This is a genomic window from Pseudomonas sp. LB3P14, from assembly GCF_054898045.1.
In genome coordinates this window covers 4,915,055-5,030,397 of the sequence record NZ_CM142714.1, presented here as the reverse complement: position 1 = coordinate 5,030,397, position 115,343 = coordinate 4,915,055, and the positions used below count along the sequence as shown (strand labels likewise).

The following is a 115,343-nucleotide window of genomic DNA, read 5'->3' as shown; positions in this document are numbered from 1 at the left end:
TCTCGCCGACCTGGCAGGCCGGGTCCGGCATGTCGCTCTTGTCGCCTTCGACGATAACGCCCACGCGATAGTCCATGCCCAACACCCGAAGATCGACATCGCCGTCGCCGTTGACGGTCATGCCCGGGATGCGCACTTTCAGGTCCGGGTTGCTGGCCACGCCGTTACGGAAGGTCAGGTTGCCCTTGAGCTCCTGGAACGGTGTGTCCTTGCCCCGTGGCTCGCCGCTGAGGGATTTACGGTTCAGGGTGGCGATGCCTTTGCACAGCTGTTGTTCGAGGTTGGCATTGAGCAGGACGCCGTCGTTGATGACGAAACTGGCGTTGCCGTTGAGGGTTTCGATCAGCGCTTTCTGGCTGTTGCCGCTACCGGTCAGGTTGCTGTTGACCGTCACCAGGCCTTTGACCGGCGGATTTTTACCCTGGCTCTCGAGGATTTTTTCCACCGGTACTTTGATGATGCTCGTCTGCATGTTCAGCGCTGGCACCTGCTGGCGCACGTCGAGCGTACCTTTGGCGTCGAAGTTGCCGTCGTACAGGTCGCCGCGTAGGCTTTCGAGTGTCAGCAGACCGCCTTGGCCTGTGGCTTTGAGCGCAGCGTTCTGGATCGGCAATTTATCGAGGGTCAGTTGGCCGAAGGTGAGGTCAGCGTCTACGTCGAGTTTGCTCAGGCGTTCCACCGGCAGCAGGCGCTCGTTGCTCCACGCGTCTTTGGTCGGTGCTTGCGGTAGCGGCGTGCTGCCCGGACCAGCCAAGGCATCGGCTTCGGTGCTGGCCACTTCGGCCTGACGCACCTGCGTCGCGCTACTGGCTTCGGCGGATTTTGGCGGCAGGTAACGGTCGACGTTGAAGGTGTCGGCCTTGAGGGTCGCCCGCAGCGATTGTTTGGCGAAGTCCTCGACGGCGATGCGGCCACTGAAGGTGCTGTCATCGACTTTCAGGTTGATGTTGTCGAGCACCACGCTGGTCGGCGTGCCAGCCAGACGGCTGACTAACTCGACTTTGCTCAGGCTACCGTCAGCCATCGCCGGAAGCTTCTGGCCGATGCTGTCGACGAATTTCGCCAGATCGAACTGGGCGATCGACAGGCCGCCGCTGATTTGCGGGGTTTTGTCGAGGTCGTTGACCTTCAGTTCGCCCAGTGCGCGCAGTTGGTTGGCAGAGATCTTGATGCCAGTCCATTCGGCGACGTTCGCGGCTTTATCGAGCAGTAATTGGCCTTGGGCGGCGAAGGTCATGGTTTTGCCTTGCAGCGGATCGCCAGCCACTTCGCCAGAGAGTTTCATGTCTTCGAGTTTGTAGCGCTGCAGTGCGCGCTCGAAACGCAGCTCGCCGTTGAGCTCGGTACGGATACGCAAGACCGGCTGATTGGTGCCCAGGAACGCGGTGAGTTTGACCGGGATGTTCGTGGAGTCATGCACCGGGCCGGTACTCAGCTGGATGCTTTCGGCGCTGAATTGCTTGCCGGTTTTCTCGTCGCTGTATTCAACGCGGGCGTTGTTGACGGTCAGGCTGTCGATGTCCAGGCGAATCGGCTGGGCCGGTTTTTCCGCTTGGGCGGTGGTCTCGGTCGCTGGTTCGCCAGTGGTCGCGGGCGGGGTGGCCGGCGCCGGTGCCTTGCCGATGTCTTGCCAGTTGCCGTGGCCGTCCTTGTCGCGGGTCAGGCGCAGGTTCAGGCCCTCGACGCGTACATCGCTCATCTGCACTTCACGGCGCAGCAGCGGCAGCACACGGACCGACAAGCCAAGCATCTGCAAGTCAGCGAACGGCTCGGTAGGCTTGGCCAGGGTCGCGACGGTGGCTTCGTGCAATTCCAGGCCCAGCCACGGGAACAGGCTCCAACCGATATCGCCATTGAGCGTCAGCTCGATGTGGGCCTTGTCGCGGGCAATCTGGCGAATCTCGTCTTTATAGTCGTTGGGATCAAAGAGGTGGGTCAGGGCAAAGCCCAGCGCCACAATGATCAGCAACAGCCCGAGAAGTACCAGACCCAGGATTTTGCCGAACGCTTTCATGGGCGAGTCCTTGTAGTTAGTCGAATTCGAAATTTAGCCGGGGAGTATAGCGCTCCGCAGCGGACGACCGGTCAGCGATCACGTCGGCAACACATCCAGGGGCACTTTCAGTTTGGCCGCCAGCGCTTGTGCCTCCAAGTGCCCGCCAGGCGCCAGCAGACGCAAAGTCGCGCCTGATTGCAACGCCATTTTCTGCGCTTCGTTCACCAGACGCTCGGCCACACCACGACGACGGGTAATTTTTCGTACGCATAGTTGGGACAGGTGCCAGACATCCTGGTGACGTTGCAGACGTACCGCGCCTAACAGTCGATCGTTGAAGCGGCCGGCAATCAGCGAACCCTCAAGCAGGCAGCCTTCAATCAGCTGCACATCCCCGGCAAACGGGGCAAATAGCCAGTCCGGAGCATCGCGGTAGATCTTTTGCAGATCCTGCTGATCCTGATAAGTGGCTTCGTTCAGCGGCTCGACAATGATCGGCATGGGGGGTTCCTTCAGTGGTACGAGATCTGATGACGTACAAAAGGTGATATCACTTTGGTTTTTCTGTCACGTACAGATGGTAACCTCTGCCGGGTTCGTCCGTCCTTCTGCGACTTGATGTCGCACCAAAGCGTAGCTTCAGCCTGAAAAAACAGTCATGCGTGCGCATAAAGGCTGGGGGGTGAGGAGTGGCTGACGAACCCTACTAATAATTGGGGGATACACAATGACCACGAGCATCACGGCGGACGGCCTCAAAGCCGACCAGCCCTCGTTCCTGTCCAAGGAGCGCATCATCGCCAAGCCCGGTTTCAACCGTTGGCTGGTACCACCGGCCGCCCTGGCTATCCACCTTTGCATCGGCATGGCCTACGGCTTCTCGGTGTTCTGGTTGCCACTGTCCAAAGCCCTGGGCGTGAGCAAGCCAACGGCTTGCGCGCCGGACATGAGCTTCATCTCGCAAGTCTTTTCGTCCCAATGCGACTGGCCGATCTCGATGCTCGGCTGGATCTACACCCTGTTCTTCATCTTCCTCGGCTGCTCGGCAGCGATCTGGGGTGGCTGGCTGGAACACGCCGGGCCACGCAAGGCCGGCGTTGTATCGGCACTGTGCTGGTGTGGCGGTCTGCTGATTTCAGCGCTGGGGGTCTATACCCACCAGATCTGGCTGATGTGGATCGGCTCCGGGGTCATTGGCGGTATTGGCCTGGGCTTGGGTTACATCTCGCCGGTCTCGACCCTGATCAAGTGGTTCCCGGACAAGCGGGGTATGGCGACCGGCATGGCGATCATGGGTTTCGGTGGTGGCGCGATGGTGGGTGCTCCGCTGGCCGCAGCCCTGATGGGCCACTTCGCTTCGCCAACCAGCGTCGGCGTATGGCAGAGCTTCCTGGTGATGGCCGCGATCTACTTCGTGTTCATGATCGGTGGCGCATTGTCCTACCGCGTTCCACCAACCGGCTGGAAGCCTGAAGGCTGGACCGCTCCGGCGAAGAAAGCTTCCAACGCGATGATCACCCACCGTCACGTCCATGTGAATGTAGCGTGGAAAACCCCGCAATTCCGTCTGGTGTGGCTGGTGCTGTGCCTGAACGTATCCGCCGGTATCGGCATCCTCGGCATGGCGTCGCCGCTGTTGCAGGAAGTGTTCGCCGGTAAGTTGCTGGGCACTGACCAGACGTTTGGTCAGCTGGACGCTGGGCAACTGGCCTCGATCGCAGCGATCGCAGCCGGTTTCACCGGTTTGCTGAGCCTGTTCAACATTGGTGGCCGGTTCTTCTGGGCGTCGTTCTCCGACTACCTGGGTCGCAAAAACACCTACTTCGTGTTCTTCGCCCTCGGTTTTGCCTTGTACGCGCTGATTCCGAACCTCGGTCACTTGGGCAACGTTGCGCTGTTCGTGGCGGCCTTCTGCATCATCCTGTCGATGTACGGCGGTGGTTTTGCGACGGTCCCTGCGTATCTCGCGGACCTGTTCGGTACGCAAATGGTCGGCGCGATCCACGGTCGTCTGCTGACTGCCTGGGCGGCGGCGGGTGTGTTGGGTCCGGTGTTGGTGAACTACCTGCGTGAGTATCAGCTGAGCATCGGCGTTGAACGCGCCGCCGCATACGACATCACTCTGTACATCCTCGCGGGCCTGCTGGTGCTGGGTTTCCTGTGCAACCTGCTGGTGCGTCCGGTGGCAGACAAGTACTTCATGACCGACGCTGAACTGGCTGCCGAACAGGCGCTGGGCCATGACAAGGGGGCTGATAGCAGCACCGTATTGGAGTGGAAAGCGGATGCGGGCACCAAGCCTTTGGCGGTTGCTGCATGGCTGGTGGTGGGTATTCCGTTGGCGTGGGGTGTTTGGGTGACCCTGCAGAAAACTGCGGTTTTGTTTCACTAAGTACTCCGTAACTGATCGTTCCCACGCTCTGCGTGGGAATGCCTCCCGTGACGCTCCGCGTCACATTCAGAGCGGACGCGGAGCGTCCAGGGCTGCACTCCCACGCAGAGCGCTCATCGTTCTACACAACTCTCGATGAGCGCACGCTGGGCGTCTAATGCGATAACAAACTCACGTATTCGTTGCATCCCTATCCACATGGCCTTGGGGCCGGGAGGTCCGTCATTTTTACGCCCCAAGTAGCCTCCCAGGCTCGTGACCAGTAAAACCATTTCTCCTAAAGAAGGGGGCGCAGTGGGCGGTTGGCACCGTTTGACCACGATATAGGCTGCTTTCCACTCCGAAGCCTCAAACACCATCTCGCAGCTTAGATCGGGACAAGCACGTCCCAGCATCAGGCTGTACAGCACACGCCAGGTCGTGATCAGGTACAAACCAATGCAGGGCAACAACCGTTCCTCGGTCTCCAGCTGCAATCGACTGACCTGACAACCATTCTTCAGCACATTGAAAAACACTTCGATAGACCAGCGTACCCCGTACCACTCAACCACGGTGCTCGCCTGCTCCAGGCTAGTGACCGGCAGACTGGTCAGCAGCAGCCACTCCAGAGGTTCAACACCGTCTATGGCGTTTTCTTCACGGGCCAACACAGCATTGATCGAGACGCTGGGCAATTTATAACCCGGCCTGTCGGGGGCACGCAGGGTCACGGTTGCCGCGCGCAAGGTGACATCAGCCAGTCGGGCGGGGCGCTGGGGACGAGCTTTGACTTCAACCTTGAGTGTTCCCAAGGACGGTGCCTGATCCAGTGCCGACCACAACTTCCCGTTGTCAGCCCCCAGCAAGCGCCTGTCTTGAGCCGCCCGCACGATCCATTGGGCCCGGGTGTCTGGACTGAACTCTTGATGATCAACAAACCATTCGTACAGATCGCCCTCAGCATCGGCGAGGTTGACCACCAGGGTCTGCGGTAGCTGCCCCTGAATCGCGCAACTGGTTTGATAACTGTCAATCCAGCGCTGACTCTCTTTCTCATCAATCCCTTTATCTCGGCGCTCATGGCGGGGGCTCGGTTTATCGCGGCTCCACCACTGAGCATCGACGACGCCCAGACAAATACGTTCGGGGGTAAAGGCAATGGTTGGGTGCAGACGTCGAGAAAACTTCTTCTGCGCCTTGATCGTGCCCATCCCTTTGGGACCGAGATTGACCCATTTGTCCATCTCGGTCGTGTCTTGCGCCAACAGCACCACGGGACTGCTTTGCATCCGTTGCAGGGTCGCGTCCTGATGGGGCCGCAACACCTTCTGGAACGTGACTTTCTCATTATCAAGAAATCGATAGGCCGCCGTGGTTTCTGCCAGCCCTCGACAAGCGGTCGGGATGCTGTTGCCGGGATGATCGGCTAGGCGTCCTAAAAAGCTGGCGAGCCTGGCATTTAAACGGCCATCACCCAAGTCGGCGGTTTTCATTTCGTCCTGTGCCCAATTCAATCTTCGTTCTCCATTTCTTCGAGTTTCAAAAATACTTGAAAACAGAGTTATGTAGAACGATGAGCGCAGAGCGTGGGAGCGATCAGTGGCTTGGCGTGCTTGTATGGACATGTCTATCGCCGACGGCGCTGGATTCACTCCGTCAGTCATATCACCTCCCGTGTTTCTGTTTCGCGCCCGCGCCCCTATAATGGTTGCCTTTTTCGCCCAATGATTTTGCGGAGCTGGTGATGGCCGAACGTAAGGCGTCAGTCGAGCGCGACACTCTGGAAACCCAGATCAAAGCCTCGATCAACCTGGATGGCACCGGAAAGGCCCGATTTGATATCGGTGTTCCTTTTCTTGAGCACATGCTGGACCAGATCGCCCGTCACGGGCTGATCGACCTGGATATTGTCAGCAAGGGCGACCTGCATATCGATGACCACCACACCGTGGAAGACGTCGGTATCACCCTGGGTCAGGCCTTCGCCAAAGCCATCGGCGACAAGAAAGGCATCCGTCGCTACGGCCACGCCTACGTGCCGCTCGATGAAGCGCTGTCACGCGTGGTGATCGACTTCTCCGGCCGTCCAGGCCTGCAGATGCATGTTCCCTATACCCGCGCCACCGTTGGCGGCTTCGATGTTGACCTGTTCCAGGAGTTCTTCCAGGGCTTCGTCAACCATGCCCTCGTCAGCCTGCACATCGACAACCTGCGTGGCACCAACACCCACCACCAGATCGAAACCGTGTTTAAGGCTTTCGGTCGTGCCCTGCGCATGGCCGTAGAGCTGGATGACCGCATGGCCGGTCAGATGCCGTCGACCAAAGGCGTTCTGTAATGCAGACGGTCGCGGTTATCGATTACGGCATGGGCAACCTGCACTCGGTGGCCAAGGCCCTCGAGCACGTCGGTGCCGGCAAGGTCCTGATCACCAGCGATGCCGACGTGATTCGCGAAGCCGACCGGGTGGTGTTCCCCGGCGTTGGCGCGATTCGCGATTGCATGGCGGAGATCCGTCGCCTGGGCTTCGACTCGCTGGTGCGTGAAGTCAGCCAGGACCGCCCGTTCCTCGGCATCTGCGTGGGCATGCAAGCCTTGCTCGACAGCAGTGAAGAGAACGACGGCGTCGACTGCATTGGCCTGTTTCCAGGCGCAGTGAAATTCTTTGGCAAAGACCTGCACGAAGACGGCGAGCACCTGAAAGTCCCGCACATGGGCTGGAACGAAGTGAAGCAGACGGTGAGTCATCCGCTGTGGCACAACATTCCGGACCTGGCGCGTTTCTATTTCGTGCACAGCTACTACATCGCCGCCGGCAACCCGCGGCAGGTGGTGGGTGGCGGTCACTACGGTGTCGATTTCGCCGCCGCGCTGGCCGATGGCTCGCGTTTCGCCGTGCAGTTCCACCCGGAGAAGAGCCATACCCATGGTCTGCAATTGCTGCAGAACTTCGCCGCGTGGGATGGTCGCTGGTAAATGGCAGCCAAGAAAACGAAGCCGCCGATCCTGACCCTCACTCCTGAACAGGAGAACGAGGCCAATCACAAGATCAAACGCTTCATGGAAGATCGCTTCGAACTGGACCTGGGTTCGTTCGAGGCGGCTGAAATCCTTGAGCTGTTTACCCGTGAAATTGCTCCGCACTATTACAACAGGGCGATTTTCGATGTGCAGACGCACCTCAAAGAGAGGTTCGAAAGCATCGAAAGCGACCTGTGGGCGCTCGAGAAAAACTGATTTTCGAGCGAAGCTGAACAATCGAATTTGAAGGTTTGCCAGATGCTGATTATTCCCGCTATCGATCTTAAAGACGGTGCCTGTGTTCGTCTGCGCCAGGGCCGCATGGAAGATTCCACGGTGTTCTCCGATGATCCGGTGAGCATGGCTGCCAAGTGGGTGGAAGGCGGTTGCCGCCGTCTGCATCTGGTCGACCTGAACGGCGCTTTCGAAGGCCAGCCGGTCAACGGCGAAGTGGTCACCGCCATCGCCAAGCGCTACCCGAACCTGCCGATCCAGATCGGCGGCGGTATCCGTTCCCTCGAAACCATCGAACACTATGTGAAGGCTGGCGTGAGCTACGTGATCATCGGCACCAAAGCCGTGAAAGATCCGGCCTTCGTTGCTGAAGCCTGCCGCGCGTTCCCGGGCAAAGTGATCGTCGGTCTCGATGCCAAAGACGGTTTTGTCGCCACCGACGGCTGGGCTGAGATCAGCACCATTCAGGTGATCGACCTGGCCAAGCAATTCGAAGCTGATGGCGTGTCCGCGATCGTTTATACCGACATCGCCAAAGACGGCATGATGCAGGGCTGCAACGTACCGTTCACCGCTGCGCTGGCCGCTGCAACGAAGATCCCGGTGATCGCCTCCGGTGGCATCCACAACCTCGGTGACATCAAGTCGCTGCTCGACGCCAAGGCGCCAGGCATCATCGGCGCCATCACTGGCCGGGCAATCTACGAAGGCACTCTCGATGTCGCTGAAGCGCAAGCTTTCTGCGATTCGTACAAAGGCTGAGGACTGACCATGGCGCTGGCCAAACGCATCATCCCTTGCCTGGACGTGGACAACGGCCGGGTGGTCAAGGGCGTCAAGTTCGAGAACATCCGCGACGCCGGCGACCCGGTAGAGATCGCCCGTCGGTATGACGAGCAGGGTGCCGACGAGATTACCTTTCTCGACATCACCGCCAGCGTCGATGGCCGCGACACCACGCTGCATACTGTTGAGCGCATGGCCAGTCAGGTGTTCATCCCGCTGACCGTGGGCGGCGGCGTACGTACCGTGCAGGACATTCGCAACCTGCTGAATGCCGGCGCGGACAAGGTCTCGATCAACACTGCTGCGGTGTTCAACCCGGAATTCGTTGGCGAAGCTGCTCAGCATTTCGGTTCGCAGTGCATCGTTGTCGCCATCGACGCCAAGAAAGTCTCCGGTCCGGGCGAAACTCCGCGCTGGGAAATCTTCACCCACGGCGGGCGCAAACCTACCGGTCTCGACGCTGTTGAATGGGCGAAGAAGATGGAAGGCCTGGGTGCCGGTGAAATCCTGCTGACCAGCATGGATCAGGACGGCATGAAAAACGGCTTCGACCTGGGCGTCACCCGTGCCATCAGCGACGCGTTGGGCATTCCGGTGATCGCGTCTGGCGGCGTCGGCAACTTGCAGCATTTGGCCGACGGCATTATCGAAGGCCACGCCAGCGCGGTGTTGGCGGCGAGTATTTTCCACTTTGGTGAATACACCGTGCAGGAAGCCAAGGCCTACATGGCTCATCGCGGGATCGTGATGCGTTAAACGCTGAATCCCCCCGGAGCGAAAACTTCGGGGGATTCCACAGCGTGATCCTTTGTCTGCTCATACGGCCAGCCTTGAGCCAGCGAGCGGTTCATGTCTTGAGCAATGCTCATCTGTCCGTCAGGACTATTGGCACAGACAGAGCGTTTCTCAGCAAGCCGAGATCAGTTTCCTGGTCTAGAGACAAGCCCAGAATGCACAAGAAATAACGCCCGGGTTGTGTACCTATTTCGTCATCCATTGCGGAAGCACCTCTTGATCCTGTGGACCGGATTGCCATAAACATTACCCGCTATTGCCAGATATCCGTTTTCTGTCAGGGTGCACGGTGCATTGATTTCGCAAGGCGTAAGCGAAGGGTCATCACTCGCTGTTCCAATAACGCCAATAATCTCATTGGTGTAACGATCCAGCGGCGGGCTTCCTGAGATACCTGCTCTAACGCCTTTACATCGCGTCATGAAGTTGTTGCGCCATGTCCATTTGCCTTCGATGACATCGGAGGCCGGCTACAACGTACAAGCAGACATCTGCAACGTCGAATATTGCGGTGCCCCGACAATCAAAACGTTTGAACCATCAGGTGGCATGAAGCGAGCCAGCTTTAACGGTCGTATACCCTGTTTTTTCAGTGTGTGCATGCTGACATTAAGTTCGACGATGGCCATGTCCACGCCCTGCATGCTCCGCCACTTTACTTGTTTCACAGGGTAGGACGTGTTTTTGCTAACGTCAGTGAAGTAGTTGAATGTCATGCTTCCTGTGACGCGTTTGTTTGTGATGATTTTTCCATTGGAATGGTCAATGCAGTGTCCGGCGGTCAGAACATATGCAGAAGTCGATAGCAGTGGCGTGCTGTCACGGTTGTCGATAAGTGTGGCAGTACATACGGATCCTTCAATTGATAACCGGCCAATGCCGCTCCAGTGGTTACGAGATCCATTGGTGTTATCAAGTTTGCTGGGTTCTGACAGGTTCTGCGCACCTTCGCCAAAGTCTTGGGCGTCTGCAAAACATGGGAACCTATCAGGCTTATGGCACTGATAAGTTATAAGAGTGTGATTTCATTGATGAAGTCTCTGATTAATGTTTAGTGGTAATCCGGGATTTGCCGGGCACAACCAATTAATCAGGAGTGGCTGAGTCGAGGGTGGTAAATATATATGCCTGAAAATTTACTTCGAGTATTACGTGGAAATCACATGATTGAAGTCAAAACGCCAGTAGACAGCGCAACGAGCTCAAGGCACTCTTGGGCACGCCATGGATTTCGGTAGCCTGACATGATCAAACGCCTGCTTCTCGTTCTCGCCAGTGCTTCTGTGTTGTTGATCAGCGCGGCCCGCGCCGGGGACAGCCCCGACACCGATCTGGTGCTCCTTACCGAAAACTTCCCGCCGTACAACATGGCGAAAAACGGCAAGAATTTCGCTCAGGACGAGAACATCAATGGCATCGCCGTGGACATCGTCCGCGAGATGTTCAAGCGCGCCGAAGTCACCTACAGCCTGACGCTGCGTTTCCCTTGGGAGCGAATCTACAAACTCGCTCTGGAGAAGCCCGGTTACGGCGTATTTGTGATGGCACGGTTGCCAGACCGCGAGAACCTATTCAAGTGGGTCGGCCCGATCGGCCCGGATGACTGGATCATGCTGGCCAAGGCTGATAGCAAGATCAGCCTTGAGTCACTGGAGCAGGCGCGCAAATACAAGATTGGTGCCTATAAGGGCGATGCGATTGCCGAGACGTTGGCCAAGCAGGGATTGAAGCCGATTGTCGTGCTGCGGGATCAGGACAACGCGAAGAAACTGGTCAACGGCCAGATTGACCTGTGGGCTACCGGAGATCCCGCCGGGCGCTATCTGGCGCGCCAGGACGGGGTAACCGGGCTCAAGACCGTGCTTCGCTTCAACAGCGCCGAGCTGTACCTGGCGCTGAACAAGGATGTGCCGGACGAAACCGTTGCCAAGCTGCAGGCTGCGCTGGATCAGCTACGCAAGGAAGGCGTGGTTGAGGACATCATGGCGCGGTATTTGTAGTGTGAATCAAAAGCGGTAAATCCCATCCTTGCCATGCCCGGCCATCACCTGTGCCGCGCGCTACTCAATCAGATCGAAACGTACTGCCGAGGGCTGCGGCCCGGAATCGCCTTGCGCATAGCTGCAGACCTTGGTGGCCGAGGTTATCCGCAGCGTTAGGCTGCCTGCCACCGGTTGGTAGCGCGCATCATCGAAGTCACCGCATTGTGTGAAATCAGCCGGGCCTGCGTGAAAGAAATGAGAAGTGAACGCCGGGTATGCATTGCTCCATGACAGGTGAGCGTTGCGATTGGCGTCTAGCGTAATGCTCGGTGCCGGGGCTGGCTCGGCTAAATGGACGGCGTGCGTGAAAGCGTTCCTGAGTCGCCCGCTGACAAGTTGTTGCTCTGATGAATTGACACCGATGATGCACAGAACGTGCATGCGTGTTTCAGGACCAATAGCACTGTTGATGTAAGCGTTGGTGGCGCTGATAGCTGCGCTGTATTGGTTGGGGTCTTGGCAGCTCAAGGCATCACGTGTCGCTTTGTAGCGATAGTAAGGCGTATTGATTTCGAACCTGAAATCCCATGTGGGCAAGAGTTCCAGGCCCGCGTTCAGCTGAGAGCGAACGGTCGTTCTGAATAATGTTCGCAGATCGATTTTAATGTCGACTTCTTGCAATGCGCAGTGTCTTGCGTTGCTGCTGAAAACACCATTGATGAAACAGGGCGTCAGGAAACTGGTCGCAAAACTGTAGTTGGCCTCCGAAATAATACTTATTATTTTGTTTGTGCGGCGATCAAGTATCAGTCCACCGGAACTGCCATGTTGCAGGCCTTGGCATTGATTCACAAACCCCCCGGGAAAGCGTTGAAGGTGACCAAGGTTGGTTCTGGCCAGTTCTTGAGAGCATGCGCTCAAGCGAAGGCCTTTTTCAGGGAGCCCGCCAGGTGCGCCAACAGAAAGCACATCATGCGGGCCCAGGGCGGGCGGAGGTGCAAGCTTGAGTGGAGTAATGCCATCCAGGATAAGTGAGGCCAGGCTTTTTTCGATTTCCAGTATGGCCATATCCAGCCCCACCAGACTTGTCCAGTTGGCCGTTCCAACCTTATAGGTTTTTTGACGGTCGGGTGTGTCATGGAAATAGTTGAAGGTGATCGTTCCGCCATAACCTTTATTTAGTGTGGAGCTGCCTATGGCGGCGCCAGCGCAGTGCCCACTGGTTATTAAATAGGCAGGTCCGTCGGCTTTCTGTCCGGATTGTCTTGTATCGATAAGAGTGGCTGTGCAGGTGGTATTTTCCGGTGTTTTCAGCAGGCCAATGCCACTCCAGCGTGAATATGTTTCTCCACTGTTATTCAATATTTTTGCGGGGGTGTCATTCCTGAGTCCCTCACCGATATCTCTGGGTTCAGCGCAGACAGGAGTAATAAAACTGTACAGCGAGAAAATCAATGATGTAGCGAGCGTGTAGTTCATGGCCATTCCTTGGCGATTGCATTCATAGCATTTGAATTGGCGGGTACATTCCAGCTTCTGGGCGTAGTTATTCAGTGTTCATACCGACAATGCACAGAAATAGCGCCAGGCTACCGGAGACCCCGCCGGGCGCTATCTGCCGCGCCAGGACGGGGTAACCGGGCTCAAGACCGTGCTTCGCTTCAACAGCGCCGAGCTGTACCTGGCGCTGAACAAGGATGTGCCGGACGAAACCGTTACCAAGCTGCAGGCTGCGCTGGATTAGCTGCGCAAAGAAGGGGTGTCGACGACATCATGGCGCGGTATCTGTAGCTCTCGACGAATCTGGCGACGGCTGAGCAATGGCGCCAACGTCGCTGGCGTCATCAGAAGTACCTGCTTGCGTTGACGAGCCTGTCGCCAGTAGAGGGCACCGGGTGGCTGTCTCGTCCTTTTCTGGAGGATATTCGGACAGGTAAAAGCTGGTGTCGTCGGTGTAGCCGAAGCTGACGGCCACTTCAGTGCCGTCTTCACGTACCAGTTCGTAATAGCTTTCCATCTGATAGACCGCCACGGACTTGAGCTTTGCAGCCATGGCGATGACGACTTGAGGGCCCGATTCGCTCCATTCGCTCGAAGATGTTTCGGTGTGAGTGAAGTTCTTATGAAGACAAGCCGAGAATTTTGTCGCCCGGATATCGCTTAACGCTGCGACCGGCCAAGCCTTTGTGATTTCTACAGCTGTATGGCTGCTGAATAACCGCATTACCGTTGCGTTTTGAGCCCGGGGAGCTGTCCATTTGATAGGCCGGGGCTTGTTCGTTGTGTTGCTGCCGTGCCCGACGAGCACGTGTTGGTCTGTTCTTTTGAGTTCGTAGTACGGGGATCTGCGAAATTGTTCGCTGGGTTGTACGTAATCTCTGACCGCGAACCACGGTAGTCGGGCTATTTGCGTAACCTTGGCCGCTCCGTCCTCTGAGGGTCTCGCGTATCCGGAGAGTGCCGGCGCCTCTGCTGGGGAGGTGACTTGAAGGGGGATTTGCATCCGTAATGCGTACGCGGCGAATTGTGTTGTGGGTTTGTTGTGGCTTGGGACGCCAACAAAAGTGCCTGGTGCAAAGTAGATCTCGCCCGCCGCAGCGGTCGTCGGCTCAATACTCCAGGCGCTGAAGTTCAGCGTTGCACCACTGCCTTTGTCGTTCCAGATCAGATCACCGACGTTTGCAGCGATGACCAGATCCGCCCTGACGCAACGAACCGCGTTGGTTGAAGGTTTACCATGGTCGCTGGAGCAGACCAGTCCCAGCGCAACATAGCCGGCAGGCGGAATCGGGCGCCATATCGAAGTGCGTGCGGCGGCTCCCGAACCTGACTCTTTCCAGACTTGTTCGAAGTCGGTGGGCCGGCTGAGAGCTTTTGCCTTGTTGCTTTCGACGCCTTGTGAATCTCCCTCACAGACAACTGCCGCGACTATTTCGCCATTGATGTGGGCGCCGCTGGGAATAGCAATGTCGCCCAGCGGGAAGTATCCCGGTAATACATCAGGGGCAGGAGTGGGGCGCCAAAAGGTAGCGGTTTTGGCCTGTGAGCCGTACGTATTCCAGACTCGGTGAAACTCCGTCGTAAAATTGATCAGCAGGTTGTCGAGCTTTATGGATTCCATTTGCCTCGTGGGCAATGCGCCATTTTCATTGGTAGTCATAGTCAGTCCTGATAGTGAAAGGCGACTCGGGGAGTCGCGACCTGTTGGAGGTCTCACTATCTGGAAACGGGCGAGTAGTCTGGCGGTAACTATATATAGCTCGTTGCAGGATATTACCGATAAAGGCCGTTTTGGCCATGCGCAGCCGTGGCACGATTGCTGCGCACGCTGATCATCTGGCGGATATCAATCCACTCAACCCCCTGAGCCTTGAGCTTCGGCAATTCCCGCTCAAGCACCGCCAATGTTTGCGGATACGGATGGCCGATCATGACCGCTGAACCCTGTTTGCGCGCCAGGCTGATCGCGGTCTGCAACTGAGCGAAAATCGCCGCCTCGGTGCGTTCGTCATCGAGAAACACATCCCGCGAAACGCTCGCCAGATCGATCTTTTGCGCCTGCTGAGCCGCAACGGTTTGTGCGCTGGTGCGACTGTCGACGAAGAATTTGTGGCGGCGCTGCAACTCGGCCATCAACCACGCCATCGCCACCGGCTGGGCGGTCATGCGGCTGCCCATGTGGTTGTTGATGCCAGCGGTATAGGGCACGACCTTGAACGCCGCATTCAGCCGTTTCTCGAGCTCTTCGATGGGCAGATCGGGATGCCAGGCAAACGGTCCCGTGGCCGGGTCCATCGGCATGTGCAGGATGACGATTTTGCCGGCGCGATGGGCTTCGCGGGCGAATTCGGTGGCGTGGGGTGTGTCAGGCATGATCGCCGTGGTCACCGGGCCGGGCAGGGCCAGCACGCGGCGATCCCGGGGCAGGTTCTGCCCCAGGTCATCGATGATCAGAGTGATGTAGGCCTTTTGAGGGGCGGGCGCTGCATGAGCAACACCCGCCAGACAACACAGTAGACCGAGGACTAACCGCAGGCGCATCTCAGCGGCCGGAGGTGATGCTCAGCCCTTTGAGCAGGCTCAGGGCCTGGGCCAATTGGTAGTCGTCATCCTGCGGCATTGCCTTGGCTTTGCCGCTGGAGCTGGTCGGTTTGTCGACGCCGCCGTTGCCATTGCCCAGGTGACCTTGCAGATCGGCTTCCTTGAAGTACTCGCCGTCCTGCTCGCTGGTGATCTTGGCCTTGCGCACTTCGATATCCGGGACGATGCCCTGAGCCTGGATCGAGCGACCGTTCGGCGTGTAATACAGCGCCGTGGTGATCTTCAGTGCGCGTTCGTTGTTCAGCGGCAACACGGTTTGTACCGAGCCTTTGCCGAAACTGGTGGTGCCCATGACCACCGCGCGTTTTTGATCCTGCAAGGCACCGGCGACAATTTCCGACGCCGAGGCACTGCCGCCGTTGATCAGTGCGACCATTGGCACGGCTTCGCTTTCGTCTTTGCCGGTGGCGGAGAAGCGCAGTTCGGAGTTGGCGATACGGCCCTTGGTGTAAACGATCAGGCCCTTGGTGATGAAGTGGTCGACCACTTCCACCGCCGCTTGCAGCACGCCGCCCGGGTTGTTACGCAGGTCGAGGATGATGCCTTTGAGCTTCTTGCCGTTGTCCTTGCGCAGCTTGGCCAGGGCTTTGGAGACTTCTTCGCCGGTCTTGACCTGGAACTGCGTGATACGGATGTAGCCGTAGCCGGACTCCAGCAACTGGCTCTTCACGCTCTTCACTTGAATGATGGCGCGGGCCAGGGTCACGTCGAACGGTGTACCACCGTCGCGCACCAAGGTCAGGGTGATTTTCTGGCCGATCTTGCCGCGCATCTTGTCCACGGCTTCGGTCATGCTCTGGCCGCGAGTCGGCTGGCCGTTGATCTTGACGATGAAGTCGCCAGCCTGAATGCCAGCCTTGGAGGCCGGGGTGTCATCGATTGGCGAAACGACCTTGATGAAGCCGTCTTCGGCGCCAACTTCGATGCCCAGGCCGCCGAATTCACCGCTGGTGCTTTCCTGCAACTCAGCGAAGTCTTCCGGGCCCAGGTAGGCGGAGTGTGGGTCGAGGTTGCTGAGCATGCCTTTGATGGCGTTTTCCAGCAGAGTCTTGTCGTCCACCGGCTCGACATAGGCGGCCTTGATCCGGTCCATGACCTCGGCGAAGGTGCGCAACTCTTCCAGCGGCAATGGCGCCTTGGTGGTCGCAGCAGTGCCCGCAGGCGCGACAGCCGGAGCAGGTTGAGCGGCGAACGCCAGAGGCGCGCCGATCACCAGGGCGATCGTCAGGGCCAGCGAGGTAAGGCGGGACAAATGCAGCATGTCGAACGAACTCCTAATGTAGGTGACTCAGCGCCTATCCTTGCGCGCGGCACCATTGCGCCGGATCACTCGGGTGACCCTGCTGACGAATAGCGAAATACAGCGCTGGTGTGTCCTGCCCGCCACTGCTACCCACAGTGGAGATGGACTCACCGGCTTTTACCACGTCACCCGCAGACTTGAGCAGCGTCTGGTTGTGACCATAAAGACTCAAAAAACCGTTGCCGTGGTCGAGAATCACCAGCAGCCCGGCGCCACGCAACCAGTCGGCGAACACCACGCGACCGCCATGCACGGCGTGCACCTGGCTGCCGGCGGAAGCGCTGATCATCACGCCGTCCCACTTGGTGCGGGCGTCATCGCCACGGGTTTCGCCAAAGCGTGCCAGCAGTCGACCATCAACCGGCCAAGGAAGTTTTCCCCGGGTTGAAGCGAAAGGGCCGCCAAAGGTCTCGCCTGAGCTTGATACCAGAGCGCCGGGCGTCGATTTAACGGGTTTGCGTGGGGCGTCAGTGGCGTCTGCGTCTGCTTCAGCCTGAGCCTCACGTAAACGCTTTTTTTCGGCTTCCTGCTGGGCGATCAGCGCTTTTTGCCGCGCTTCCTCTGCCTCTCGGGCCTGACGGGCCAGGGTTTCCTCAATGGTTTTAAGGACTTTAGACAGATCTGCCTGATCCTGCTCGCGGGCTGCCAGCTTCTGATCGCGGGCCTTCACGTCGTCGCTGAGCTTGGCCAGGACTTGCTGGCGCTCCTTGCGGACTTTGTCGAGTTCGTCGCGCTGGCTGTCAAGGCTGCTTTTCTGTACCAGCAATTGCGCCTGTTGCATGGCGATGTCTTTTTCGACATTGGCCAGTTGGCGCAGGGTTTCGTTGAAATTCTTCAGCTGCTCCAGGCGGGCCTGGCTCAGGTAATCGTAATAGGTGAGGGTGCGGGCGAATTTTTCCGGGTTCTGCTGGTTGAGCAGCAGCTTCAAGTACTCCTGACGGCCGTTTTGATAGGCCGCGCGGGCCTGAATGGCGATCAGCCGTTGCTGTTCAATGCGCGCGCTCTGGAGTTTTTTTTTCTCGGCATCGAGTCGCTGCAGCTCGGATTCGCTTTTCTTCAGCTCTTTTTGCAGGGCTTCGACCTGCTTCTCAAGCTTGCCCATCTCGGTCTCGGTGCCTTTGAGGTCTTTTTGCACACCGGATTTTTCTTCCTGGAGCTTGCCCAGCAGTTTTTTCAGCTCGGCAATGTCCTGACGCGTGGCGTCCAACTGTTGTTGGGTTTGCGTGCGCTCGTCAGCAAAGGCCGGTTGGAGCAGGCATGTCAGAGCAAGGGCTATCAGGACGCGAAGCATAGAGGCGGGCGACACCAGGGAAAGGGACAGCCTAGTATGCCCGCCAAGCGCTGCAAAAAAAACGCCCAATTGGGGCTGTGTGATGACTGGACTGGGTTCGGCGGTGAAAACACCGCCAAACCAATGTGGGAGCGGCGGTGCGACGATTCGACTTGCTCGCTCCCACAGTTGATTTGTGGTGCTTCAGGGGATTTGAGTCAATCCCCCGCCATTCAGACCAGAATCGACGTACCGGTCATCTCAGCCGGTTTTTCCAGGTCCATCAACATCAGCATGGTCGGTGCCACATCCGCCAGCACGCCGCCGTCGCGAACCTTGAAGTTACGCTTGCCGACATAGATGAACGGCACCGGTTCGGTGGTGTGGGCGGTATGCGCCTGGCCGGTGGATTCGTCGGCCATTTGCTCGACGTTGCCGTGGTCGGCAGTGATCAGCGCTTCGCCGCCGACTTTTTCCAGCGCGTCAACGATGCGGCCGACGCACAGGTCCAGGCATTCAACGGCTTTGACGGCTGCGTCGAACACGCCGCTGTGGCCGACCATGTCGCCGTTGGCGTAGTTGACCACAATCACGTCGTAACGCTGGTTTTCGATAGCATCGACGATGCGATCGGTGACTTCCGGGGCGCTCATCTCGGGCTGCAAGTCATAAGTGGCGACTTTCGGCGACGGGATCAGGATGCGCTCCTCGCCCGGGAACGGTTCTTCGCGGCCACCGGAGAAGAAGAAGGTCACGTGGGCATACTTCTCGGTTTCGGCGATGCGCAGCTGGGTCTTGCCGTTTTTCGCCAGGTAGTCGCCCAGCACGTTGTCCAGGCTGCCCGCAGCGAAGGCCGATGGCGCGGGAATGCTGGCGGCGTACTGGGTCAGCATGACGAAGCCGGCCAGTTTTGGCTGGCGGGCACGTTCGAATTCCTTGAAATCGTCTTCAACGAACACGCGGGTCAGTTCACGGGCGCGGTCGGCGCGGAAGTTCATGAACACCACGGCGTCACCGTCTTCGACCTTCACCGGCTCACCGATGGAGGTGGCTTTGACGAATTCGTCGCTCTCGCCACGTTCGTACGCCGCTTGCAGGCCTTCCTGAGCGGTGGCGGCGTTGAATTCGCCACTGCCATCGACAATCAGGTTGTAGGCCTGGGACACGCGGTCCCAACGGTTGTCACGGTCCATGGCGAAGTAACGGCCAATAATGCTGGCGATCCGGCCTTTGCCGAGGGCCTGGAAAGACGCGTCGAGCAGTTCGATGGACGACTGGGCGCTTTTCGGCGGCGTGTCGCGGCCATCGAGGAAGGCGTGCAGATAGATTTTTTCAGCGCCGCGTTTGTAGGCCAGTTCGGCCATGGCAACCAGGTGATCCTGGTGGCTGTGAACGCCGCCCTCGGAGAGCAGGCCCATGAAGTGCACGGCTTTGCCGGCAGCAACGGCTTTATCGACAGCGGCGCAGATGGTCGGGTTTTCGAAAAACTCGCCATCGCGGATCGATTTGGTCACTCGCGTGAAGTCCTGATACACCACGCGGCCGGCGCCGAGGTTCATGTGGCCGACTTCGGAGTTGCCCATCTGGCCATCCGGCAGGCCGACGTCCATGCCACTGCCCGAGATCAGGCCGTTCGGCACGGTGGCCCATAAACGGTCCAGCACGGGCTTCTTGGCCGCATAGATGGCATTGGATTCAGGGCTCTCACTGTGACCGAAGCCGTCGAGAATAATCAGGACCAAAGGTTTAGGCGTGGTAGTCATGGATTCCACTCGTGGCTGAGTTAAAAGAGGGCGATGGAAAAGGGAGTGGCAGTTTAAAGGCAAGTTCAATCCACGTCACCGCCGGACGGGGTTTGGCCCACCATAGTGGCTGTGTATACTGGCCGACATTTTAACGCCCTGGAACCTCCTTCGATGGTTGCTCACCTGATTGAATTTGCCACTAACCACTATCTGCTCGTCGGTATCTTCGTCGTACTGCTGGCGTTGCTGATCGCTTATCAGATGCAAGGCGGCGGCCGCAGCCTGAGCACCGGTGAACTGACCGGGCTGGTCAACAAGGACGCGGGCGTTGTCATCGACATTCGCTCGAACAAGGATTTCGCCGCCGGTCACATCGTTGGTGCGTTGAACATTCCTCACGACAAACTGACCGCTCGCGTCGGCGAACTGGAAAAGCACAAGGCCAAGACCATCATCCTGGTCGATGCCATGGGCCAGACTGCCGGCACTCATGCCCGCGAACTGATGAAATCCGGCTTCACCGCCGCCAAGCTCTCCGGCGGTATTTCCAGCTGGAAGGGTGACAACCTGCCGCTGGTGAAGTGATATGAGCAACGTCGTCGTCTATTCCAGCGATTACTGCCCTTACTGCTCGCGAGCCAAGTATCTGCTCGAGAACAAAGGTGTGGCCTTCGAAGAGATCAAGGTCGATGGCAAGCCGCAGGTGCGTGCCGCCATGGCTCAGAAGGCCGGACGTACGTCCGTGCCGCAGATCTGGATCGGCAGCACCCACGTGGGCGGTTGTGATGATTTGTTTGCCCTTGAGCGCGCCGGCAAGCTCGACGCCATGCTCAAGGCCTGAACGCCTTCCCTATAAGACCCCAAGATCAGAAAGGATCTGAGATGACTGACCAACAGAACACTGCAGCTAGCGAAGAAGAAACCGCACCGCAATTCTCCTTGCAGCGCATCTACGTACGTGACTTGTCCTTTGAAGCCCCGAAAAGCCCGGCAATCTTCCGCCAGCAGTGGGAACCGAGCGTCGGTCTGGATCTGAACACCCGTCAAAAGGCGCTGGAAGGTGACTTCCACGAAGTCGTGCTGACCCTGTCCGTCACCGTGAAGAACGGCGACGAAGTGGCGTTCATTGCTGAAGTGCAACAGGCCGGGATCTTCCTGATCAAGAACCTCGATGACGCTTCGATGAGCCACACCCTCGGCGCGTTCTGCCCGAACATCCTGTTCCCGTACGCTCGCGAGACCCTGGACAGCCTGGTGACCCGCGGTTCGTTCCCGGCCCTGATGCTGGCTCCGGTGAACTTCGACGCGCTGTACGCACAGGAACTGCAACGCATGCAGGCTGCGGGCGAGACTCCGACCGTTCAGTAAGCGTTCGATGCAGAAACGAAAAAAGCGCCGTAACAGGCGCTTTTTTCTTGGGTGATCGTTCCCACGCTCTGCGTGGGAATGCCTCAAGGGACGCTCCGCGTCCAGTGACGCGGAGCGTCACGGGCTGCATTCCCACGCAGAGCGTGGGAACGATCAGGTTACGAGATTACTTGAACCCGAGCTGACGCCAGCCTTCATACACGGCAACCGCTACGGTGTTTGACAGGTTCAGGCTGCGGCAGCCTTCACGCATCGGCAGGCGCAGGCGCTGTTCACCGGGCAGGGCATCGAGTACTTCCGCCGGCAAACCACGGCTTTCCGGGCCGAACAGGAACGCATCGCCCTCGGCGAAGCTGGCATCGTGGAACGGCCGCGAGCCCTTGGTGGTGAAGGCGAACAGCCGAGGATGGCCGAGGCTTTCCAGGCAGCTGGCGAGGTCTGTGTGGCGTTGCAGGGTGGCATACTCGTGGTAATCGAGGCCGGCCCGGCGCAGGCGCTTGTCGTCCATCTCGAAGCCCAGCGGTTCGATCAAATGCAGGTGGCAGCCACTGTTGGCGCACAGCCTGATAACGTTGCCGGTATTCGGCGGAATTTCTGGTTGGAAAAGGATGACGTGAAACATGCACGGCTCCGAAGGTAAAGATGAGCAGCATTCTACGCCGCAAGCGGATCCGCGTTCGAAACTATTCCCGCGCGTGATGGCTTCGCTGGCGATTGTCGGAGTGATGGTAGGGCTGATGATCGGTCGCCTGACCACCCCCGACCCCAGCGAATTGCAGCAAGTGGAGGTGACGAACGATGGGCTGGTGGTGTGGTTCAACAACGAACCCAAGGCTCACGGCGAGTTTGTGGACGGTAGCCTCGCGCTGCTGTTTGAGGCTGAAGGCAAGGCGCAGAAAGGTCAGCTCAAAATCAACGACAAGGGCGTTAACTGGCGCGTGCGTTTGAGTGATGGGGGGTTGTTGCTGACGGTGGTGGCGGCCCGGCCACTGCAGGGCGAGTGGGCCGGTAGTGAGGTCGATGACCGTTGGCGGCTGGAGATCCATCTCCGAGAGCAATAAAAGAGGGAATCCCCGGCCTGCCTGTACCAAGGTTCCCAAAACGGCAGGGCTCGCGCATTGCGTCGTGAGCCCGGTGTAAAGAAGGAACCCCTGACCTGCCTGTATCAAGGGCCCCAAAACTGCTTGGGCTCGTCGCTAGTGCGGTGTGAGCCCGGTGTAAAGAGGGGAATCCCCGGCCTGCCTGTACCAAGGTCCCCGAAACTGGGTAGTGAACCGAATCACTGAATGGACTATTGCAGGGGGCGTGCCAGGTTTTAACGAGTTGAAACAGAAAGTCGCTGACCAGCGCTGAAAGCCCCGTAATTAGGGGCTTTTGTGTTTTTGCTGTTCGGATTTTGTTGCGGATGAATCGAGGATTTCAGAGTAGATATCGTGCGCGATTGCGGTTCACGGTGCATTGCGGCGGTGCACGGAGGGTGTTGCGGTTGATCGTTCCCACGCTCTGCGTGGGAATGCAGCCCGGGACGCTCCGCGTCCCTGCCGAAGCGGACGCAGAGCGTCCATTGAGGCATTCCCACGCGGGAGCGTGGGAATGATCATGTGGCGGAGTTAACCCTCATCCCCCTCATCATCATCCCCACCATCAACCTTCATCCCCAATTCCTTGATCTTGCGAGTCAGGGTATTACGCCCCCAACCCAGCAAAACCGCAGCATCGCGACGCCGCCCGGCGGTGTGTTTGAGGGCGGTCTCGATCATGATCCGCTCGAAGGCCGGCACGGCGCTGTCGAGCAGGTTCGACTGACCACGGGCCAGCGCCTGATCAGCCCACTGGCGCAGCGCTTGCTCCCAGTTGGTCACCGGTGCTGAATCCTGCGGCAGGTTCAGCAGCTCCGGCGGCAGGTCGCTGATGTGCACTTCGCGACCCGAAGCCATCACCGTGATCCAGCGGCAGGTGTTTTCCAGCTGACGCACGTTCCCGCCCCACGGCAGGTTCTTCAGGTATTCCTCGGTTTCACTTTTCAGCAGTTTCGGCTCCACCGCCAGTTCTTGCGCGGCGCGGCTGAGGAAGTGCTTGGCCAGGGTCGGGATGTCTTCGCGACGGTCTGATAGCCGTGGAATATGGATGCGGATTACGTTGAGGCGGTGGAACAAGTCCTCACGGAATTTCCCGGCGTGCACCAGGGTTTCCAGATTCTGGTGAGTCGCGGCGATGATTCGCACATCGACCTTCACCGGCACATGGCCGCCGACGCGATAGAACTCGCCGTCCGCTAACACCCGCAGCAAACGAGTCTGGGTGTCTGCCGGCATGTCGCCGATTTCATCGAGGAACAGTGTGCCGCCGTCAGCCTGTTCAAAGCGACCGCGACGCAGGTTGGCCGCGCCGGTGAACGCGCCTTTTTCATGGCCGAACAACTCGGATTCCATCAGGTCTTTCGGGATTGCCGCCATGTTCAGCGCGATGAACGGCGAAGACGCCCGTGGGCTGTGACGGTGCAGAGCGTGGGCCACGAGTTCTTTACCGGTACCGGATTCGCCGTTGATCAGCACGGTGATGTTGGAGTGGCTCAAGCGCCCGATGGCGCGAAACACTTCCTGCATTGCCGGCGCTTCACCGATGATTTCCGGGGTGCGGGTCAAGGCGACCGGGACTTCCAGGCCTTGTTGTTCCTGAGCGTGCTGGTTTGCACGTTTGACCAGCGACACCGCTTCGTCAACGTCGAACGGTTTTGGCAGGTATTCAAACGCGCCGCCCTGATAGGACGCGACAGCGCTGTCCAGATCGGAGTGAGCGGTCATGATGATGACCGGCAGCCGTGGGTGTTGTTCGCGAATCCGCGCCAGTAGGTCCAGACCGCTGGCGCCGGGCATGCGGATGTCGGAGATGATCACGTCCGGCTGCTGGCGCGCCAGGCGGCTCATCACGCCATCGGCGCTGTCGAAGCTTTGCGTGGTCATGCCTTCTTGCTGCAAGGCTTTTTCCAGGACCCAACGGATAGAACGGTCGTCATCGACGATCCACACGGTTTCACTACGGCTCATGTCGATGTGGCTCCTTGTTCCAGTGGCAGAAAGATCGAGAAGGTGGTGTGGCCTGGATGGCTGTCACATTCGATCAGGCCCTGGTGCTGGCTGATGATGTTCTGGGTTATGGCCAGGCCCAGCCCGGTACCGTCCGGACGGCCGCTGACCATGGGAAAGAAGATGGTTTCCTGCAACTCCGCGGGAATGCCCGGGCCGTTGTCGATGATTTCGATCTTGGTCACCAGGCGATGACGCACGTGGCCGATGGTGAACTGGCGCATGGCGCGGGTACGCAGGCTGATGCGGCCAAGGCGCAGCTCGTTCTGGCTGCTGATGGCCTGCATCGCATTGCGCACAATGTTCAGCACGGCCTGAATCATTTGTTCGCGGTCGATCAACACGTCGGGAATGCTGGGGTCGTAGTCGCGCACCAACGTGATGCAGCCCTGACTTTCGGCTTCCACCAGATGACAGACGCGTTCGAGCACTTCGTGGACGTTGCACATCGCCAGTGACGGCAGTTTGTTGGAACCGAGCATGCGATCGACCAGGTTGCGAAGGCGGTCGGCCTCTTCAATGATCACGTTGGTGTAGTCGCGCAGGCTTTCTTCCGGCAGTTCGCGAGCGAGTAATTGCGCCGCGCCGCGTATCCCGCCGAGAGGATTCTTGATTTCGTGAGCGAGGCCGCGCACCAGCATCTTGCTGGTTTCCTGCTTCGACAGCTGCGCTTCTTCCTTGGTAATGCGCAGCAAGCGGTCACGGGGGTGGACTTCCAGCAACAGCATGGTGTCGCCGCTAGCCAGGATCGGTGTTACCGCATAGTCGACGGTCAGGGTCTGGCCGGTGAGGGCGGTGAGCATCGCTTCGCGCTTGGTGAACGGGTGCGCCTGCTCGACCGCCTGGCGCAGGGAGTTCAGCGCCTCGGTGGATTCGGTGAACAACTCGCTGATGAACTGCCCATGGCTACGCTGACCGCTAATGGCCAGGAGCATCTCCGCCGCCGGGTTCATGTACTCAAGGCGCAGTTCGGCGTCGAGCAGGATGGTGGCGGTGGTCAGGTTGTCGAGTAGCAATCGATGCAGTGCGTCGCTAATGGTCATCAGGACCTCTTTTGGAGCGGAGCGTGCGCAAGAAACAAGCGCTGATACCGGGAAAATGCAAAAACCAAACCAAGGCTCCGAAAAGAAGCGTTTAAGGCCTGAAACGGGCGTTTGACGCTCGTTTGCGTGGCGTTCTGCCAGCTTTGGCGGGTACTTTCGAACCAAAATGGGTTGGGGTGTGGGTACGGTGCAACCAATTGCACCAATATAGTGCGCAAACCCGAACGGCGTTAGAAGAAGCGCAGGAAGGGATTTTTTTCTTCTACGGGTTTGTCTTTGAGCGGGCATTCCGGCCGTTGGCCGTAATCGGGGAGGGCGCAGGGTTTGACCTGACGCTTCTGCGCGAGGGAGATGCGCAGCATGTGGAACGGCTGGTTGGCTGTGCGCTCAACGATGCGGCCCTGTTCGTCGAGGATTTCCACAGAGAGGTTATGGCTGCCGCGATCGATGTTGCTCAGAGCGAATACCGGGCTTGGGCCGGGCTCTGCGGTGGGTTGGCCGTCGAGGAGCAATCGGTAGCGATGGCCCCGTTGCAGGCCGGGTTCGCTGGTAACGCTGACGATAACCTCGCCGGCGCTGCTGCGCACTGTGGCGTCTGGTTCCGGCACCAGTACTCTCAGCATGTCGTAGTGGAACAGTGGTTTTGTTTCGGTCTTCTTTCCAACAATCACTGGTGCTGCGCCGCCAGGGTTGGCGGACATGCGATTACTCGTCGCCATCGGCACGCGCTTGGCGTTGCCGGAGCCTGGCTGGTCGGTGTAGACCCGATTGCCCTGGGCGTCGACGTAGGTGAAGACCTCGGCCGTCACCGGCAGGGCGATCAGGCATGCGATCAACAGCCATACCCTCACGGCTTATGCACCCGTTGTACGGTGAACGTCACGGTGGGACTTTGCTGCACGAGGTTTTCCCCATCGATCACCTGTACCGCCAGGCTGTGTTCGCCGCGATCGACGTTCACCAGTTGCAGGATCGGAACGTTGCTCGGTTGTCCGTAGGGCTGGTCGTCGAGCAACAGCCTGAACAGATGAGGGCCTTGCAGGCGGGGTTTGATCAGCACGTTGACGGTGAAGGTGCCGTTGTTGGCGCGCAAGGCCTCCTCGGTGGGCAGGCCGGTCAGTTCCAGTACCTCGTAGGCGCTGCGTGGTTGCTCACGGTGGTTGGCTTCGGCAGGCGGTGCAGGTTCGCCCGGCGGCTGGCTTTCGACACGGTTGAGCGGAGGTAATTCGACCGGTTGAGCTTTAACGCCATCGGGCGGTTGATTGCTGTAGGCGGTGTTGCCGTCGGCGTCGGTGTACTTATAGATCTGCGCTGCGGCGGGCAGGGCGATCAGCAGCAAGATGAATAGAAAACCACGACCCATAAAATCGACCAGAAACGAAAGCGTTGAGGTGCAGCATAGGTCAGGGGCGGCGGTTGGCCCAAGTTGTAAACATTTGGGAATGAATTTCCGCGATGTGATCGTTCCCACGCTCTGCGTGGGAACGCCTCTAGGGACGCTCCGCGTCCAGTGACGCGGAGCGTCACGGGCTGCATTCCCACGCAGAGCGTGGGAACGATGAGGGCATAAAACCTCGCCCACAAAAAAGGCCTCCCGAAGGAAGCCTCTTTTTTGTTACGCCGCTTGCGCAGGCGCTACCGGATTAGCAGCTGTAGTACAGCTCGTATTCCAGTGGGTGTACGAAGGTACGTACTTTGATTTCTTCTTCGCTTTTCAGGGCGATGTAAGCGTCGATGAAGTCGTCGCTGAAAACGCCGCCTTTGGTCAGGAACGCACGACCTTTGTCCAGCTCTTCCAGGGCTTCTTTCAGGCTGCCGCAAACTTGTGGGATCTCTTTCGCCTCTTCAGGCGGCAGGTCGTACAGGTTTTTGTCAGCGGCGTCGCCAGGGTGGATCTTGTTCTGGATGCCGTCCAGGCCAGCCATCAGCAGTGCAGCGAAGCCCAGGTACGGGTTGGCTGCTGGATCCGGGAAGCGGGCTTCGATACGGCGAGCGCGAGGGCTGGACACGTAAGGAATACGGATCGAAGCGGAACGGTTGCGAGCCGAGTAGGCCAGCATTACTGGCGCTTCGAAACCTGGGACCAGACGCTTGTAGGAGTTGGTCGACGGGTTGGTGAAGCCGTTCAGGGCCTTACCGTGCTTGATGATGCCGCCAATGAAGTACAGAGCGGTGTCGGACAGGCCGGCATAGCCTTCGCCAGCGAAGGTGTTCTTGCCATCTTTGGCGATGGACAGGTGAACGTGCATACCCGAACCGTTGTCGCCGTACAGAGGCTTAGGCATGAAGGTCGCGGTGCGGCCGTATGCATCAGCAACGTTGTGTACGCAGTACTTCAGGGTCTGAACTTCGTCAGCCTTGGCAACCAGGGTGTTGAACTTCACACCGATTTCGTTCTGGCCGGCAGTCGCCACTTCGTGGTGGTGAACTTCGATGACCAGGCCCATTTCTTCCATGGCGTTGCACATGGAGGTACGGATTTCGTGGTCGTGGTCGAACGGCGGAACCGGGAAGTAGCCGCCTTTGACGCCTGGACGGTGGCCTTTGTTGCCGCCTTCCACGTCCTGGTCGGACATCCACGAACCTTGTTCGGAGAAGATTTTGAACATGGAGCCGGAGATGTCGGACTTGAACTTCACTTCGTCGAAGATGAAGAATTCAGGCTCTGGACCAACAAATACGGTGTCACCGATACCGGTCGACTTCAGGTATTCCTCGGCACGCTTGGCGATCGCACGTGGGTCACGGTCGTAGCCTTGCATGGTCGAAGGCTCGATCACGTCGCAAACCAGGATCAGGGTTGGCTCTTCGGTGAACGGGTCGAGAACGGCAGTGCTGTCGTCCGGCATCAGGATCATGTCGGAGGCTTCGATGCCTTTCCAGCCAGCGATGGAGGAACCGTCGAACATTTTGCCTTCTTCGAAGAAAGCTTCATCCAGCCCGTCGCGAGCCGGCATGGTCACGTGGTGCTGAGTGCCTTTGGTGTCCGTGAAGCGCAGATCAATCCACTTGACGTCATGATCTTTGATGAGTTGAACCGACTTCGACATAGTGTCCTCCGGGTGGCTTCGGGCTTAGTAGTGGATGCCCTTAGAATGTGGGTGATGCCGGCGCGAATACTCTGCCAAGGCAACCTGCCTCACAAGGGAGCAAATTACATGCCAGTGCCCCACCATGGGTTTTTTGCCCCAATATCACGCTTATAAAGGAACAAAGCAGCACAGAACTGGAAATCGCGCCCCGTAATGTAGCGTTAAATTCAGCAAATGACCTGTTTTGGTGCGCACAAAACCTTCTGCACATTAACTGGTTAAACCTTGAGCAATTTCCGCTATAATCCGCGCCCCCCTTTTTCGGCTGGCCCAGCGCGCGCTGTTTTCATGAAACTAATCGTAAAAGTCTTCCCCGAGATCACCATCAAGAGCCGCCCGGTACGGATGCGTTTCATCCGCCAGTTGGCCAAAAACATCCGTACCGTGCTCCGCGACCTGGACCCGGCTGTGGTGGTGAACGGTGTGTGGGACAATCTCGAGCTGGAAACCCGCGTCAGCGAGCCCAAAGCCCTGAAGGAGATGACCGAGCGCCTGAGCTGCATGCCGGGCATCGCGCATTTCCTGCAGGTCGACGAATACCCGCTGGGCGACTTCGACGACATCGTCGCCAAGTGCAAGCAGCACTTCGGTGATGCGTTGGCCGGGAAGATCTTTTCGGTGCGCTGCAAGCGTGCCGGCAAGCACGAATTCAGCTCGATGGACGTCGAGAAATACGTCGGCAGCCAACTGCGTCGTCAGTGCAGCGCCGCCGGAATCTCGCTGAAAGACCCGGAAATCGAAGTTCGCATCGAAATTCGCGACAAACGGTTGTTTGTGATCCACAGCCAGCACAACAGCATCGGCGGTTATCCGCTGGGTGCCCTGGAACAGACACTTGTGCTGATGTCTGGCGGTTTCGATTCCACCGTCGCCGCTTACCAGATCATGCGCCGCGGGCTGATGAGCCATTTTTGCTTCTTCAATCTGGGCGGACGAGCCCATGAACTGGGCGTTATGGAAGTCGCGCACTTCATCTGGAAGAAGTACGGCAGCTCCCAACGCGTGTTATTTGTGAGTGTGCCATTCGAGGAAGTACTGGGAGAAATTCTCGGTAAAGTCGATAACAGTCATATGGGCGTGGTTTTGAAGCGTATGATGTTGCGCGCTGCTTCCCGTATTGCCGATCGGCTGGACATCGATGCGCTGGTCACCGGCGAAGCGATTTCCCAAGTGTCGAGCCAGACGCTGCCGAACCTGTCCGTGATCGACTGCGTGACCGACAAGCTGGTCTTGCGTCCGCTGATCGCCAGTCACAAGCAGGACATCATCGACCTGGCCAACGAAATCGGTACTGCCGACTTCGCCAAGCACATGCCGGAATACTGCGGGGTCATCTCGGTGAACCCCAAGACCCACGCCAAGCGTCCGCGCGTGGAGTACGAAGAACAACAGTTCGACATGGCAGTGCTTGAGCGTGCGCTCGAGAACGCCAAACTGGTGCCGATCGATCGCGTGATCGACGAATTGGGCCAGGATGTGCAGATTGAAGAAGTCAGCGAAGCGCTGGCCGGTCAGATCGTTATCGACATCCGTCACCCGGATGCCGCTGAAGATGACCCGCTGGACTTGGCTGGCATCGAGGTACAAGCGATGCCGTTTTATGCATTGAACGCTCGTTTCAAGGAACTGGACCCTACTCGCCAGTACCTGCTGTATTGCGACAAAGGCGTGATGAGTCGCCTGCATGCCCACCATTTGCTCAGTGAGGGGCATGCCAATGTGCGCGTTTATCGACCGAGCTAAGAGCCCGGGGCTGTTTGCCTGTGGCCTGCGTCACCGGCCCCCCGACTCTGCCGTCAAGCTGTAACGGCAAGGCCTGACTCTACTGTTAATCGCTGCCACGACCTGTCAGCACACCGAATCCTCTGATCGAGATACACAAGTGATCGAAAATCTACGTAACATCGCCATCATTGCTCACGTTGACCATGGTAAGACCACCCTGGTAGACAAACTCTTGCGTCAATCCGGCACCCTGGAGCGCAACGAGCTCAACGACGAGCGCGTGATGGACTCCAACGACCAGGAGAAAGAACGCGGTATTACCATTCTGGCGAAAAACACCGCCATCAACTGGAACGGCCACCACATCAACATCGTGGACACCCCGGGCCACGCCGACTTCGGCGGCGAAGTTGAACGCGTAATGTCGATGGTTGACTCCGTTCTGCTGCTGGTTGACGCTCAAGACGGCCCTATGCCGCAAACCCGTTTCGTGACCAAGAAGGCTTTCGAAGCCGGCCTGCGTCCAATCGTGGTCATCAACAAGGTTGACCGTCCAGGCGCGCGTCCGGACTGGGTTCTGGACCAGATCTTCGACCTGTTCGACAACCTGGGTGCTACCGAAGAACAGCTGGACTTCAAAGTCGTCTACGCCTCGGCCCTGAACGGCATTGCCGGTCTGGAACACACCGACATGGCTGAAGACATGACCCCGCTGTACCAGGCGATCATTGACCACGTTCCGGCTCCAAAAGTTGACCGTGACGGTCCGTTCCAGATGCAAATCTCGGCACTGGACTACAACAGCTTCCTGGGTGTTATCGGCGTTGGCCGTATCGCCCGTGGTCGCGTCAAGCCGAACACTCAAGTTGTGGCTATCGACGCCGACGGCAAGAAGCGCAACGGTCGTATCCTGAAGCTGATGGGTCACCACGGCCTGCACCGCATCGACGTTGATGAAGCAGCTGCCGGCGACATCGTCTGCATCAGCGGCTTCGACCAGCTGTTCATCTCCGACACTCTGTGCGACCCACTGAACGTCGAAGCGATGAAGCCGCTGACCGTTGACGAACCAACCGTTTCCATGACCTTCCAGGTTAACGACTCGCCGTTCTGCGGTCGTGAAGGCAAGTTCGTCACCAGCCGTAACATCAAGGAACGTCTGGACAAAGAACTGCTCTACAACGTTGCTCTGCGCGTTGAAGAAGGCGACACCGCCGACAAGTTCAAAGTCTCCGGCCGTGGTGAGTTGCACCTCTCGGTACTGATCGAAACCATGCGTCGCGAAGGCTTCGAAATGGGTGTTGGTCGTCCGGAAGTGATCATCCGCATGGTTGACGGCGTCAAGCACGAACCGTACGAAAACGTGACCATCGACCTGCCGGAAGAATCCCAGGGTTCGATCATGGAACAGATCGGTATCCGTAAGGGCGACCTGACCAACATGGTTCCGGATGGCAAGGGCCGTGTGCGCCTTGAGTACAACATCCCGGCTCGTGGCTTGATCGGTTTCCGTAACGAGTTCCTGACCCTGACCTCCGGTGCAGGCATCCTGACCTCGATCTTCGACCGTTACGACGTGATGAAGTCCGGCGACATGTCCGGCCGTCAGAACGGCGTGCTGGTTTCGGTGGCTACCGGTAAGGCTCTGACTTACTCGCTGGAAACCCTGCAAGCTCGCGGCAAATTGTTCCTGGGCCACGGTGAAGACGTGTACGAAGGTCAAATCGTCGGCATCAACAGCCGCGACAACGACCTGGGCGTCAACCCAACCAAAGGCAAGAAGCTCGACAACATGCGTGCTTCGGGTAAAGACGAAACCATCGCTCTGGTTCCGCCTATCCGCTTCACCCTGGAGCAGGCTCTGGAATTCGTTCAAGAAGACGAATTGTGCGAAGTCACTCCTAAGTCCATCCGTCTTCGCAAGAAGATCCTGGGCGAAAGCGAGCGTACCCGCGCTGCCAAGAAAGCCGGTAACTGAGTTTCGACTTAGTTAGCCGCTAAAAAAACGCCCCCGATCGTAAGGTCGGGGGCGTTTTTGTTTGTCTGGGGTGATCGTTCCCACGCTCTGCGTGGGAATGCCTCAATGGACGCTCTGCGTCCGCTTTGGGACGCGGAGCGTCCCGGGCTGCATTGCCACGCGGAGCGTGGGAACGATCATGTGGGGGGGCGTTAAAACTTCTCGAGGGTGCGACGGCTACTGCTGGTCTCACGCGCCACTTCTTTGGGCTTGTAAGCGCAATACCCCGGCCGAGGCCCGATTTTCGGGTGGTTGCGGCAAGTATCCGGGCGCTTTTCATAAATAGTGCACAGACGGCTCTTACGATCCAGGTACAGGCAATCGTTGTTACTCATTCGCTGAAGGGTGAAGATCTCGGACTTCTGGTTGTAACGCTCGACGATGCCTTCCTTCTGCAGACGCTTGGCGATGTTCTTTGGCGGCTCGCCGCGCTCGAACTCATCGACGATGCCGATACGGATCAGATCCTTGATCTTGACCTCGACCGGCAGGGTGCAGCAGCTGGAAACGCACGAACCGCACATCGGGGCGGAGTACTTGGCCCAGGTGTCGAGGCGGTCGATCTCCGCAGCGGCGATCAGGTTGGACTTCATCATCGGTTGTTACCAGCGTGCATCAGGGCGCGCGATCATACCGGGACTGGTGGATTTTTGAACAACCTTTCGCCAGATTTTTTCGTGTGCCGCCCAATAACACCTGTAACCCGGCACGGCCCCTGCATTCTTTCCGGTGCGCGACAAGGTAATGTCGATCTATCTCACACTAACGGGAAAATCTGCCGAACCAGAGTTCCAACGGCCTGTCTGACGGTCTAGGCTCAACTACTCCACGCTTGCTCGAGGTCCTATCGATGACTCAAGAACCACTTGTTCGCGAAGCAGAGGTGGCCGCATTCCGCGACGCCGTCTTGACCAAGCTCACCTACGCGGTGGGCAAAGACCCGGATCACGCCTTCGACCACGACTGGTTCGAAGCCATTGCCCTGGCGGCGCGCGATCACATGGTCGAGCACTGGATGGACCACACCCGGCAGATCTACCGCAAAGGTCAAAAGCGGGTTTATTACCTCTCCCTCGAATTTCTGATCGGCCGTCTGCTCTACGACAGCCTGAGCAACCTTGGCCTGCTGGACGTCGCCCGCGAGGCCCTGACTGAGCTCGGCGTCGACCTTGAACGCATCCGCCTGCTGGAACCCGACGCAGCGCTGGGCAACGGCGGCCTCGGTCGTCTGGCCGCGTGCTTCATGGAAAGCATGTCGACACTCGGCATTGCCGGCCACGGTTACGGCATTCGTTACGAACACGGCTTGTTCCGCCAGGCCATCGTTGACGGCTGGCAGCAGGAGCAGACCGAACACTGGCTGGATTTCGGTAACCCTTGGGAGTTCGAACGGCCAGAGGTCGTTTACCCGATCGGCTTCGGCGGCAGTGTCGAAACGGTCACCGACGAAACCGGCAAGTCCAAGCAAGTCTGGACACCCGTGGAAACCGTTCGCGCGATTGCTTATGACACGCCGGTCGTCGGCTGGCGCGGGGCGAGCGTCAACACGCTGCGCTTGTGGCGCGCCCGGGCCATGGAAGATTTACACCTGGAACGCTTCAACGCCGGTGACCACTTGGGCGCCGTGGCAGAAGTCGCCCGGGCCGAAAGTATTTCCCGTGTGCTCTACCCGGCGGACAGCACCGAAGCGGGCCAGGAACTGCGCCTGCGTCAGGAGTATTTCTTTGTCGCCGCGTCCTTGCAGGACTTGCTGCGCCGTCATCGCAACATGCACACCTCGGTCCTGACCCTGGGCGATCATGCCGCGATCCAGCTCAACGACACCCATCCCTCGATTGCCGTGGCCGAGCTGATGCGTCAGCTGGTCGATGTTTACGACGTCGCGTGGGATGCGGCGTGGCAAGTCACCGTCGACACGCTGTCCTACACCAACCACACACTGTTGCCGGAAGCGCTGGAAACCTGGCCGGTCGGTTTGATGGAGCGGATGTTGCCGCGGCACATGCAGATCATTTATTTGATCAATGCCCAGCACATCGATTCGCTGCGCGCCAAAGGTATTCACGACTTTGAAGTGCTGCGCGCGGTGTCGCTGATCGAGGAAGACAACGGCCGCCGCGTGCGCATGGGCAACCTGGCGTTCCTCGGTTCCCACAGCGTCAACGGCGTCTCCGCACTGCACACGCAGTTGATGCGCAAAACGGTGTTTTCCGAACTGCACAAAATCTACCCGGACCGGATCAACAACAAGACCAACGGCATCACCTTCCGCCGCTGGCTCTACCAGGCCAACCCGGAGCTGACCTCGATGATGGTCGACGCCCTCGGCCCGGATCTGCTGGACAACCCCGAAGAACGTTTGCGCGACCTTGAACCTTTCGCCGAGAAAGCCGCGTTCCGCAAGGCGTTCGCCGAGCAGCGCCTGCACAGCAAGAAAGCCCTGGCGTACATCATTCATGAACGACTGGGGGTCGCGGTCAACCCGGCAGCGATGTTCGACGTACAGGTCAAACGGATCCACGAATACAAACGTCAGTTGCTCAACCTGTTGCACACCGTCGCGCTGTATCAGGCCATTCGCGCCGAGCCGGAAATCGATTGGGTGCCGCGGGTGAAGATCTTTGCCGGTAAGGCCGCAGCCAGTTATCACCAGGCCAAGCTGATCATCAAATTGACCAACGACATCGCCCGGGTGGTGAACAACGATCCGACCGTGCGCGGTTTGCTGAAAGTGGTGTTCTTGCCCAACTACAACGTCAGTCTGGCGGAAAGCATCATTCCGGCAGCGGATTTATCGGAGCAGATTTCCACCGCAGGCTTCGAAGCGTCGGGTACCAGTAACATGAAGTTCGGCCTCAACGGCGCGCTGACCATCGGCACCCTCGATGGCGCTAACGTCGAAATGTGCGAACGCATCGGCGCCGAACACATGTTTATCTTCGGCCTCAGCGCTCAGCAGGTTGAAGCGCGCAAGCAGAATCATGAGTTCAATGCGACGCCGGATATTGCGGCATCGCATCGGCTTAATGACGTGCTGCAAGCGATTCGCGGCGGGGTGTTCTCGCCGGATGACCCTTCCCGTTACGCAGGATTGATCGATTCGCTGATCGACTACGATCGCTTCCTGGTCTGCGCCGATTTCGACTCTTACTGGGACGCGCAGATGCGCGTTGAAGCCCATTGGCACGATTCAAAGGAATGGTGGCGTTCGGCGGTGTTGAGCACTTCCCGGATGGGCTGGTTCTCCTCCGACCGGACCATTCGCGAGTACGCCACGGATATCTGGAAAGCGCTGGAGTAACTTTTAGCAATAATTGCGAGCAAGGCCCGACGGTTGTTGGGCCTGGCCGATATACTGAGCGTCAGTTTGCCGGATTGGCCACTGCGCTTAGGGATATCGACAATGCAATGGATGTTCATGCTGATTGGGCTGGTGCTGGGTTGGGTACTCGACGAGTCGTTCAGCGATGCGCTGCTGGGCGCGCTGCTCGGGTTGGGTATTGGCCAGGCCATTCGCATTGGCCGCTTGGGTTCGCAAGCTGACGAGCAACGCCGTCTGCTTGAACAGGCGAAGGTGGCGCTGAATGCGGTCGAGCAACGTCTGGCATTGCTGGAGGTGTCAGGCGTCAAGGCGCCCCAAACCAGTGAGCCAGTTACCAGCGAAGCCGCTGCACCTCCTGAATTCACGCTCGACGAAATCCCTGCCGAGGCCCCGGAGCTGATCTGGGAACTCCCTCCCGAACTGGAACCGATCACCGCGGCCGCCGCCGAAGCGAGCCGTCCAGTGCCCGTCGATCCCTGGAAACCCGAACCGGTCGCCCGCGAGCCGCAACAGCCCGCCATCCCGCGCGGCCCGAACTTCATCGACCGCGCCATCAGCGGCGCCCGCAACTGGTTGTTCGGCGGCAACACTGTGCTGCGGGTCGGTGTGGTGCTGTTGTTTCTCGGTCTGGCCTTCCTGCTGCGTTACGCCACCGAAGGTATGGTGGTGCCGATCGAGTTGCGTTACGCCGGTGTTGCGGCGGCCGCGTTGGGCCTGCTCGGCCTGGGCTGGTGGCTGCGACTGCGCAACAGCCATTACGCGTTGATGTTGCAGGGCACCGGGATCGCGGTGTTGTACCTGACCGTGTTTGCCGCAATGCGCCTGCATCCACTGCTCGATCCTACTGCCGCGTTATGCCTGCTGGTCGCGGTGACGGTGTTCTCGGCGATTCTCGCCATCACCCAGGACGCTCTGGGTCTCGCCGCCGCTGCGGCGCTCGGCGGTTTCGCGGCGCCAATCCTGACCTCCACCGGTGCCGGCAACCATGTCGCGCTGTTCAGCTACTTTGCCTTGCTCAACGCCGGCATCCTCGCCATCGCCTGGTTCAAGGCCTGGCGGCTGCTCAACTTGATCGGCTTCGTCGGCACCTTCGGCATCGGTTTCGCCTGGGGCCTGCGTTCCTATACCCCGGAACTGTTGTGGAGCACCGAACCGTTCCTGATTGTGTTTTTCCTGATGTACCTGGCCATCGGTCTGCTGTTCGCCCGGCGCAAGTTGCTGGAAATGAGTGACGCGCCCGAGGATGACAGCCGTGAGGCGATGCTGCACTGGTCGACGCACAAGGGTGATTACGTCGACGGCACGATGCTGTTCGGTCCTCCGTTGGTGGGCTTCGGTCTGCAGTTCGCTCTGGTTCAGCATCTCGAGTTTGCCGCAGCCTTCAGCGCGTTGGCGTTGGGCATGATTTACATGGGACTGGCACGGTTGCTGATGGGCGGACGAGCGTTGCTGCTGGCGGAAACCTGCCTGGCACTGGGGGTGATCTTCGCCAGCCTTGCGATTCCGTTGGGTCTCGATGCGCACTGGACCGCCGCCGCCTGGGCGGTGGAAGGCGCGGGGATCTTCTGGCTCGGCCTGCGTCAGCAACGACCGCTGGCCCGAGCCTTTGCCTTGCTGTTGCAATTAGGCTCGGCCCTGGCCTTCCTCAGTGAACTGCGGGTCGGTGAAAGCAGCCTGCTCGACGGTGCGCCGCTTGGTGCGTTGATGCTCGGCGTGGCGTTGTTGTTCAGCTTCTATCAATTGCGCAAAGCCTTGCCGGAACAGGCTTCGCAGTGGGAACGCAAAGGGCTGCCCGTATTGGCCTGCCTTGGCCTGACTTTCCTCTATCTGCTGGCGCCCTTGTTCTTCTTCACTCACGGCACGGCGATCAGTTGGGCGCTGGCGGGGTTGGCGACCTTGTTTGTCGGACTGCGTCTGCAATCGCGCACCTTCCTGTTCACCGCGTTCGCCGTGCAGTTGCTCGCAGGTGCGTTGTTCCTGCTGCGGCTGCAAGGTTCGAGCGGTGAATCTGCGGCCGTATTCAGCGCCGGTTGGAGCGGTTTGCTCAGCGCGTCCCTGATCGGTCTGGCATTGATCGCCGGCATGTTGCTGGCCGCTCGCGACGACATGGTGCGCAGCGATGTGCGGCTGTTGCGCGGCTTGTCCGTGGTGCTGCTCGCCGGTCTGGTGTTGATCAATCTGGCGGTGCTGTTTGTCCTGCCATGGCAAACGGCGAGTGCGGTATGGGCGGCCAGCGGTCTGTTTATCCTCTGGCTGAGTCTGTACCTGAAGCAACGCGTAAGTTTTGTCTTCGGTCTGCTATTGCAGGTGATTGGCGGCGCGGCGTTCTTGTTCGCGGGCCCGGACCTGCTCGGGCCGCTGGCCAGCGAAGGTTTGCGCCCGTTGGCTCATAGCGGTTTCTGGACGCCGCTGGTGTTGGGCCTGGCCGCGTTGGTCGGGGCCTGGCGCTTGCAGCTCGGTAACCATGCCACGGCGTTCGATGTGCTGAGCTTGCAGCGCTTGTCCGAAGTGCTGCTGGTGTGGGGCGCGGGTTGGTGGGCGCTGGCGTGGGTCAGTGAAGTGCTGCGCTTCGCACCATTGAATCTGCAAGCGACGTTGTTGCTGGCGGTCGCGGCGGTGAGCGTTGCGCTGTGGACGGTGATGGCGTTGCGTTTGAAATGGTCGTCGCTGGGCTTGCTCTGCACCTTGCTGATGCCTGCGGCCGGTTTGGTGTTGCTGGCTGCGTGGCACTCGCGTTACCACCCGGCGGCCAACTTGGGTTGGCTGGTATGGGCGGCCGTGTTCGTTGTGCATTTCATCTCCCTGCGACGTCTGGCGCCGATGCTGCCGGCGCGCGCCCTCAGTACCGCCCACGTGCTCGGCTGCTGGCTATTGATCGGCGTGCTGGCCCTGGAGCTGCGTTACGGCCTGTTACTGTTGTCCGAGCAATACAACGCCTGGCGCTGGTTGGGTTGGGCGATTCTGCCGAGCCTATATCTGGTACTCGCGGCGGCAAACCGCACCTGGCCATGGCCGGTGTCGGTTTATTCGCGTGAATACCGTGTGTACGCGGCGGCACCGCTGGCGGTGCTGATGCTCGGCTGGTTCTGGCTGGCGAATGTCGTCAGCGACGGTACCGCCGAGCCGTTGCCTTACGTGCCGCTGATCAACCCGCTGGAGTTGGGCCTGCTGTTTGCGCTGTTCGGGGTTTATGTCTGGTCCCGCAGCGCCGTGACGCAACTGTCGATCCGCAAGGACTACTTTGATCACGCCACGCAACTGATCGCTGGCGCCTCGCTGTTTGTGTTCTTTACTGCGTTGGTGATGCGCACGGCTCACCATTGGGGCGGTGTGCCGTTCGAGCTGGATGCGTTGCTCGAATCCATGCGGGTGCAGGCCGGTCTGTCTATCGTCTGGACCTTGATGGCCCTGAGTCTGATGATCGGCGGTCATCTGCGTCATCGCCGCGAAGTCTGGCTGATCGGTGCGGCGCTGATCGGTGTGGTGGTGGCCAAACTGTTCTTTGTCGAGTTGAGTAACCGCGGCGGACTCGCCCGGATCGTCTCGTTTATCGGCGTTGGCGTGTTGCTGTTGGTCGTGGGCTATTTCGCCCCGTTGCCGCCCAAGCGCGCCGAGGCTTTGCCGGAGGCTGAAAAACCGGCCCCGGAAACCGAAGGAGTGTCGTCTTGAGTCAGAAGCTGAACCTGGGCTGGTTGGGCGCTGTAGCGCTGGGTGTGGCGCTGTCGGCCAGTGCTCAGGAAAAACCGGCGGACTTCGCCACACAGGTGCCGTTGTTGGTAACCGGCGAAGGTCCGTGGTATCGCCTCGAATTACCCTTGAGTGTGCAATTGAATGCGCGGCAAACCGATCTCGGCGATGTGCGCGTGTTCAATGCCGCCGGTGAGGCTCAGGCTTATTCCTTGGCCCGCGCGCCGGTGCAAACCAGCGAGAACCGCACCCTGACCGACGTGAAATGGTTCCCGCTGTACAACTCGGCGGACTCCACCGAGCACGCACCGAGCGTGCGGGTGCAATCGAGCGCCAACGGCACGCTGGTCGAAGTGCAGCCGTCCAGTCAGCTGGAAGCGGGTGAAGAAATGCTGCGCGGCTGGTTGCTCGACGCCAGCAGCATCAAAGCACCGTTGCAGCAGTTGATCCTCGACTGGACCAGCGAACGCGACGGCTTCCAGCGTTTCACCCTCGAAGCCAGCGACGACTTGCAGCACTGGCAGTCCTGGGGCGAAGGTCAGGTGGCACGCCTGACGTTTGCCGATGAACGGGTCGAGCAGCATGAAGTCGCTCTGCCGGGTCAATCGGCCCGTTATCTGCGCTTGCTGTGGAACACGCCGCAATCGGCCCCGACATTGACCTCGGCACAACTGCAAAGCGCCAAGACCCGCAGCCTGCCGCTACCGTTGGTCTGGTCACAACCGCTGGCCGGCAGCAGCGTGAAGGCGGGTGATTACACCTGGCAATTACCCATGGGACTGAATGTCGAGCGCTTGCAGGTCGAGTTGAGTCAGCCCAACAGTTTGGCGCCAGTCACCTTGTCCGGTCGTCGGGAAAGCAGCCTGCCGTGGCAGCCGCTGAGCAGCGGTTTGCTCTATCGCCTGACCCAGAATGGCCAGGACGTGGTGCAGAATGAATTGCAGCTGTCGGGGCAAACTGTGCAGCAGTTGAAGCTGACGGTGGACGAGCGCGGCGGCGGCCTGGGAGCCGAGGCACCGACTGTACGGTTCGCTGTGCGCTCCACTCAATTGGTGTTCCTGGCGCGCGGAGCGGGGCCTTATACGCTCGCGCTGGGAAGTGCCACGGTGAAGGCGGCGAGCCTGCCGCTGTCGACGTTGATTCCGGATTACAGCGCTGCAAAGTTGGCGACGTTGGGCAAGGCTATGGTGGATGGCGGGGCGGTGGTCACGCCGGCGTCGACAGTGACAACGGCTGCTGCGACTGACACAAACTGGAAGAAGTTCGGGTTGTGGGCGGTGTTGCTGCTCAGCGTTCTGGTTCTGGCCGCGATGGCATTCAGTCTGTTGCGCAAGCCGCCGGTCAACCCTTGAATCTGGCAGCAACGCCCGGTGCACATCCGGGCGGTTTCGAACTACGCTCAACCGGGCGCATGAACTCTATTGGGTGTAACACGTCTGATAGGAGGAAATGCGCCCCGACTCGCGTTAAACTGCGCGGGTTTTTAGCCCCCCCATTCCACCGGAGCCTTCCATGTCCCGCGTTACCCTGAGTCGCTATTTGATTGAGCAGACCCGTAGCAACAACACTCCTGCCGATCTGCGTTTCCTGATCGAAGTGGTGGCGCGCGCCTGTAAAGAAATCAGCCACGCCGTGTCCAAGGGCGCCCTCGGTGGTGTTCTGGGCAGCATGGGCACCGAAAACGTCCAAGGCGAAGTGCAGAAGAAACTCGACGTGATCTCCAACGAGATCCTGCTCGAAGCCAACGAATGGGGCGGTCACCTGGCCGGCATGGCGTCCGAAGAAATGGACAATGCCTACCAGATCCCGGGCAAATACCCGAAAGGCGCGTACCTGCTGGTATTCGACCCACTGGACGGCTCGTCGAACATCGATATCAACGCACCGGTCGGTACTATCTTCTCGGTGCTGCGTTGCCCAAGTGAATACCTGAGCCAGAACGAAGCCTTGAACGAAAAGGCCTTCCTGCAGCCAGGCACCGAGCAGGTAGCTGCCGGTTACGCCATCTACGGCCCGCAGACCATGCTGGTGCTGACCTTGGGCGACGGCGTAAAAGGCTTCACCCTGGACCGTGAAATGGGCAGCTTCGTGCTGACCCATGAAGACATCAAGATCCCGGAGTCCACCCAGGAGTTCGCGATCAACGCGTCCAACCAGCGTCACTGGGAAGCTCCAGTACAACGCTATGTCGGCGAATTGCTGGCTGGCGATGAAGGTCCGCTGAAAAAGAACTACAACATGCGCTGGGTCGCCGCGATGGTTGCCGACGTGCACCGTATCCTGACCCGTGGCGGTCTGTTCATGTACCCACGTGACAGCCGCGAGCCGTCCAAGCCGGGCAAGCTGCGTCTGATGTACGAAGCCAACCCGATGTCGTTCCTGGTTGAACAGGCCGGCGGCGCTTCCACCGATGGCCATCAGCGCATCCTCGACATCAAGCCTGACGGCTTGCACCAGCGTGTCGCGGTGTTCCTCGGCTCGAAAGAAGAAGTCGCACGCGTCACGGCTTATCACAAGGAATAAACATGACCGCGCCCTGGCAGCCGTTGCTCGAATGGTGGTTCGGAACGTTCGAATCCCCCAACGAAATTGCGGCTGACAAGGGCAAGTTATGGTTCGGCAAGCGCGACAGCCAGGACCTCGAAGCGCAGACGCGTTTCGGGGACTGGGTCGAGCAGGCACTGGCCGGCGGATTGACCGAATGGGCGCAACGCCCCGAAGGTTGGCTGGCCCTGGTGCTGCTGCTCGATCAACTTCCACGAATGATCTTTCGCGACACTCCCCAATCCTTTTCAGGCGATCTCAGGGCTCAGGCACTGGTGGCGCAAGGCATCGCTGCGGACTTCGATCGGCAGTTGCGGCCGATCCAGCGGGTGTTCATCTACCTGGTGTTTGAGCATTGCGAGAATCTGGCGGTGCAGAACGAGGCGGTTTCGCGGTTTATCGAGTTACTGGCGCAGCAACCGGAGGCTGATCGAGCGGTGTTTGCCGATAACCTGGATTATGCCGAGCGGCATCGGAAGGTGATTGCGCGGTTTGGGCGGTTTCCGCATAGGAATGCGGTGTTGGGAAGGGAATCTACGGCAGAGGAGTTGGCGTTTCTTTCGGGGCCTGGGTCACGCTTCTAAATGATCGTTCCCACGCTCTGCGTGGGAATGCCTCTACGGACGCTCCGCGTTCGGCTCTTGGGACGCAGAGCGTCCCGGGCTGCATTCCCACGCGGAGCGTGGGAACGATCAAGTGAAGCGCTTAAATCCGGAAGCTACCCACCAACTGCTTCAACCGCGCCGCCTGCTGCTCAAGATCGGCACACGCGCGCAAGGTCGACTGCAAGTTCTCCACACCCTCCTGGTTCAACGTGTTGATTTCGGTAATGTCGACGTTGATCGACTCCACCACCGCGGTCTGCTCTTCCGTTGCAGTGGCCACCGACTGGTTCATCCCGTCGATCTCACCGATCCGCTGAGTCACGCTGCCCAGACGTTCGCCCGCCTGGTTGGCGATGCCGACGCTGCTTTCGCTCTGGCGTTGGCTGTCGGTCATGGTGCTCACGGCTTCTCGGGCGCCGACTTGCAGTTCCTCGATCATCTTCTGCACTTGCTGCGCCGAATCCTGAGTACGGTGCGCAAGGTTACGCACCTCGTCCGCGACCACGGCAAATCCACGACCGGCTTCACCGGCACGGGCCGCTTCGATGGCTGCGTTGAGGGCCAGCAAGTTGGTCTGCTGGGAGATGCTGGTGATCACTTCCAGAATCTGCCCGATGTTCACGGTGTTGCTGTTGAGCGTTTCGATGTTGCCGCACGAATCGCTGATCTTCGCCGAGAGCTGCTGCATCGCCGCGATGGTTTTATCGACGACTTGCTGACCGTCTTCGGCCAATGCGCGAGCATCGCTCGAATGCTGAGAGGCGAGGGCGGCGTTCTGGGCGATTTCCTGGGCGGCGGCGCCCAGCTCGTTGATGGCTGCGGCCACGCTGCTGGTGCGCGAGGCTTGCTGGTCGGAGTTGAACATCGACGAGTTCGACGCGGCAACCACACGCAGCGCGACTTCATTGACCTGGCCAGTGGCCGAGGACACTTCGCGAATCGACGTATGAATACGCTCCACAAAACGGTTGAACGAGGTGCCCAGCGCACCAAACTCATCGTGGCCGTGGATGGTCAGGCGTTTGGTCAGGTCACCTTCGCCTTCGGCGATGTCATGCATCGCGCGACCCATGGTCAGCAACGGCTGCATCAAGAAGCTGATCAGCATGCCCAACAACACGATGATGATCACCACGGCGATAACCATGGCGATGATCGCCGACGTGCGGAATTCGCTGAGCATCGAGAACGCGGTGTCCTGATCCAGCACCAGCGCCACGTACCAGTCTGCCGAGGGCACACCGTTGACGTGTGTAAAGGAGATGAATTGAGTCTTGCCGTCGATCTCGACTTCTTTCATGCCCGGGCTGACTTTCGGGGCGCCGTTAGGGTAGGCGTCGGTCAGGCTCTTGAGTACCAGTTTGCTGTCCGGGTGAATCAGGATCTTGCCGTCGGCACTGACGATAAAGGCATGGCCGTGGCCGCCGAAGTTCAGCGAGTTGATGATCGCGCTGACGCTGGACAGGTCAATGTCTGCGCCGGCGACGCCGATCATTTGAGTCTGATGTTTCACCGGCGTGGCGACGGTGATCACCAGTTTGCCCGACGACGCGGCGATATACGGTTCGGTGACGATGGTCTGTTGCGCGCTGTTGGCCGCCTTGTACCAGCCACGGGCGCGGGGATCGTAATCCGCCGCACGATTGCCAGCCGGGACCGAAAACATCACGCCGTCGGTGCCACCGAAGTAGCTCAGCTGAAAATTACTGGTGTAGGCCGGCAGGTCGATGGCGCGCTTGAGGTTGGCCTGGGCGCTGCCGTCCACCGCGATCTGCTGGGACAGCGATTGCAGCAACTGAATGCGGCTTTCCAGCCAGATTTGGATGTTGCTGGTGGTCAGGCTGCCGAGTTCCTGCATTGAGGATTCGGTACTGCTGCGCAGGGTTTGCCGCTGGCGGTAGTCGTTGAAGAGGATGAAACAAGCGAATGCAACGGCCACCACGAGGGCGGCAGCCAACAAGATCTTGTGGCTGAACTTCATGTTTCTGGTCATTAAGTGAGCTACCGCGGCGGGGGCTGGTCAAAAGGGCGTCTTGCGTTGCTTTTATGTCGACCAGCCGACGCCAAAGATTAGGCGGTTTTTGCGAAAACCGACGAAATACTCAATTGCGAAAGAAAGTGGCTGATTTTTCGAAACAAGGCAGACGAGCGGCCTGATAAATAGCCGGCCGGCCAGGGAACCAGACAGGGGTTTTCTCTTCTAAGCTTCAGCTTGGCAGCCATGCCATTCCCCTTCGCCCCAGGAGCTACACCATGTCGCTGCGTTCTATCGCCCTGCTTTCGTTCTGCGTGTTGTTGGCCGCTTGCAGCAAGATCAATCAGGAAAACTACTCGAAGCTGTCGTCAGGCATGCCCAAGGCCGAGGTAGAAACCTTGCTGGGTAAACCCGCCGATTGCTCGGGCGCGCTCGGCATGTCCAGTTGTACCTGGGGCGACAAGAACAGCTTTATCAGCGTGCAGTACGCCGGTGACAAAGTGCTGATGTTTTCTGGCCAAGGCCTGAAGTAATCCGGGGCTATGCGCCCACGGGAGAAAAACAATGAAACGGTTACTGATAGTCCTTTTAGCCGGCCTGGTTTTGGCCGGCTGCGCCACTTCCGGCGTAGATCCGTTGGCACCGAAAACCGCCAATAGCCTCAATCTCAAGAAGTACCAAGGGACCTGGTACGAATTGGCTCGTCTGCCGATGTATTTCCAGCGCAACTGCGCGCAATCCGAAGCCCATTACACGCTCAAGCCTGACGGCAAAGTGTTGGTGCTGAATCGCTGCCTGACGGCAGACTGGCAATGGGAAGAGGCCAAAGGCGTGGCCTGGCCACAGGAGCCGGGCAAAACCGACAAGCTGTGGGTCGAGTTCGATACCTGGTTTTCGCGGCTGATTCCGGGTATGGCGAAGGGAGAGTACTGGGTGTTGTACGTCAGCGATGACTACAAGACCGCCATTGTTGGCGATCCGAGCCGCAAGTATCTGTGGCTGCTGTCACGGACCCCGACGGTCAATGGCGTAGTGCGTGAGGAATTGCTGAGCAAGGCACGTCAGCAGGGCTACGACACCACGCGACTGATCTGGCGCGCGACAGATACGCAGATGGCCAAGACCTCAAACTGATTACTCCGCTACTGATCGTTCCCACGCTCCGCGTGGGAATGCCTCAATGGACGCTCTACGTCCGCTGTTGGGACGCGGAGCGCCCCGGGCTGCATTCCTTTGCTGCGCGTGGGAACGATCAGTGAGGGGTCAGCCCAGGAGATCGCGCAAAACCTGGGTGAAGGCGCGGTTGCTTTCTTCTTCCCCGGCATGACGCCCGTCGCGCACAACCCACTGGCCATTGACCAGTACATCGCGCACTTGGCGATCGCCTCCGGCAAACAACCAACGATTCAGAATCCCGTCGCCACTGGCAGTCGCCAGGTACGGATCGTTGCCATCCAGCACCAGCCAATCCGCGCGTTTGCCAACTTCCAGCGCGCCAATCGGCTGACCCAACGCCTGAGCCCCGCCATCCAGCGCTGCGTCGTACAGCGTGCGGCCAACCATCGGCTGATCCGCGCCATACAAACGATTACGTCGTTGGTCGCGCAGACGCTGGCCATATTCCAGCCAGCGCAATTCTTCCACCACGCTCAATGACACATGACTGTCGGAGCCGATTCCCATGCGCCCGCCCTGAGCGAGGAAATCCACCGCCGGGAAGATACCGTCGCCGAGGTTGGCTTCGGTCGTCAGGCACAAGCCGGCGATGGCGCGACTCTTGGCCATCAGCGTGACTTCTTCCGGGTTGGCGTGGGTCGCATGAACCAGGCACCAGCGTTGATCGACCTCGGTGTTTTCGTACAGCCATTGCAGCGGACGGCGACCGCTCCAGCCCAGGCAGTCATCGACTTCTTTCTGCTGCTCGGCGATGTGAATGTGCACCGGGCACTGCTTGTCGCTGGCGGCCAGCACTTCGCTGATTTGCTGCGGTGTTACCGCACGCAACGAGTGGAAACACAAACCCAGCGACTGCGCCGGTTGTTGCGCCAGGATTGGCTGCAAGCGCGACTGAAGCTTGAGGTAGTTTTCGGTGCTGTTGATAAAGCGACGTTGACCTTCGTTCGGGGCTTGACCGCCGAACCCGGAATGGCTGTACAGCACCGGCAGCAGGGTCAGGCCGATACCGGCAGAACTGGCGGCCTGGCTGATGCGTAGCGCCAGTTCGGCCGGGTCCGCGTAAGGTTGGCCGCTCGTGTCGTGGTGCACGTAATGAAATTCCGCGACCGAGGTGTAACCGGCCTTGAGCATTTCGATGTACAACTGACGGGCGATGACGCCGAGCTGCTCCGGGCTGATTTTTCCGACGAGGCGATACATCAAATCGCGCCAGGTCCAGAAACTGTCATTCGGATTACCCGCCACTTCCGCCAGCCCGGCCATGGCCCGCTGGAAGGCGTGGGAGTGTAAATTCGGCATACCAGGTAGCAGCGGACCGCTAAGCCGTTCGGCACCATCTGCGTTTGAATCGGCCTGGATATGGGTCAACACGCCATCGGCGCTGACCTCAAGACGTACATTGTTGGCCCATCCACTAGGCAGCAGCGCGCGTTCGGCAAAGAAGGCGGACATGGTTCAGCACCCCATCGTGTGTTATTTGTATATACATATACAGACGTTTGCCTGCTCGGTAAACTCCGGCAAGCTAGCAACCTCTCTTCAACGAACAAGGATTAACCGTGCCGACTCCGCCTGCAGTCTCTCCGTTGGCCGCACACATGGGCGACAGTCCGGCGCCCTTGTACGCCCGCGTCAAACAGATGATCACCCAGCAAATCGACAGTGGAAACTGGCCGCCGCATTACCGCGTTCCGTCGGAAAGTGAGCTGGTCAACCAGCTGGGTTTCAGCCGCATGACCATCAACCGTGCCCTGCGCGAGATGACCGCCGACGGTCTGTTGGTGCGCATGCAAGGTGTCGGGACTTTTGTCGCCGAGCCGAAAAGTCAGTCCGCGCTGTTTGAAGTGCACAACATCGCCGACGAAATCGCCTCCCGTGGCCATCGCCATACCTGCAAGGTCATCACCCTCGAAGAAGAGGCCGCCGGTTCCGAGCGCGCCTTGGCGCTGGACATGCGCGAAGGCCAGAAAGTCTTTCACTCGCTGATCGTGCATTTCGAAAACGATATCCCGGTGCAAATCGAAGACCGTTTCGTCAACGCACTGGTGGCGCCGGACTACCTCAAGCAAGACTTCACCCTGCAAACGCCATACGCCTATCTGAACCAGGTCGCGCCGCTGACCGAAGGCGAGCATGTGGTCGAGGCGATTCTGGCTGAAGCCACCGAGTGCAAATTGCTGCAGATTGAAAAGGGCGAGCCGTGCCTGCTGATTCGTCGCCGCACCTGGTCCGGCCGTCAGCCGGTGACCGCCGCCCGTTTGATCCACCCTGGTTCCCGTCATCGTCTGGAAGGGCGGTTTCATAAATAGAGAGCCATAAATGAATGAGTTGAAGGTTTTACGCGCGGCCGATTACCCGCGCATGCCGTGGAAAAACGGCGGCGGCAGCACCGAAGAAATCACCCGCGATGCGGGCACCGGCCTTGATGGATTTGGCTGGCGCCTGTCGATTGCCGATATTGGCGAATCGGGTGGGTTTTCCACCTTTGCCGGTTACGAGCGGGTGATCACCGTGCTGCAAGGTGATGGAATGACCTTGCGGGTTGATGGCCAGGACACGCGGCCGTTGTTACCGCTGGACCCGTTTGCCTTCAGTGGCGAGAGCCAGGTTTCCTGCACATTGCTCGGTGGGCCGATTCGCGATTTCAACCTGATCTATGCGCCGCAGCGTTACCGCGCGCGGTTGCAGTGGCTGGACGGCGAGCAGCGGTTTTTCAGCTCGGCGGGCACTGTGCTCGTGTTCAGTGTCACCGATGAGCTTGAAGTGCAGGTCGGTAACAGTGCCTCGCAACTCGGTCGCCACGATTGCCTGCAACTCGACGGTAACGCCGGCCTGCTTGAAGTCTCCAGCAATGGGCCATGCTGCGTGATTGAGCTGACTGCACACTGATCTAACACTACCCCTGATCGTTCCCACGCTCCCGCGTGGGAATGCATCCCGTGACGCTCCGCGTCACCGTCGCAACAGCGGACGCGGAGCGTCCAAAGAGGCGTTACCACGCAGAGCGTGGGAACGATCATCTGATTCGAAACTGCGCACCAACTTGTTACCGAACGCCCCAGCGTGGCGCAAAACCACGCTCAAGTAACAGCTCTCACTTCCCTCGCAAAATCCCCCAGAAAAATTTCATCTGCGTCAAAACCCTTGGTCTACAGGCTTTCCAGCCCTTTCAAAACTTTTCTTGAACAGCCATCCAACAAGTTGGCCGCTTGATTGCATATGCTTGTATGTACAAGTAAAGACGTATGCGTATGAGTCGATCGAGACTCCTCGCAACGTCCACTGATTCGCTTGTGGCGCTTTGACGCGCACAGGCTGGCTTACCCACCGCCAGGGTTGGTTTGGATTGATCGCTGAGGAGTCTTTTTCGTGACTGACAATACCCAGAAACCTACTACCGCCTCTTTTACAAAGCACCGTGATGTTGAAATACGTGCGCAGCGCGGTAACACGCTGACCGCCAAGAGCTGGTTGACCGAAGCGCCGCTGCGCATGCTGATGAACAACCTCGACCCGGAAGTCGCCGAGAACCCTAAAGAACTGGTGGTTTACGGTGGTATCGGTCGTGCGGCACGTAACTGGGAATGCTACGACAAGATCGTCGAAAGCCTGACCCACCTGAATGACGACGAGACCCTGCTGGTGCAATCCGGCAAGCCGGTCGGTGTGTTCAAGACTCACAGCAACGCCCCGCGCGTACTGATCGCCAACTCCAACCTGGTGCCACACTGGGCGAGCTGGGAACACTTCAACGAACTCGACGCCAAAGGCCTGGCCATGTACGGCCAAATGACCGCCGGCAGCTGGATCTACATCGGCAGCCAGGGCATCGTTCAAGGTACCTACGAAACGTTCGTCGAAGCCGGTCGCCAGCACTACAACGATGACCTGACAGGTCGTTGGGTCCTGACCGCAGGCCTCGGTGGCATGGGCGGCGCTCAGCCTCTGGCCGCGACCCTGGCTGGCGCTTGCTCGCTGAATATCGAATGCCAGCAGGTCAGTATCGATTTCCGTTTGAACAGCCGTTACGTCGATGAGCAAGCCACCGACCTCGACGACGCGCTGGCCCGCATCGCCAAATACACTAAAGAAGGCAAAGCGATTTCCATCGCCCTGCTCGGCAACGCCGCTGAAATCCTTCCAGAACTGGTCAAGCGCGGCGTGCGCCCGGACATGGTCACCGACCAGACCAGCGCCCACGACCCGCTCAACGGTTACCTGCCTGCCGGCTGGACCTGGGAAGAGTACCGCGCTCGCGCCAAGACCGAGCCTGCTGCTGTGGTGAAAGCCGCCAAGCAATCGATGGCCGTGCACGTTAAAGCGATGCTCGACTTCCAGAAAATGGGTATTCCGACTTTCGACTACGGCAACAACATCCGTCAGATGGCCCAAGAAGAAGGCGTCGAGAACGCATTCGACTTCCCAGGCTTCGTACCTGCTTACATCCGTCCGCTGTTCTGCCGTGGTATCGGCCCGTTCCGTTGGGCTGCACTGTCGGGCGATCCGCAGGACATCTACAAAACCGACGCCAAAGTAAAAGAACTGATCCCGGACGACGCCCACCTGCACAACTGGCTGGACATGGCGCGCGAGCGCATCAGCTTCCAGGGTCTGCCGGCACGTATCTGCTGGGTGGGCCTGGGCCTGCGCGCCAAGCTCGGTCTGGCGTTCAACGAAATGGTTCGCAGCGGTGAATTGTCCGCGCCAATCGTGATCGGTCGCGACCACCTGGACTCCGGTTCGGTCGCCAGCCCGAACCGCGAAACCGAATCGATGCAGGACGGTTCCGACGCCGTGTCCGACTGGCCACTGCTCAACGCTCTGCTCAACACCGCGAGCGGCGCGACCTGGGTTTCCCTGCACCACGGCGGCGGCGTCGGCATGGGCTTTTCCCAGCACTCGGGCATGGTGATTGTCTGCGACGGTACTGACGAAGCGGCCGAGCGCATTGCTCGCGTTCTGCACAACGACCCGGCCACCGGTGTTATGCGTCACGCCGATGCGGGTTACCAGATCGCGATCGACTGTGCCAAGGAGCAGGGCCTGAACCTGCCGATGATTACCGGCAAATAAAACGGGCTTTGGCCTGATGCAAAACCTGTAGGAGCGAGGCTTGCCCGCGAACCGCGGTGTGTCAGAAAAGACGCCTTCGCGGGCAAGCCTCGCTCCTACAGGGGCAACCAACACCGACAAACAATCCACAGAGGTTGAACAATGGCTGTTAATGACGATCGTGCAGGCAGTAAACCGTTGATCGAGACACGTTCGATCGACTATATCCCGGAAGAGGAAAGACACGGTCGTCTGTTGAGCCAGTTCACCCTATGGATGGGTGCCAACCTGCAAATCACCGCGATTGTCACCGGGGCCCTGGCCGTGGTGCTGGGCGGTGACGTGTTCTGGTCGTTAATCGGATTGCTGATCGGGCAACTGATCGGCGGTGGCGTGATGGCGCTGCATGCCGCGCAAGGGCCCAAGCTTGGCCTGCCGCAGATGATCTCCAGCCGTGTACAGTTCGGCGTTTATGGCGCGGCCATCCCGATCGTGCTGGTCTGTTTGATGTACCTCGGCTTCACCGCAACGGGAACCGTGCTTTCCGGCCAAGCGCTGGGCCAGTTGTTTGGCGTCAGCGACAGCGTCGGTATCCTCATCTTCGCCAGTGTCATCGTGCTGGTCACGGTGCTCGGTTATCGGGTGATCCATTTCATTGGCCGTGTCGCCAGCGTCATCGGTGTGATTGCCTTTGTTTACCTGTTCAGTCGTCTGATGAGCCAGACTGACGTTGGCGCACTCCTGCAAATCCGTCACTTCAGCTGGACCAGCTTCCTGCTCTCGGTGTCGCTCGCGGCATCCTGGCAGATCGCCTTTGGTCCCTACGTGGCTGACTATTCACGCTATCTGCCGAGCAAGATTTCCTCGGTGAAAACCTTTTTCGCCGCAGGCGCAGGTTCGGTCATTGGCGCACAGGTGGCGATGATCCTCGGCGTGCTTGCCGCCGCATCGGCCAACGGGCAATTCGCCGGCCACGAAGTGGCCTACATCGTTGGTTTGGGCGGTACCGGTGCCACCGCTGCGCTGCTGTACTTCAGCATCGCGTTCGGCAAGGTCACCATCTCCACGCTGAATTCCTATGGCAGCTTCATGTGCATCGCGACCATCATTAGCGGTTTCCGTGGTCACCTGCAGGTAACGCGCTTGCAGCGTCTGGTCTTCGTGCTGGTCATCGTCGGTACTGCGACCCTCATCGCGTTGCTCGGTCAGCACTCGTTCCTCGGTGCGTTCAAGTCCTTCATCCTGTTCTTGCTGGCGTTCTTTACGCCATGGAGCGCGATCAACCTGGTGGACTACTACTGCATCACCCGCGAGCGCTATGACGTGCCGGCGTTGGCAGATCCGAACGGTCGCTACGGCCGTTGGAACCCCCTCGGTATCAGCGTCTATGTCTTCGGAGTACTGGTGCAACTGCCGTTCATCTCCACCAAGTTCTATACCGGTCCGCTGGTAGACGCCCTGGGTGGTGTGGATATTTCCTGGATCATCGGTCTGGTGCTTCCCGCAGCGCTGTATTACGTGTGCGCAAAAAAATGGCATGGCACCGTACCCGATCAACTGATTCTGCCGGTCGAGCAGGACAGCGTTGTACAACCTAAAACAAGCGGGGCTGGTCGCGCTGCGGCGCAGGCCTGATTGGACGTGGACAGGGCTGGATGCCTCTTGACTGCCGTAAGCCAATTCATGATTAGGAGCGTCACTACAATGAAATCGAACAAGACCCTGCTGACCACATTGCTTTCCATGGGCCTGCTGGCCAGTGCCGGCGCCACTCAGGCGGCTGGTTGGTGCGAGTCGGGCAAACCGGTGAAGTTCGCCGGCCTGAACTGGGAAAGCGCCATGCTGCTGACCGACGTGCTGCAAGTCGTGTTGGAGAAAGGTTATGACTGCAAGACCGACAGCCTGCCGGGCAACTCCATCACCATGGAAAACGCCCTGAGCAGCAATGACATTCAAGTGTTTGCCGAAGAGTGGGTCGGCCGCAGCGAAGTCTGGAACAAAGCCGAGAAGGCCGGCAAGGTCGTCGGTGTCGGCGCGCCTGTCGTGGGCGCTGTCGAAGGCTGGTACGTGCCGCGTTACGTGATCGAAGGCGACGCCAAGCGCAAGCTGGAAGCCAAGGCACCGGACCTGAAAAACATTGCTGACCTGGCCAAGTACTCCGCAGTGTTCAAGGACGCCGAAGAGCCTGCCAAGGGCCGTTTCTACAACTGCCCGGCCGGCTGGACCTGCGAGCTCGACAACAGCGAAATGCTGAAAAGCTACGGCCTGGAAAGCTCCTACACCAACTTCCGCCCAGGTACTGGCCCAGCGCTGGATGCCGCGGTGCTATCGAGCTACAAGCGCGGCGAGCCGATCCTGTTCTACTACTGGTCGCCAACCCCAATGATGGGCCAGGTCGACGTGGTGAAACTCGAAGAGAAGCCAGGCGTGAACAAGACCGTGACTATCAAGGTCGGTCTGTCCAAGACTTTCCACGACGAAGCGCCGGAGCTGGTGGCCGTGCTGGAAAAGGTCAACGTGCCGATCGACCTGCTGAACCAGAACCTGGGACGTATGACCAAAGAGCGGATCGAATCGCCAAAACTGGCCAAGATCTTCTTGAAGGAACATCCTGAAGTCTGGCACGCATGGGTGAGCGAAGACGCAGCCAAAAAGATCGACGCGGCCTTGTAGGTTGAGCCTCTGCGACGGCCGTCAGTGGCAGTCGGATGCTTGATCGCAACCCCTTGATTGAGAGTCTCTTATGTTTCCCGAAAGCTTTACCTTTTCCATCGCCGACTGGGTCAACAGTTGGGTCGATTCGCTGGTCACCAACTACGGCGACGTGTTCCGGCACATCTCCGACACCTTGTTGTGGGCCATCGTCAATCTTGAAGGGCTGCTGCGTGCGGCGCCCTGGTGGCTGATGCTGGCAATCGTGGCGGGCGTTGCCTGGCACGCGACCCGCAAAGTCGTGACCACCGCCGTGATCGTAGGCTTGTTGTTCCTGGTGGGTGCGGTCGGCCTCTGGGACAAGCTGATGCAGACCCTGGCATTGATGATGGTTGCAACCATCATTTCGGTGATGATCGGCATTCCGCTGGGCATTCTTTCGGCGCGCAGCAATCGCCTGCGTTCGATATTGATGCCGCTGCTGGACATCATGCAGACCATGCCGAGTTTCGTGTACCTGATCCCGGTGCTGATGCTGTTCGGTCTGGGCAAGGTCCCGGCGATTTTCGCCACCGTGATCTACGCCGCGCCACCGCTGATCCGCTTGACCGATCTGGGCATTCGCCAGGTCGACGGCGAAGTGATGGAAGCGATCAACGCCTTCGGTGCCAACCGCTGGCAGCAACTGTTTGGCGTGCAACTTCCGTTGGCCCTGCCGAGCATCATGGCCGGGATCAACCAGACCACCATGATGGCCCTGTCGATGGTGGTCATCGCCTCGATGATCGGTGCCCGTGGCCTGGGTGAAGACGTGTTGGTGGGGATTCAGACCCTCAACGTCGGACGTGGTCTTGAAGCTGGTCTGGCGATTGTGATTCTGGCAGTGGTTATCGACCGTATTACTCAGGCGTATGGTCGGGCACGGCATGAGGTGAGCAAATGAACAACGAAGCCATCAGCAAGATCGAAGTCAAAAACGTCTTCAAGATTTTCGGCAACCGTTCCAAGGATGCGCTGGCCATGATTGGCCAGGGCAAAACCAAAGATCAGGTGCTGTCCGAAACCGGCTGCGTGGTCGGCGTGAACGACTTGTCCTTGAGCATCGCCACCGGCGAGATCTTCGTGATCATGGGCCTGTCGGGCTCCGGCAAGTCCACCCTGGTGCGCCACTTCAACCGCCTGATCGACCCGACCAGCGGCGCGATCCTGGTGGACGGCGTGGACATCCTGCAATACGACATGGAAGCCCTGCGCGAATTTCGTCGGCACAAGATCAGCATGGTGTTCCAGAGCTTTGGCCTGCTGCCGCACAAGACCGTGGTGGATAACGTCGCCTACGGCCTGAAAGTGCGTGGCGAGACCAAGCAAATGTGCGCCGAGCGTGCGCTGCACTGGATCAACACCGTGGGCCTCAAGGGCTACGAAAACAAATACCCGCATCAGCTCTCGGGCGGTATGCGTCAGCGTGTGGGCCTGGCCCGCGCCCTGGCGGCGGACACCGACATCATCCTGATGGACGAAGCCTTCAGTGCGCTCGACCCGCTGATTCGCGCAGAGATGCAGGACCAGTTGCTGGAGCTGCAAAAGACCCTGCACAAGACCATCGTCTTCATCACCCACGACCTCGACGAGGCCGTGCGTATCGGCAACCGCATCGCGATTCTCAAGGATGGCCGCCTGATCCAGGTCGGCACGCCAAGAGAGATCCTGCATTCGCCGGCGGATGAGTATGTGGATCGGTTCGTTCAGCGGCGGGCGGCGGTGGTTTGATGATCGTTCCCACGCTCTGCGTGGGAATGCATCCCGTGACGCTCCGCGTCACAATTCGCAGGCTTTGACCTTGCGCTGACAACGGGACGCAGAGCGTCCCAGGCGGCATTCCCACGCAGAGCGTGGGAACGATCAAATTTCGTATGAGGCTCCAGATGTCCCAGGCTGAAAAAATCGTTATCGCCGACGCCCCGCTGCGTTGGCAGGATGTGGTCGCCGTAGCCCGCCATGGCGCACAGCTTGAGCTGTCGCCACAAACTTGGGCGCGGATCGAGAATGCCCAGGCCATCGTCCAGCGCATCGTCGCCAGCGGCGAACGTGCTTATGGCGTCAACACGGGCCTCGGCGCCTTGTGCAACGTCTCGCTCAAGGACGAACAACTCAGCCAACTGTCGCGCAATACCTTGCTCAGCCACGCCTGTGGCGTTGGCGCACCATTGGCCGACGAACAGACCCGCGCAATCATCTGCGCCGCTATTCGCAACTATAGCCATGGCAAATCCGGCATTCATCGCCGGGTGGTCGAAGCCCTGTTGGCGCTGCTCAACCGCGGCATCACCCCGCAAGTGCCTTCTCAGGGTTCGGTGGGTTACCTGACCCACATGGCCCACATCAGCATCGCGCTGCTGGGCGTCGGCAATGTCAGCTATCGCGGGCAAATCGTTTCTGCGCAGCAGGCTTTGGCTGAAGAAGGTTTGCAACCGGTCCAGCTCGGCGCCAAAGATGGCTTGTGCCTGGTCAACGGCACGCCGTGCATGACCGGCCTCAGCTGCCTGGCGCTGGCCGACGCGACGCATCTGGTGCAGTGGGCCGACGTGATCGGTGCCATGAGCTTCGAAGCCCAGTGCGGTCAGATCGCCGCGTTCGATGCCGAAATCATCGCACTCAAACCTCACCCGGGCATGCAGCAAGTCGGCATCAACTTGCGGGCGCTGCTCGATGGCAGTGAAGTGATCGCCAGCAGTAAAGGTTTTCGCACTCAGGATGCGCTAAGCATCCGCTCGATCCCGCAAGTCCACGGTGCTGCTCGCGATCAGCTTGAGCACGCCCAAAAGCAGATCGAAACCGAACTCAATTCCGTCACCGACAACCCGATGCTTCTAGGCACACCGGACAATTTCCGGGTGGTGTCCCAGGCTAACCCGCACGGTCAGTCAGTGGCATTGGCGGCAGATTTGCTGGCCATCGCCATGGCGGAAATCGGCTCCATCGCCGAGCGTCGCCTGGACCGCTTGATCAACCCGCATGTCAGCGGTTTGCCGGCATTCCTGGTGGCCAACCCGGGGGTGAATTCCGGGATGATGATCGTCCAGTACGTCGCCGCTTCCCTGTGCGCGGAAAACCGTCAGTTGGCGCAACCGGCGGTCCTCGACAACTACGTCACCTCGGGCCTGCAGGAAGACCACCTGAGCATGGGCACCAACGCCGCGCTGAAACTGCATCGCGCCCTGGAAAACTGCACGCAGATCCTCGCGATCGAGTACCTGCTGGCGGCCCAGGCGTTTGAATTCCTCAAGGAACAACGCTTCGGCGCTGGCACTGATACAGCCTGGCGTCTGTTGCGCGAGCGGGTCCCGGCCTACGACCAGGACCGCTGGTTGGCACCGGACATCGCCAGTGCCGCCGCCGTTTTGAAAGATCCTGTTTTGCTGCACAGCGCGTTACCAAACTTGAACTGATTTTTACAAAACACCAGCGTGCCAAGGCGCGGCTCCCCAGAAGGCGAGACGCGACGGACAACGGACATCTCCGGAGCGTCTGGTGAGTACTCTTCACCTAAGAGAAGACAAACTCTCAAAAGGAGCACGAAATGACTGCGCTAAACCTTATTCCCGGCCAACTGAGCCTTGCCCAACTGCGTGATGTTTATCAGCAACCGGTGAAAATCACCCTCGACAACAGCGCCTCGGCCCAGATCGAAGCCAGCGTTGCCTGCGTGGAACAGATCCTCGCCGAGAACCGCACCGCTTACGGCATCAACACTGGTTTCGGCCTGCTGGCCTCGACCCGCATCGCCAGCGAAGACCTGGAAAACCTGCAGCGCTCGCTGGTGCTGTCCCACGCCGCCGGTGTCGGCGAGCCGATCAGCGACGCGCTGGTGCGGCTGGTCATGGTGCTCAAGGTCAACAGCCTGAGCCGTGGTTTCTCGGGCATTCGTCGTAAGGTCATCGACGCACTGATCGCCCTGATCAATGCCGAGGTTTACCCGCACATTCCATTGAAAGGTTCGGTCGGTGCATCCGGCGACCTGGCGCCTTTGGCCCACATGTCGCTGGTGCTGCTGGGCGAAGGCAAGGCCCGCTACAAAGGCGAATGGATGGAAGCGACCGAAGCGCTGAAAGTAGCCGGTCTGACCCCGCTGACCCTGGCGGCGAAAGAAGGTCTGGCGCTGCTCAACGGCACTCAGGTTTCCACCGCTTACGCGCTGCGTGGTCTGTTCGAAGGTGAAGACCTGTTCGCTGGCGCTGTGGCGCTTGGCGCCCTGACCGTTGAAGCCGTGCTGGGCTCGCGCTCGCCGTTCGACGCACGGATTCATGCCGCTCGCGGTCAGAAAGGCCAGATCGACGCCGCTGCCGCTTACCGCGATTTGCTGGGCGAGCGCAGTCAAGTGTCCGACTCGCACGAGAACTGCGAAAAGGTTCAGGATCCGTACTCCCTGCGCTGCCAGCCGCAAGTCATGGGCGCCTGCCTGACTCAGTTCCGTCAGGCTGCCGAAGTGCTCGCCATCGAAGCCAACGCCGTTTCGGACAATCCGCTGGTATTCGCCGCTGAAGGCGACGTGATCTCCGGCGGTAACTTCCACGCCGAACCGGTCGCCATGGCCGCCGACAACATGGCGTTGGCCATCGCCGAAATTGGCTCCCTGAGCGAACGCCGTATCTCGCTGATGATGGACAAGCACATGTCGCAACTGCCGCCGTTCCTGGTGGCCAATGGCGGCGTGAACTCCGGCTTCATGATCGCCCAAGTGACAGCGGCGGCACTGGCCAGCGAGAACAAAGCGTTGTCCCACCCGCACTCGGTGGACAGCCTGCCGACGTCGGCGAACCAGGAAGACCACGTTTCCATGGCCCCGGCTGCCGGCAAACGTCTGTGGGAAATGGCCGAAAACACTCGCGGTGTTCTCGCGGTGGAATGGTTGGCTGCGGTCCAAGGTCTGGATCTGCGCGATGGTCTGAAGACTTCTTCGAAGCTGGAAGAGGCTCGCGGGATTCTGCGTGCGCAAGTGCCTTTCTATGAGAAGGATCGCTTCTTTGCGCCGGACATCAACGCGGCGAGCGAGTTGTTGGCGACCCGTTGCCTGAATTCGCTGGTACCGGCGAAGTTGCTGCCTAGCCTGTAACAGCTTTTTCTCTGATGATCGTTCCCACGCTCTGCGTGGGAATGCAGCCCGTGACGCTCTGCGTCACTGGACGCGGAGCGTCCCCAGAGGCATTCCCACGCAGGAGCCTGGGAACGATCATGTCGCCAATAAAAATAATTAAGGACGAGCAATGCAACAGCCAGAAAAGGGTTTGAAACGCGGGCTCTCTGCCCGACATATTCGCTTCATGGCGCTGGGGTCGGCGATCGGCACCGGGCTGTTTTACGGTTCGGCCTCGGCCATTCAAATGGCTGGGCCTGCGGTACTGCTGGCTTACCTGATCGGTGGCGCGGCGGTGTTCATGGTCATGCGCGCCCTCGGTGAGATGGCCGTGCACAACCCGGTGGCCGGCTCTTTCGGCCAGTACGCCAGCACTTATCTTGGGCCGATGGCGGGCTTCATCCTCGGTTGGACCTACGCGTTTGAAATGGTCATCGTCGGTATGGCCGACGTTACCGCGTTCGGTATTTACATGGGCTTCTGGTTTCCGGAAGTCGCCCGTTGGATCTGGGTGCTGGGCATCGTTTCGGTGGTCGGCGGCTTGAACCTGTGCAACGTCAAAGTCTTCGGTGAAATGGAGTTCTGGCTATCGCTGCTCAAGGTGGCGGCCATCGTTGCGATGATCCTGGGTGGCTTCGGCATCATGCTGTTCGGCATCAGCACTGCGCCCGGCGCCCAGGCGACCGACATCAGCAATCTCTGGAGCCATGGCGGCTTCATGCCCAATGGCGTGGGCGGCCTGATCGCTTCGTTCGCGGTGGTGATGTTTGCGTTCGGCGGCATTGAAATTATCGGCGTGACCGCCGGCGAAGCCAAAGACCCGCAGCACGTGCTGCCCCGGGCGATCAATGCCGTACCGCTGCGTATTTTGCTGTTCTACGTGCTGACCATGTTCGTGCTGATGTCGATCTTTCCATGGAAGCAGATCGGCAGCCAGGGCAGCCCGTTCGTGCAGATTTTCGACAATCTGGGGATCAGTTCGGCGGCGACTATTCTTAATATCGTAGTGATTTCGGCGGCGATATCGGCGATCAACAGTGACATCTTTGGTGCTGGCCGCATGATGTACGGCCTGGCCCAGCAAGGGCACGCGCCCAAGGGCTTCGCCCGGTTGTCGCGCAATGGCGTGCCATGGATGACGGTGGTAGTGATGAGTGGCGCGCTGCTGCTGGGCGTGCTGTTGAACTACTTGATTCCGGAGAACGTGTTTCTGTTGATTGCCTCCATCGCGACCTTTGCGACGGTGTGGGTCTGGTTGATGATTCTGTTCACCCAAGTGGCCATGCGTCGTTCCATGAGCAGCGAACAGGTCGCACAGTTGAAATTCCCGGTACCGTTCTGGCCCTATGCGCCGATCGCGGCGATTGCCTTCATGCTGTTCATCTTTGGCGTGCTGGGCTATTTCCCGGACACCCAGGCAGCGCTGATCGTCGGGGTGGTCTGGATTGTATTGCTGGTGCTGGCCTACCTGACGTGGGTGAAACCGGCGGCAGGGAAGGCAGTACCGGTGGAGCGGGAACCTTCTTTTTCTCATCGATAACCTAACGGAGGCCACAGATGAAAACTCTCTGGCAACACTGCCACGTCGCAACCATGGCGCAAGGCGTCTACTCGATCATCGAGGATGCGGCCATCGTGACGTCAGGAGCGCACATTGAGTGGATCGGCCCACGCGCTGAACTGCCGTCGGGCGAGTACCCGGCAGTCAATGATCTTAAAGGGGCCTGGGTGACTCCGGGCCTGATCGACTGCCACACCCACACGGTGTTCGGCGGTAACCGCAGCGGTGAATTCGAACAGCGCCTGCAGGGCGTCAGCTACTCGGAAATCGCCGCGGCCGGTGGCGGCATCGCCAGCACCGTACGCGCCACCCGCGCGGCCAGCGAAGACGAGCTGTTCGACAGCGCCGCCAAGCGTCTGAAAAGCCTCATGCGCGACGGAGTAACCACAGTCGAGATGAAATCCGGCTATGGCCTGGACCTGGCCAGCGAACGCAAGATTCTGCGGGTCATCCGCCGTCTCGGCGCCGAACTGCCGGTCAGCGTGCGCAGCACTTGCCTGGCTGCTCACGCCTTGCCGCCGGAATACGCGGATCGCGCCGACGACTACATTGACCACATCTGCGCCGAGATGCTTCCGGCCCTGGCCGCCGAAGGGCTGGTGGATGCGGTCGATGCGTTCTGCGAATACCTGGCGTTTTCGCCGGCGCAGGTCGAGCGGGTGTTCATCACTGCACAAGAGCTTGGCTTACCGGTGAAGCTGCACGCCGAGCAGTTGTCGTCCCTGCATGGTTCGAGTCTGGCGGCGCGTTACCACGCATTGTCGGCGGATCACCTGGAATTCATGACCGAAGACGACGCCATGGCCATGGCCAAGTCCGGCACCGTCGCGGTGTTGCTGCCCGGCGCGTTCTACTTCCTGCGGGAAACCCAATTGCCGCCGATGGATGCCCTGCGCAAACACGGCGTGAAAATTGCCATTGCCAGTGACCTCAATCCTGGCACCTCACCGGGGCTGTCGTTGCGCTTGATGCTGAACATGGCGTGCACCTGTTTCCGCATGACCCCGGAAGAAGCCCTGGCGGGCGCGACGATTCATGCCGCAACCGCATTGGGCATGGCCGAGACTCACGGCTCGCTGGAAGTCGGCAAGTTCGCAGACTTCGTCGCCTGGCAAATCGATCGTCCGGCCGACCTGTCGTACTGGCTGGGCGGTGACCTGGAAAAACGCGTCGTGCGTCACGGCGTCGAAACAAGCGTTTAGGAGAGCAGTTGTGGATAAGGTTCTGAACTTCAAACAAGGCCGCGTGCCGTTGCTGATCAGCATGCCTCACGCGGGTCTGCGTCTGACCCCTGCGGTGGAAGCGGGGTTGATCCCCGACGCGAAAAGCCTGCCGGACACTGACTGGCACATCCCGCAGCTCTACGAATTTGCTGCCGAGCTGGGCGCCAGCACCTTGGCCGCCGAGTACTCGCGTTTTGTCATCGACCTGAACCGACCGTCTGACGACAAGCCTTTGTATGTCGGCGCCACCACCGGCCTGTACCCGGCGACGCTGTTTGACGGCATTCCGTTGTTCCGTGAGGGCATGGAGCCGTCAGCGGCGGAGCGAGCGACTTACCTGGAGCAAGTCTGGACGCCGTATCACAGCACCTTGCAAAACGAGCTGGCGCGACTGAAAGCCGAGTTTGGCTACGCAATATTGTTCGATGCGCACTCGATCCGCTCGGTGATCCCGCACCTGTTCGACGGCAAGCTGCCGGACTTCAACCTTGGCACCTTCAACGGCGCCAGTTGCGATCCACAGTTGGCCACTCAGCTGGAAGCCATCTGCGCGCGCCACGGCGATTACAGCCATGTGCTGAACGGTCGGTTCAAGGGCGGCCACATCACTCGCCATTACGGCAATCCGGCCGAGAACATCCATGCGGTGCAACTGGAGTTGGGCCAGTGCACGTACATGGAAGAGTTCGAGCCGTTCCGTTATCGCCCGGACCTGGCGGCACCGACTCAGGTGGTGCTCAAGGAATTGCTGCAAGGGTTGTTGGCTTGGGGCGAGAAGCACTACCGGTAACTGATTGTTCCCACGCTCCTGCGTGGGAATGCCTCAAGGGACGCTCCGCGTCCAGTGACGCGGAGCGTCACGGGCTGCGTTCCCACGCGGAGCGTGGGAACGATCGATCAGGACAGTCGCCACTGTGCAAATCTCGGTCGCTACAGTTCGCTTCTACCCTCTCGACGCTGCGTAATGTGCTGGGCACGGTGCACGAAGACACCGGCCCTCACAATAATCTGCCGCACGAGAAAGCTCCCTATGACAAGCACCAAAGGTTTGTTCACCCGCTGTCTCTCAATCCTCTGCGGCACCGCTCTTCTGAGCACCAGCGTCCTGGCCAGTGACGACGCTTCCTGCAAGGCCGTGCGCATGGGCGTGGTCAACTGGACCGACGTGATCGCCACCAGTGGCATGGCCGATGTGCTGCTCAACGGCCTCGGCTACGAAAGCAAGCAAACCAGCGCCGTGCAGCAAATCATCTTCGCCGGCATCCGCGACAAGCGTCTGGACATCTACCTCGGCTACTGGAAACCGGCGATGGACAAAAACATCGCGCCGTTCGTGGCCGCCAATCAGGTGAAGATCATGGACAAGCCGAGCCTGGCCGACGCTCAGGCGACCCTCGCCGTACCGGACTACGTCGCTGCGGCAGGCCTGAAAACCTTCGCCGACATCGCCAAATTCAAGGATCAGCTCGGTGGCAAGATCTACGGCATCGAGCCGGGCAGTGGCGCCAACACCACCCTCAAAACCATGATCGAGACCAATCGCTTTGGCCTGAAGGACTTCAAGCTGATCGAGTCCGGTGAGGCCGGCATGCTTGCCGCCGTACAACGGGCGGTGAATCGCAAGGAGTTCGTGGTGTTCGTCGGCTGGACCCCGCACCCGATGAACATCAACATGAAGATCGCCTACCTGACCGGCAGTGAAGACGTTTACGGCCCGAACGAGGGCGCCGCAACGGTTGCCACCGTGACCTCCCCGGACTACGCCCTGCGCTGTCCGAACGTAAACCGCCTGCTGGAAAACCTGACCTTCACCGCCGCCCAGGAAAGCCAGTTGATGGTGCCGATCATGGAGCGCAAGACGCCTCAGGACGTTGCCAAACAATGGCTGCGTGACCATCCGGAAGATTTGCAGCGCTGGCTGGCGGGTGTCAGCAGCTTCGATGGCAGGGATGGCGTGGCAACCGTTCAGGCCAGTTTGAAACCTTTATGAATGCCTATCCTTTATCCGAACAGATGACCGCGTTCGTCGAGAAAACCGTCAGCTTCAACAGCACCGACAGCAGCCTCACCGGTTTGCGTCAGGCCTACAGCGGGATGTGCCGGGCGTTTACCCCGCCGCGTCCCGCCGGGCTTTATGTGGTCGACTTTGAATTGGCTGGCGTGCCGGTGCGGTCTTATCAACCGCCGGTTTCGCCACCGACCAGCGGTTGCCCGTGCATCGTGTATCTGCACGGCGGCGGTTGGGTGGTGGGGGGCCTGGATTCCCACGACTTCATCTGCGCCGAACTGGCGTCGACGCTCGGTGTGCTGGTAATCGCCGTCGATTATCGCTTGGCGCCGGAACATCCGTTTCCGGCGGCGTTCGAGGATTGTCTGGGTGTCTGGCGCGCGCTACGGGTCGGGCCATTGCGGCTCGATCCCGAGCGAACGCTGGTGGCCGGGGACAGCGCCGGTGGCAACCTTGCTGCTGCGTTGTGTCTGGCGTTGCGCGATGCGGGCGAGCCATTGCCGGCTGCTCAGGCCCTGATTTATCCGGGGCTGGGCGGTGATCAGCGATTGCCATCGCGAAGCGAATGCATCGACGCTCCCTTGCTCAGCACCAGTGATCTGGAGTGTTATCACGCCCTGTACTTGCGCGGCACCCGACGACTAAGTGCCTATGCGATGCCGTTGCTCGCCGAGGATTTCAGTGGCTTACCGCCCGCCCTGATCGCCGTGGCTCAATTCGACCCGCTGCGCGATGACGGCGTGCTCTACGCCGAGCGACTGAACAAAGCTGGCGTGGCAGCGACGCTTTATTACGGGGAGGGCTTGGTTCACGGCTGTCTGCGGGCTCGGGGGCAGGTCGCCGAGGTCGACGCGCTCTATGAAACGCTGCTCGGCTATTTGTCTGAAAAAACGGGCTGAAAAACTCTGACTCTGCAAGGGCATGCTCATTGGCGTAATTCGGGTTTATGATGCCGGACGGCAGAATAATAGAAGTCCCCCCAGGGATGACCTCGACCCCTTACGGAGCGCGCAATGCAGACTTTGTACCCGCAGATCAAACCCCACGCCCGGCACGATCTGGCCGTCGATGAAACCCACACGCTGTATGTCGACGAAAGCGGTTCACCGGAAGGTTTGCCGGTAGTGTTCATCCACGGCGGCCCCGGCGCCGGGTGTGATGCCCAGAGCCGTCGGTATTTCGATCCGAACTTGTATCGCATAGTGACCTTCGACCAGCGCGGTTGCGGTCGTTCCACGCCTCACGCCAGCCTGGAAAACAACACCACCTGGGATCTGGTCGCCGACCTTGAGCGAATTCGCCAGCACCTTGGCATCGATAAATGGGTGTTGTTCGGCGGTTCGTGGGGTTCGACCCTGGCCCTTGCCTACGCGCAAACCCACCCGGAGCGCGTGCACGGTCTGATTCTGCGCGGGATTTTTCTCTGCCGTCCGCAGGAAATCGAGTGGTTCTACCAGTGTGGCGCCAGTCGTCTGTTTCCTGATTACTGGCAGGACTACATCGCGCCTATCCCGCTGGACGAACGCGAAGACTTGCTCTCGGCTTTCCACAAGCGCCTGATCGGCAACGATCAGATTGCCCAGATGCACGCGGCCAAGGCCTGGTCCACCTGGGAAGGCCGAACTGCCACTCTGCGCCCGAACCCGATGGTGGTCGATCGTTTCTCCGAGCCACAGCGCGCGTTGTCCATCGCCCGCATCGAATGTCACTACTTCACCAACAATGCGTTCCTTGAGCCAAACCAGCTGATCCGCGACATGGGCAAGATCGCCCATTTGCCTGGCGTGATCGTCCACGGTCGCTACGACGTGATCTGCCCGCTGGATAACGCCTGGGAACTGCATCAGAACTGGCCGAACAGTGAATTGCAGGTGATCCGTGACGCTGGCCATGCCGCCTCCGAACCGGGCATCACCGATGCGCTGGTGCGAGCCGCCAATCAGATGGCCCGGCGTCTGCTCGACCTGGCCCCTGAAGAAGCATGAAGGGCCTGCTGCAACGCGTGCGTGGTGCGCGAGTCGAGGTAGCGGGGGAGGTGGTTGGCGCCGTCGATCAGGGTTTGCTGGTGCTGGTGGCGGTCGAGCCCGAGGATACTCGGGCCAGCGCCGACAAACTTCTGCAGAAGCTGCTTAACTATCGTGTATTCAGTGACGCCGAGGGCAAGATGAATTTGTCCTTGGCGGATGTAGGCGGTGGGTTGCTGCTGGTCTCACAGTTCACCCTGGCCGCCGATACCAAGAGCGGGTTGCGTCCGAGTTTTTCGACCGCTGCCCCTCCGGCCTTGGGCGAGGAGCTTTTCGACTATCTATTAGGTAAGGCGAAACAGGTGCATGGCACTGTGGCATCAGGTAGATTCGGCGCGGATATGCAGGTGCACCTGGTCAACGACGGCCCGGTAACCTTCCTGTTACAGACCTGAAAGCGCTTGAAACATGTTTTTAAGAGCTTTTCGACTGAAAACAGGCGTTTTCCGCGATAAATACTTTGTTACCCCTGATGCGTTGTAACGCGGCCTACTAGATAATCGCGCGCTACGGGGATCAGCGTTCGTTGGTCCATTTTGACTTAGGTAGAGACTTGTACTGGACCGTTTGGGGAATCATTTAGTCCCATCGGAGTCGGAACAATGCTCGCCAACTTGGCAAGAGTGGTCTGTAGGGTCGGTTTTTTCATTCCGCACACCTCACAGGCACTTTAACTGGCCGTTGGTTTTTTGATCTGTTTTCGGCGAGGGTTGCTCGTGATTGTTAGTCCCTGTAATGCACCAAAATTGTCTGCCAAACGGTTACGAAGCGCTCTGGTAGCGGGCTCTGCACTGCTCTGCCTGCTCAGCGCCGGTCAGCTTTGGGCATTCAATCTGGATGATGTATCGGTCAAGGCAAAAGAACTGGCCGGGCAGAAATACGAAGCTCCGCGCAGTAACCTGCCGAACGAGTTCCGCGAGATGAAATTCGCGGACTATCAAAAAATTCGCTTCCTGACCGAAAAAGCCGAGTGGGCCGATCAGAAAACTCCGTTCAAGCTGTCGTTCTATCACCAGGGTATGCATTTCGATACTCCGGTGAAAATCAACGAAATCACGGCTAACACTGTCGAAGAGATCAAATACGACCCAAGTCGGTTCGATTTCGGCGACGTGAAGTTCGATCCTAAAGCCACCGAACAACTGGGTTATGCCGGTTTCCGTGTGCTGTACCCGATCAACAAGGCCGACAAGCAAGACGAAATCATGACCATGCTCGGCGCGAGTTATTTCCGCGTTGTCGGCAAGGGTCACACTTATGGCTTGTCCGCTCGCGGCATGGCCATTGATACCGCTTTGCCGTCCGGTGAAGAATTCCCGCGTTTCACCGAGTTCTGGATTCAACAGCCAAAACCGGGTGACAAGCAGCTGGTGATCTTTGCACTGCTGGATTCACCACGGGCTACCGGTGCGTATCGCCTGACCCTGCGTCCGGGCAGCGACACCGTTGTCGACGTCAAGGCCAAAATGTTCCTGCGTGACAAGGTCACCAAGCTTGGCGTTGCGCCGCTGACCAGCATGTTCCTGTTCGGCGCCAATCAGCCGTCGAAAGTGCTGAACTACCGTCGCGAACTGCACGACTCCAGCGGTCTGTCGATCCATGCTGGCAATGGCGAGTGGATCTGGCGCCCACTGAACAACCCGAAACACCTGGCGGTGAGCAACTTCGCCATCGAGAACCCGCGTGGTTTCGGCCTGCTGCAACGTGGCCGCGACTTCAGCCACTACGAAGACCTCGACGACCGCTACGACAAACGCCCAAGTGCCTGGATCGAGCCAAAAGGCGATTGGGGCAAGGGCTCCGTCGATCTGGTAGAGATTCCGACTGCCGACGAAACCAACGACAATATCGTTGCGTTCTGGAGTCCGGAAAAGCTGCCTGAGCCTGGCCAGCCGCTGGACGTCGCTTATCGCATGCACTGGACCATCGACGAAGCCGCACTTCACGCACCGGATAGCGCCTGGGTCCAACAAACCCTGCGCTCTACGGGTGACGTGAAACAGTCCAATCTGATCCGTCAGCCGGACGGCAGCGTTGCCTACCTGGTGGACTTTGAAGGTCCGTCTCTTACGGGACTGCCGGAAGATACGGACATTCGCAGCCAGGTCAGCGTTGGCGAGAATGCCGAGCTGGTCGAGAACAGCGTACGTTACAACCCTGAAACCAGGGGCTGGCGCTTGACCCTGCGGATGAAAATCAAGGATCCGGGCAAACCTACCGAGATGCGTGCTGCACTGGTCAAGAACATCGTGACTGCTGATTTGGCCAAAACATCGTTACCGGCGTCCAATTCTTCCGTCGCCAAGGCCGACAAGGTTGCCGCCAAGCAACAAGAGAAGATGGATAAGGAAGCCAAGGAAGCCAAGCAAGCTGAAGCCAAACAAGCCGAAGCCAAGCAAGCCGAGGCTAAACAAGCCGAAGCCAAGCCGGCCGCAGATTCCAAGGACAAGGACAACAAAGACGCCAAGCAGCCAGTCGCTGCCGACGCGGCCCCAGCCACACCGGAATCGGCACCGACTGAAGAAGTCCTGACCGAGACCTGGAGCTACCAGTTGCCTGCCGATGAGTAATTCTCAAGTACAGCCAGAGACTCTTGCCGAGTATCTGGCGCATCTGCCGATGACCGACCAGCAGCGCGCGGAACTCGCGGGCTGCAAGTCCTTCAGCGAATTGCACGAACGCCTGTCGTCCTCGACATTCGACGCGCCGACCGAGGCTGCTCAAGCTTCGGTGGGGCGTCGTTTGACGCTGAACACCGCCGAAGAACTGGCAGACGCCGAAATGCTGGTGCTCGACGCCAGCGGCCGGGTCTGCCTGCGGGCAACCCCGCCGATTCGTCGGACCAAAGTCGTGCCCGAGCCGTGGCGCACCAACATTCTGGTGCGTGGCTGGCGGCGTCTGACCGGTCGCACCAACCCACCGGCCCCGCCGAAAGACGAGAACGTGCTGCCGGCGGCTCGATGGCGCACTGTCGGTTCGATCCGCCGCTACATTCTGCTGATACTGATGCTCGGCCAGACCATCGTCGCCGGCTGGTACATGAAAGGCATCATGCCGTACCAGGGCTGGTCGTTCGTCGACTTGAACGAGGTGCTGCATCAACCGCTTTCGCAGACGGTCACGCAAGTACTGCCGTATGCGCTGCAGACCAGCATCCTGATTCTGTTCGGGATTCTGTTCTGCTGGGTGTCGGCCGGTTTTTGGACGGCGCTGATGGGCTTCCTCGAGTTGCTCACCGGTCACGACAAATACCGCATTTCCGGTAAAAGCGCCGGCGACGAGCCGATCCCCAAGGACGCGCGCACCGCACTGGTGATGCCGATCTGCAACGAAGACGTGCCACGGGTGTTTGCCGGTCTGCGGGCGACCTTCGAGTCGGTCGCGGCCACAGGTGACCTGGATCGCTTCGACTTCTTTGTCCTCAGCGACAGTAACGACGCCGATATCTGCGTCGCCGAGCAACAAGCCTGGCTGGACGTCTGCCGTGAAGCCAAGGGCTTCGGCAAGATTTTCTATCGCCGCCGTCGCCGTCGCGTTAAACGTAAAAGCGGCAACCTCGACGACTTCTGCCGTCGTTGGGGCGGTGATTACAAATACATGGTCGTGCTCGACGCGGACTCCGTGATGAGCGGTGAATGCCTGACCAGTCTGGTGCGCTTGATGGAAGCCACCCCGGACGCCGGGATCATCCAGACCGCGCCACGTGCTTCGGGCATGGACACGCTGTATGCACGCATGCAGCAGTTTGCGACCCGTGTATACGGTCCGCTGTTTACCGCCGGTCTGCACTTCTGGCAGTTGGGCGAATCCCATTACTGGGGCCACAACGCGATCATCCGCATGAAGCCGTTCATCGAGCACTGCGCCCTGGCGCCGTTGCCTGGTAAAGGCGCGTTTGCCGGTGCAATTCTGTCCCACGACTTCGTTGAAGCTGCGCTGATGCGCCGTGCCGGCTGGGGCGTGTGGATTGCCTATGACTTGCCGGGCAGCTACGAAGAATTACCGCCGAACCTGCTGGACGAACTCAAGCGTGACCGTCGCTGGTGTCACGGCAACTTGATGAACTTCCGGCTGTTCCTGGTCAAGGGCATGCACCCGGTGCACCGTGCGGTGTTCCTGACGGGCGTGATGTCTTACTTGTCGGCACCGTTGTGGTTCTTCTTCCTCGTGCTGTCGACGGCGCTGCTGGCGGTCAACACGCTGATGGAGCCGCAGTACTTCCTTGAGCCACGTCAGCTCTATCCGCTGTGGCCACAATGGCACCCGGACAAGGCGATCGCGCTGTTCTCGACCACCGTCGTGCTGCTGTTCCTGCCGAAGTTGTTGAGCATCATCCTGATCTGGGCCAAGGGCGCGAAAGAGTTCGGTGGCAAGTTCAAGGTGACGTTGTCGATGCTGCTGGAGATGCTGTTCTCCATGCTGCTGGCGCCGGTGCGGATGATTTTCCACACCCGTTTCGTCCTCGCCGCGTTCCTCGGCTGGGCCGCGACCTGGAACTCGCCGCAACGTGACGACGACTCCACACCATGGAGCGAAGCGGTAAAACGCCACGGTCCGCAAACCTTGCTGGGCTTCTTCTGGGCCCTGCTGGTGATCTGGCTGAACCCGAGCTTCCTCTGGTGGCTGGTGCCGATCGTGGGTTCGTTGATGCTGTCGATTCCGGTGTCGGTGATCTCCAGTCGAGTCGGCCTGGGCCTCAAGTCCCGTGACGAAAGCCTGTTCCTGATCCCTGAGGAATACAATCCGCCACAGGCATTGCTGGCAACCGACCAGTACACCCACGAAAACCGTTGGCATGCGCTGAACGACGGCTTCATCCGGGCAGTGGTCGATCCTCAGCAGAACGCGTTGGCGTGCTCGCTGGCGACGTCCCGTCACCGTCAGGCCGAGCCGATCGAGTGGCTGCGGATCGAACGGGTTCGTCATGCGCTGAAAGCCGGGCCTGAAGGTCTGAACAACAATGAGCGCGTGGAACTGCTCAGTGACCCGGTCGCATTGGGTCGTCTGCATGAGCAGATCTGGAACGAAGGTCACCCCGAGTGGCTGGAGGCGTGGCGTAAATCGGTGAAGGCCGATCCCCATGCGCCGCTGTTGCCGCTCAAGCCGCTGAGTGCGCAGCCTCAGCTGGCCTAACAAAAAGCCCCGCGAAAGCGGGGTTTTTTTTGCGTCGCCGATCGTTCCCACGCTCTGCGTGGGAATGCCTCAACGGACGCTCTGCGTCCGCTCTGGGGACGCGGAGCGTCCCGGGCTGCATTCCCACGCGGAGCGTGGGAACGATCAAAACAAATCCCAACCAACCCCTTGTGCAAACGAGCGAGTGCGTTAGCATCCGTCCCCGAATTGGTGCGCCCGGACAACTTTCTGTTCGTATCTGCCGGTTTCCTAAGGGAAATCAGCCGCTTGCGCGCCTCACAACGCGATGGTTTTGGGGACTTGAAGATGAAGAAGTATCTCTCGATGCTGCTGGTCGGCGTCACGGCATTGGTTGCAGTCAATGTGGCGCAGGCCGGTGCCATTGATGACGCGGTCAAGCGCGGCACGCTGAAAGTCGGCATGGACCCGACCTACATGCCGTTCGAAATGACCAACAAGCGCGGCGAGATCATCGGCTTCGAAGTCGACATCCTCAAAGCCATGTCCAAGGCCATGGGCGTCAAACTGGAGATGGTTTCCACCGGCTACGACGGCATCATCCCGGCCCTGCTCACTGACAAGTTCGACATGATCGGCAGCGGTATGACCCTGACCCAGGAACGCAACCTGCGCCTGAACTTCAGCGAACCGTTCATCGTGGTTGGCCAGACCCTGCTGATCCGCAAGGAACTGGAAAGCACCATCAAGTCCTATAAAGACTTGAATACCGCCGACTACCGCATCACCTCCAAGCTCGGCACCACCGGCGAGATGGTCGCCAAAAAGCTCATCTCCAAAGCCCAATACCACGGCTACGACAACGAGCAGGAAGCCGTGCTCGACGTGGTCAACGGCAAGGCCGACGCCTTCATCTACGACGCGCCTTACAACGTCGTGGCCGTGAACAAGGTCGGTGCCGGCAAGCTGGTGTTCCTCGACAAGCCGTTCACCTACGAGCCTTTGGCCTTCGGTCTGAAGAAGGGTGACTACGACAGCATCAACTTCATCAACAACTTCCTGCGCCAGATCCACGAAGACGGCACCTACGATCGCATCCATGACAAGTGGTTCAAAGACACCGCTTGGCTCAAGGATATGGAATAAGCCCCACTGCTGATCGTTCCCACGCTCTGCGTGGGAACGCATCCTGTGACGCTCTGCGTCACGCTTGAGAAGGGACGCGGAGCGTCCCGGGCTGCATTCCCACGCAGAGCGTGGGAACGATCATCTGAGAGTCCATAATGAAACAGAAAAAAGCCCAATGGCCATGGCACGTATTAACCGTGCTGGTGCTGATCGGCCTGGCTGGCGCGTTGTATTACGCCACCTCGCTGATGTCTTACGAATGGCGCTGGAACCGCGTGCCGCAATACTTCGCCTATCACGCCGAAGAATCCCAGCGTGCCGCCGACATCTCCACCGTCAGCGAACTGGTACGCAAGGGCGACAAGGCTGAAGTCACCCTGCGCAATGATGCAGGTGCAGAGCAGCACCTGAGCGTCGACGACAACAGCCTGCAAGTCGCCCAAGGTGATGACGTGGCTGAAGGCGACGTGATCGGTGTGACGCGCCATTGGGCGGCAGGTCCGCTGATGTGGGGGCTTTGGACTACCTTGTGGTTGTCCGTGGTTTCAGGTGTGCTCGGTCTGCTGATCGGCCTCGCCACGGGCCTGTGCCGACTGTCGAACAACCCGACCCTGCGCGATCTCTCGACGATCTACGTCGAACTGGTTCGGGGCACACCGCTGCTGGTGCAGATCTTCATTTTCTACTTCTTCATCGGCACCGTGATGAACCTCTCCCGCGAGTTCGCCGGGATCGCCGCGCTGTCGCTGTTCACCGGCGCTTATGTGGCGGAAATCATCCGTTCCGGCGTGCAATCCATCGCCCGTGGCCAGAACGAAGCTGCGCGCTCATTGGGCTTGAGTGCTGGCCAGTCGATGCGCCATGTGGTGCTGCCGCAAGCGTTCAAACGTGTGCTGCCACCGCTGGCCGGTCAGTTCATCAGTCTGGTCAAGGACACTTCGCTGGTATCGGTGATTGCCATTACCGAACTGCTGAAAAGCGGTCGCGAAGTCATCACCACCTCGTTCTCGCCGTTCGAAATCCTGTTCTGCGTGGCCGGTCTGTACCTGTTGATCAACCTGCCGCTGTCGAAGATCGCCAGCCGGCTTGAGCGGAGGCTCGCGCAAAGTGATTGAAGTCCGCGATCTGGTAAAAGTCTTCGACACCCGCGGCCAAGTGGTTCGCGCAGTGGATAACGTCTCCACGCACGTGGCCAAGGGCGAAGTGCTGGTGGTGATCGGCCCGTCCGGTTCCGGCAAGTCGACCTTCCTGCGCTGCCTCAACGGCCTGGAAGCGTTCGACTCGGGCTCGGTGAGCATCGACGGCCTGCAACTGGCCGACCCGAAAACCGACGTGAATGCCTATCGCCGCGAAGTCGGCATGGTGTTCCAGCATTTCAACCTGTTCCCGCACATGACCGTGCTGGAAAACCTCTGCCTGGCCCAGAAAGTCGTGCGCAAGCGTGGCAAGAAGGAGCGCGAGGCCAAGGCTTTGGCGTTGCTTGAGAAAGTCGGAATTGCGCAGAAGGCCAACGAATTTCCGTCACGTCTTTCCGGCGGTCAGCAACAGCGTGTTGCCATCGCCCGGGCATTGGCCATGGAGCCGAAGGTCATGCTGTTCGATGAGCCGACCTCGGCCCTCGACCCGGAAATGGTCGGCGAAGTGCTGGATGTGATGAAAACCCTGGCGGTGGAAGGCATGACCATGGTTTGCGTCACCCACGAAATGGGCTTCGCCCGGGAAGTGGCGGATCGGGTGCTGTTTTTCGATCACGGAAAATTGCTCGAGGACGCTTCACCGGCCGAATTCTTCGATGCGCCGAAGGATCCGCGGGCACAGGGCTTCTTGCGGCAGGTTCTCTAACTGATCGTTCCCACGCTCTGCGCTCATCGTTCTACACAACTCTGTTTTCAAGTATTTTTGAAACTCGAAGAAATGGAGAGCAATGATTGAATTGGGCACAGGACGAAATGAAAACCGCCGACTTGGGTGATGGCCGTTTAAATGCCAGGCTCGCCAGCTTTTTAGGACGCCTAGCCGATCATCCCGGCAACAGCATCCCGACCGCTTGTCGAGGGCTGGCAGAAACCACGGCGGCCTATCGATTTCTTGATAATGAGAAAGTCACGTTCCAGAAGGTGTTGCGGCCCCATCAGGACGCGACCCTGCAACGGATGCAAAGCAGTCCCGTGGTGCTGTTGGCGCAAGACACGACCGAGATGGACAAATGGGTCAATCTCGGTCCCAAAGGAATGGGCACGATCAAGGCGCAGAAGAAGTTTTCTCGACGTCTGCACCCAACCATTGCCTTTACCCCCGAACGTATTTGTCTGGGCGTCGTCGATGCTCAGTGGTGGAGCCGCGATAAACCGAGCCCCCGCCATGAGCGCCGAGATAAAGGGATTGATGAGAAAGAGAGTCAGCGCTGGATTGACAGTTATCAAACCAGTTGCGCGATTCAGGGGCAGCTACCGCAGACCCTGGTGGTCAACCTCGCCGATGCTGAGGGCGATCTGTACGAATGGTTTGTTGATCATCAAGAGTTCAGTCCAGACACCCGGGCCCAATGGATCGTGCGGGCGGCTCAAGACAGGCGCTTGCTGGGGGCTGACAACGGGAAGTTGTGGTCGGCACTGGATCAGGCACCGTCCTTGGGAACACTCAAGGTTGAAGTCAAAGCTCGTCCCCAGCGCCCCGCCCGACTGGCTGATGTCACCTTGCGCGCGGCAACCGTGACCCTGCGTGCCCCCGACAGGCCGGGTTATAAATTGCCCAGCGTCTCGATCAATGCTGTGTTGGCCCGTGAAGAAAACGCCATAGACGGTGTTGAACCTCTGGAGTGGCTGCTGCTGACCAGTCTGCCGGTCACTAGCCTGGAGCAGGCGAGCACCGTGGTTGAGTGGTACGGGGTACGCTGGTCTATCGAAGTGTTTTTCAATGTGCTGAAGAATGGTTGTCAGGTCAGTCGATTGCAGCTGGAGACCGAGGAACGGTTGTTGCCCTGCATTGGTTTGTACCTGATCACGACCTGGCGTGTGCTGTACAGCCTGATGCTGGGACGTGCTTGTCCCGATCTAAGCTGCGAGATGGTGTTTGAGGCTTCGGAGTGGAAAGCAGCCTATATCGTGGTCAAACGGTGCCAACCGCCCACTGCGCCCCCTTCTTTAGGAGAAATGGTTTTACTGGTCACGAGCCTGGGAGGCTACTTGGGGCGTAAAAATGACGGACCTCCCGGCCCCAAGGCCATGTGGATAGGGATGCAACGAATACGTGAGTTTGTCATCGCATTAGACGCCCAGCGTGCGCTCATCGAGAGTTGTGTAGAACGATGAGCGCTCTGCGTGGGAATGCCGCCCGGGACGCTCCGCGTCCCTTCTCAAGCGTGACGCAGAGCGTCACAGGATGCATTCCCACGCAGAGCGTGGGAACGATCAGCCCGGCCGATTAAACCTTGAACCTGCCCACCAGCATCTGCAAATGCGTTCCCAGCCGCGCCAGCTCAACGCTTGCGGCCGCGGTCTCTTCACTGGCTGCCGAGGTCTGCTCGGATACGTCGCGCACGTTCAGCACGCTACGGTTGATCTCTTCGGCCACCGCGCTCTGCTGTTCGGCTGCTGCAGCAATCTGCTGGTTCATCGACTGAATCGCCGAGACGGTGCGGGTGATGCTTTCCAGTGAGCTACCGGCGCGGCGGGTCAGTTCGACGCTGCTGTCGGTCAGGCTGCGGCTGTTGTCCATGATGGTCGCCACTTGCTGGGTGCCGGTTTGCAGGCCGACGATCAGCTCTTCGATTTCTTCGGTGGACTTCTGGGTGCGCTGGGCCAGGCTGCGGACTTCGTCGGCGACCACCGCAAAACCACGTCCGGCCTCACCGGCACGGGCGGCCTCGATGGCGGCGTTGAGGGCCAGCAGATTGGTTTGCTGGGCCACGGATTTGATCACGTCGAGCACGCTGCCAATTTTGTCACTTTCGCGTTTAAGATGACCCATGGCCTCGGTGGAGTTGCCGACTTCTTTGGCCAGGCGTTCGATCTGGGCGATGGCTTCGCCGACCACTTTGTCACCTTCGCGGGCCTGCTGGTCGGCGGCGACCGCGGCTTCGGACGCTTCTTCGGCGTTACGCGCGACTTCCTGCACGGTGGCAGTCATTTCGTTCATGGCGGTGGCCACTTGGTCGGTCTCGATCTTCTGGCTGTTGACCCCGGTGCGGGTCTGCTCAGTGACTGCCGACAGCTCTTCGGCAGCATTGGCGATTTGCGTGACGCCGTTACTGATGCCACCGATCAACTCGCGCAGGCCCAGGGTCATGCTCTGCATGGCGCGCTGTAGCTGGCCGAGTTCGTCTTGGCGCTCAGAGATAAGATTCTCAGTCAGGTCGCCAGCAGCAACGCGCTCCGCCACTTTGAGAGTCTGGCTCAGGGGAATCACGATCTGACGCGTGATGGCCCAAGCGGCAAGCAGGCCGAAGGCGAGCGCCAGGACGGTGGCCATCAGCAGCAGGTTTTTGGCGTGCGCGGCGTCGGTGTCACGGACGATGGTTTGCGACTCGGTGAGTTTTTTACTGGTGTCGCGCAGGATCTGGCCTTGATCGGCCATGCGTTGGAGGGCCGCGGCGCTGGCGACCTGAGAGTCGCGGAACTGGCTGACGGCGGCGCGATAGGCTTTCAACGAATCTGTAGCTTGCTGCAGGTTGGCGATGTGCTGTTCCGGCAGTTTGGAGGGCAGGCTCTCGAGATTTTTCAACGCGTTGTCGATGGCGTCCAGAGCGGGTCGCTCGGCCTCGGTTTTTCCGCTGTAGGTATAACCGCGAACCTGGAAACGGGCTTGCTGGATCAGTTTGCTCAGGTCGATCACGCTGTTGAAATCGGCGACGCTGTCACCTTGCAGCATGGATTTTTCGACTTCGGCGACCCGGGCGACGGCGTTGTCGGCGGTGGCGCCGAGTTTGCCGCGGGCGTCTTCGCGGATAGCTCCGGCCTGGGTCATGGCGGTGAAGGCTTGTTTGTACTCACTGACGGCGGCCAGTTGCTGGTCGATCATGGCCACGTCGGCTGGTTGTTCGATCAACGTGCGCGCGGTTTTCAGGCCGGTATCGAGTTGGCTGAGCAGGTCGTTGACCGCGCCGGGGCCTTGTTCGCCGCGACGCATTTCGTAATCCAGACGGGCCAGGCGCAGGTCTTTGGTCAGGTCATTGAGGCTGGCAATAAACCCCAGCTTATCGCCGCGACTCATCACGCCGCTCAGGCCGGTCCAACCAGTGAAAGTAATCAATAACGTAAGAAGCAGCACCAGACCGAAGCCAATACCCAGTTTGCGATTGACGCTGACGTTCCCCAATCTCTCGGCTAGCCATCGGTACATGCTGCTACTCCCTCGAACCATTCGTTGGTTTTATGGGGACTGTATCGGCTGAATGGCGAGAATCTGTAGGAGCTGCCGAAGGCTGCGATCTTTTGATCTTGATCTTCGTTGGTCTCACGGTAGCCAAGATCAAAAGATCGCAGCCTTCGGCAGCTCCTACGGGGGTGTGCGTTGCTAGAAGAGGCGTGCGAGCAGTGCGGTGACGGCGGTTTCGACCCGCAGGATGCGGTCGCCCAGCTGCACCGGTTGCAGGCCGGATTTACCCAGCAGTTCGATTTCGTAGGGGATCCAGCCGCCTTCGGGGCCGATGGCCAGGGTCACCGGTTCATCCAGGCCACGGGGGCAGGGCGGGTAATTGCCGGGGTGGCCGACCAGGCCGAGGGTGCCTTCGGTGATGGCCGGCAGGCGATCTTCGACGAACGGCTTGAAGCGCTTCTCGATAACGACGTCCGGCAACACGCTGTCCCGGGCCTGTTCGAGACCGAGAATCAACTGCTCGCGAATCGCCTCGGGCTCCAGGAACGGGGTTTGCCAGAAGCTCTTCTCGACGCGATAGCTGTTCACCAGCACGATTCGTGGCACACCCATGGCCGCCACGGTCTGAAACACCCGACGCAGCATTTTGGGCCGCGGAAGGGCCAGTACCAGGGTCAGTGGCAGCTTGGCCGGTGCTGGTTGGTCGAGGGTGACGCGTAACTCGGCTTCATCGGCGTCCAGGCGCAGCAGTTCGGCTGACCCCATCAGCCCGCCGATGCGCCCGACCCGCAGGCTGTCGCCGACAACCGAACGGTGGACTTCCTGCATGTGCGTCAACCGGCGATCGCGCAGGATCGCCCGGTCGGCCGCAATGAAGTCGGCCTCTTCGAGAAGCAGCAGGTTCACGGTTGAGTCGCTGGCGGCTGGTCGTTGTTATCGTCGGCCGGTTGGTCGTCCGGGTGCTCGCCGCGCTTGCTGATCAGGCTGCCGAACAGGATGCCGATTTCGAACAGCAGCCACATCGGTACGGCCAACAGCGTCTGCGAGAAGATGTCCGGCGGCGTCAGGATCATGCCGACCACGAAGCAGCCGATGACCACGTACGGGCGGATCTTCTTCAGGTATTTGACGTCGACCACGCCGATCCACACCAGCAGCACCACGGCCACCGGGATCTCGAACGCCACGCCGAAGGCGAAGAACAGCGTCATGACGAAATCGAGGTAGCTCGTGATGTCGGTCATCATTTCCACGCCGGCCGGGGTGGCGGCGGCGAAGAATTTGAAGATCAGCGGAAACACCAGGTAATAGGCGAACGCCATGCCGGTGTAGAACAGCAGGATGCTGGACACCAGCAGCGGCACTGCAATGCGTTTCTCATGCTTGTACAGGCCTGGCGCGATGAATCCCCAGATCTGATGCAGGATCACCGGGACCGCCAGGAACAGCGAGACCATCATGGTCAGCTTCAGCGGCGTCAGGAACGGCGACGACACGTCGGTAGCGATCATCGTCGCGCCCACTGGCAGGTACTGACGCAGTGGCGTGGAGACGAAAGTGTAGATCTGCTGGGTGAACGCAAACAGCCCGGCGAAGATGATGAAGATCGCCGCTACGCAACGCAGCAGGCGGGTACGCAACTCGGTGAGGTGCGAAACCAGCGGCATGTGCTGGTCATTTTCGGGGAGATCGCTCATGGGGCTCGCGGCGGCAATGTTGGGTCATGAGGGGCCGACGCAACAGGCGCAGCCGCAGGCGTAACAGGTTCAACCGGAGGCGCTGCAACAACGGGCGCAGGTTCTACGGCCGCTACAGCAGGTGCAGGTTCGGCAGCGACTGGAGCATGAATCGTCTGCTCCACCACCGGTTCAACCGGCTGAACCGGTGTGGCTTCCTGCTGAGTCGGCGTGAAAATCTTCCGCGCCTCCTGCTCCAGCGACAGAATGTGCTCGTTGTGCAGTTGCCGACGAATCTCGTCGGCACCGATTTCACGTTCAACTTCCTGTTTGATCGCGTTGAAGCTGCGCTTCAGACGTCCGACCCACAGGCCGGCGGTGCGCGCGGCACCCGGAAGACGCTCGGGACCCAGCACCAGCAGGGCTACAAGGCCGACGAGCAGCAGTTCAGAGAAGCTGATACCAAACATTAGTCAGTGCTCACACGTCTTTGCGGATCGGCTCTTCGACTTTTTGCGCCTGCACGTCGATGGTGTGCGGCTGGTTCACAGACTGTGTGGTCTGTGGCTGAGCGGGTGGAACCGGTTGGGCCGGGGTTACCGTTGGGTCAGCTGGCTTGTCTTCATCGTTCATGGCTTTTTTGAAGCCCTTGATCGACTCACCCACGTCAGTGCCGAGGTTTTTCAGTTTCTTGGTGCCGAACACCAGCACGACAACAACCAGGATGACGATCCAGTGTTTCCAGTCAAAAATGCCCATGTTGCTGCTCCTCTCTAATAGTTGTTCAGGCGGACGGACGCGAGGCTTTCTCGGCGTGTCCGGACAGACCGAAACGACGGTCCAGTTCATCGAGTACAGCCTGTGGATGCTGCCCCAGTTGGGCGAGCATGACCATGCTGTGGAACCACAAATCGGCGGTTTCGTAGATCACATCGCTGCAGTCACCGCTGATGGCGGCATCCTTGGCGGCAATGATGGTTTCGACCGACTCTTCGCCGACTTTTTCCAGAATCTTGTTCAAGCCCTTGTGGTACAGGCTGGCGACATACGAGCTGTCGGCAGCGGCGCCTTTGCGCTCTTCCAGCACCTCGGCCAGACGGGTCAGAGTGTCACTCATGGGTGTGTCCTGCGGAATAGATAGCGTGCGGGTCTTTCAGAACCGGGTCGACGGTTGTCCAGTCGCCGTTCTCGAAGACGCGGTAGAAGCAGCTCTGACGGCCGGTATGGCAAGCGATGTCGCCGACCTGCTCGACCATCAGGATGATCACGTCGGCATCGCAGTCCAGGCGCATCTCATGCAGGGTTTGCACGTGGCCGGACTCTTCGCCCTTGCGCCACAGCTTGCCACGGGAACGCGACCAGTAAATGGCGCGGTTCTCGGCAGCGGTCAGTTCCAGCGCTTCACGGTTCATCCAGGCCATCATCAGGACGCGCCCGGTCTTGTGATCCTGGGCAATCGCCGGCACCAGGCCATCGGCATCCCACTTGATCTCGTCCAGCCAGTTTTTCATCTTCGACTCCGATGCAGGCCCACACTTCATGAATAGAAGCCTACGTGAAATTCAGCGTTGAAACAGTGTGCCAGCGTGCGGGGGCTCTGGCTATCGGCGAACGACCAGATACAAACCGACGGCCACCATGATGCCGGCCGGCCAATGACCCAGTTCGTTCAACGGCCCACCGGCAGCGAGTATGGTGCCGCCGGCCAGGTGCGCACAGCCGAGCAGTCGCAGGAGCCAGTCGTCCTTGCGCCGGTGCCACGGTGGCGGCGGGTCGTAGGCGTGGGGCTGGGACATGCGCTCGAGCAGGTCACGGGCCATGTTGGCCAGGTGCGGCAGTTGCTCGAACTGGCTCTGCACGTTGCCGAGCAAGGCTTTTGGGCTGACCCGCTCGCGCATCCAGCGTTCAAGGAACGGCTGGGCGGTGTTCCACAAATCGAGGTCCGGGTACAGCTGACGGCCCAGGCCTTCGATGTTCAACAGGGTTTTTTGCAGCAGCACGAGCTGCGGCTGCACTTCCATGTTGAAGCGCCGGGCGGTCTGGAACAGGCGCATCAGCACCTGACCGAAGGAAATATCTTTTAACGGTTTTTCGAAGATCGGCTCGCACACGGTGCGGATCGCTGCCTCGAATTCGTTGAGTCTGGTTTCCGCCGGCACCCAGCCCGAATCGATGTGCAGCTGCGCGACACGACGGTAATCACGCTTGAAGAACGCGAACAGGTTGCGCGCCAGGTAATCCTGGTCTTCCGGGGTCAGGCTGCCGACGATGCCGCAGTCGATCGCAATGTACTGCGGGCTCCAGGGCTTCACGGTGCTGACGAAGATGTTGCCGGGGTGCATGTCGGCGTGGAAGAAGCTGTCGCGAAATACTTGGGTGAAGAAGATCTCGACGCCGCGCTCGGCGAGCATTTTCATGTCGGTGCGCTGGTCGGCCAAGGTGGCCAGGTCGGTGACCTGAATGCCGTAGATGCGCTCCATCACCAGCACTTTCGGCCGGCACCAGTCCCAATAGACTTGCGGCACATAGAGCAGCGGCGAGCCGTCGAAGTTACGTCGCAACTGACTGGCGTTGGCCGCTTCACGCAGCAGGTCGAGTTCGTCGTAGATGGTTTTTTCGTAGTCTTGTACCACGTCCACCGGGTGCAGCAGGCGCGCGTCGGCCGAGAGCTTTTCGGCGGCGCGGGCGAGGATGAACAGCCACGCCAAGTCCTGCGCGATGATCGGTTTGAGGCCCGGGCGGATGACCTTGACCACCACTTCTTCACCGGTTTTCAGCTGCGCGGCATGCACCTGCGCCACCGAGGCCGAGGCCAGCGGCTCGACGTCGAAGCGGCTGAAAACTTCACTGATCTTTTTGCCGAGCTGCTCTTCAATCAGCTTGATCGACACTTGCGAGTCGAACGGCGGCACGCGGTCCTGCAGCTTCATCAGCTCATCAGCGATGTCTTCCGGCAGCAAGTCGCGGCGGGTGGACAGGATTTGGCCGAACTTGATGAAGATTGGCCCCAAGTCCTGCAACGCCAGGCGCAATCGCGCCCCACGGCTCAGGTCCAGCGTCTTGCGCGGGAACCAGCGCCACGGCAAGGCGTAGCGTAGCGCCAGCAAAAACCACGGCAATGGCAGGGCGAACAACAGGTCATCGAGGCGGTAGCGAATCACAACGCGCTGGATGCGCAACAAACGGCGGACGGCAAGCAGCTTCATGCGTTATCGCTTGGGTCGAGGGATCGGGAAAGGCGCTCGAAGCGCGCCTCGAGACGTTCCAGATCGAGCTTGATCTGGTCCAGTTCACTGAAACGGGCCTCGGCTTCGCGCTGGCCGACGAGGGTGCGCGATTCTTCGGCCAGGTACTCGCCAAGATTCTGGTTCAGGCTGGCGAACCCTTGCTGATAAAAGCGTGCGCGGCTGCGCAGGTGACCGCCGAGCAGTTGTGTGGCGACAGGTCCTAGCCAGCGCGAGAGTTCGTACTCCCAGTCCAGCTCAAGGTCCTGAAGGATCGCCGCCAGTTCCAGCAGCACGCCGCTGTCGCCGTCGAGTTCGACTTCAGGGCTGTGCAGGACCGAGGCCTTGTCCTTGCTTGTCGCCAGTCTCAACAGGCTTGAGGTCGGTGCGCGCAAGGTGCAGTCGGCGCCGGTTTCCCAGTGGGAAGCCAGCATCAAGCCTTCGTCGCTGGGCAGGATGAACACTTGCAGTGCCGGGCTGCGGCAGTCGACCGCAATCACCTTGCCACTCAAATGTGCCAGCCGCGGCAGCGCCGTGCTGTCGAGACGCAGCACCCGGTTCAGACCGAGTTCAACGCTGGCGAGCAGGCCGGCCAGCATCATCAGGGTTTGATGCCACGGTGCAGGGCGACGATGCCTGCGGTCATGTTGTGGTAGGTCACGCGGTCGAAACCGGCCTCGACCATCATCGATTTCAGGGTTTCCTGATTCGGGTGCATGCGGATCGATTCGGCCAGGTAGCGATAGCTTTCCGAGTCGTTGGTGATCAGCTTGCCCATCAGCGGCATGAAGGCGAACGAGTAGGCGTCGTAGGCCTTGGACATCAGCGCGTTGGTCGGTTTGGAGAATTCCAGCACCAGCAGACGGCCACCCGGTTTCAGTACGCGCAGCATCGAGCGCAAGGCGTCTTCTTTATGGGTAACGTTGCGCAGGCCGAAAGCGATGGTCACGCAGTCGAAATGGTTGTCCGGGAATGGCAGCTTTTCAGCATCGGCCTGGACGAATTCGACGTTGCCAGCCACACCCAGATCCAGCAGGCGGTCACGACCGACCTTGAGCATGGATTCGTTGATGTCGGCCAACACGACCTGGCCGGTCGGGCCAACGAGGTGCGAGAACTTCTTGGTCAGATCGCCCGTGCCGCCGGCGATGTCCAGCACGCGGTTACCGGTGCGAACGGCCGACAGCTCGATCGCGAAACGCTTCCACAGACGGTGCATGCCGCCCGACAGGAGGTCGTTCATCAAGTCGTACTTGGCGGCCACCGAGTGGAAAACCTCAGCGACTTTTTCCGCTTTTTGGCTTTCCGGAACGTTTTTGAAACCGAAGTGAGTGGTGGGTTCGGCATCGCTGCCTTTGCGCTGATCAGTCATATCGCTGTCACCAGAAGAGAATGCGGGACATTCTAATCCCGGTGGCCTGCTTTGTCTTGGCAAGGCTGCAGGTAAGATAGGTAACCACCGGGACGTTTTGCCGCAGTAGCGGTCAAGATGCTTCAGGAAAGTATTCATAAAGCAGGAGTCATTCGATGGCCCGTATTAGTGTTGAGCGTTCCCACGGCCTGGGTAAGGAAGCGGCCCGCGAGAAGGCCGACAAGTTGGCGCAGCAACTGTCCGATCAATATGGCCTGGAACCGCAATGGTCCGGCGACACCCTGAACCTCAAGCGTTCCGGTGTGAAAGGCGCGGTGTATGTGGGCGAGCATTCGATCAAGGTCGATGTCGAACTTGGCCTGTTGATGTCGGCCATGAGCGGCACCATCAAATCGGAAATCGAAAAGGCGCTCGATAAAGCGTTGGTCTGATCCCGAAAAGATCGCAGCCTCGTTTCACTCGACAGCTCCTACAGGTGTACACCGCCCCCCTTTGTAGGAGCTGTCGAGTGAAACGAGGCTGCGATCTCTTCCATAAGGCATCACCGATTTGTGTCAGTTGTTAGGGTGCTGTTTCTAATTATTCTCACTACTTTGTGCCTGAGCCCGACGCTTTCGCGGGCAGTTCCTCAAACCTTCTGCGCGTGAGGTGCATCATGGCCAAAGTTATTTTGAAGAAAAAAATCGACGCTTCGACGACTGCTCTGAGCGACGTTAAATCTTATGCTCGCAAGATCTGGCTGGCAGGCCTGGGGGCCTACACCAAGGTCGGCCAAGAGGGCAGCGACTACTTTCAAGAGTTGATCATCGCGGGTCAAGCTGTTGAAAAGAAAGGCAAAGAAGCAGTTGCCGAGAAACTTGAAGCAGCGAATGCCGAGATCGATGAAGCCAAGAGTGAAGTCACTACTTTCAAAGGCAAGGTCGAAGTTCAACTCGACAAAGTCGAGAAGGCTTTTGACTCGCGTGTCGCAAGTACCTTGAATCGTATCGGCATTCCGTCTAAACATGACGTGGAGACACTCTCTGCCAAGCTCGATGAGCTGACGGCATTGCTCGAACGCGTCGCGCAAAAATCTTAAGGAGAACGGGATGGCTGGTAAAAAGAATACTGAAAAAGAAGGCAGCTCGTGGATCGGGAAAGTCGAAGACTACTCCCGCAAAATCTGGCTGGCTGGTTTAGGCGTGTACTCGAAGATCGACACTGACGGCAGCAAGCTCTTCGATGCATTGGTCAAAGACGGCGAGAAAGCCGAGAAGCTCACCAAGAGCGCTGTCGACAAGAAAGTCGATGCCGCCAAGGATTCCGCTTCGTCGGCCAAGTCGCGCATCAGCGGCGTGAAAGATCGCGCACTGGGCAAGTGGGATGAGCTGGAAGGGGCTTTCGACAAGCGTCTGAACAGCGCCATTTCGCGCCTGGGTGTACCGAGCCGCAATGAAGTCAAAGCGCTGCACAGCAAGGTCGATACCCTGACCAAGCAAATCGAAAGACTCACCGGTGCCAAGGTGGCGCCTGTTGCGGCGAAAACCGCAGCGGCCAAACCTGCGGCGAAGTCCGCTGCCAAACCACTGGTCAAGGCTGCCGCTAAACCGGCTGCCAAACCAGCGGCCAAAACTGCCGCAGCGAAACCTGCAGCGAAACCTGCAGCGGCCAAACCGGCAACCAAGCCAGCGGCAAAACCTGCCGCAGCGAAGAAGCCAGCAGTGAAAAAACCGGCAGCTGCGAAAGCGGCTGCACCCAAACCAGCAGTGGCTGCCGCCAAACTGGCAACCCCGGTCAGCACATCGAACTCCGCTGCCGCGCCAACCCCTGCTGCAACCCCGATTGTCGCGCCAGCTCCATCGACGCCAACCAGTCAGTCCTGATGATCGTTCCCACGCTCTGCGTGGGAATGCCTCACCGGACGCTCCGCGTCCATTGCGGCAGTGACGCGGAGCGTCACCGGCTGCATTCCCACGCGGAGCATGGGAACGATCACGCCCGGCCTGCAAAGGTCGGGCGTTTTTGTTTGGTATTTGAAAAGGTCTTAATGCTCTTCTAGGTACTGCAACGCCAACTGCTCAGTCGCCACCTTGATCGGTGGCAACAAATGCGGTGCCACCAGCATCATGATCTGGTACACCACGAATCTCACCTCACCTTCACGATCAAGAATCCGCTGGTAGTCCAGCGAGAACAGCAGCGTCATGGTGATCTGTTCCACCAGTTGTCCCAGTGCCTGGGTCTCGCTGACTAATTGCCCCTGAGCCTTCAATCGAGCGAGTAACGAAGCCAGCGTGCGCTTCAGCGCATTGAGCAGGTTGCGTATGCCCTTGGCCAGTTTCGGCAAGCGCCCGGCGAGGTTCGACAGGTCCTGGAACAGAAACCGGTAGTGGGCCAGGCGTTCGACGATCAGGTGCAGGAACAGCCAGTAATCTTCCGGTGCAAGCTCGACATCGGCCGGTGGATCGAGCAGGGGCGTCAGTTCGGCCTGGAAGCGCTCGAACAACCCGAGAATCAGCGGTTCCTTGCCGTGGAAGTGGTAGTAGAGATTGCCCGGGCTGATGCCCATTTCATTGGCAACTTCCATGGTGGAGACGTTCGGCTCGCCTTTCTGATTGAACAACTGCAGAGCACATTCGAGAATCCGGTCGCGGGTTTTCATCCAGTCTTCTTAATGGTTCGTTGAACGTCAGCGCACACGCACGTAAGTGCCGGGTGCTGCCTCCATCGGTGGATAGTTCTGATTGCCGAGGGCCATGTCGGTTTCTTTTTGCGCGCCTGAACGTTCTTGAATCCAGCTCAGCCATTGGGTCCACCAACTGCCGTCGACTTGCTTGGCGTCGTAATACCAGGCCCGTGGGTCGCTGCTCAGTTTCGTGCTTTCGACGAAATTGGCTTTCGGGTTGGAGGGCGGGTTGAGAATGCTCTGCACATGACCGCTGTTGGACAGCACGAAGCGCCGCTCGCCACCCAGCAGCAGGGTCGAGCGATACACCGCATCCCACGGGGTGATGTGGTCGTTGATGCCCGCGACGCTGAAGCTGTCGACGGTGACTTTCTGCAAGTCGATCGGCGTGCCGCACACCTCCAGACCACCCGGATGACTCATCGGGTTGTGTTTGAAGAAGTCCAGCAAGTCGCCATGGAGGGCTGCCGGCAAACGTGTGTTGTCGTTGTTCCAGTAGAGGATGTCGAACGCTGGCGGCTCCTTGCCCAACAGGTAGTTGTTAACGAAATAGTTCCAGATCAGATCGTTGGGGCGCATCCAGGCGAAGACCTTGGCCATGTCGCGACCGTCCAGCACGCCTTTCTGATAGGAGCGACGTTTGGCCGCCTCAAGGGTCTGTTCGTCGGCGAATAAGGTCGCAGGTGTGTCCATCTGACTGTCGAGCAGGGTTACCAGGTACGTTGCGCTGGACACTCGCCGCAATTGCCGCTTGGCCTGTAAATGCCCTTGCAGCGCGGCAATGGTCAGCCCGCCCGCACAGGCGCCCATCAGATTGACTTCGCGAGCACCGGTGATCGCCCGGCAGACGTTCATCGCTTCTTCGACGGCTTCGACGTACGTCGACAGCCCCCATTCGCGATGCCGCACATCCGGATTGCGCCAGCTGATCATGAAGGTTTGCAGGCCGTTCTTCAGGGCGAACTGGACGAAGCTGTTGTGCGGGCTCAGGTCGAAAATGTAGTACTTGTTGATCTGTGGCGGCACCACCAGCAGTGGCTTGGAATACTGCTTTTCGCTCATTGGCTTGTACTGGATCAGCTCCAGCAGCTCATTGCGAAACACCACGGAGCCAGTGGTGGTGGCGACCGTTTTGCCGACCTCGAAAGCTTGCTTGGTGACTTGTCTGGGCAAACCGTCGTTGTGCAGGAAGTCGTCGACCAGGTGGCTGATACCTCGCACCAGGCTGTTGCCGCCGGAATTGAAGATCTCCTTGATCGCCAGCGGATTAAGCAGGCTGTTGGACGGTGCCATGGCGTCGTTGAGCAAGGCGAACGCGAAGTGGGCACGGGCCCGATCGTCCGGGCTCATGCTGCTCTCGTCGATCCAGTGTTTGACCTGCTTCTGCCAGCTCAGGTAGGCCTGCAAGCTGCGGCGATAAAAAGGGTTGAGGCTCCACGCCGGGTCGGCAAAGCGATTGTCCTGCGGATTGGTCGCATGCAGGGTTTCGCCCAGCAGCACGCGGCCCAGTTGGCCGCCCAGTTTCAAGGCGTGTCGGGCGCTGTGCACCGGGTGGCGCAAGCCATGGGCGGCAACGCTGCGCAGAGTCGACAACATATCCCGACCGCGCAGGCCGGTAATCGCACTCTGTGCGTTGATGAACGCGGCGGGAGTGGGCAAAAAGTCCCTCGCTGGTTTGTCGCGCATGTGTCAACACTCCTTCGTCTTCAGGTCAAATACAGATACACCGAACCAGAACACCATAGACGCTGTTACGGGTTGTTGCGCGGTGCGGCGTCCTGCCAACCTCTTTTCGTAACAAAAGTCGGGGCCGGTTAACCGCCCAATGGCGCCGGATGCGGATGCATCACGGCACGCAGACGTTCTTCCTCGAGAAACTTCATGATGATCGGTGCCACCGCTTCGGCGCGGGTAATCAGGAATAGATGCCCGTCATCGATGATGTGCAGCTGGGCGTTGGGAATCCGCCAGGCCAGCACGCGCATGTTAATCAGCGGGATCAGCGGATCGTCGTCGCCGGCCAGCACCAGCGTCGGCTGGTGGATCTTGTGCAGCCAGTGAATGCTGGTCCATCCGAGGCCGGCGAACAGCTGCCAGTAGTAACCGAGTTTGCCGGCCGAGCGGACCTTCGCAGCGTGGCTCGCGGCGAGCGTCGGATCGCGTCGGAACGCACCGCCGTAGATCATCGGCGCAATGCGAATCACATGAGACGGCTGGATATAGCGTCGTGGGCTGGCCATCATCCACAGGACTTTCGGCTTGCCCGGTACCATCACCATGCCGGCCGCCGTGGCCGCCAGAACGAGTTTCTTGCAGCGCTCGGGATAGTCGTAAGCGAACTGCTGGGCGAGGGCACCCCCCCAGGAAACGCCGATTACATTGACTCGCCCGTAGTCGAGATAGTCGAGCATCCGCGCCGTGAGTTTCGCCAGGCTCGGAAAGCGATACGGTCGATTCGGCGTCGATGAACCGCCGACGCCAGGGACGTCGAAGGCAATGACTTCCAGGTCCGGATCCAGTGCCGCGACGAACGGAAACACCAACTCAAGGTTGGCACCGATGCCGTTGAAAATCAGCAAGGGCGTCAAGTGAGGCTTGCCGGGGCGTACCGCCGTGCGGAGGGTCTGGCCATCCAGGTCGACGGTACGAAATATGAACGGTTGCGGCATGCACAGAGCCCTGTAGGAATGTATGGGAGCAGGCTTGCCCGCTCCCACGGGTGTTACTTCAATTACCGCTCATGCACATAGGTGCCCGGCGCAGCTTCGCCCGCCGGATAAGCCTTGTTGCCCAAACTGCTCGGAGACTTCTTCAGCTTGCCCGAACGCTCGGCTTGCCATGCCTGCCAGTGCAGCCACCAGGAATCAGTGTGCTTGGTGGAATTTTCTTGCCACTCCTCAGCCTTGACCGGCAACTCGGTGCTGGTCATGTAGCGCGATTTCGGATTGCCCGGCGGGTTCAGAATGCTCTGGATATGCCCGCTGCTGGACAGCACGAATTCAACCTTGCCACCGAACAGTTGCGCCGACTTGTAGCAGGACTTCCACGGGGTGATGTGGTCGTTGGTGCCGGCCAGGGAGAAGATGTCGGCAGTGACCTGCTTCAGATCGATCGGTGTGCCGCACACTTCCAGTGCATCAGAGCGGATCAACGGGTTGGTTTTGAACAACTCGATCAGGTCGCCGTGGAACGCTGCGGGCAACCTTGTGGTGTCGTTGTTCCAGAACAGGATGTCGAAAACCGGCGGCTCGTTGCCCAGCAGGTAATTGTTGACCCAGTAGTTCCAGATCAGGTCGTTGGGGCGCATCCAGGCGAAGACTTTCGCCATGTCGCGGCCTTCCAGTACGCCTGCCTGATAAGAGTGGCGCTTGGCGGATTCGAGGGTCTGCTCGTCGACGAACAATGCCACGTCGCTGTCGAGGGTGGTGTCCAGCACGCTGACCAGCAGCGTCAGGGCGTTGACCTTGTTCTCACCGATCGCGGCGTAGTGGCCCAGCAGGGCGGTGCAGGTGATGCCGCCGGAGCAGGCGCCGAGCATGTTCACATCTTTGCTGCCGGTGATCGCGGTGACCACGTCGACCGCTTCCTTAAGTGCTTCGATGTAGGTCGACAGACCCCACTCGCGCTGCTCCTTGGTCGGGTTGCGCCAGCTGACGATGAACGTCTGCACATTGTTGCGCAGGCAGAAACGCGCCAGGCTCTTGTCCGGACTCAGGTCGAAAACGTAGAACTTGTTGATCTGCGGTGGCACCACCAACAGTGGGCGTTCGTGCACCTGCTCGGTGGTCGGCCGATACTGGATCAACTCCAGCACGTCATTGCGAAACACCACCGCGCCTTCGGTGACGCCCAGGCTCTTGCCGACCTCGAACGCGCCCATGTTGACCTGGCTCGGCATACCGCCGTTGTGCACCAGATCCTTGGCCAAGTGCGAGAGGCCGTCGAGCAGGCTCTTGCCACCGGTTTCGAAGAAGCGTTTAACCGCCGCCGGGTTGGCCGCACTGTTGGTCGGGGCCATGGCTTCGGTCATGAGGTTGATCACGAAATGCCCGCGTGCGACGTCCTTGGGCGAGAGGTTGCTGTCGCCGATCCAGTCGTGGAGTTCCTTGCGCCACGCCAGGTAAGTTTGCAAATAACGTTTGTACAGCGGGTTCTGGCTCCAGGCCGGATCGTGGAAGCGACGGTCATCGCTTGTCGGTAGAAGCTCGGATTTGCCAAACAACACGTTTTTCAGTTCAAGACCGAAATGGGCGACATGCTTGGCGCTGTGAATCGGTTGTCGGATGGCCTGCCTTAGCACCATGCGAGCAGAAGCCAGTAGATCCTTACCACGCAGCCCAACGACAGGATTCAGCCCTAAGGTGTTTTCCGAGGCCTGATACTTCAAGTCATCGTTATTCTGTTTACTCATCTACGACGCTCCATTGTCCTGAGACGAGTACCAGGATCCAGCTGTGTCCAGTACACAGCCAATGCCAGGTACTACTGCTCGGGTGACCGATAATTCTGCATCGCTGCTTTTTAGTTCAGAGAGCACTGCAGGGAACTTGCCAGTTCCATTGGTTACCCGAGTTTAATTTTTTTCGCAAGCAGCCTAATGACTTACCTTGCGGTCAAGCATTCAAACATTTGAAATTAGAAAATGCCCTCTAAAGCGCGAGAAGCGCGGGCTAGAGCATCAGCTTGACGACGGACTCGTTCGGATCACGGGTCTTGCCGGCGGCTTTCAGTTCGGCAAGATAATCGTTCCAGAGATCCTCCTGACGCACGCCCAGCTGGTACAAATACTCCCAAGTGAACAGGCCGCTGTCGTGGCCGTCGTCGAAGGTCAATTTCAGTGCGTACTGACCGGCCGGTTCGACCTTGGTCAGGCCTACGCCGATCTTGCCAAATTGCAGGATAGGTTTGCCGTGGCCCTGGACTTCGGCGGAAGGAGAGTGCACGCGCAGGAACTCGGCGGGCAGGTGATGTTCCTCGCCGGACGCGTATTTCAGCGACAGGGTTTTCGAGGCTTTGTGCAGTTTGATATCGGTGGGAAGTTGGGTCATGACCTGGAGTCCGTCTGTAGGCGCGTGGTCTGACTCCTGTAGGAGCACGGCTTGCCGGCGATGGCGATCTCAAGTGCGCCATCGCCAGCAAGCTGTGCTCCTACAGAGGGTCGCTTGGCTTACAGGATATAACGGGACAGGTCTTCGTTCTGCGCCAATTCGCCCAAGTGGCTGTTGACGTAATCGGCGTCGATCAGGATCGCTTTGTCGTCGTGGGCACTGGCCAGGTCACCGGCGCTGAACGACACCTCTTCGAGCAGACGCTCAAGCAGCGTGTGCAGGCGACGGGCACCGATGTTCTCGGTCTTCTCGTTGACCTGCCAGGCGATCTCGGCAATACGCTTGATACCGTCCGGCTGGAACTCGATAACCAGGCCTTCGGTTTTCAGCAGTGCGCAATACTGCTCGGTGAGTGACGCATGCGGCTCGCTGAGAATGCGCTCGAAATCTTCAGGCGTCAGCGCCTTGAGCTCGACACGAATTGGCAGACGACCTTGCAGCTCAGGCACCAGATCGCTCGGCTTGCTGAGGTGGAACGCACCGGACGCGATGAACAGGATGTGGTCGGTCTTGACCATGCCCAGTTTGGTGTTGACGGTGCAGCCTTCGATCAGTGGCAGCAGGTCGCGCTGTACGCCTTCACGGGACACGTCGACGCCACCGGTGTTGCCGCGCTTGGCGACCTTGTCGATTTCGTCAATGAACACGATGCCGTGCTGCTCGACGGCTTCCAGCGCCTTGGCCTTCAACTCTTCTTCGTTGACCAGGCGACCGGCTTCTTCGTCACGCACCAGTTTCAGCGCTTCCTTGACCTTGATCTTGCGGCTTTTCTTTTTGCCCTTGCCCATGTTGGCGAACAGGCTCTGCAGCTGGTTGGTCATTTCTTCCATGCCCGGTGGCGCGGAGATATCGACGCCGGCCATTTCGGCGACTTCGATTTCGATCTCCTTGTCATCCAGCTGACCTTCACGCAGGCGCTTGCGGAACAGCTGGCGGGTGTTGGAGTCGGCCGACGGTGCGGCGTCTTCGTTGCTGAAACCCATGCGTGCCGGTGGCAGCAGGGCGTCGAGGATGCGTTCTTCGGCGGCGTCTTCGGCGCGGTGGCGGACCTTGGTCATTTCCTGTTCGCGCAACAATTTGATCGCCGCATCAGCCAGGTCACGAATAATCGATTCAACGTCGCGGCCGACATAACCGACTTCGGTGAACTTGGTCGCTTCGACCTTGATGAACGGCGCGTTGGCGAGTTTGGCCAGACGACGAGCAATCTCGGTTTTACCGACACCGGTCGGGCCGATCATCAGGATGTTCTTGGGGGTCACTTCAACGCGCAGTTCTTCAGGCAGCTGCATCCGGCGCCAGCGGTTACGCAGCGCGATGGCGACGGCGCGCTTGGCATCGTCCTGGCCGATGATATGGCGATTGAGTTCGTGGACGATTTCACGGGGAGTCATGGACATAGTAATTGGCGGTCCTCAAGTAAAAGTGAGCCGTGGCGTGGTGGCCAAAACAGGCTTACTCAGCGAGGTCCTGCTCCTCAATGGTGAAGGTGTGGTTGGTGAATACACAGATGTCGCCGGCGATGCCGAGGGCAGTTTCGACGATTTCGCGGGCCGACAGATCGGTTTTCTTCAGCAGCGCGCTGGCGGCGGCCTGGGCGTAACCGCCACCGGAGCCCATGGCGATCAGACCTTCTTCAGGTTCGACCACGTCGCCGTTGCCGGTGATGATCAGAGAGGCATCTTTGTTCGCGACCGCGAGCATGGCTTCGAGGCGGCTGAGGGAGCGGTCAGTGCGCCATTCTTTGGCGAGTTCGACAGCGGCGCGAACCAGGTGGCCTTGATGTTTCTCAAGCTGGCCTTCAAAACGCTCGAAAAGGGTGAAGGCGTCAGCGGTGGCTCCGGCAAAACCAGCGATTACCTGGCCGTGGTACAGGCGACGAACTTTCTTCGCGTTGCCTTTCATCACGGTATTGCCGAGAGAAACCTGGCCGTCGCCGCCCATGACGACTTTGCCGTGGCGGCGAACTGAAACGATGGTGGTCAAGGGAGAGTCTCCACGCAGCGGGGCGAAAATGCCTTATGCCAACTCATATGGGGGTGGTGGAGCGTTTTTCAACTGCGGGCGTTGGCGGGGGACGAGCGGTGTAGGGCAGGAGGAGGCGGTGTCACTACTGACGCCATCGCGGGCAAGCCCGCTCCCACAGGGTTGGCGCATATCCTGTGGGAGCGGGCTTGCCCGCGATGAACGATGACGCGATTACCCTGTCGGGAGATCAGCGGTTTTGGCGTTGTTGTAACAACAGGTTGCTAAAGCCTGCGCTTGCCAGTTGTTTCTGGGCAGTAGTCAGCTGTTCGCGGTTGCTGAACGGTCCGACCAATACCCGATACCACGTCTCGTCCTTCACGGTGCCGGACTCAACCGCCACTGCCTGGCCGAGCAAGATGATCTGCGCTCGAACCTTGTCCGCGTCAGCCTCCTTGCGGAACGAACCGGCCTGCAGGAAGAACTTGGTCACTGGCGCCGCTTTGGACACCGGTGGCGCTGGCGGCGGAGTGATCCCGGCCAGTGCGGCCTGAGCCCTCGCGGTGTCGATCTTCGCCGCTTGCTCTGGCGTCACCGGCGTCGTCGGAATGGCCGGCACTTGCGGCGTCGGCAGGGTTTTCTCCGGCACGGCATCCGGCGGCACGATGACTTCCGATTCCGGCAGCAACGTGTAGAAGTCGTACTTCGGCTTCACCGGTTGCGTCGGGCTCGGCGGGGTCTTGTTGGCTTCGGCGATCTTGGTGGCTTTCTGCTGCTCGATCTTCTCGCGCTTGACACTCTCACTGCCCTTGCCCGGCTCCAGCTTCATCAGGAACACGATAAACGCACCGACCGTCAGGCCGATGGCCATCCACAGCCAACCCGGGATCGGTTGCTTTGCAGGAGCTTGGTAACGGCTGGCGCCACGCTTGGGTGCAGGTTTTTTCTTGGCAGCCAACTTACATACGCTCCAGAGTTTCCAGACCCAAGAGTTCCAGGCCTTGCTTGAGAGTGCGGCCGGTCAGCGCGGCGAGGCGCAGACGGCTCTGCATTTGCGCCGGAGTGTCGGCACTGAGGATCGGGCAGTTCTCGTAGAAGCTGGAGAACAGGCCGGCAACATCGTACAGGTAGGTGCACAGGATGTGCGGCGTGCCTTTGTCGGAAACGTTGTTCAGCACTTCGCCAAACTGCGCGAGCTTCGCCGCCAATTCGTGTTCGTGCGCCGCTTCGAGGACGATCTGGCCTTCGACTTCGCTGAAGTCCTTGCCGAGTTTGCGGAACACGCCGGCCACGCGGGTGTAGGCGTACAGCAGGTACGGCGCGGTGTTGCCTTCGAAGTTCAGCATCAGGTCGAAGTTGAAGCTGTAGTCGCTGGTGCGGTGCTTGGACAGGTCGGCGTATTTCACCGCGCCAATGCCCACGACCTTGGCGATGTTTCGCAGTTCGTCTTCAGCCAGTTCCGGGTTCTTTTCTTTCACCAGGTTGTAGGCGCGTTCCTGGGCTTCGGTCAGCAGGTCGATCAGCTTCACGGTGCCGCCGTCACGGGTCTTGAATGGACGGCCATCTGCGCCGTTCATGGTGCCGAAGCCCATGTGTTCCATTTCCATCGGGTGCGTCACGAAGCCAGCCAGGCGCGCGACCTGGAATACTTGCTGGAAGTGCAGGGCCTGACGCTGGTCGACGAAGTACAGCGCGCGATCAGCCTTCAACTTGCCGCTGCGGTAACGCACGGCCGCCAGGTCGGTGGTGGCGTAGAGGTAACCGCCGTCAGCCTTGACGATGATCACCGGCAGCGGGTCGCCATCGGCATTCTTGAACTCATCGAGGAACACGCACTGGGCGCCATTGCTCTCGACCAGCATGCCTGCGGCCTTGAGGTCGTTGACCACGTTGATCAGGTCGTCGTTATAGGCGCTTTCGCCCATGACGTCGGCCATGGTCAGTTTGACGTTCAGCAGTTCGTAGATTTTCTGGCAGTGGGACAGTGAGATGTCTTTGAACTTGGTCCACAGTGCCAGGCAGTCCGGGTCGCCGGCTTGCAGCTTGACCACCAGGCCACGGGCGCGGTCAGCGAACTCTTCGGATTCGTCGAAGCGTTGCTTGGCGGCGCGGTAGAAGTTTTCCAGGTCCGACAGCTCATCGCTGGTGATCGGATTTTCCTGCAGATACGCCATCAGCATGCCGAACTGGGTGCCCCAGTCGCCGACGTGGTTCTGACGGATCACTTCGTCGCCGAGGAATTCCAGCACCCGCGCCACGCCGTCGCCGATGATGGTCGAGCGCAAGTGGCCGACGTGCATCTCTTTGGCCAGGTTCGGTGCCGACAAGTCGACGACAGTGCGCTGCACCGGGCCGGCCTTGCGCACGCCGATGTGGGCGTCGGCCAGGGCGGCGTCCAGGCGGGTGGCCAGGGCTTGGGTGTTCTGGAAGAAATTCAGGAAGCCAGGACCGGCGATTTCGGTCTTGGTGACGTTTTCGTCAGCCGGCAGGGCGGCGATGATTTTTTCTGCCAAATCACGCGGTTTCATGCCCGCCGGTTTGGCCAGCATCATCGCGATGTTGCTGGCGAAATCGCCGTGAGTCTTGTCACGGGAGTTTTCCACCTGGATCGCCGGCGACAGGCCTTCAGGCAACACACCTTCGTTGACGAGTTGGGTGATGGCTTGTTGGATCAGCTGGCGAATGGTGTCTTTCATGGTGTTCTCTTTCGACCGCAAGCGCGGCGGCGCCTGGATGCGCTAGTGGAAAAACTGGGCATTATCCGTTGCGAAGACGGGCTTGCCAACTATAGCGGGCAGGTTATGGATATGTGGTGACAAAAGCGGTAGAGATCGCAGCCTTCGGCAGCTCCTACGCCGAGCGCGTTCCCCTGTAGGAGCTGCCGAAGGTTCGGGCCGCGTTCGGACGATCTTTTGATCTCTAATACAAATCCACAGGATCGACATCCAGCGACCAACGCACCGCCCGCCCGCTCGGCATCTGCTCCAGCGCCAGCAACCAACTGCTGAGCAATCGATGCAGCGGCGCCCGAGCCGTCGCTTGCAGCAACAACTGCGCACGATAACGCCCGGCCCGGCGTTCCATCGGTGCCGGCACCGGCCCGAGCAGTTCAATCCCGGTCAGGTTCTGTTCGGCCAGCAAGCGCTCGGCCTCACTGCACGCTTCATCGAGAAAGCCTTCAGCTTGCCCCGGTTTGTGCGCTTCGGCCCGCAGCAGCGCCAGGTGCGCAAATGGCGGTAGGCCCGCCGAGCGACGTTCGCTCAAAGCCTGTTCGGCAAAGGCGAAATAGCCCTGTTCAGTCAATTGCACCAGCAACGGATGGTCGGCCAGGTGCGTCTGGATGATCACTTTGCCCGGCTCTTCAGCGCGGCCCGCACGCCCGGCAACCTGGACGATCAGCTGCGCCATGCGCTCGCTGGCGCGGAAGTCGCCGGAGAACAGCCCGCCGTCGGCATCGAGAATCGACACCAGGGTCACCCGTGGGAAGTGATGCCCTTTGGCAAGCATCTGCGTGCCGACCAGAATGCACGGTTGACCTTTCTGGATGGTCGCGAACAGCTGATTCATCGCGTCCTTGCGCGAGGTGCTGTCGCGGTCGACCCGCAGCACCGGGACATCCGGAAACAAAATCCCCAATCGCTCTTCGGCGCGCTCGGTGCCGGCGCCCACTGGCCGCAAATCGACCTTGCCGCATTTCGGGCAATGCCGAGGGACGCGTTCGACGTAGCCGCAATGGTGACAACGCAGTTCGCCTGAGCGCTGATGCACGGTCATGCGCGCATCGCAGCGCTGGCACTCGGACATCCAGCCGCAGTCGTGACACAGCAAGGTCGGCGCAAAACCGCGACGGTTAAGGAACACCAATACTTGTTGACCAGCGGCCAGCGTCTGACCGATGGCTTGCTGCATCGGCCCGGAAATGCCGCTGTCCAATGGACGGCTTTTCACGTCCAGGCGCAGGAACCGCGGTTGTTTGGCGCCACCGGCACGCTCGTTTAATCGCAGGAGGCCATAACGGCCGGTGTAGGCGTTGTGCAGGCTTTCCAGCGAAGGCGTGGCAGAGCCGAGGACAATCGGGATGTTTTCCTGCCGGGCGCGGACCAATGCCAGGTCGCGGGCGTGATAGCGCAGACCTTCTTGCTGTTTATAGGAACCGTCGTGCTCTTCATCGATGATGATCAGGCCGGGGTTCTTCATCGGCGTGAACAGCGCCGAACGGGTGCCGATAATAATGTCGGCGTCACCGTCTCGGGCGGCGAGCCAGGCTTCGAGGCGCTCGCGATCATTGACCGCGGAGTGGATCAGCGCGATGCGTGCATTGAAGCGCTGCTCGAAGCGCGCCAGGGTCTGCGGGCCGAGGTTGATCTCCGGGATCAGCACCAGCGCTTGTTTGCCGGCCTCAAGGGTTTCGCGGATCAACTGCAAATAGACTTCAGTCTTGCCGCTGCCGGTGACACCGGCCAGCAGGAACGCGTGATAACTGTCGAACCCGGCACGAATGGCCTCATAGGCCGCGCGCTGCTCGGGGTTGAGTGGCAGTTCCGGCTGCGCCAGCCAGTGTTCGTGGCGTGCGCCGGGCGCGTGCTTGCGGATTTCGACGTGCACCAGATCCTTGGCCAGCAGCAAGTCCAGGCTGTCCTTGCTCAGCATCAGTTTGCTCAACAACTGATGGGCGACGCCGTGCGGATGCTGGGCCAGAGTCGCCAGGGCCTCACGTTGACGCGGGGCACGAGCGATGCGCGGGTCATCAAGGCTGGCGCCCGGTACGGCGGACCAGAAGCGTTCCTGCCGTGCTTCTGCCAGTTCGCCCTGGCGCAGCAACACCGGCAGCGCCCAGCTCAAGGTGTCGCCCAGGCTGTGTTGGTAATACTGGGATGTCCACAGGCACAGTTTGAACAGCGCTGGCGGCAGCGGCGGCGTGGCGTCGAGCAGAGCCAGGGCCGGTTTGAGCTTCTCTGCCGGCACTTCGCTGGTGTCGGTGACCTCCACCAGAATCCCGATCATCTCCCGCCGGCCGAATGGCACCCGCAGGCGCATGCCAGGGTGCAACTGGGCGCGCAGGACACCGGCCGGGGCACGGTAATCGAACAGGCGGCGCAGGGGCGAAGGCAGGGCGAGGCGCAGAATGGCGTCGGGCACGCGGTTGTTTTCTCGATGATGGGCGATGAAGAAGGCCGGGAGCCTAGCAGACGACTGGTTTAAGCGACAGCTTGCGTGATTGCAAAGGTCTGGTAGAATCCGCGGCCTAATTACGTGCGGTATTCAACAATGGTGTTGAGTGGCGGCACGCTAGCCTGAGGAATCACCATGAAAGCCGATATCCATCCAACATACGAAATCACCGCAGTTACCTGCAGCTGTGGCAACAAGTTCGAAACTCGTTCGAACCTGGCCAAGCCTCTGGCGATCGACGTATGCAACGAGTGCCACCCGTTCTACACCGGTAAGCAGAAGACTCTGGATACTGGCGGCCGTGTACAGCGCTTCGCAGACCGTTTCGGTGCTTTTGGCAAAGCCAAAGCTCCTGCTGCTGCAGAGTAAGGTTGCAAAGCCCCATGGGCTTTACCTTGCTGATGAAAAAGGCGTCCCTTGCGGGCGCCTTTTTTGTGTCTGCGATTTGGCTGTCCGGTGCCCAGGCCTTCTGCCCGGCGCCGAGCGGGCTGACATCCGTCGCGGTGCAGCGGGTGGTGGATGGTGACACGTTGCGCCTGAGCGATGGCCGCAGCGTGCGCATGATCGGTTTGAATACGCCGGAGCTGGGCAAGAAAGGCCGCTCCGACGAGCCGTTCGCGGTGACGGCGCGCCAACGCCTGGAAGCCCTGGTGGCTGCCAGCGACGGGCGGGTCGGTTTACTGCCCGGCAAAGAGAGCAAAGATCATTACGGTCGCACGCTGGCCCATGTTTACAGCGCCGATGGCGCCAACCTCGAAGCGCAGATGCTCGCTGAGGGGCTCGGTTTCCAGGTGGCGGTCGCGCCGAATGTCGATCTGGTCGACTGCCAGAAAGCGGCGGAACACAGTGCCCGTCAGGCTGGAGTCGGGTTGTGGCGCCAATCCCCTGTGCTGAAAGCGGAGCAGATCAGCACGTCTGGTTTCGCTGTGCTCAGCGGTCGTGTGAGCAAGGTTCAGCGCAATCGCGGTGGGGTTTGGATCGAGTTGCAGGATTCGGTTGTATTGCGCGTTGCGCCCAATCTGTTGGGGCAGTTCGATGTTGCGACGCTTGAGCGGCTGAAGGGCAAGCAGATTGAGGCGCGTGGCTGGGTGCTGGACCGTTCGCGGCGCGGCGGGCTTAAACAAGGGCAGGCGCGTTGGCTTCTGCCATTGACCGACCCGGCGATGCTGCAAGCGGCGCCATGAGAAAAAATTGTAGACATTTTTTCTGTCGATTGTGAACAGTCTATCCCTTGAGTTTCGCGGCTCTTGGTCCAAAGTCGTAGGGCCGGGTCCTTGACAGGGGTGACTGGTCAGTCTTGTGGGGACTTTACGACACGCGTATCCTCGGCGGTCCGTCTGTCCAACAGTAAAAAGCGGAATGCCCACATGTCTGATTTGAAAACTGCCGCTCTCGAATATCACGCCCATCCTCGTCCAGGGAAGCTGAGTGTCGAGCTCACCAAGGCCACCGCTACCGCCCGCGACCTGTCGCTGGCCTACAGCCCCGGCGTAGCCGAACCAGTACGCGAAATCGCCCGCGATCCTGAGCTGGCCTACAAGTACACCGGCAAAGGCAACCTGGTTGCAGTCATTTCCGATGGCACCGCAATTCTCGGCCTGGGTAACCTCGGCCCATTGGCTTCCAAGCCAGTGATGGAAGGTAAAGGCGTGCTGTTCAAGCGCTTCGCCGGCATTGACGTATTCGACATCGAAGTCGACTCCGAAAGCCCGCAAGCCTTCATCGACACCGTCAAGCGCATCTCCATCACCTTCGGTGGCATCAACCTGGAAGACATCAAGGCACCTGAGTGCTTTGAGATCGAGCGCGCCCTGATCGAGCAGTGCGACATTCCGGTATTCCACGATGACCAGCACGGCACCGCAATCGTTACGGCGGCGGGCATGATCAACGCCCTGGAAATCGCTGGCAAAACCCTCGCTGACGCCAAGATTGTCTGCCTGGGCGCCGGTGCGGCCGCCATCTCCTGCATGAAATTGCTGGTGAGCATGGGCGCCAACATCGAAAACATCTACATGGTTGACCGTACCGGCGTGATCCACTCCGGCCGTGACGACCTGAACCAGTACAAGGCTGTCTTCGCTCACGCGACCGACAAGCGCACCCTGGCTGACGCCCTGAAAGGCGCTGACGTGTTTGTTGGCCTGTCCGGCCCGAACCTGCTGAGCGCTGAAGGCCTGAAATCCATGGCCGCCAACCCGATCGTGTTCGCGTGCTCCAACCCTGATCCGGAAATTTCCCCGGAACTGGCTCACGCCACCCGTGACGACGTAATCATGGCCACCGGCCGTTCGGACTACCCGAACCAGGTCAACAACGTGCTGGGCTTCCCGTTCATCTTCCGTGGTGCCCTGGACGTTCGCGCCAAGCGCATCAACGAAGAAATGAAAGTGGCTGCCGCCAACGCCCTGCGTGAACTGGCCAAGCTGCCGGTTCCTCAGGAAGTGTGCGACGCCTACGGCGGCATCAAACTGGAATTCGGTCGTGAGTACATCATTCCCAAGCCAATGGATGCGCGTCTGATCACTGTGATCTCCGATGCTGTGGCCAAGGCCGCGATCGAGACCGGCGTAGCGACCCTGCCGTATCCGAAGAACTACCCGCTGAAAAGCGTGGATGACGTGTTCAACGGCTAAGTCGTTGTAGCGCTTCAACAGAAAGCCCCGGCTCTTGCGAGTCGGGGCTTTTTTTTGCCTGTGATCGTTCCCACGCTCTGCGTGGGAATGCAGCCCGGGACGCTCCGCGTCCCTTCCCACAACCGAACGCGGAGCGTCCGTAGAGGCATTCCCACGCAGAGCGTGGGAACGATCAGCCCCGCTCTTCTTTCGAAGGCGGGGCTTTTTGCAGCTTTAGGTGATCAGAACAAATCGATCGGCGCCGCTTCATCCGCTGGCAGTGGGCTGCCCGGCGCAGTGCCGTTGCCCAGCTCGTTCGCCGACGGCGGCGTGTCTTCGGCCTTGAACAGCTCGAAGTAGGCACCTGGCGTGCCTGGGGTGGCTGCACGGCCGCTGACCGGGTCGACTCGCAGGCTGAGGATGCCTTCCGGCTCTTGCTGCGTATGGGGCGGCATGCCTTTGAGTGCGGCGCCCATGTAACTCATCCAGATCGGCAGGGCGACGGTGCCGCCGAACTCCTTGCGACCCAGGCTTTCAGGCTGGTCGAAACCGGTCCAGACGGTCGTTACATAATCGGCGTTGTAACCAGAGAACCAGGCGTCCTTGGACTCGTTGGTGGTACCGGTCTTGCCCGCAATGTCGCTGCGGCCCAAGGCCAGGGCACGGCGTCCGGTGCCGAGTTTGATCACGTCCTCGAGCATGCTGTTGAGAATGTAAGTGGTACGACCATCGACGATGCGCTCGGCCACGGCCGGCGTTTGCGGCGCTGGCTGGGCAGTCAGGGCTTCGCCCGGGGTTGCGTTGACGGTGAAGGCGTTGGCCGCGACAGGGGCGGCGATGCCGTCGCTGGCTACGCCGCCTTTTGGCACGCTCGGCGGGTTGGCGACGAACAGCGTGTCGCCATTGCGGCTTTCGATCTTGTCGATGATGTAGGGGCTGATCTTGTAGCCGCCATTGGCGAAGGTGCTCCAGCCAGTGGCGATTTCCATTGGCGTCAGCGTCGCGGTGCCCAGGGCCAGGGACAAGTTGCGTGGCAGGTCCTGCTTGTTGAAGCCAAACTTACTGATGTAATCAATGGTGCGGTCGACGCCCAGCGCCTGCAGCAAGCGGATCGACACCAGGTTGCGCGACTTGTAGAGCGCTTCACGCATACGGATCGGGCCGAGGAAGGTGTTGGTGTCGTTCTTCGGACGCCAGACCTTGTCCAGGTACTCGTCGACGAACACGATCGGTGCGTCGTTCACCAGGCTGGCGGCGGTATAGCCGTTATCCAGCGCTGCACTGTAGACGAACGGCTTGAAGCTCGATCCAGGCTGGCGCTTGGCCTGCATGGCGCGGTTGTAGTTGCTCTGTTCAAAGGCGAAACCGCCGACCAGGGAACGAATGGCACCGTTCTGCGGGTCGAGGGAAACCAGTGCGCCCTGAGCCTGCGGGATCTGGCTGAATTTCAGCGAATTGTCTGGCTGACGCTGTACCCGAATCAGGTCGCCGACCTGGGCGACGTCCGACGGCTGCTTCGGATTGGCGCCCATGCTGTTGGTGTTCAGGAACGGACGCGCCCATTTCATGCTGTCCCAACCGACGTGTTCGTCGCCGGTACGGGTCATCACCTGTAGGCCGGTCTTGTCGACCTGGGTGACGATGGCAGGCTCAAGGCTGCTGATGGTGCGCTGCTTGGTCAGCTCGGTTGTCCAGGCCTCGCGAGTCTTGCCCGGCAGGCGTGACTCCGGGCCCCGATAACCATGACGCTGGTCGTAGGTCATCAAACCTTCGTGGACCGCGGTGTTGGCCATTTCCTGAAGGTTGCTCGGCACCGTGGTGGTGACGCGGAAACCCTCGGTATAGGCGTCGCTGCCATAACGACCGACCATTTCGGCGCGGGCCATTTCAGCGATGTATGGTGCATTCACTTCCGGGGTCGGCACGTGATAGCTGGCGTTCAGCGGCTCGTTGATCGCCGTGGTGTAGTCGGCTTCGGTGATCTTGCCAAGCTTGTACATGCGCCCAAGGATCCAGTCGCGACGTTCCTTGCTGCGGGCCGGGTTGGCCAGCGGGTTAAAACGCGAAGGGGCTTTTGGCAGCCCGGCGATCATCGCCATCTGCGCCAGGCTGACATCACGAATCGACTTGCCGTAGTAAACCTGCGCGGCGGCTTCAATGCCGTAGGCGCGGTTGCCCAGATAGATCTTGTTGACGTAGAGCTCGAGGATCTCGTCCTTGGTCAGCTGTCGTTCGATCTGAAGGGCCAGGAGAATTTCGGTGGTTTTGCGCGAGAAGCTGCGTTCGCTGGTCAGGAAGAAGTTCTTCGCCACCTGCATGGTGATGGTGCTGCCGCCGGACTGAATGTGTCCGCTTTTTACCAGCTGGGTGGCCGCGCGCATCAGGCTGCTAGGGTCGACGCCATAATGGTTGGCGAAGTTGTCGTCTTCAGCACTTAGTAACGCATTAATGAAATTGGGGGGAATGTCGGCGAAACGGATCGGTGTGCGGCGCATTTCGCCAAACTCTGCGATCAACTTGTTGTCGCTGCTGTACACCCGCAAAGGAATCTGCAACTGAATGCTTCTCAGAGCCTCCACGGACGGCAATCCCGGACTAAGGTAGAGAAAAGCGCCGCTAAGACCGAGGAGCAGTCCGCAGAAAACGGCGACGATGGACCAACCGAAAAATTTCAGCAGACGAATCAAGGCTTTTGGACATCCAGGGCAAAGAATGAATGAGGCATCAGGGTTCAGATAACAGGGAACGACCCGCGCTTGAAAGTAAAAACCGGAAAAAAACGCTGGGCATTATAAGCATTTTTCCGTCGAGGGCGTCATTTGCGCTGCTGTCAAGACGGGTGGTTTGAACGCAACGGATATTACAGAGTCCGTAAGACACGGATAGTCATAGGGAATTGGTAGTGCTAGGACTCTTCAATAAAAAGGCCAATACGCTTCTGGGGATCGACATCAGCTCCACGTCGGTAAAACTTCTGGAGCTAAGCCGCCAGGGCGACCGCTATCGGGTCGAGGCCTATGCGGTGGAGCCTTTGCCCGCCAATGCGGTGGTCGAAAAAAATATCGCCGAGCTCGAAGGCGTGGGGCAGGCACTCGCGCGCGTGCTGCTCAAGGCCAGAACCAGTACCAAGAACGTCGCCGTGGCCGTGGCCGGTTCGGCGGTGATCACCAAGACCATCGAGATGGACGCCGGTCTTTCCGACGACGAGATGGAAAACCAGCTGAAGATCGAGGCCGATCAATACATTCCTTATCCATTGGACGAAGTGGCCATCGACTTTGAGGTCCAGGGTGTTTCCGCGCGCAACCCCGAGCGAGTCAATGTGCTGCTGGCGGCCTGTCGCAAGGAAAACGTCGAGGTCCGGGAAGCGGCCCTGGCTCTGGCGGGCCTGACGGCGCGCGTGGTCGACGTCGAGGCCTATGCGCTGGAGCGTTCTTACACGTTGCTGGTGGGGCAACTGGCTGCTTCTCAGGAGCGTCTGACGGTAGCGGTGGTCGACATCGGCGCGACCATGACCACCCTGAGCGTGCTGCACAAGGGACGAATCATCTACACCCGCGAACAATTGTTCGGCGGTCGTCAACTGACGGAGGAAATCCAGCGACGTTATGGGCTGACTGTTGAGCAGGCCGGGTTGGCCAAGAAGCAGGGCGGTTTGCCTGACGATTACGTCAGCGAGGTGTTGCAACCGTTTCGCGATGCGCTGGTGCAGCAGGTGTCGCGTTCGTTGCAGTTTTTCTTCGCCTCCGGTCAGTACAACTCGGTTGATCACATCCTGCTGGCCGGAGGTACCGCGTCGGTCTCGGGGCTGGATCGGTTGATCGAGCAGCGATTGGGCACGCCGACGCAAGTGGCCAACCCATTCTCCGACATGGCCCTGAGCAGCAAGGTCAACGCCGGTGCCCTGGCCAGCGACGCGCCGGCACTGATGATCGCCTGCGGGCTGGCCCTCAGGAGTTTCGACTGATGGCGCGGATCAATCTTTTACCCTGGCGTGAAGAGCAGCGAGAAGAGCGCCGCAAACGCTTTTTGCTGGCGCTGGTGGGTGTGCTGTTGGGGACGGTGGGCGTGGTGCTGATTGCGAACCAGGCCATCAATGGCGCCATCGATCGGCAAGTGGCTCGTAATGACTACATCGGAAAACAGATTGCCGTGGTCGACGAGCGGATTAAACAGATCAGCGATTTGAAGGCCCGTCGCCAGCAACTGGTCGAGCGCATGCGCATCATCCAGGACCTGCAAGGCAACCGTCCGATCAGTGGGCGGATCTTCGATCAGTTAGCGCGTACCTTGCCGGACGGAGTGTATTTCACCGAGGTGAAAATGGCTGGCAAAACCCTGTCCATTACGGGCGCGGCAGACTCCAACAATCGTGTTTCGGACCTGATGCGTAATCTGGATGCGTCGGACTGGTTCAATGCGCCGACCCTGACGGAAGTCAAAGCGACCACCGCCGGTCAATTGGACCAGGCCAACGTCTTTCAATTAACCGTTCGTCAGACTCAGCCTGCCGCTGAGGAGGGCGGACAATGACTCCGTCTGAATGGTTCGAAGGCCTGCGCAAGATCGACATCAACGATCTGGACACCAACAACATCGGTTCCTGGCCGCGAGCCATTAAGGCACTGGCAGGTGTCCTGCTGATGATTCTGGTGCTGGCTCTGGGCTACAGCTTTTCCATGAGCGACCTTCAAACCCGGCTCGAACAAACGCGCGAGGAAGAGTCGACCCTCAAGGAACAATTCGCCAACAAGGCGCACATGGCGGCGAACCTGGAGCTGTATACCCAACAGATGAAGGAGATGGAAAACTCCTTCGGCGTGCTGCTGCGGCAATTGCCCAGTGACACCGAAGTGCCTGGCCTGCTGGAGGACATCACTCGCACCGGCCTGGGCAGTGGCCTGGAATTCGAAGAGATCAAACTGCTGCCAGAGGTCACGCAGCAGTTCTACATCGAGCTGCCGATCCAGATCACCGTTACCGGTGCCTATCACGACCTGGCCACCTTCGTCAGCGGCGTGGCCGGGCTGCCACGGATTGTCACCCTGCATGACTTCGACCTTGCGCCGGCCAACCCGGAAGGTGGTCCGAAGTTGCGCATGAGCATCCTTGCCAAGACCTACCGCTACAACGACAAGGGGCTGCAAAAATGAGCCCGATTCGTTGCTTCTCGGTGGTTGTGTTGGTCGCCGGCCTGGCCGGTTGTGGCAGCGACAATGACTTCAGCGACCTGGACGCGTACATGAATGACATGCGTTTGCGTGCGCCCGGCAAGATTGAACCAACGCCGACATTTCGGTCTTACCCAACATTCACCTACAGCGCCGCCAACCTGCGAAGCCCGTTTTCCCGACAGATCAGAGTCGATCTGGCCGGCCAGAAGCACGGCTCACGCAATGTCAAACCTGACCCTGATCGGGTCAAGCAGTACCTCGAAGGTTTCAACATCGAGCAGTTTGAAATGGTCGGAACGATCGCCAATGCGACCGGCTCCTTTGCGCTGCTGCGCGGGGCGGGTGGGGTGCATCGGTTGAAAGTCGGCGATTACCTGGGGCGTAACGATGGGCGGATCGTCGCCATCAGCGGCTCGCAGGTCGATGTGGTCGAAATCGTTCCGGACGGCCAAGGCGCCTGGCTGGAGCGGCCGCGGACCATCCCTTTGAAAGAGCACTCATAGTGGAACTCGAATAATGAACAGGATTTTCTCAACCTTCGGTATTTCGCTATGGATAGCGTTGCTGTCGCCGATGGTACAAGCGGCCAACCTCAAAGCGCTGGATGTTGCGGCGCTGCCAGGGGACCGCGTCGAGTTGAAGTTGTCGTTCGATGGGCCGCCACCACCGCCCCACGGTTACACCACGGAACAACCTGCTCGGATTGCGCTGGATCTGCCCGGCGTAGTCAGTCAGCTAAAAAGCAAAAATCGTGACCTGGGCGGTGGTAATGCCCGCAGCGCCACGGTGGTGGAAGCCAAGGACCGTACGCGACTGATCATCAATCTGACCCAGTTGACCCCGTATAACACGCGGGTCGAAGGCAACAATCTGTTCGTGGTGGTCGGGCAAGGAGCCAACAAAACGACCTCAAGCCCAGCTCCCAAAACGCAGCGCGCCGCGACTGCAACACCCGCCCCGGCGAAAGCCTATGCGCCGGTAGGCAAGGCCATCCGGGGTGTGGATTTCCAGCGCGGCACTCAGGGCGAAGGCAATGTGGTCATCGATCTGTCGGACCCTTCCATCGCCCCGGACATTCAGGAGCGCGACGGCAAGATCATCCTCGGTTTCGCCAAGACCCAATTGCCTGAACCGTTGCGTGTACGTCTGGACGTCAAGGATTTCGCCACGCCGGTGCAGTTCGTCAACGCCAGCGCCACCGGTGATCGGGCCACGATCAGCATTGAGCCCAGCGGCGCATTCGATTATTCGACTTACCAGACCGACAACAAGCTCACCGTCAGCATCCGGCCGATGACCATCGATGACTTGCAGAAGCGCAACACTGAACGTTTTGCCTACACCGGTGAAAAACTCTCGTTGAATTTCCAGGACATCGATGTGCGTTCGGTGCTGCAACTGATCGCCGACTTCACCAATCTCAACCTGGTGGCCAGCGACACCGTGCAGGGCGGCATCACGCTGCGTTTGCAAAACGTACCGTGGGATCAGGCGCTGGATCTGGTGTTGAAAACCAAGGGTCTGGATAAACGCAAGATCGGTAACGTTTTGCTGGTGGCGCCGGCCGATGAAATCGCTGCCCGCGAGCGTCAGGAGCTGGAGTCGCAGAAGCAGATTGCTGACCTGGCACCCCTGCGTCGCGAGCTGTTGCAGGTCAACTACGCCAAAGCTGCCGACATCGCCAAGCTGTTCCAGTCAGTGACCAGTGCCGAGGCAAAAGCCGATGAGCGGGGCTCGATCACGGTTGATGAGCGGACCAACAACATCATTGCCTACCAGACCCAGGATCGTCTCGACGAACTGCGTCGCATCGTCGCGCAACTGGATATCCCGGTGCGTCAGGTGATGATCGAGGCGCGCATCGTCGAAGCCAACGTCGACTATGACAAAAGCCTCGGCGTGCGTTGGGGCGGTTCATTGCAGAACAAGGGCAACTGGAACACCTCAGGCGTCAGCAATAATGGGGCTAACGCTTCGTCGACCATCGGTACGCCTGGTAGCACCAGCACCAACTCGCCGTTCGTCGACCTGGGCACCGCCGCCAACACCTCGGGGCTCGGCATCGCATTCATCACCGACAATGTGCTGCTGGATCTCGAGCTGACGGCCATGGAGAAGACCGGTAACGGCGAAATTGTCTCGCAGCCCAAGGTGGTCACGTCGGACAAGGAAACTGCGAAAATCCTCAAGGGCACGGAGATTCCCTACCAGGAAGCCAGCTCCAGCGGCGCGACCTCGGTGTCGTTCAAGGAAGCCTCGCTGTCTCTGGAGGTGACGCCGCAGATCACCCCGGACAACCGGATCATCATGGAGGTCAAGGTCACCAAAGATGAACCGGACTACCTGAACAAGGTGCAGGATGTACCGCCCATCAAGAAAAACGAGGTCAATGCCAAGGTCCTGGTCAACGACGGCGAGACCATCGTGATTGGTGGAGTTTTCTCAAATACTCAGAGCAAGGTTGTAGATAAGGTGCCATTTCTCGGTGATGTGCCGTATCTTGGCCGCCTTTTCCGGCGTGACGTGGTTTCGGAGAAAAAATCCGAGCTGCTGGTATTTCTCACTCCGCGTATCATGAATAACCAGGCGATTGCTGTGAGTCATTGATTCTGTGCGAAATTTGATTCTTGTTGGACCGATGGGGGCTGGAAAAAGCACCATCGGCCGGTTGCTGGCCAAAGAGCTGCGCCTGCCGTTCAAAGATTCCGATAAGGAAATTGAATTGCGCACGGGCGCCAATATCCCGTGGATTTTCGATAAGGAAGGCGAACCGGGCTTTCGTGACCGCGAGCAGGCGATGATTGCCGAGCTGTGCGGGTGCGACGGCGTGGTGCTGGCGACCGGTGGCGGCGCGGTGATGCGCGAGGCCAATCGTCGGGCGCTGCACGCCGGGGGGCGGGTGGTCTATCTGCATGCGTCTGTCGAGCAGCAGGTGGGCCGCACTTCCCGTGACCGCAATCGACCGCTGTTGCGTACTGCCGATCCGGCCAAGACCCTTCGGGATCTGCTGGCGATTCGCGATCCGCTTTATCGGGAAATCGCCGATCTGGTGGTGGAAACCGATGAGCGGCCGCCGCGAATGGTGGTGCTCGATATTCTCGAGCGCTTGCAGCAGCTACCTCCCCGTTAATGCGCAGTGCGAAATGCGCTATCCTCGGCGTCCTGTCACAGCCGCTCAAGGTTGTGGCGGATGGCTACCGAACGGCGTCACACCAGCAGACGCCGTGGACATTCGTTAACTCAAGGCAGGACGCCTGATTCCATCTTCACTGTGGGGACACATGCAGACACTCAAGGTCGATCTAGGCGAGCGCAGCTACCCGATTCATATTGGCGAAGGTTTGTTGGATCAACCTGAGCTGCTGGCTCCGCATATCCGCGGACGGCAAGTGGCGATCATCTCCAACGAGACCGTTGCGCCGCTCTATCTCGAGCGTCTGACCCGCAGCCTCGCACCGTTCTCGGTGGTTTCCGTGGTGCTGCCCGACGGCGAAGCCTTCAAGACCTGGGAAACCCTGCAGCTGATTTTCGACGGTCTGCTGACCGCACGGCACGACCGCCGTACCACGGTGATCGCCCTCGGTGGCGGCGTGATTGGTGACATGGCCGGTTTTGCTGCCGCCTGCTACCAGCGTGGTGTCGATTTCATCCAGATTCCGACCACGCTGCTGTCGCAAGTCGACTCTTCGGTGGGCGGCAAGACCGGGATCAACCATCCCTTGGGCAAGAACATGGTCGGCGCTTTCTATCAGCCGAACGTAGTGCTGATTGATACCGCTACTCTCAATACCCTGCCGGCCCGCGAACTGTCCGCCGGGCTTGCCGAGGTCATCAAATACGGGCTGATCTGCGACGAGCCGTTCCTGACCTGGCTTGAAGAAAACGTCGATCGCCTGCGCGCCCTGGACCAGGTCGCCCTGACGTACGCCATCGAGCGCTCTTGCGCAGCCAAGGCTGCGGTGGTCGGTGCCGACGAACGGGAGACCGGTGTTCGCGCCACGCTCAACCTGGGTCACACCTTCGGCCACGCCATCGAAACTCACATGGGCTATGGTGTGTGGCTGCATGGTGAGGCGGTCGCTGCTGGCACCGTAATGGCCTTGGAAATGTCCGCGCGCCTGGGCTGGATCAGCGAACAAGAGCGCGATCGCGGCATTCGTCTGTTCCAGCGTGCCGGCCTGCCGGTCATCCCGCCTGAAGAGATGACTGAAGCCGATTTTCTCGAACACATGGCAATTGACAAGAAAGTGATCGACGGTCGTTTGCGCCTGGTGCTGCTGCGCCACATGGGCGAAGCGGTGGTGACCGACGATTATCCGAAAGAGGTTTTACAGGCCACGCTGGGAGCGGATTACCGCGCTCTGGCTCAGCTTAAAGGTTAATAAGATCCCGATGACTAGTTTGCACGCCGACGAGGCTTTCCTCGGCCATTACCAGTTGAGTCATGACCCTTTTGCTCCACGGGTGCCTGGCTTCAAATTCTTCCCGGCCCAGCGCAAACCGGTGCTGGGGCAACTGCATCACCTGGCACGCTACAGCCAGTTGCTGTTGGTCGTCACCGGCCCACAAGGCAGTGGCAAGACGCTGTTGCGTCAGGCACTGGTGGCCAGCACCAACAAACAGTCGGTGCAGAGCGTGGTGGTTTCCGCCCGTGGCGCCGGCGATGCGGCGGGTGTGCTGCGTCAGGTCGCTCAGGCGCTGAACGTCGCCCAGGCCGAGATCGGCGCGATTCTGGCTCAAGTGGTGCAGCTTGCGCTCACGGGGCAGGAAGTCTATTTGCTGGTGGATGACGCCGAGCAACTCGACGAGTCCGCGCTGGAAACCTTGCTGGCCTTGGCCGCCGGTGCACCGGAAGGTCGCCCGCATGTGTTCCTGTTCGGCGAGTCGTCGCTGATTGCTCAACTTGAGGCGCTGAGCCTCGAGGAAGAGCGTTTCCACGTCATCGAGTTGCAGCCCTACACCGAAGAAGAAACCCGCGAATATCTGGACCAGCGACTCGAAGGCGCCGGTCGGGGTATCGAACTTTTTACCGCAGATCAGATCTCTGATATTCACGAAAGCTCCGACGGTTGGCCTGGCACCATCAACCAGGTTGCCCGCGATGCAATGATCGAAGCCATGATTGCCAGCCGCTCAGCGGTCAAGCGTCCAAGTATGGGGTTCAACATGCCGAAGAAACACGTATTGGCGATTTCCGCCGTCGTCGTCGTCGCGGTAGCCGCCGCCTGGTTGATGCCGGGTCGCAGCAAAGCACCAACCACGGGTGCACCTGCCAACGAACAGGCGCAACTGCCGCTCGGCCAGGGCACGCCACAACCTAACAGTGGCGGCGCACCTGCCGTCGAATTCGCCGGTAACTCGCAACCGATGCCATTGCCGCTGGTCGGCAACTCGCAGCCGGTCATGCGCGGTCCGCTGGCCGAAGCTGCCGGCGGCATCACCGAAGGCGACGACGGCGTGCCGGTCGAAGGTTCCAGCGCTACGCCGCCAACCGTGACCACCACCGCGCCTCCAGCAGGTCTGTCGGCCGGTCCTGCATCGACGCCAGCCTCCAAGCCTGTGCCTGCGCCGACTCAGGTCGCTACGGCCAAGCCAGCCCCGGCGCCTGCCGTGAAGCCTGCGCCAGTGGTTAAACCCGCGCCGGTGACCAAACCTGCCGAGAAACCAACCACCGTGGCCAAGGCCGCCGGTGGCAGCTGGTACGCCGGACAACCGACGAGCAACTACGTGGTGCAGATCCTCGGCACCAGCTCTGAAGCGACCGCGCAAAACTTCGTGAAAGAGCAGGGCGGCGAGTACCGTTATTTCAAGAAAGTCCTCAACGGCAAGCCGCTTTACGTCATCACTTACGGTAGCTTCGCCAACCGCGATGCAGCCCTTACCGCCATCAAGGCCTTGCCAGCGAAGGTTCAGGCTGGTAAACCTTGGCCTCGCTCCGTCGCCAGCGTCCAACAGGAACTGGCTACAGCTCGCTGATGATTCGGCGGCCTTACCCAGGCCGCCTCTCCCGGCACCTCAAAATTTTCCGCAAGTAGCATGCTGCCCTAGAGGCTGCGTGCCTTGTGGTGTCTGCGTCACAGTGGTCTTTGAGTCGTTGCGGTCAACATTAAAAATGTTTTGACTAGCACAGCATATCGCTTTAAACCTTTCACAAATGCGACATAGATTTGCGACATTTCGTCGTCAAATTTGTGAGCCTCTGTGTCGGTGTGTACAATGACCTCCCTTTTGCCCCCGCAAAGCTGGCGTACGTTCGGCGCGGATGGTAAGTGGTTGAATTGAAAAGAAATTTGCCTCGAAAAGAGGCAGCCTGGTGAGAAAGTGTCTATGAAAGCAGGTCTGTACCAACCAGATGAATTCAAGGATAACTGCGGTTTCGGCCTGATAGCGCATATGCAGGGCGAGCCCAGTCATACCCTTTTGCAAACGGCCATCGAGGCCCTGACCTGCATGACCCACCGCGGTGGGATCAACGCCGACGGCAAGACCGGTGACGGTTGCGGCTTGCTGATTCAAAAGCCGGACGTGTTCCTGCGAGCCATCGCCCAGGAAACCTTCGGCGTCGAACTGCCCAAGCAATACGCTGTGGGCATGGTCTTCTTCAACCAGGACCCGGTTAAAGCCGAGGCCGCTCGCGAGAACATGAACCGCGAGATCCTGGCCGCCGGTCTGCAACTGGTCGGTTGGCGCAAAGTGCCGATCGACACCAGCGTCCTCGGCCGCCTAGCCCTCGAGCGTCTGCCGCAGATCGAACAAGTGTTCATCGGTGGTGAAGGCCTGAGCGATCAGGACATGGCGATCAAGCTGTTCACCTCTCGTCGTCGCTCGTCCGTGGCCAACGCCGCCGACGCTGATCACTACATTTGCAGCTTTTCGCACAAGACCATCATTTATAAAGGCCTGATGATGCCGGCGGATCTCTGCGCCTTCTATCCAGACCTCAGCGACCAGCGCCTGCAAACCTCGATTTGCGTGTTCCACCAGCGCTTCTCCACCAACACACTGCCGAAATGGCCGCTGGCTCAGCCGTTCCGCTTCCTCGCCCACAACGGCGAGATCAACACCATCACCGGCAACCGCAATTGGGCCGTGGCCCGTCGCACCAAGTTCACCAACGATCTGATGGACCTGGAAGAACTCGGCCCGCTGGTCAACCGCGTCGGTTCCGACTCCTCCAGCATGGACAACATGCTTGAGCTGATGGTCACCGGTGGCATCGACCTGTTCCGTGGCGTGCGGATGATCATTCCGCCTGCGTGGCAGAACGTCGAAACCATGGACCCGGATCTTCGGGCGTTCTACGAATACAACTCGATGCACATGGAACCGTGGGACGGCCCGGCCGGCGTGGTAATGACCGACGGTCGTTACGCGGTGTGCCTGCTCGACCGTAACGGTCTGCGTCCGGCGCGTTGGGTGACTACCAAAAACGGTTTCATCACCTTGGCCTCGGAAATCGGTGTCTGGAACTACCAGCCTGAAGACGTGATTGCCAAGGGCCGTGTTGGCCCGGGCCAGATCTTTGCCGTGGACACCGAAACCGGTCAGATCCTCGACACCGATGCCATCGACAACCGCTTGAAGTCGCGGCATCCGTACAAGCAATGGCTGCGCAAGAATGCCCTGCGCATCCAGGCGACCATGGAAGACAACGACCACGGTTCGGCTTTCTATGACGTCGACCAGCTCAAGCAGTACATGAAGATGTACCAGGTCACTTTCGAAGAACGTGATCAAGTGCTGCGTCCGCTCGGCGAGCAAGGCTACGAAGCCGTCGGCTCGATGGGCGACGATACTCCGATGGCCGTGCTGTCCCAGCGCGTGCGCACGCCGTACGACTATTTCCGCCAGCAGTTCGCGCAGGTCACCAACCCGCCCATCGACCCGCTGCGTGAAGCCATCGTCATGTCGCTGGAGATCTGCCTCGGTGCCGAGCGCAACATCTTCCAGGAGTCGCCGGAACACGCCTCGCGCGTGATCCTCAGCTCGCCGGTCATTTCTCCGGCCAAGTGGCGCTCGCTGATGAACCTCGATCGTCCGGGCTTTGAGCGCGCGATCATCGACCTCAACTACGACGAAAGCGTCGGCCTCGAAGCGGCGATCCGCAACGTTGCCGATCAGGCTGAAGAAGCGGTGCGCTCCGGTCGTACCCAAGTCGTGTTGAGTGACCGTCACATTGCCCCGGGCAAGTTGCCGATCCACGCTTCCCTGGCCACCGGCGCGGTGCACCACCGCCTGACCGAAAAAGGCCTGCGTTGCGACTCCAACATCCTCGTGGAAACCGCGACTGCTCGCGATCCGCACCACTTCGCGGTGTTGATCGGTTTCGGCGCCTCGGCGGTCTATCCGTTCCTGGCTTACGAAGTGCTGGGCGACCTGATCCGTACCGGTGAAGTGCTGGGCGACCTCTACGAGGTGTTCAAGAACTACCGCAAAGGCATCACCAAAGGCCTGCTGAAGATCCTGTCGAAGATGGGTATCTCGACCATTACGTCGTACCGCGGTGCGCAGTTGTTCGAAGCCATCGGCCTGTCTGAAGAAGTCTGCGAGCTGAGCTTCCGTGGCGTGCCAAGCCGCATCAAGGGTGCGCGCTTCGTCGACATCGAAGCCGAGCAGAAAGCCCTGGCTGCCGAAGCCTGGAGCCCGCGCAAGCCAATCCAGCAGGGCGGTTTGCTGAAGTTCGTCCACGGTGGCGAATATCACGCGTACAACCCGGACGTGGTCAACACGCTGCAAGCCGCTGTGCAGCAGGGCGACTACAGCAAGTTCAAGGAATACACGGCGCTGGTCGATAACCGCCCGGTGTCGATGATCCGCGACCTGTTCAAGGTCAAAACCCTGGACACGCCGCTGGACATCAGCGAGATCGAACCGCTGGAATCGGTGCTCAAGCGCTTTGACTCCGCGGGCATCTCCCTTGGCGCGCTGTCGCCGGAAGCTCACGAAGCCCTGGCCGAAGCCATGAACCGCCTCGGTGCGCGTTCCAACTCCGGCGAAGGCGGCGAAGACCCGGCGCGTTACGGCACCATCAAGAGCTCGAAAATCAAACAAGTGGCGACTGGCCGTTTCGGTGTGACCCCGGAATACCTGGTCAACGCTGAAGTGCTGCAGATCAAAGTCGCTCAGGGCGCCAAGCCCGGCGAAGGTGGTCAACTGCCAGGCGGCAAGGTCAACGGTCTGATCGCCAAGCTGCGTTACGCAGTGCCGGGTGTGACCCTGATTTCGCCTCCGCCGCACCACGACATCTATTCGATCGAAGACTTGTCGCAGCTGATTTTCGACCTGAAACAAGTCAACCCGAAGGCGCTGGTCTCGGTGAAGCTGGTAGCAGAAGCAGGCGTCGGCACCATCGCCGCCGGTGTGGCCAAGGCCTATGCGGACTTGATCACCATCTCCGGCTATGACGGCGGCACCGGTGCATCGCCGCTGACCTCGATCAAATACGCGGGCGCTCCATGGGAACTCGGCCTGGCCGAAACCCACCAAACCCTGCGCGGCAACGACCTGCGCGGCAAAGTCCGGGTGCAGACCGACGGCGGCCTGAAAACCGGCCTCGACGTGATCAAGGCAGCGATCCTCGGCGCTGAAAGCTTCGGCTTCGGCACCGCGCCAATGATCGCGCTGGGCTGCAAATACCTGCGTATCTGTCACCTGAACAACTGCGCCACCGGCGTCGCGACTCAGAACGAAAAGCTGCGCAAGGATCACTACATCGGGACCGTCGACATGGTGGTGAATTTCTTCACCTACGTCGCCGAAGAAACCCGTGAGTGGCTGGCCAAGCTGGGCGTGCGCTCCCTCGAAGAGCTGATCGGTCGTACCGATCTGCTGGACATCCTCGAAGGCCAGACCGCCAAGCAGCAACACCTGGACCTGACGCCGTTGCTGGGCAGCGACCACATCCCGGCAGACAAGCCTCAATTCTGCCAGGTCGAC

General features: G+C 59.6%; 97 protein-coding genes and 5 pseudogenes (2 of these 102 running past the window's edge). 59 read left to right on the top strand and 43 right to left on the bottom strand.

Going from position 1 to position 115,343, the window contains the following annotated elements; all coding sequences use genetic code 11:
* Together ACYZT5_RS22975 and ACYZT5_RS22970 are read right to left on the bottom strand one after the other, a co-directional pair.
* Positions 1-2,014, bottom strand: partial view of an AsmA family protein gene (locus tag ACYZT5_RS22975; RefSeq protein WP_462047533.1) — the 5' portion only. Its footprint begins 203 nt before the window's first position; the window shows 2,014 of its 2,217 coding nt (coding positions 1-2,014); its start codon is at positions 2,012-2,014; its stop codon lies off the left edge, out of view.
* Between the two features lie 78 nt (positions 2,015-2,092).
* Positions 2,093-2,497, bottom strand: coding sequence for an acetyl-CoA sensor PanZ family protein (locus tag ACYZT5_RS22970; protein ID WP_462047532.1), 405 nt, complete (start codon positions 2,495-2,497; stop codon positions 2,093-2,095).
* 226 nt (positions 2,498-2,723) lie between these two features.
* On the opposite strand from ACYZT5_RS22970, the gene ACYZT5_RS22965 reads away from it, so the two are divergent.
* A complete protein-coding gene (locus tag ACYZT5_RS22965; protein WP_462047531.1) occupies positions 2,724-4,388 on the top strand; it encodes an OFA family MFS transporter in 1,665 nt (554 codons plus the stop codon).
* 113 nt (positions 4,389-4,501) lie between these two features.
* Here ACYZT5_RS22965 and ACYZT5_RS22960 read toward each other — a convergent pair whose 3' ends face one another.
* Positions 4,502-5,863, bottom strand: a complete 1,362-nt coding sequence (locus ACYZT5_RS22960; RefSeq protein WP_462047420.1) for an IS4 family transposase — start codon at positions 5,861-5,863, stop codon at positions 4,502-4,504.
* 251 nt (positions 5,864-6,114) lie between these two features.
* Here ACYZT5_RS22960 and hisB point away from each other — a divergent pair, with 251 nt between their 5' ends.
* Genes hisB through hisF form a run of 5 tightly spaced genes read left to right on the top strand, consistent with a single transcriptional unit; the run spans position 6,115 to position 9,167 of the window.
* The gene (gene hisB, locus ACYZT5_RS22955) at positions 6,115-6,708 is read left to right on the top strand and encodes an imidazoleglycerol-phosphate dehydratase HisB (protein ID WP_003218037.1); all 594 of its coding nucleotides are present in this window, start codon (positions 6,115-6,117) and stop codon (positions 6,706-6,708) included.
* Complete coding sequence (gene hisH / locus ACYZT5_RS22950; protein WP_033058292.1) at positions 6,708-7,346, top strand: imidazole glycerol phosphate synthase subunit HisH; 639 nt, start codon at positions 6,708-6,710, stop codon at positions 7,344-7,346. The genes hisB and hisH overlap by 1 nt, the downstream gene beginning before the upstream one ends.
* The gene (locus ACYZT5_RS22945) at positions 7,347-7,607 is read left to right on the top strand and encodes a DUF2164 domain-containing protein (protein ID WP_403104477.1); all 261 of its coding nucleotides are present in this window, start codon (positions 7,347-7,349) and stop codon (positions 7,605-7,607) included.
* Positions 7,608-7,649: 42 nt separating this feature from the next.
* Positions 7,650-8,387 carry a 1-(5-phosphoribosyl)-5-[(5-phosphoribosylamino)methylideneamino]imidazole-4-carboxamide isomerase gene (gene hisA / locus ACYZT5_RS22940; protein ID WP_033058290.1) on the top strand — a complete coding sequence of 246 codons (738 nt, stop codon included), beginning with the start codon at positions 7,650-7,652 and terminating at the stop codon, positions 8,385-8,387.
* 9 nt (positions 8,388-8,396) lie between these two features.
* Positions 8,397-9,167, top strand: a complete 771-nt coding sequence (hisF, locus tag ACYZT5_RS22935; protein WP_007972752.1) for an imidazole glycerol phosphate synthase subunit HisF — start codon at positions 8,397-8,399, stop codon at positions 9,165-9,167.
* A 509-nt stretch (positions 9,168-9,676) separates the two neighbouring features.
* Here hisF and ACYZT5_RS22930 read toward each other — a convergent pair.
* Positions 9,677-10,039: a trypsin-like serine protease gene (locus tag ACYZT5_RS22930; RefSeq protein ID WP_462052297.1), complete on the bottom strand. Its 363-nt coding sequence runs from the start codon at positions 10,037-10,039 to the stop codon at positions 9,677-9,679.
* A gap of 411 nt (positions 10,040-10,450) precedes the next feature.
* Between ACYZT5_RS22930 and ACYZT5_RS22925 the strand changes: the two genes are divergently transcribed.
* The gene (locus ACYZT5_RS22925) at positions 10,451-11,206 is read left to right on the top strand and encodes a substrate-binding periplasmic protein (RefSeq protein ID WP_462047530.1); all 756 of its coding nucleotides are present in this window, start codon (positions 10,451-10,453) and stop codon (positions 11,204-11,206) included.
* A gap of 60 nt (positions 11,207-11,266) precedes the next feature.
* Here ACYZT5_RS22925 and ACYZT5_RS22920 read toward each other — a convergent pair whose 3' ends face one another.
* Entirely contained in the window at positions 11,267-12,667 is a 1,401-nt protein-coding gene (locus ACYZT5_RS22920; protein ID WP_462047529.1) for a trypsin-like serine peptidase, read from the bottom strand.
* A 109-nt stretch (positions 12,668-12,776) separates the two neighbouring features.
* On the opposite strand from ACYZT5_RS22920, the pseudogene ACYZT5_RS22915 reads away from it, so the two are divergent.
* Positions 12,777-12,932: pseudogene (locus tag ACYZT5_RS22915) on the top strand (amino acid ABC transporter substrate-binding protein); the annotation flags it as partial.
* Between the two features lie 27 nt (positions 12,933-12,959).
* Here ACYZT5_RS22915 and ACYZT5_RS22910 read toward each other — a convergent pair.
* From ACYZT5_RS22910 to gpmI, 5 genes are all read right to left on the bottom strand, one after another.
* A complete protein-coding gene (locus ACYZT5_RS22910) occupies positions 12,960-14,348 on the bottom strand; it encodes a Vps62-related protein (RefSeq protein ID WP_462047528.1) in 1,389 nt (462 codons plus the stop codon).
* Positions 14,349-14,461: 113 nt separating this feature from the next.
* Positions 14,462-15,229 (bottom strand): divergent polysaccharide deacetylase family protein, encoded by a 768-nt coding sequence (locus ACYZT5_RS22905; RefSeq protein ID WP_462047527.1) that lies wholly within the window; start codon positions 15,227-15,229, stop codon positions 14,462-14,464.
* Position 15,230: 1 nt separating this feature from the next.
* Positions 15,231-16,550: a S41 family peptidase gene (locus ACYZT5_RS22900; protein WP_462047526.1), complete on the bottom strand. Its 1,320-nt coding sequence runs from the start codon at positions 16,548-16,550 to the stop codon at positions 15,231-15,233.
* A 34-nt stretch (positions 16,551-16,584) separates the two neighbouring features.
* On the bottom strand, positions 16,585-17,883 hold the full coding sequence (locus ACYZT5_RS22895) for a murein hydrolase activator EnvC family protein (protein ID WP_462047525.1): 1,299 nt from the start codon (positions 17,881-17,883) through the stop codon (positions 16,585-16,587).
* A gap of 212 nt (positions 17,884-18,095) precedes the next feature.
* Positions 18,096-19,625: a 2,3-bisphosphoglycerate-independent phosphoglycerate mutase gene (gpmI, locus tag ACYZT5_RS22890; RefSeq protein WP_462047524.1), complete on the bottom strand. Its 1,530-nt coding sequence runs from the start codon at positions 19,623-19,625 to the stop codon at positions 18,096-18,098.
* Positions 19,626-19,778: 153 nt separating this feature from the next.
* On the opposite strand from gpmI, the gene ACYZT5_RS22885 reads away from it, so the two are divergent.
* From ACYZT5_RS22885 to secB, 3 genes are read left to right on the top strand one after another with little or no spacing between them, the layout of a single operon-like run.
* On the top strand, positions 19,779-20,192 hold the full coding sequence (locus tag ACYZT5_RS22885; RefSeq protein WP_415758305.1) for a rhodanese-like domain-containing protein: 414 nt from the start codon (positions 19,779-19,781) through the stop codon (positions 20,190-20,192).
* 1 nt (position 20,193) lies between these two features.
* Positions 20,194-20,448: a glutaredoxin 3 gene (gene grxC, locus ACYZT5_RS22880; RefSeq protein WP_008149430.1), complete on the top strand. Its 255-nt coding sequence runs from the start codon at positions 20,194-20,196 to the stop codon at positions 20,446-20,448.
* Positions 20,449-20,489: 41 nt separating this feature from the next.
* A complete protein-coding gene (gene secB, locus ACYZT5_RS22875) occupies positions 20,490-20,975 on the top strand; it encodes a protein-export chaperone SecB (protein ID WP_007949026.1) in 486 nt (161 codons plus the stop codon).
* A gap of 166 nt (positions 20,976-21,141) precedes the next feature.
* On the opposite strand, the gene ACYZT5_RS22870 is transcribed toward secB, so the two are convergent.
* Positions 21,142-21,597, bottom strand: coding sequence for a tRNA (cytidine(34)-2'-O)-methyltransferase (locus ACYZT5_RS22870; RefSeq protein ID WP_462047523.1), 456 nt, complete (start codon positions 21,595-21,597; stop codon positions 21,142-21,144).
* Here ACYZT5_RS22870 and ACYZT5_RS22865 point away from each other — a divergent pair.
* Positions 21,596-22,036, top strand: a complete 441-nt coding sequence (locus ACYZT5_RS22865) for a hypothetical protein (protein WP_462047522.1) — start codon at positions 21,596-21,598, stop codon at positions 22,034-22,036. The two genes, ACYZT5_RS22870 and ACYZT5_RS22865, sit on opposite strands and share 2 nt — an antisense overlap.
* Positions 22,037-22,585: 549 nt before the next feature.
* On the opposite strand, the gene ntrC is transcribed toward ACYZT5_RS22865, so the two are convergent.
* The 5 genes from ntrC to glnA form a co-directional block, all read right to left on the bottom strand.
* Positions 22,586-24,022, bottom strand: coding sequence for a nitrogen regulation protein NR(I) (ntrC, locus tag ACYZT5_RS22860; protein WP_128872249.1), 1,437 nt, complete (start codon positions 24,020-24,022; stop codon positions 22,586-22,588).
* A complete protein-coding gene (gene glnL, locus ACYZT5_RS22855) occupies positions 24,019-25,104 on the bottom strand; it encodes a nitrogen regulation protein NR(II) (protein ID WP_462047521.1) in 1,086 nt (361 codons plus the stop codon). Before glnL ends, ntrC begins: the two co-directional genes overlap by 4 nt.
* Before the next feature lie 230 nt (positions 25,105-25,334).
* Positions 25,335-25,955: a DUF4124 domain-containing protein gene (locus tag ACYZT5_RS22850; RefSeq protein ID WP_462047520.1), complete on the bottom strand. Its 621-nt coding sequence runs from the start codon at positions 25,953-25,955 to the stop codon at positions 25,335-25,337.
* Positions 25,952-26,467 (bottom strand): DUF4124 domain-containing protein, encoded by a 516-nt coding sequence (locus ACYZT5_RS22845; RefSeq protein ID WP_462047519.1) that lies wholly within the window; start codon positions 26,465-26,467, stop codon positions 25,952-25,954. The genes ACYZT5_RS22850 and ACYZT5_RS22845 overlap by 4 nt, the downstream gene beginning before the upstream one ends.
* A gap of 280 nt (positions 26,468-26,747) precedes the next feature.
* The gene (gene glnA / locus ACYZT5_RS22840) at positions 26,748-28,154 is read right to left on the bottom strand and encodes a glutamate--ammonia ligase (protein WP_007907861.1); all 1,407 of its coding nucleotides are present in this window, start codon (positions 28,152-28,154) and stop codon (positions 26,748-26,750) included.
* Positions 28,155-28,484: 330 nt separating this feature from the next.
* On the opposite strand from glnA, the gene thiI reads away from it, so the two are divergent.
* Entirely contained in the window at positions 28,485-29,939 is a 1,455-nt protein-coding gene (gene thiI / locus ACYZT5_RS22835) for a tRNA uracil 4-sulfurtransferase ThiI (protein WP_462047518.1), read from the top strand.
* Between the two features lie 139 nt (positions 29,940-30,078).
* Positions 30,079-31,899: a translational GTPase TypA gene (gene typA, locus ACYZT5_RS22830; protein WP_462047517.1), complete on the top strand. Its 1,821-nt coding sequence runs from the start codon at positions 30,079-30,081 to the stop codon at positions 31,897-31,899.
* A 191-nt stretch (positions 31,900-32,090) separates the two neighbouring features.
* Here typA and ACYZT5_RS22825 read toward each other — a convergent pair whose 3' ends face one another.
* Positions 32,091-32,534, bottom strand: a complete 444-nt coding sequence (locus ACYZT5_RS22825) for a YkgJ family cysteine cluster protein (RefSeq protein WP_201115328.1) — start codon at positions 32,532-32,534, stop codon at positions 32,091-32,093.
* A 254-nt stretch (positions 32,535-32,788) separates the two neighbouring features.
* Here ACYZT5_RS22825 and ACYZT5_RS22820 point away from each other — a divergent pair, with 254 nt between their 5' ends.
* The 5 genes from ACYZT5_RS22820 (at position 32,789) to ACYZT5_RS22800 (ending at position 42,075) form a co-directional block, all read left to right on the top strand.
* Positions 32,789-35,239, top strand: coding sequence for a glycogen/starch/alpha-glucan phosphorylase (locus ACYZT5_RS22820; protein WP_462047516.1), 2,451 nt, complete (start codon positions 32,789-32,791; stop codon positions 35,237-35,239).
* Positions 35,240-35,341: 102 nt separating this feature from the next.
* Positions 35,342-38,929 carry a DUF2339 domain-containing protein gene (locus ACYZT5_RS22815; protein ID WP_462047515.1) on the top strand — a complete coding sequence of 1,196 codons (3,588 nt, stop codon included), beginning with the start codon at positions 35,342-35,344 and terminating at the stop codon, positions 38,927-38,929.
* Positions 38,926-40,299, top strand: coding sequence for a DUF3999 domain-containing protein (locus tag ACYZT5_RS22810; protein WP_462047514.1), 1,374 nt, complete (start codon positions 38,926-38,928; stop codon positions 40,297-40,299). The genes ACYZT5_RS22815 and ACYZT5_RS22810 overlap by 4 nt, the downstream gene beginning before the upstream one ends.
* 160 nt (positions 40,300-40,459) lie before the next feature.
* Positions 40,460-41,470, top strand: coding sequence for a class 1 fructose-bisphosphatase (locus ACYZT5_RS22805; protein WP_462047513.1), 1,011 nt, complete (start codon positions 40,460-40,462; stop codon positions 41,468-41,470).
* 2 nt (positions 41,471-41,472) lie between these two features.
* Positions 41,473-42,075, top strand: a complete 603-nt coding sequence (locus tag ACYZT5_RS22800; protein WP_462047512.1) for a DUF924 family protein — start codon at positions 41,473-41,475, stop codon at positions 42,073-42,075.
* A gap of 121 nt (positions 42,076-42,196) precedes the next feature.
* Here the strand turns inward: ACYZT5_RS22800 and ACYZT5_RS22795 are convergent, their stop codons facing one another.
* The 3 genes and pseudogenes from ACYZT5_RS22795 to ACYZT5_RS22785 form a co-directional block, all read right to left on the bottom strand.
* The gene (locus ACYZT5_RS22795; RefSeq protein WP_370694726.1) at positions 42,197-42,961 is read right to left on the bottom strand and encodes a methyl-accepting chemotaxis protein; all 765 of its coding nucleotides are present in this window, start codon (positions 42,959-42,961) and stop codon (positions 42,197-42,199) included.
* Between the two features lie 141 nt (positions 42,962-43,102).
* Positions 43,103-43,954 (bottom strand): annotated as a pseudogene (locus ACYZT5_RS22790) (cache domain-containing protein); the annotation flags it as partial.
* Between the two features lie 212 nt (positions 43,955-44,166).
* Positions 44,167-44,319, bottom strand: a complete 153-nt coding sequence (locus ACYZT5_RS22785) for a hypothetical protein (protein WP_462047511.1) — start codon at positions 44,317-44,319, stop codon at positions 44,167-44,169.
* Between the two features lie 30 nt (positions 44,320-44,349).
* On the opposite strand from ACYZT5_RS22785, the gene ACYZT5_RS22780 reads away from it, so the two are divergent.
* Positions 44,350-44,604 (top strand): lipoprotein, encoded by a 255-nt coding sequence (locus ACYZT5_RS22780; RefSeq protein WP_033055306.1) that lies wholly within the window; start codon positions 44,350-44,352, stop codon positions 44,602-44,604.
* A 31-nt stretch (positions 44,605-44,635) separates the two neighbouring features.
* Positions 44,636-45,205 carry a lipocalin family protein gene (locus tag ACYZT5_RS22775; RefSeq protein WP_462047510.1) on the top strand — a complete coding sequence of 190 codons (570 nt, stop codon included), beginning with the start codon at positions 44,636-44,638 and terminating at the stop codon, positions 45,203-45,205.
* Between the two features lie 129 nt (positions 45,206-45,334).
* Here ACYZT5_RS22775 and ACYZT5_RS22770 read toward each other — a convergent pair whose 3' ends face one another.
* On the bottom strand, positions 45,335-46,699 hold the full coding sequence (locus tag ACYZT5_RS22770; protein WP_462047509.1) for a formimidoylglutamate deiminase: 1,365 nt from the start codon (positions 46,697-46,699) through the stop codon (positions 45,335-45,337).
* Between the two features lie 146 nt (positions 46,700-46,845).
* Between ACYZT5_RS22770 and hutC the strand changes: the two genes are divergently transcribed.
* The 22 genes from hutC to ACYZT5_RS22660 all read left to right on the top strand — a co-directional run bounded on the left by hutC (position 46,846) and on the right by ACYZT5_RS22660 (position 74,431).
* Positions 46,846-47,556 (top strand): histidine utilization repressor, encoded by a 711-nt coding sequence (gene hutC / locus ACYZT5_RS22765; RefSeq protein ID WP_462052296.1) that lies wholly within the window; start codon positions 46,846-46,848, stop codon positions 47,554-47,556.
* Between the two features lie 10 nt (positions 47,557-47,566).
* Entirely contained in the window at positions 47,567-48,136 is a 570-nt protein-coding gene (locus tag ACYZT5_RS22760) for a HutD/Ves family protein (RefSeq protein WP_462047508.1), read from the top strand.
* Between the two features lie 480 nt (positions 48,137-48,616).
* On the top strand, positions 48,617-50,320 hold the full coding sequence (gene hutU / locus ACYZT5_RS22755) for a urocanate hydratase (protein WP_462047507.1): 1,704 nt from the start codon (positions 48,617-48,619) through the stop codon (positions 50,318-50,320).
* 141 nt (positions 50,321-50,461) lie between these two features.
* On the top strand, positions 50,462-51,934 hold the full coding sequence (locus ACYZT5_RS22750) for a purine-cytosine permease family protein (protein WP_462047506.1): 1,473 nt from the start codon (positions 50,462-50,464) through the stop codon (positions 51,932-51,934).
* Positions 51,935-52,003: 69 nt separating this feature from the next.
* Positions 52,004-52,972: an ABC transporter substrate-binding protein gene (locus ACYZT5_RS22745; protein WP_462047505.1), complete on the top strand. Its 969-nt coding sequence runs from the start codon at positions 52,004-52,006 to the stop codon at positions 52,970-52,972.
* 70 nt (positions 52,973-53,042) lie between these two features.
* A complete protein-coding gene (locus tag ACYZT5_RS22740) occupies positions 53,043-53,894 on the top strand; it encodes an ABC transporter permease (protein WP_111449402.1) in 852 nt (283 codons plus the stop codon).
* The gene (locus tag ACYZT5_RS22735; protein WP_462047504.1) at positions 53,891-54,721 is read left to right on the top strand and encodes a quaternary amine ABC transporter ATP-binding protein; all 831 of its coding nucleotides are present in this window, start codon (positions 53,891-53,893) and stop codon (positions 54,719-54,721) included. The genes ACYZT5_RS22740 and ACYZT5_RS22735 overlap by 4 nt, the downstream gene beginning before the upstream one ends.
* A 155-nt stretch (positions 54,722-54,876) precedes the next feature.
* Positions 54,877-56,400 (top strand): histidine ammonia-lyase, encoded by a 1,524-nt coding sequence (hutH, locus tag ACYZT5_RS22730; protein WP_462047503.1) that lies wholly within the window; start codon positions 54,877-54,879, stop codon positions 56,398-56,400.
* 131 nt (positions 56,401-56,531) lie between these two features.
* The gene (hutH, locus tag ACYZT5_RS22725; protein WP_462047502.1) at positions 56,532-58,064 is read left to right on the top strand and encodes a histidine ammonia-lyase; all 1,533 of its coding nucleotides are present in this window, start codon (positions 56,532-56,534) and stop codon (positions 58,062-58,064) included.
* A 151-nt stretch (positions 58,065-58,215) separates the two neighbouring features.
* On the top strand, positions 58,216-59,625 hold the full coding sequence (locus ACYZT5_RS22720) for an amino acid permease (protein WP_462047501.1): 1,410 nt from the start codon (positions 58,216-58,218) through the stop codon (positions 59,623-59,625).
* 17 nt (positions 59,626-59,642) lie between these two features.
* Positions 59,643-60,848, top strand: coding sequence for an imidazolonepropionase (hutI, locus tag ACYZT5_RS22715; protein WP_462047500.1), 1,206 nt, complete (start codon positions 59,643-59,645; stop codon positions 60,846-60,848).
* Positions 60,849-60,858: 10 nt separating this feature from the next.
* On the top strand, positions 60,859-61,659 hold the full coding sequence (hutG, locus tag ACYZT5_RS22710; RefSeq protein ID WP_462047499.1) for an N-formylglutamate deformylase: 801 nt from the start codon (positions 60,859-60,861) through the stop codon (positions 61,657-61,659).
* 240 nt (positions 61,660-61,899) lie between these two features.
* A complete protein-coding gene (choX, locus tag ACYZT5_RS22705) occupies positions 61,900-62,859 on the top strand; it encodes a choline ABC transporter substrate-binding protein (protein WP_462047498.1) in 960 nt (319 codons plus the stop codon).
* The gene (locus ACYZT5_RS22700; protein ID WP_462047497.1) at positions 62,856-63,776 is read left to right on the top strand and encodes an alpha/beta hydrolase; all 921 of its coding nucleotides are present in this window, start codon (positions 62,856-62,858) and stop codon (positions 63,774-63,776) included. The genes choX and ACYZT5_RS22700 overlap by 4 nt, the downstream gene beginning before the upstream one ends.
* A gap of 114 nt (positions 63,777-63,890) precedes the next feature.
* On the top strand, positions 63,891-64,862 hold the full coding sequence (gene pip, locus ACYZT5_RS22695) for a prolyl aminopeptidase (protein WP_462047496.1): 972 nt from the start codon (positions 63,891-63,893) through the stop codon (positions 64,860-64,862).
* Entirely contained in the window at positions 64,859-65,296 is a 438-nt protein-coding gene (gene dtd, locus ACYZT5_RS22690; protein ID WP_008149496.1) for a D-aminoacyl-tRNA deacylase, read from the top strand. The genes pip and dtd overlap by 4 nt, the downstream gene beginning before the upstream one ends.
* 321 nt (positions 65,297-65,617) lie before the next feature.
* Complete coding sequence (locus ACYZT5_RS22685; protein WP_462047495.1) at positions 65,618-67,471, top strand: glucan biosynthesis protein G; 1,854 nt, start codon at positions 65,618-65,620, stop codon at positions 67,469-67,471.
* Entirely contained in the window at positions 67,464-70,034 is a 2,571-nt protein-coding gene (gene mdoH / locus ACYZT5_RS22680) for a glucans biosynthesis glucosyltransferase MdoH (RefSeq protein ID WP_462047494.1), read from the top strand. Before ACYZT5_RS22685 ends, mdoH begins: the two co-directional genes overlap by 8 nt.
* Before the next feature lie 306 nt (positions 70,035-70,340).
* Positions 70,341-71,138, top strand: coding sequence for a transporter substrate-binding domain-containing protein (locus tag ACYZT5_RS22675; protein ID WP_462047493.1), 798 nt, complete (start codon positions 70,341-70,343; stop codon positions 71,136-71,138).
* A gap of 137 nt (positions 71,139-71,275) precedes the next feature.
* Positions 71,276-72,235 (top strand): amino acid ABC transporter permease, encoded by a 960-nt coding sequence (locus ACYZT5_RS22670; RefSeq protein WP_462047492.1) that lies wholly within the window; start codon positions 71,276-71,278, stop codon positions 72,233-72,235.
* Positions 72,228-72,962 (top strand): amino acid ABC transporter ATP-binding protein, encoded by a 735-nt coding sequence (locus tag ACYZT5_RS22665; RefSeq protein WP_462047491.1) that lies wholly within the window; start codon positions 72,228-72,230, stop codon positions 72,960-72,962. Before ACYZT5_RS22670 ends, ACYZT5_RS22665 begins: the two co-directional genes overlap by 8 nt.
* Positions 72,963-73,069: 107 nt before the next feature.
* Positions 73,070-74,431 (top strand): IS4 family transposase, encoded by a 1,362-nt coding sequence (locus ACYZT5_RS22660; protein WP_462047420.1) that lies wholly within the window; start codon positions 73,070-73,072, stop codon positions 74,429-74,431.
* 112 nt (positions 74,432-74,543) lie between these two features.
* On the opposite strand, the gene ACYZT5_RS22655 is transcribed toward ACYZT5_RS22660, so the two are convergent.
* The 11 genes and pseudogenes from ACYZT5_RS22655 to ubiE form a co-directional block, all read right to left on the bottom strand.
* A complete protein-coding gene (locus ACYZT5_RS22655) occupies positions 74,544-75,248 on the bottom strand; it encodes a methyl-accepting chemotaxis protein (RefSeq protein ID WP_462052295.1) in 705 nt (234 codons plus the stop codon).
* Positions 75,249-75,449: 201 nt separating this feature from the next.
* Positions 75,450-76,331 (bottom strand): annotated as a pseudogene (locus ACYZT5_RS22650) (methyl-accepting chemotaxis protein); the annotation flags it as partial.
* A gap of 303 nt (positions 76,332-76,634) precedes the next feature.
* Entirely contained in the window at positions 76,635-77,342 is a 708-nt protein-coding gene (locus tag ACYZT5_RS22645; RefSeq protein ID WP_462047490.1) for a 16S rRNA (uracil(1498)-N(3))-methyltransferase, read from the bottom strand.
* Entirely contained in the window at positions 77,339-78,133 is a 795-nt protein-coding gene (gene tatC / locus ACYZT5_RS22640; protein ID WP_462047489.1) for a twin-arginine translocase subunit TatC, read from the bottom strand. The genes ACYZT5_RS22645 and tatC overlap by 4 nt, the downstream gene beginning before the upstream one ends.
* A complete protein-coding gene (gene tatB / locus ACYZT5_RS22635; RefSeq protein WP_462047488.1) occupies positions 78,130-78,582 on the bottom strand; it encodes a Sec-independent protein translocase protein TatB in 453 nt (150 codons plus the stop codon). The genes tatC and tatB overlap by 4 nt, the downstream gene beginning before the upstream one ends.
* 10 nt (positions 78,583-78,592) lie before the next feature.
* Positions 78,593-78,871 carry a twin-arginine translocase TatA/TatE family subunit gene (locus tag ACYZT5_RS22630; protein WP_309674329.1) on the bottom strand — a complete coding sequence of 93 codons (279 nt, stop codon included), beginning with the start codon at positions 78,869-78,871 and terminating at the stop codon, positions 78,593-78,595.
* A gap of 25 nt (positions 78,872-78,896) precedes the next feature.
* A complete protein-coding gene (locus ACYZT5_RS22625; protein ID WP_008047820.1) occupies positions 78,897-79,229 on the bottom strand; it encodes a phosphoribosyl-ATP diphosphatase in 333 nt (110 codons plus the stop codon).
* Positions 79,222-79,623, bottom strand: coding sequence for a phosphoribosyl-AMP cyclohydrolase (gene hisI / locus ACYZT5_RS22620; protein WP_064675487.1), 402 nt, complete (start codon positions 79,621-79,623; stop codon positions 79,222-79,224). Before hisI ends, ACYZT5_RS22625 begins: the two co-directional genes overlap by 8 nt.
* Before the next feature lie 90 nt (positions 79,624-79,713).
* On the bottom strand, positions 79,714-81,318 hold the full coding sequence (gene ubiB / locus ACYZT5_RS22615; protein WP_462047487.1) for a ubiquinone biosynthesis regulatory protein kinase UbiB: 1,605 nt from the start codon (positions 81,316-81,318) through the stop codon (positions 79,714-79,716).
* Positions 81,315-81,938: a ubiquinone biosynthesis accessory factor UbiJ gene (locus tag ACYZT5_RS22610; RefSeq protein WP_462047486.1), complete on the bottom strand. Its 624-nt coding sequence runs from the start codon at positions 81,936-81,938 to the stop codon at positions 81,315-81,317. Before ACYZT5_RS22610 ends, ubiB begins: the two co-directional genes overlap by 4 nt.
* Entirely contained in the window at positions 81,938-82,708 is a 771-nt protein-coding gene (gene ubiE, locus ACYZT5_RS22605; RefSeq protein ID WP_462047485.1) for a bifunctional demethylmenaquinone methyltransferase/2-methoxy-6-polyprenyl-1,4-benzoquinol methylase UbiE, read from the bottom strand. The genes ACYZT5_RS22610 and ubiE overlap by 1 nt, the downstream gene beginning before the upstream one ends.
* Positions 82,709-82,863: 155 nt before the next feature.
* Here ubiE and ACYZT5_RS22600 point away from each other — a divergent pair, with 155 nt between their 5' ends.
* From ACYZT5_RS22600 to ACYZT5_RS22585, 4 genes and pseudogenes are all read left to right on the top strand, one after another.
* Positions 82,864-83,139 carry a polyhydroxyalkanoic acid system family protein gene (locus ACYZT5_RS22600; RefSeq protein ID WP_462047484.1) on the top strand — a complete coding sequence of 92 codons (276 nt, stop codon included), beginning with the start codon at positions 82,864-82,866 and terminating at the stop codon, positions 83,137-83,139.
* 224 nt (positions 83,140-83,363) lie between these two features.
* Complete coding sequence (locus ACYZT5_RS22595) at positions 83,364-83,786, top strand: phasin family protein (protein WP_462047483.1); 423 nt, start codon at positions 83,364-83,366, stop codon at positions 83,784-83,786.
* 10 nt (positions 83,787-83,796) lie between these two features.
* A pseudogene (locus ACYZT5_RS22590) lies at positions 83,797-84,144 on the top strand (phasin family protein); the annotation flags it as partial.
* A gap of 69 nt (positions 84,145-84,213) precedes the next feature.
* A pseudogene (locus ACYZT5_RS22585) lies at positions 84,214-84,543 on the top strand (phasin family protein); the annotation flags it as partial.
* A 188-nt stretch (positions 84,544-84,731) separates the two neighbouring features.
* Here ACYZT5_RS22585 and ACYZT5_RS22580 read toward each other — a convergent pair.
* The 10 genes from ACYZT5_RS22580 to ACYZT5_RS22535 form a co-directional block, all read right to left on the bottom strand.
* Positions 84,732-85,349: a TetR/AcrR family transcriptional regulator gene (locus ACYZT5_RS22580; protein WP_462047482.1), complete on the bottom strand. Its 618-nt coding sequence runs from the start codon at positions 85,347-85,349 to the stop codon at positions 84,732-84,734.
* 27 nt (positions 85,350-85,376) lie between these two features.
* A complete protein-coding gene (gene phaC / locus ACYZT5_RS22575; RefSeq protein ID WP_462047481.1) occupies positions 85,377-87,059 on the bottom strand; it encodes a class II poly(R)-hydroxyalkanoic acid synthase in 1,683 nt (560 codons plus the stop codon).
* A 128-nt stretch (positions 87,060-87,187) separates the two neighbouring features.
* Positions 87,188-88,042, bottom strand: coding sequence for a poly(3-hydroxyalkanoate) depolymerase (phaZ, locus tag ACYZT5_RS22570; RefSeq protein WP_462047480.1), 855 nt, complete (start codon positions 88,040-88,042; stop codon positions 87,188-87,190).
* 62 nt (positions 88,043-88,104) lie between these two features.
* Complete coding sequence (gene phaC, locus ACYZT5_RS22565) at positions 88,105-89,784, bottom strand: class II poly(R)-hydroxyalkanoic acid synthase (protein ID WP_462047479.1); 1,680 nt, start codon at positions 89,782-89,784, stop codon at positions 88,105-88,107.
* A 259-nt stretch (positions 89,785-90,043) separates the two neighbouring features.
* A complete protein-coding gene (locus ACYZT5_RS22560; RefSeq protein ID WP_008025216.1) occupies positions 90,044-90,421 on the bottom strand; it encodes a gamma-butyrobetaine hydroxylase family protein in 378 nt (125 codons plus the stop codon).
* 119 nt (positions 90,422-90,540) lie between these two features.
* A complete protein-coding gene (hslU, locus tag ACYZT5_RS22555) occupies positions 90,541-91,881 on the bottom strand; it encodes an ATP-dependent protease ATPase subunit HslU (protein WP_462047478.1) in 1,341 nt (446 codons plus the stop codon).
* 55 nt (positions 91,882-91,936) lie between these two features.
* The gene (hslV, locus tag ACYZT5_RS22550; RefSeq protein WP_007899242.1) at positions 91,937-92,467 is read right to left on the bottom strand and encodes an ATP-dependent protease subunit HslV; all 531 of its coding nucleotides are present in this window, start codon (positions 92,465-92,467) and stop codon (positions 91,937-91,939) included.
* A 229-nt stretch (positions 92,468-92,696) separates the two neighbouring features.
* Positions 92,697-93,404: an SPOR domain-containing protein gene (locus tag ACYZT5_RS22545; RefSeq protein WP_462047477.1), complete on the bottom strand. Its 708-nt coding sequence runs from the start codon at positions 93,402-93,404 to the stop codon at positions 92,697-92,699.
* A gap of 1 nt (position 93,405) precedes the next feature.
* Positions 93,406-95,142: an arginine--tRNA ligase gene (argS, locus tag ACYZT5_RS22540; RefSeq protein WP_462047476.1), complete on the bottom strand. Its 1,737-nt coding sequence runs from the start codon at positions 95,140-95,142 to the stop codon at positions 93,406-93,408.
* 223 nt (positions 95,143-95,365) lie between these two features.
* A complete protein-coding gene (locus ACYZT5_RS22535) occupies positions 95,366-97,585 on the bottom strand; it encodes a primosomal protein N' (RefSeq protein WP_462047475.1) in 2,220 nt (739 codons plus the stop codon).
* Positions 97,586-97,753: 168 nt separating this feature from the next.
* Between ACYZT5_RS22535 and rpmE the strand changes: the two genes are divergently transcribed.
* From rpmE to ACYZT5_RS22520, 3 genes are all read left to right on the top strand, one after another.
* Positions 97,754-97,987, top strand: coding sequence for a 50S ribosomal protein L31 (gene rpmE, locus ACYZT5_RS22530; protein ID WP_071552309.1), 234 nt, complete (start codon positions 97,754-97,756; stop codon positions 97,985-97,987).
* A gap of 14 nt (positions 97,988-98,001) precedes the next feature.
* Positions 98,002-98,802, top strand: a complete 801-nt coding sequence (locus ACYZT5_RS22525) for a thermonuclease family protein (protein WP_462047474.1) — start codon at positions 98,002-98,004, stop codon at positions 98,800-98,802.
* 183 nt (positions 98,803-98,985) lie between these two features.
* Complete coding sequence (locus ACYZT5_RS22520) at positions 98,986-100,254, top strand: malic enzyme-like NAD(P)-binding protein (RefSeq protein WP_347802203.1); 1,269 nt, start codon at positions 98,986-98,988, stop codon at positions 100,252-100,254.
* Positions 100,255-100,475: 221 nt separating this feature from the next.
* Here ACYZT5_RS22520 and ACYZT5_RS22515 read toward each other — a convergent pair whose 3' ends face one another.
* On the bottom strand, positions 100,476-102,917 hold the full coding sequence (locus ACYZT5_RS22515) for a penicillin-binding protein 1A (RefSeq protein ID WP_462052294.1): 2,442 nt from the start codon (positions 102,915-102,917) through the stop codon (positions 100,476-100,478).
* Positions 102,918-103,135: 218 nt separating this feature from the next.
* On the opposite strand from ACYZT5_RS22515, the gene ACYZT5_RS22510 reads away from it, so the two are divergent.
* The 9 genes from ACYZT5_RS22510 to gltB form a co-directional block, all read left to right on the top strand.
* Positions 103,136-104,200 carry a pilus assembly protein PilM gene (locus ACYZT5_RS22510; RefSeq protein WP_462047473.1) on the top strand — a complete coding sequence of 355 codons (1,065 nt, stop codon included), beginning with the start codon at positions 103,136-103,138 and terminating at the stop codon, positions 104,198-104,200.
* Positions 104,200-104,766: a PilN domain-containing protein gene (locus tag ACYZT5_RS22505; protein ID WP_462047472.1), complete on the top strand. Its 567-nt coding sequence runs from the start codon at positions 104,200-104,202 to the stop codon at positions 104,764-104,766. Before ACYZT5_RS22510 ends, ACYZT5_RS22505 begins: the two co-directional genes overlap by 1 nt.
* A complete protein-coding gene (gene pilO / locus ACYZT5_RS22500) occupies positions 104,763-105,386 on the top strand; it encodes a type 4a pilus biogenesis protein PilO (protein WP_462047471.1) in 624 nt (207 codons plus the stop codon). The genes ACYZT5_RS22505 and pilO overlap by 4 nt, the downstream gene beginning before the upstream one ends.
* Positions 105,383-105,910 carry a pilus assembly protein PilP gene (locus ACYZT5_RS22495; protein WP_462047470.1) on the top strand — a complete coding sequence of 176 codons (528 nt, stop codon included), beginning with the start codon at positions 105,383-105,385 and terminating at the stop codon, positions 105,908-105,910. Before pilO ends, ACYZT5_RS22495 begins: the two co-directional genes overlap by 4 nt.
* Before the next feature lie 13 nt (positions 105,911-105,923).
* A complete protein-coding gene (gene pilQ, locus ACYZT5_RS22490; protein ID WP_462047469.1) occupies positions 105,924-108,014 on the top strand; it encodes a type IV pilus secretin PilQ in 2,091 nt (696 codons plus the stop codon).
* Positions 108,015-108,018: 4 nt separating this feature from the next.
* Complete coding sequence (gene aroK / locus ACYZT5_RS22485; protein WP_010464421.1) at positions 108,019-108,537, top strand: shikimate kinase AroK; 519 nt, start codon at positions 108,019-108,021, stop codon at positions 108,535-108,537.
* 151 nt (positions 108,538-108,688) lie between these two features.
* Positions 108,689-109,789, top strand: coding sequence for a 3-dehydroquinate synthase (gene aroB / locus ACYZT5_RS22480; protein WP_462047468.1), 1,101 nt, complete (start codon positions 108,689-108,691; stop codon positions 109,787-109,789).
* A gap of 10 nt (positions 109,790-109,799) precedes the next feature.
* Positions 109,800-111,383, top strand: a complete 1,584-nt coding sequence (locus ACYZT5_RS22475; protein ID WP_462047467.1) for an AAA family ATPase — start codon at positions 109,800-109,802, stop codon at positions 111,381-111,383.
* A 351-nt stretch (positions 111,384-111,734) separates the two neighbouring features.
* Positions 111,735-115,343: the 5' portion of a glutamate synthase large subunit gene (gltB, locus tag ACYZT5_RS22470; protein WP_462047466.1), read on the top strand. Its footprint extends 837 nt past the window's final position; 3,609 of the gene's 4,446 nt are visible here — the first part of the coding sequence; its start codon is at positions 111,735-111,737; its stop codon lies beyond the right edge, outside the window.

Coding starts and splice junctions, on each gene's coding strand:
- ACYZT5_RS22970 (WP_462047532.1), bottom strand. CDS start 2,497: ATGCCGATCATTGTCGAGCCGCTGAACGAAGCCACTTATCAGGATCAG.
- ACYZT5_RS22965 (WP_462047531.1), top strand. CDS start 2,724: ATGACCACGAGCATCACGGCGGACGGCCTCAAAGCCGACCAGCCCTCG.
- ACYZT5_RS22960 (WP_462047420.1), bottom strand. CDS start 5,863: ATGAAAACCGCCGACTTGGGTGATGGCCGTTTAAATGCCAGGCTCGCC.
- hisB (WP_003218037.1), top strand. CDS start 6,115: ATGGCCGAACGTAAGGCGTCAGTCGAGCGCGACACTCTGGAAACCCAG.
- hisH (WP_033058292.1), top strand. CDS start 6,708: ATGCAGACGGTCGCGGTTATCGATTACGGCATGGGCAACCTGCACTCG.
- ACYZT5_RS22945 (WP_403104477.1), top strand. CDS start 7,347: ATGGCAGCCAAGAAAACGAAGCCGCCGATCCTGACCCTCACTCCTGAA.
- hisA (WP_033058290.1), top strand. CDS start 7,650: ATGCTGATTATTCCCGCTATCGATCTTAAAGACGGTGCCTGTGTTCGT.
- hisF (WP_007972752.1), top strand. CDS start 8,397: ATGGCGCTGGCCAAACGCATCATCCCTTGCCTGGACGTGGACAACGGC.
- ACYZT5_RS22925 (WP_462047530.1), top strand. CDS start 10,451: ATGATCAAACGCCTGCTTCTCGTTCTCGCCAGTGCTTCTGTGTTGTTG.
- ACYZT5_RS22920 (WP_462047529.1), bottom strand. CDS start 12,667: ATGAACTACACGCTCGCTACATCATTGATTTTCTCGCTGTACAGTTTT.
- ACYZT5_RS22910 (WP_462047528.1), bottom strand. CDS start 14,348: ATGACTACCAATGAAAATGGCGCATTGCCCACGAGGCAAATGGAATCC.
- ACYZT5_RS22905 (WP_462047527.1), bottom strand. CDS start 15,229: ATGCGCCTGCGGTTAGTCCTCGGTCTACTGTGTTGTCTGGCGGGTGTT.
- ACYZT5_RS22900 (WP_462047526.1), bottom strand. CDS start 16,550: ATGCTGCATTTGTCCCGCCTTACCTCGCTGGCCCTGACGATCGCCCTG.
- ACYZT5_RS22895 (WP_462047525.1), bottom strand. CDS start 17,883: ATGCTTCGCGTCCTGATAGCCCTTGCTCTGACATGCCTGCTCCAACCG.
- gpmI (WP_462047524.1), bottom strand. CDS start 19,625: ATGACTACCACGCCTAAACCTTTGGTCCTGATTATTCTCGACGGCTTC.
- ACYZT5_RS22885 (WP_415758305.1), top strand. CDS start 19,779: ATGGTTGCTCACCTGATTGAATTTGCCACTAACCACTATCTGCTCGTC.
- grxC (WP_008149430.1), top strand. CDS start 20,194: ATGAGCAACGTCGTCGTCTATTCCAGCGATTACTGCCCTTACTGCTCG.
- secB (WP_007949026.1), top strand. CDS start 20,490: ATGACTGACCAACAGAACACTGCAGCTAGCGAAGAAGAAACCGCACCG.
- ACYZT5_RS22865 (WP_462047522.1), top strand. CDS start 21,596: ATGCACGGCTCCGAAGGTAAAGATGAGCAGCATTCTACGCCGCAAGCG.
- ACYZT5_RS22870 (WP_462047523.1), bottom strand. CDS start 21,597: ATGTTTCACGTCATCCTTTTCCAACCAGAAATTCCGCCGAATACCGGC.
- ntrC (WP_128872249.1), bottom strand. CDS start 24,022: ATGAGCCGTAGTGAAACCGTGTGGATCGTCGATGACGACCGTTCTATC.
- glnL (WP_462047521.1), bottom strand. CDS start 25,104: ATGACCATTAGCGACGCACTGCATCGATTGCTACTCGACAACCTGACC.
- ACYZT5_RS22845 (WP_462047519.1), bottom strand. CDS start 26,467: ATGGGTCGTGGTTTTCTATTCATCTTGCTGCTGATCGCCCTGCCCGCC.
- glnA (WP_007907861.1), bottom strand. CDS start 28,154: ATGTCGAAGTCGGTTCAACTCATCAAAGATCATGACGTCAAGTGGATT.
- thiI (WP_462047518.1), top strand. CDS start 28,485: ATGAAACTAATCGTAAAAGTCTTCCCCGAGATCACCATCAAGAGCCGC.
- ACYZT5_RS22825 (WP_201115328.1), bottom strand. CDS start 32,534: ATGATGAAGTCCAACCTGATCGCCGCTGCGGAGATCGACCGCCTCGAC.
- ACYZT5_RS22820 (WP_462047516.1), top strand. CDS start 32,789: ATGACTCAAGAACCACTTGTTCGCGAAGCAGAGGTGGCCGCATTCCGC.
- ACYZT5_RS22815 (WP_462047515.1), top strand. CDS start 35,342: ATGCAATGGATGTTCATGCTGATTGGGCTGGTGCTGGGTTGGGTACTC.
- ACYZT5_RS22805 (WP_462047513.1), top strand. CDS start 40,460: ATGTCCCGCGTTACCCTGAGTCGCTATTTGATTGAGCAGACCCGTAGC.
- ACYZT5_RS22800 (WP_462047512.1), top strand. CDS start 41,473: ATGACCGCGCCCTGGCAGCCGTTGCTCGAATGGTGGTTCGGAACGTTC.
- ACYZT5_RS22795 (WP_370694726.1), bottom strand. CDS start 42,961: ATGTTCAACTCCGACCAGCAAGCCTCGCGCACCAGCAGCGTGGCCGCA.
- ACYZT5_RS22785 (WP_462047511.1), bottom strand. CDS start 44,319: ATGGCTGCCAAGCTGAAGCTTAGAAGAGAAAACCCCTGTCTGGTTCCC.
- ACYZT5_RS22780 (WP_033055306.1), top strand. CDS start 44,350: ATGTCGCTGCGTTCTATCGCCCTGCTTTCGTTCTGCGTGTTGTTGGCC.
- ACYZT5_RS22775 (WP_462047510.1), top strand. CDS start 44,636: ATGAAACGGTTACTGATAGTCCTTTTAGCCGGCCTGGTTTTGGCCGGC.
- ACYZT5_RS22770 (WP_462047509.1), bottom strand. CDS start 46,699: ATGTCCGCCTTCTTTGCCGAACGCGCGCTGCTGCCTAGTGGATGGGCC.
- hutC (WP_462052296.1), top strand. CDS start 46,846: ATGGGCGACAGTCCGGCGCCCTTGTACGCCCGCGTCAAACAGATGATC.
- ACYZT5_RS22760 (WP_462047508.1), top strand. CDS start 47,567: ATGAATGAGTTGAAGGTTTTACGCGCGGCCGATTACCCGCGCATGCCG.
- ACYZT5_RS22750 (WP_462047506.1), top strand. CDS start 50,462: ATGGCTGTTAATGACGATCGTGCAGGCAGTAAACCGTTGATCGAGACA.
- ACYZT5_RS22745 (WP_462047505.1), top strand. CDS start 52,004: ATGAAATCGAACAAGACCCTGCTGACCACATTGCTTTCCATGGGCCTG.
- ACYZT5_RS22740 (WP_111449402.1), top strand. CDS start 53,043: ATGTTTCCCGAAAGCTTTACCTTTTCCATCGCCGACTGGGTCAACAGT.
- ACYZT5_RS22735 (WP_462047504.1), top strand. CDS start 53,891: ATGAACAACGAAGCCATCAGCAAGATCGAAGTCAAAAACGTCTTCAAG.
- hutH (WP_462047503.1), top strand. CDS start 54,877: ATGTCCCAGGCTGAAAAAATCGTTATCGCCGACGCCCCGCTGCGTTGG.
- hutH (WP_462047502.1), top strand. CDS start 56,532: ATGACTGCGCTAAACCTTATTCCCGGCCAACTGAGCCTTGCCCAACTG.
- ACYZT5_RS22720 (WP_462047501.1), top strand. CDS start 58,216: ATGCAACAGCCAGAAAAGGGTTTGAAACGCGGGCTCTCTGCCCGACAT.
- hutI (WP_462047500.1), top strand. CDS start 59,643: ATGAAAACTCTCTGGCAACACTGCCACGTCGCAACCATGGCGCAAGGC.
- choX (WP_462047498.1), top strand. CDS start 61,900: ATGACAAGCACCAAAGGTTTGTTCACCCGCTGTCTCTCAATCCTCTGC.
- ACYZT5_RS22700 (WP_462047497.1), top strand. CDS start 62,856: ATGAATGCCTATCCTTTATCCGAACAGATGACCGCGTTCGTCGAGAAA.
- pip (WP_462047496.1), top strand. CDS start 63,891: ATGCAGACTTTGTACCCGCAGATCAAACCCCACGCCCGGCACGATCTG.
- dtd (WP_008149496.1), top strand. CDS start 64,859: ATGAAGGGCCTGCTGCAACGCGTGCGTGGTGCGCGAGTCGAGGTAGCG.
- mdoH (WP_462047494.1), top strand. CDS start 67,464: ATGAGTAATTCTCAAGTACAGCCAGAGACTCTTGCCGAGTATCTGGCG.
- ACYZT5_RS22675 (WP_462047493.1), top strand. CDS start 70,341: ATGAAGAAGTATCTCTCGATGCTGCTGGTCGGCGTCACGGCATTGGTT.
- ACYZT5_RS22670 (WP_462047492.1), top strand. CDS start 71,276: ATGAAACAGAAAAAAGCCCAATGGCCATGGCACGTATTAACCGTGCTG.
- ACYZT5_RS22660 (WP_462047420.1), top strand. CDS start 73,070: ATGAAAACCGCCGACTTGGGTGATGGCCGTTTAAATGCCAGGCTCGCC.
- ACYZT5_RS22655 (WP_462052295.1), bottom strand. CDS start 75,248: ATGACTGCCACCGTGCAGGAAGTCGCGCGTAACGCCGAAGAAGCGTCC.
- tatC (WP_462047489.1), bottom strand. CDS start 78,133: ATGAGCGATCTCCCCGAAAATGACCAGCACATGCCGCTGGTTTCGCAC.
- tatB (WP_462047488.1), bottom strand. CDS start 78,582: ATGTTTGGTATCAGCTTCTCTGAACTGCTGCTCGTCGGCCTTGTAGCC.
- ACYZT5_RS22630 (WP_309674329.1), bottom strand. CDS start 78,871: ATGGGCATTTTTGACTGGAAACACTGGATCGTCATCCTGGTTGTTGTC.
- ACYZT5_RS22625 (WP_008047820.1), bottom strand. CDS start 79,229: ATGAGTGACACTCTGACCCGTCTGGCCGAGGTGCTGGAAGAGCGCAAA.
- hisI (WP_064675487.1), bottom strand. CDS start 79,623: ATGAAAAACTGGCTGGACGAGATCAAGTGGGATGCCGATGGCCTGGTG.
- ubiB (WP_462047487.1), bottom strand. CDS start 81,318: ATGAAGCTGCTTGCCGTCCGCCGTTTGTTGCGCATCCAGCGCGTTGTG.
- ACYZT5_RS22610 (WP_462047486.1), bottom strand. CDS start 81,938: ATGATGCTGGCCGGCCTGCTCGCCAGCGTTGAACTCGGTCTGAACCGG.
- ubiE (WP_462047485.1), bottom strand. CDS start 82,708: ATGACTGATCAGCGCAAAGGCAGCGATGCCGAACCCACCACTCACTTC.
- ACYZT5_RS22600 (WP_462047484.1), top strand. CDS start 82,864: ATGGCCCGTATTAGTGTTGAGCGTTCCCACGGCCTGGGTAAGGAAGCG.
- ACYZT5_RS22595 (WP_462047483.1), top strand. CDS start 83,364: ATGGCCAAAGTTATTTTGAAGAAAAAAATCGACGCTTCGACGACTGCT.
- ACYZT5_RS22580 (WP_462047482.1), bottom strand. CDS start 85,349: ATGAAAACCCGCGACCGGATTCTCGAATGTGCTCTGCAGTTGTTCAAT.
- phaC (WP_462047481.1), bottom strand. CDS start 87,059: ATGCGCGACAAACCAGCGAGGGACTTTTTGCCCACTCCCGCCGCGTTC.
- phaZ (WP_462047480.1), bottom strand. CDS start 88,042: ATGCCGCAACCGTTCATATTTCGTACCGTCGACCTGGATGGCCAGACC.
- phaC (WP_462047479.1), bottom strand. CDS start 89,784: ATGAGTAAACAGAATAACGATGACTTGAAGTATCAGGCCTCGGAAAAC.
- ACYZT5_RS22560 (WP_008025216.1), bottom strand. CDS start 90,421: ATGACCCAACTTCCCACCGATATCAAACTGCACAAAGCCTCGAAAACC.
- hslU (WP_462047478.1), bottom strand. CDS start 91,881: ATGTCCATGACTCCCCGTGAAATCGTCCACGAACTCAATCGCCATATC.
- argS (WP_462047476.1), bottom strand. CDS start 95,142: ATGAAAGACACCATTCGCCAGCTGATCCAACAAGCCATCACCCAACTC.
- rpmE (WP_071552309.1), top strand. CDS start 97,754: ATGAAAGCCGATATCCATCCAACATACGAAATCACCGCAGTTACCTGC.
- ACYZT5_RS22525 (WP_462047474.1), top strand. CDS start 98,002: ATGGGCTTTACCTTGCTGATGAAAAAGGCGTCCCTTGCGGGCGCCTTT.
- ACYZT5_RS22520 (WP_347802203.1), top strand. CDS start 98,986: ATGTCTGATTTGAAAACTGCCGCTCTCGAATATCACGCCCATCCTCGT.
- ACYZT5_RS22505 (WP_462047472.1), top strand. CDS start 104,200: ATGGCGCGGATCAATCTTTTACCCTGGCGTGAAGAGCAGCGAGAAGAG.
- pilO (WP_462047471.1), top strand. CDS start 104,763: ATGACTCCGTCTGAATGGTTCGAAGGCCTGCGCAAGATCGACATCAAC.
- ACYZT5_RS22495 (WP_462047470.1), top strand. CDS start 105,383: ATGAGCCCGATTCGTTGCTTCTCGGTGGTTGTGTTGGTCGCCGGCCTG.
- pilQ (WP_462047469.1), top strand. CDS start 105,924: ATGAACAGGATTTTCTCAACCTTCGGTATTTCGCTATGGATAGCGTTG.
- aroB (WP_462047468.1), top strand. CDS start 108,689: ATGCAGACACTCAAGGTCGATCTAGGCGAGCGCAGCTACCCGATTCAT.
- ACYZT5_RS22475 (WP_462047467.1), top strand. CDS start 109,800: ATGACTAGTTTGCACGCCGACGAGGCTTTCCTCGGCCATTACCAGTTG.